Genomic DNA, 114261 nt, shown 5'->3' on the forward strand with positions numbered 1-114261 from the left:
CGGACCCGCGCCAGGCGGGCGAGCAGCGCCGGGTCCGTCAGGTGCGGGGTCGCGCTGCCCGCGAGCCGGGCGGCGTGGTCGCCGTGGCCCGCGTCGGCCGCCGCCGAGGCCGCGAGGGCCAGGCGCCGGGCGCGCTGCGCGCTGTCCGGGGTGAGGTGCGCGGCCCGTTCGAAGGCGGCGGCCTCGGCCGCGTAGCCGCCGCGGGCCCGGGCGTGCTCGGCGGTCCGCTCCAGGACGGACGCGACGTGCTCGTCGGGCTCGGTGGTGGCCGCGGCCAGGTGCCAGGCGCGGCGGTCGACCTGGCCGACGCACGGCAGGGCCTCGGCGAGGGCGGCGTGGGCGGCGAGGCGGGCGCCGAGCGGGGCGCCGCGGTAGGCGGCGGTGCGGATCAGGGGGTGCCGGAAGACGAGCCGCCCGGCTTCGGCCCGAAGGAGCTGTTTGCGCTCGGCGGGCTCCAGGTCGGCGACGGCGGCCCCGAGCCGGGCGGCGGCGGCCGCGGTGGTCTCCAGGTCCCCGGTGCCCTCGGCCGCCGCGACGAGCAGCAGGGTGCGGGTGGCCTCCGGCAGCGCGGCGATGCGGTCGGCGAACGCCTGCTGCACGCGGGAGGGGCCCGGCACCGGCGCGGACGGCGGCCCGTACGCCACGAGCTGCCCCTCGCGCTGGGCGGCGGGCAGCTCGCGCAGGGCCAGGGGGTTGCCGCCCGCCTCGGCGAGCAGCTGACGGCGTACGTACGGCGGCAGGTCCCCGGCGTGTGCTGTGAGGATCCGGTCCGCGGCGGCGTCGTCGAGCCCGGTCAGGCGCAGCTCGGGCAGGCCCGCGGCGGGGAACGGCGGCGCGTGCGGCTCGCGGGCCGCGAAGAGCATGACCACGCCCTCGGCCGTGAGCCGTCGCGCGGCGAACAGCAGCGCGTCCGCCGACGCGTGGTCGAGCCAGTGCGCGTCGTCCACGACGCACAGCAGCGGTCCGGCGTCGGCGAGTTCGGACAGCAGGGTCAGCAGGGCGACGCCCGTCAGGAACCGGTCGCCGGGCCCGCCGTGCGTCCCGCCCGCGAGCCCGAGCGCGGTGCGCAGGGCCGCGGTCTGCGGGGCGGGCAGCGCGTCGAGGCGGTCGGTCACCTGGTGCAGGAGCATGTGCAGGCCCGCGAAGGGCAGTTCGCTCTCGGCCTCCACACCGGTGGTGCGCAGCACCCGGCCCCACGGGGCGGCCGACGCCGTGCCGTCCGCCACCGCCCCGAGCAGAGCGGACTTGCCGATTCCGGCTTCGCCGCGCAGGACGAGGGCCGCGCTGTGTCCCGTGCGGGCCAGGGCGAGCAGGGACGTCAGCTGGTGCAGTTCTTCGGTGCGGCCTTCGAGCATGGTTCACGTCAGCCGCCCTGGGGCGGCGGATATTCCCCGGCCGTGCTCCGGCCGCCCCGCCCCGGCCCGGTCCGTGCTCCGGCCGCGCGGCTCGCGCGGTGTCAGTCGACCGTCAGGACGACCTTGCCCCGGCCGTGGCCCGACTCCACGGCGCGGTGGGCGGCCGCCGCGTCCCGGAGGGGGTACGTCGCCCGGAGGTGGACCCGCAACAGGCCCTTCGCGTACAGGGCGGTGACCTCGGCGAGGCGCTCCGCCGTGCGCGTGCCGCGCAGCGGGGGCACGCCCAGGCGCTCCGCCTCCTCGTCCGCGACCATCGTCGCCACCCGCGCGCGGTCCTCGACCACGGCCACCGACGCCCGCAGGGCCTGGGCGCCCGCGCCGTCGACGGCCGCGTCGACGCCGCCCGGGGCGAGGGCGCGCACCCGGTCCTCGAGCCCTTCGCCGTAGGTGACGGGGACGGCGCCGAGGGCGCGCAGGTGGTCGTGGTTGCGCGGACTCGCGGTGCCGATGACCGTGGCGGCGCCCCACGCCCGCGCCAACTGCACGGCCAAGGTGCCGAATCCGCCCGCGGCGCCGTTCACCAGGACCGTGTCGCCGGGGTGCACGCCGACCGCGCTGAGCGCCATGTGCGCGCCCTGCGCGTTGCCGGGGAAGCCGCCCGCGCTGACGAAGTCCATCGCGTCCGGCTTGGCGACCAGCTGGTCCGCGCCGACGACGACGTACTGCGCGTACGCGCCGAGCAGCGAGAAGCCGAGCACGTCCGCGCCGGGCGCGAACGCCGTGACCTCGGGGCCCACCGCGTCCACGGTGCCCGCGAACTCGTTGCCGGGCACCACCGGGAAGACGGCGCCGGGCGGGCGCATCACCCCCTGCCGGACGCCCGTGTCGAAGGGCATGACCCCCGCGGCCCGGACCCGCACCCGCACCTGCCCGGGCCCCGGCTCCGGGACGTCGAGGTCCATGGGCCGGAGCACGTCGGGACCGCCGTACTCCGTGAAAGCCATCGCGCGCATGGTCATGACGCCACCGTCTCCTTCGTGTTGTCGTGGGCGCTGCCGCCGGAGGTGTCCTCGGCGGCGGCCAGCAGGACGACCTTGCCGACCGTGGCGCGGCCGAGCAGCGCCGTGTGCGCGGCGGCCGCGTCGCGCAGCGGGAACGTCGTGACGGCCGGTACGAGGGTGCCGCTCGCGGCCTCGGCGAGGGCGCGCTCCTGGAGCGCGCGCAGCCCCCCGGGCACCCGCAGGATACGCGGGCCGAGCGCGTACGTCGCCGTGATCAGGCGCGCGTGCAGGTCCTCGGAGGTGAACTCCGTCGGCGCCCCCGCCGACCAGCCGTACATCACGAACTGCCCGCCGTAGCCCAGGAGGTCGAACGCCGCCCGGCCCGCGGCCCCGCCGACGCTGTCGAAGACGACGTCGACCTCGCGGCCGCCGAGCGCGGCGCGCACCTCGTCCGCCCAGTCCGGGCGGTCGTAGTCGACGGCGACGTCCGCGCCGAGGGCCCGGACCCGGGCGGCCTTGTCCGGGCCGCCCGCCGCGCCCACCACGGTCGCGCCGAGGTTCCGCGCCGCCTGCACGAGCAGCGTGCCGATGCCGCCCGCCGCCGCGGTCACCAGGACCACGTCGTCGGCCGCGGGCGCGGCCACCTCCAGGACGCCGAGCGCCATCCGGCCGGTGCCGATCATCGCGATCGCGGCCTCGTACGACACCGAGTCCGGCAGCGGGAAGAGCGCCTCCGTCTCGCGCACGGCCAGCTCGGCGTAACCGGCGTTGACCAGACCGAGATGCGTGACGACGCGGCGCCCGAGCCACTCCTTCGCCACCCCGTCGCCGATCCGGTCGACGACCCCCGCGACCTCGCGGCCGGGCGTCACGGGCAGCTCGGGCAGCGGGAAGGGCAGGGCGTCGTCCGCACCGCGCTGGAGGGCGGTGTCGAGCAGGTGGACGCCCGCCGCCCGTACGGCGATCCGGACCTGGCCGGGGCCGGGCTCGGGGTCGCCGACCTCTTCGTAGCGCAGTTCCTCGGGCCCGCCGAAGGCGTGCAGTCGGATGGCGTGCATGGGGAGTTCCTCCCGGACGGTGAGGGGGCGATGACGCTTCCGACGCTAGGCGGGGGCGGTGCGGGGTCGCCTCTGTCGGGTGACTGGGGTCGGGCGAGCCGTGACCGGGCCGGGTGACGGGGGCGGCGACCGGGACCGCCCCCGCCGGAGCCCGGCCGGGGGGAACCCAGTCACGTGACAGAGGCGGCGCGGTCGGGGCCGTTCCTAGCGTCGGCGGCATGACTCAGCAGATCTCCGCGGCCACCGGTGCCCCGTCCGCCGACGACGGTGGGCGGACGCGCTGGGCGCCCGTCGTCGTGATGGCCCTCGCCATGCTCATGGTCACCCTGGAGCTCAGTCTGTCCGCCGTGACGCTGCCCGCGATCGGGGACGACCTGGGCGTCGGCTCCTCCGCCACCCAATGGGTGCTGCTCGCCTACGCGTTGCCCACCGCCGCCCTCGCCCTGCCCGCCGGGCGCTGGAGCGACCGCGTGGACCTGCGCGCGGTCTTCCTGCTCGCGACGCCCGCGATCGGCCTGACGAGCGTGCTCGCGGCCCTGGCCCCGAACCTGCCGGTCCTGGTCGCCGCCCGCGTGCTGCAAGGCGTGGCGGGCGCGGTCGTCGGCGCGCTGTACCTGCCGGTGGTCGCCCTGAGCGTGCCGCCCGAGCGCCGGGGCCGCGCCATGGGCCTCATCGCCACGATCATGCCGCTCGGCTCCATGGGCGGCTCGTCGCTCGGCGGGGCCGTCGTGGACGCCTACGGGTGGCGGCCGGTGTTCCTGCTGAAGGTCCCCGTGCTGATCGCGGTGGTGTGGCTGGGCGCGCGGCTGATCCCGCGCGGCGACAAGGGCCTCGCGCCGCCGAGCCGTTCGCTGGTCGCGGACGGGGTGGTGCTCGGCGCCGCGGTCACGGCGCTGCTCGTCGCCTTCGACCGGGTGGACGCGGACGCGCCCGTCGCCGCCGGCGTCGCCGCGGCCGCCGCGGTCGCGGGCGGCCTCGGGTGGGCCCGGCTGCGCACCGCCCGCCCCGTCCTCGACCTGCTGCGCCGCCCCGGCGTGGGCCTGCCCGTGCTCGCCCTCTTCCTCAGCGGCACCTTCACCGGCCTGTCCTACTTCCTGCTGCCCTACTACGTCGCCGACGTCCTGGACGCCGGGGCGTCCCTGACCGGCCTCGCGATGACGTTCTTCATCGGCGCGGTGGCGCTCACCGCGTCCCTCGGCGGGTCGCTCGCCGACCGCTTCCCCAAGGAACGCGTGGGCGCGGCGGGCGCCGCCCTGACCGCGCTCGGGGTGCTGAGCATGCTCACGCTCGGACCGGACGCGGGCCTGTGGGACATCGGCTGGCGGCTCGCCGTGACCGGGGTGGGGCAGGCGCTGTTCGGCACGCCGGTGAACCTCGGCATCCTGGAGGCGACCCCGGCGGAGCTCGTCGGCACGGCCGGCGGTGTCACCAACACCTTCCGGACCCTCGCGTTCACGGTGGGTCCCGCGGTGGCCGCCCTCGCCTACGGGACGGGCGGCGCGGGAGTGCCCGGCTTCCGCACCGGGATCGTGCTCCTCGCCGTCCTCCAGGCGCTCGGCATGGTCGCGCTGCTGCTGGGGCGCCGCCGCGCCTAGCCCTCAGAGCAGGGCGAACTGTCCCTCCGGCCCCTCCTCGTGGTGGTCGAGGACCGAGGCCGGGCGCCGGGCCGCCGCCGGGACGGGCAGGACGCCCGCCGCGTGCAGGTCGGCGGCCGTGAGCGCGTCGGCGGGGGAGGGGTCCGGGAGCGCCGGGAGCTCCGCGAGGAGGGCGAGGACCGTGATCAGCTCAAGGAGCTGCGAGGTCCAGGCCTGGGGCCACTCCGCGGGCCGCAAGGCCTCCAGGGTGCCGGGCTCCGCCGGGGCCGTCCGCCGCTCGAACCACAGCTCGATGACCCGCACCCCGCTGACCCGGAAGTCCCACGCGCCCGCGGGCACGGGCGAGATGAGCCCGCCCTCGCCGACCCGCAGGGCCTCGTCCCCGGCGTCGTAGGCGAGCCCGGAGGGCCGTGCGGGCAGCGGCGCCCGCACGTACGGCCGCCGTCCGCCGGGCAGCTTCGGCCGCTCTCCCGAGGCCCCGCGCAGCTGGAGCCGGAGCGCGCGCCGCCCCAGCTCCACGCCCCGCGCCCAGGCGTCGGCGGCGGACGTGAGCGGCACGACGGGGCCTGCGGGCGTGGCCCGCGCGGCGACCAGGGTCCAGGCCAGGAAGTCCTCCGGGGCGACACCCGTCCCGTACAGCCGGGAGAGGTGTTCCAACAGACCTGATAGAACGTTCGTTTCAGTGCCACCAGGACGTCGGTAGAGCGGGCGGATGCGGCCGGGCCGCCCGGCGGGGGAGCGCCCGTCCGGCAGTACCGCGGAGGCGAGCACCGCGGGCCCGGCGTCCGCGTCGGGGACGTACCCCTGCTCGGTGAGGAAGAGCTGCCCGGCCCCCGCCACCCGCCACAGCTCGGGGCGGGCCGCGTCGAGGAGGCGGTGGTCGGGTATCAGCCACTGCTCGTCGAAGGGGCCGTGCAGCACCCGGACGGGTTCGGCGCAGGGCCCGTGCTCGCGGGCGAGGCGTCCCGTGCCGCCGCCGCACCCGGGCAGCTGGGCGACCGAGGTGTGCAGGGTGCGCGCCCGGGTCGGCCCGAACAGCGCCTCGCGCCCGGCCGCGTCGGCGCGGACGAAGGCGTCCCAACGGGCCCTGAGGGACGCGGCGTCGGGCGCCATCGGCCACCCGCGCCCCGGCCGGAGCGGCGCGACGGACCACGGCATGAGATCGGCGAGCGGCGGCGCGTCGTCGTACGTCACGCCCGGCATCGTACGACGCGCCGGGAGGCGGCCATCAGGTCGCGTCGAGCGTGACGGTGAACGAGAAGCGGTCGCCCCGGTACTGGATCCGGGCCACGTCGAGCGCCCGGCCCTCGGTGTCGTAGGTGATGCCCGTGTAGTGCAGGATCGGGCTGAGCAGCGGCACTTGGAGCAGCCGGGCCGTCTCCGGGTCGGCGAGCCGGGCCTCCACGGTGTCGGTGATGCGCGAGATCGCCACGCCCACCACGTCGCGCAGGACCTTCGTCATCGGCCAGCGCTCCAGGTCGGTCGGGTCGATGCGCTCGGCGAGGTCGGGAAGCACATGGTTGCGCGCGTGGTTGGTCGGCTCGCCGGTCCTGGCGTCGCTGCGCAGCCGGTGGTACGTGGCGACCTCGCTGAGCCCGGGGAAGTGCTCGGCGACGTCGGTGGGCACCTGCTCCCGGCCGTGGGACAGGAGCTTGGTGTCCATGCCGGACTGCTGCGCCACGATGGCGTCGACCGAGCCGAGCAGGCGCACCGGCGAGCCGCGCCGCACGTCCGGCTCGATGAACGTGCCGCGCCGCCGGTGCCTGCTGATCAGGCCCTCGTCCTCCAGCTCCTTGAGGGCCTGGCGCATGGTGAGCACGCTGACGCCGTAGTGCCCCGCCAGCTGCTCCTCGGTGGGAAGCCGCAGCGGGGCGTCCGGCGCCCGGCCGAGTATCGAGGCGCGCAGCGACTGCGAGACCTGATACCAGAGCGGCAGCTTTCGGTTCAGGACGATCGAGTCCGGGGCGAAAGCGGTCACAGGGAACTCCGTACTTCCGAGACGACGCGGACAGCGGCCGGAAGTGGTGGTGCTACGGCCGGAAATGACGCTCCAGACCCTGCCACACGTCGTCGTACCCCCGCTGCAGATGGTCCGCCGAAGCGGCCTGCCCGGTGGCGGTCACCGGCCAGCGGGTCTCGAACATGAACGCGAGGCCGTCGTCGATCTTCTGCGGCTTCAGCTCCGCGGCGCTGGCCTTATCGAAGGTCTCCCGGTCGGGGCCGTGCGCCGACATCATGTTGTGCAGCGAGCCGCCGCCCGGCACAAACCCCCCCTTTCCGGCGGCCTTGGCGTCGTACGCGCCCTCGATCAGGCCCATGTACTCGCTCATCACGTTCCGGTGGAAGTACGGCGGCCGGAACGTGTCCTCGCCGACCAGCCAGCGCGGGGCGAAGACCACGAAGTCGACGCCCGCGAGGCCCGGGGTGTCCGAGGGCGAGGTGAGCACCGTGAAGACGGACGGGTCGGGGTGGTCGTAGGAGATGGTGCCGATGACGTTGAAGCGGCGCAGGTCGTACACGTACGGCACGTGGTTGCCGTGCCAGGCGACCACGTCGAGCGGGGAGTGGTCGTACGTCGCCGTCCAGAGGTTGCCGCAGAACTTGTTGACGACCTCGACCGGGCCCTCGACGTCCTCGTACGCGGCGACGGGGGCCAGGAAGTCCCGGGCGTTCGCCAGGCCGTTGGCGCCGATCGGGCCGAGGTCGGGGAGCTGGAAGACCGCGCCGTAGTTCTCGCAGACGTATCCGCGGGCACTCTCGTCGAGCAGCTCGACGCGGAAGCGGACGCCGCGCGGGATCAGGGCGACGTGGCCGGGCTCGGCGCGCAGCAGGCCCAGTTCGGTGCGGAGCAGCAGGCCGCCCCGCTCGGGGACGACGAGCAGCTCGCCGTCGGCGTTGCTGAACACCCGGTCCATGGAGGCGTTGGCGTGGTAGAGGTGCACCGCCATGCCCGTGCGCTGGGTCGCGTCGCCGTTGCCGCCGAGGGTCCACAGGCCGGCGAGCCAGTCGGTGCCGGGGGCGGGCTCCGGCAGCGGGTTCCAGCGCAGGCGGTTGGGGTCGGGCACGGTCTCGGCGAAGGGGGCCGTGCGGATCGCGCCGTTGTCGGTCCGGGTGAACGCGGGGTGGGCGGCCGACGGGCGCATGCGGTACAGCCACGAGCGGCGGTTGTGGGCGCGCGGCTCGGTGAACGCGGTGCCGCTCAGCTGCTCCGCGTACAGGCCGAGGGGGGCGCGCTGGGGTGAGTTGCGGCCGAGCGGCAGGGCGCCGGGGACGGCCTCCGAGCTGTGCTCGTTGCCGAAGCCGGAGAGGTAGGCGAGCCCCTCCGCGAGCTTGCGCGCGTTGCCCCTGTCGTCCTTCGGCTGGTCCCCGCTCATGACAGCTCCCTCGGCTCCCTGGCCCACGACGGGCCGCCGCCGGCGTCCTCGCCAACGATTCCTATGGAACACCGTAGGATTCGTCATTTCCCCGCGCAAGAGGGATCCGTGAAATGTGAACGGTGCTCTACCCTCCCGGGGTGCGTGACTCCCCTGGACCGCGTGACCCGAACCCCGCCGCCGCCCTGCGCCGCAGCCCCGTGCAGCGCCGCAGCGCGGAGCGCCTCGACCGGATCCTCGACGCCTGCGCCGCCCTCCTCGACGAGGTCGGCTACGAGGGGCTGACCACCCGGGCGGTCGCGGTCCGCGCGGGCGTGCCCATCGGCTCGGTCTACCGCTTCTTCGACAACAAGCGCGCCCTGGCCGACGCCCTCGCCCACCGCAACCTCGACGCCTACGCCCGCCGGGTCACGGCACGCATGACGGCCGTGCCCCGCGGCGATCTGCGCGGTGCCGTCGAGGCCGCCTTCGACGAGTACCTGCTGATGAAGCGCACCGTGCCCGGCTTCGGGCGGGTCGACTTCGGCATTCCGTCGGCGCCCGAGGCGATGCCCGACGCCAACGAGACCGTCGCCGACCGCGTCGCCCGGCTCCTCGCCGGGCACCTCGGCCGCCCGCTGGACGCCCGGCTCCGCCGCGCCATGCTCGTCAGCGTCGAAGCCGTCGACGCCCTGCTCCAACTCGCCTTCCGCGCGGACCCGTTGGGCGACCCGGAGCTCGTGGCCGAGACGCGGACCCTGCTGTACGCGTACGTCGAGCGGGCGCTCGGCTGAACCCTGGTGCCGTACGTACCGGTCGGTATGCTGAGGGTGCTCCGCGCCTCCGCGCCCCGCCCCGGGAGGGCCCATGACCCGCACCGCCCCGCGCATCTGCCCGCTCTGCGAAGCCACCTGCGGCCTCACGCTCACCGTCGAGGGCACGCGCGTGACCGGCGCGCGCGGCGACCGCGCCGACGTCTTCAGCCGCGGCTTCATCTGCCCCAAGGGCGCCTCGCTCGGCGCGTCCGACGCCGACCCCGACCGGCTGCGGCGGCCCCTCGTCCGCACCGGCGGACGCCTCGCGGAGACGAGCTGGGACGAGGCGTTCGCCGCCGTCGCCGCGGGCCTGCGCCCCGTCGTCGAGGCGTACGGACCGCACGCGGTGGGCGTCGTGCTCGGCAACCCGAACGTGCACACCATGGCGGGCGCCCTGTACCCGCCCGTGCTGCTCGGCGCCCTCGGCACCCGCAGCCTGTTCACCGCGAGCACCGTCGACCAGATGCCCAAGCACGTCTCCTGCGGCCTCCTCTTCGGCGACCCGCTGGCGATCCCCGTGCCGGACCTGGACCGCACCGACCACCTGCTCGTCATCGGCGCCAACCCCCTGGACTCCAACGGCAGCCTGTGCACCGCGCCCGACTTCCCCGGCAGGCTCAAGGCGCTGCGCGCCCGCGGCGGCCTGCTCACCGTCGTCGACCCGCGCCGCACCCGCACCGCCCGGATCGCCGACCGGCACCTGGCGATCCGGCCCGGCACGGACGCGCTGCTGCTCGCGGCCATGGCGCAGGTCCTGTTCGCCGACGGCCTCACCCGCCTCGGCGCGCTCGAAGACCACGTCACGGGCCTCGGCGAACTCGCCGATGCCGTGCGGACCTTCACCCCCGAGGCCGTCGCCACGGCCTGCGACGTGCCCGCCGCCACCATCCGGACCCTCGCCCACGAACTCGCCGCGGCGCCCACCGCCGCCGTGTACGGCAGGGTCGGCGCGAGCACCGTCGCCCACGGGACGCTGACCTGCTGGCTCGTCGACGTCCTGAACGTCCTGACCGGCAACCTCGACCGGCCCGGCGGCGTCCTGTTCCCGCTCTCCGCCACCGGCCGGGCGCCGCGCCCCGCCGGGCCCGGCCGGGGCTTCGCGCTCGGCCGCTGGCGCAGCCGCGTGAGCGGGCACCCCGAGGCCAAGGGCGAACTGCCCGTCGCCGCGCTCGCCGAGGAGATCGACACCCAGCCCCGCGTCCCGGACAGCGGCCTGGGCGAGAGCCCCGTCCGCGCCGTCATCGCCATCGCCGCCAACCCCGTCCTGTCCGCGCCCGACGGCAACCGCCTCGACAAGGCCCTGGAGTCCCTGGACTTCATGGTGAGCGTCGACCCGTACCTGAACGAGACCGCGCGCCACGCCCACGTCGTGCTCCCGCCGCCACCGCCCGCCCAGAGCGCCCACTTCCCGTTCGCCTTCAACGCCCTGGCCGTGCGCAACCAGGTCCGCTACACCCGCGCCGCCGTGCCCCTGGAGGCGGGCCGGATGCCGGAGACCGAGATCCTCGCGCGGCTGGTGCTCGCCGCGACCGGCGGGCACGGCACCGACCCGGCCGCCGTGGACGCCCTGGTCATCGAGCGCACCCTCGCCGAGGCCGTCGCCGCCCCGCACACGCGGGTGCACGGCCGCGACCCCGCGGACCTCGCCGCCCGGCTCACCGGGGAGAGCGGCCCCGAGCGGCGCCTGGACCTGATGCTGCGCCTCGGCCCGTACGGCGACGGCTTCGGCGCGGACCCGGAGGGGCTGAGCCTGGCCCGCCTCCTCGACCACCCGCACGGCATCGACCTCGGGCCGCTCGCCCCGCGCGTCCCGGAGATCCTCAAGACCCGCAGCGGGCGGATCGAGCTGCTGCCCGGCCCGATCGCCGCCGACCTGCCGCGGCTGGCCCGCGCGCTGCGCGAGACGCCCGCCGAGCTCGTCCTCGTCGGCCGCCGCCATCTGCGCTCCAACAACAGCTGGATGCACAACGTCCCCGCCCTCACCGGCGGCTCCAACCGCTGCACCCTGCACGTCCACCCCGGGGACGCGGCCCGGCTCGGCCTGGCGGACGGCCGCCCCGCGCGCGTGACGGCCGCGGGCGGCGAGATCGAGGCCCTGGTGGAGGTCACGGACGCGATGCGTCCCGGGGTGGTGAGCCTGCCGCACGGCTGGGGCCACGACCGCCCCGGCACCCGGCTGACCGTCGCCGCCGCCGACCCCGGAGCCAACGTGAACCAGCTCCTCGACGGCAGCCTCCTCGACCCGCTGTCCGGCACGGCGGTGCTCAACGGCTTCGCCGTGCGAGTCGCTCCGCTCGCGCCCTGAGCCGGAGGAGCGCCCGGCGGGGAGCGAGGGCCTGACCCGGGCGGGCCGGGGCGGTCACGCTGCGCGCCCCGCCGCCCCCGCGGCCACGCACAGCAGGACGCCCAGCGTGACGAAGGGGGCCGCCGCCCCCGCCACCCCGGCGATGAGGCCCGCCCCGGCCGGCGCGGCGACCTGGCCGAGCCGGTTGCCGGTGAGCCGCAGCGCGAGGGCCGTGGAGCGGGCCCCGGCGGGCGCCGCCTGGACCACGGTCGTCATCGACAGGGGCTGGCCGACGCCGAGGCAGAACCCGAGCAGCGTCAGGACCGCCCCGAGCGCCCAGACGGGCAGCGGCAACGCGACCCCGGCGCACAGGAGTCCGGCGGCGGCGCAGGTGCCCGCGATGAGCGCGCGGCGGCCGAGCAGCCGGATGAGGGGCGTCATCACGAGGCGGCAGGCGATCGTCGCGCCCGCGCGCAGGCCGAGCAGGATCCCGACGGTCGCGGGCGCGATGCCCCGGTCCTCGCCGATGACGGGCAGATACGCGGTGAGGATGTCGGTGGCGGACAGCACGGCGAGACTGATGAACATCCCCGCGGGCACACCACGGGCGCCCAGGATGCGCAGCACGGAGACCCCGGGCCCCGCGGACGCGTCGGCCTCCGGCGCCGCCGAGGCCCCGCCCGCGGACGCCCCGGCCCCGCACCGAGGCTGCTCCAGACGCCACAGCGACGTGCAGGACACCGCCGCGACGCCCGCCGCCACCACCAGGGCGAGGGCGCTCGTGCCGCCCGTGTCGCCGCCGATCAGCGCACCGGCCGCCAGCGGGCCCACGAGCTGGCCGAGGGAGGCGCCGATGGTGAAGTGTCCGAAGTTCCGGTCCCGTTCGGCGGGGGCCGACCGGCGGGCGACGATGGACTGCGCGCCGATGACGAAGCAGAGGTGGCCGAGGCCCATCACCCCGCTCCACGCGGCGAGGGCGCCGAGCGAGCCCGAGGTGCCGCCGAGCGCGCAGCCGCCCGCGATCAGCGCGACGCCGAGGAGCAGCAGCGGCGCGCACCGGCCGTGGTCGGTACGGCGGCCGAGCGGCACCGCCACGAACAGCGGGAGCAGCGCGTACACACCCGCGATCACCCCGACGGCCCGCTCGTCGGCGCCCAGCGCGAGGGCCCGGTAGGAGACGGCGGGCCGCGCCATCGAGACCGCGGCCTGCGCGCAGCTGAAGGAGATGACGAGCCGCAGCAGCCAGCCCCTGTCCCCGCGCGGCCGGGCCTTCTCCTGCCCGGCCGGGTTCTCCCCGGCCGGGGCCTTCCGGGCCGCGCGCGGGCGACGTGTCCGAGGCATCACGGCTCAGATGATGCCGAACAGGATCCCGGACCCGAGCACCACGAGCGAGGTGAGCACCGCCCACTTGACCGTGAACCGGGTGTGGTCGCCGAACTCGACCTTGGCCATGCCGACGAGGACGTACACGGCGGGCACGAGCGGGCTCGACATGTGCAGGGCCTGCCCCGCGATGGAGGCGCGGGCGATCTCGATGGTGGAGACGCCGTGCGCGTTGCCCGCCTCGGCGAGCACCGGCAGGACGCCGAAGTAGAAGCCGTCGTTGGACATGAAGTACGTGAGGGGGATGGAGAGCAGACCGGTGACCAGGCCCATCTGGCCGCCCATGCCGTCCGGGATGGCGTTCACGAGCCAGTCGGCCATGTGGTCGACCATGCCGGTGCCGGTGAGCACGCCGGTGAAGACGGCGGCGGCGAAGACCATGCCGGTGACGTTGAGGACGTTCTCGGCGTGCGCGGCGATGCGGGCCTTCTGGTCGGGCATGTGCGGGAAGTTGACGGTGAGGGCCAGGGCCGCGCCGAGCAGGAACAGGACCGGGATCGGCAGCCACTCCATGATCATGGCGGTGAGCAGCAGGACGGTCAGGCCCGCGTTGAACCAGTAGAGCTTGGGCCGCAGGGTGGGGCGGTTCGGGTCGAGGCCCTGGAAGCCGTCGTCGTCGGGGTCATCCGTGGAGGGGCCGTCCGAGGTGGGGCCGTCCGAGGTGGGGCCGTCCGAGGTGGGGCCGTCCGAGGTGGGGCCGCCTGCGGGGGAGTCGCCCGTGGAGGTGGCGCCCGGAACGAGGTCACCCGCACAGGAGCCGCCCCCCGTGGAGCCCGCGCGGGAGCCCGCCGTGGAGCCGCCCGCCGACCCGCCGCCCTTCACGAAGCCGACCCGCTCCGCCCCGGCCCCGTCGCCGCCTGCGCCGACCAGCACCGGCTCGCCCGCGACCGTCCCGGCCTCCAGGACCTCGTCCAGCGAGAGCACCCCGAGGCGCTTGCGCTCCCGCAGGCCGAGGGCGTACGCGAGGACGAAGACGGCGACGAGGCCGACCGCGAGCGCGGGGATCATCGGCACGAAGATGTCGCTGGCGTCGACCTTGAGGGCGGTGGCCGCGCGGGCCGTGGGGCCGCCCCAGGGCAGCGTGTTCATCACGCCGTTGGCGGTGGCCGCGACACCCGTCATGACGACGAGGCTCATCTTCAGGCGCTTGTACAGCGGGTACATCGCCGACACGGTGATCATGAACGTGGTGGAGCCGTCGCCGTCGAGCGAGACGATCGCGGCGAGCACGGCGGTGCCGACGACGATCCGCATCGGGTCCGCCTTGCAGAACCGCAGGATGCCCCGGACGATCGGGTCGAAGAGGCCGACGTCGATCATGACGCCGAAGTACACGATGGCGAACATGAGCATCGCGGCGGTGGGCGCGAGGTTGCCCACGCCTTCGAGGACGTAGTCCCCGAGGTGGGCGGCCTTGCCTACGAAGACGCAGAACAGCGCGGGGATGAGCACCAGTGCCGCGATGGGCGACATCTTCTTCATCATGATCAGCACCAGGAAGGTGGCGATCATGACGAATCCGAGGATTGTCAGCATGGGAGCTACCTATCGTTCACCATCGAACTGCCACCAGGTCTGGCGGTTCGGATGACCGTAGGACCCGCTTTCCAGCGTTAACAAGATGTTGACGTGCGAGCAATAAGCGCAGAACTCCAGGTCAACGCGGTGCTGTGGGGGGCCGGAGCGTTTCGTGGTGGAGGGCCGGGCCGCTCCGTGGCGGGGAGCCGGGCCGCTCCATGGCGGGGACCGGGTCGTTCCGTGGCGGGGGACCGGGCCGTTCCGCTCCGGTCGCCCGCACCGGGGCGAGGGCGCCGGAAGCGGCCTCTGGCGGCAGAAAACTATCGGCGCTAGTTTGACCCTCATGAAGCCCCACACCGGCATGTACATCGCGGGGCAGTGGCGCCCCGCCGCCACCCAGGACACGACCCCGGTGGTGAACCCGGCCGACGAGCAGGTCATCGCCCGCGTCCCCGCGGGCACCGCCGAGGACGTCGCGGCCGCGGTCCTGGCCGCGCGCGAGGCGCTCCCCGGCTGGCGGGCGACCCCGCCCGCGGAGCGCGCCGCGCGGCTCGCCGCGATCCGCGACGGCCTCGTCGCCCGCAAGGCCGAGATCGCCGGGACGGTCGCCGCCGAACTGGGCGCCCCGCTGCCGTTCGCGGAGGCCGTCCACGCCGGGGTGCCGATCCTCGTGGCGGGCTCGTACGCGGAACTCGCGGCCACCCACCCCTTCGAGGAGAAGGTGGGCAACTCCACCGTCCTCTCCGAGCCCGTGGGCGTCGTCGGCGCGATCACCCCCTGGAACTACCCCCTCCACCAGATCGTCGCCAAGGTCGCCCCGGCCCTCGCGGCGGGCTGCACCGTGGTGCTCAAGCCCGCCGAGGACACCCCGCTCACGGCCCGCCTGTTCGCCGAGATCGTGCACGACGCGGGCCTGCCCGCGGGGGTGTTCAACCTGGTCACGGGGGTCGGCCCGGTCGCGGGCCAGGCGCTCGCCGAGCACGACGGCGTGGACCTCGTCTCGTTCACCGGCTCCACGGCGGTCGGCAGGAGGATCGGCGCGATCGCGGGCGCGGCCGTCAAGCGCGTCGCCCTCGAACTCGGCGGCAAGTCCGCCAACGTCATCCTGCCGAGCGCCGACCTCGCCAGGGCCGTGAACGTGGGCGTCGCCAACGTCATGGCCAATTCCGGCCAGACGTGCAGCGCCTGGACCCGCATGCTCGTGCACGCCTCGCAGTACGACGAGGCGGTCCGGCTCGCCGCCCCGGCGGCCGAGAAGTACGCCGAGCGCATCGGCCCGCTCGTCAGCGAGAAGCAGCGCGACCGCGTGCGCGGCTACATCGACCGGGGCGTGGCGGAGGGCGCGCGCCTGGTGGCGGGCGGCCCCGAGGCGCCGCGCGAGCGCGGCTACTACGTGCGCCCCACCGTCTTCGCCGACGTCACCCCCGACATGACCATCGCCCAGGAGGAGATCTTCGGCCCGGTCGTCTCCCTCATCCGCTACGAGGACGAGGCCGAGGCCGAGGCGATCGCCAACGGCACGGTGTACGGCCTCGCGGGCGCGGTGTGGGCGGCGGACGACGCGGAGGCGGCCGCCTTCGCCCGCCGCCTCGACACCGGCCAGGTCGACATCAACGGCGGCGGCTTCAACCCGCTCGCGCCCTTCGGCGGCTACAAGCAGTCGGGCGTCGGCCGCGAACTCGGGCGGCACGGCCTGGCGGAGTACCTCCAGACCAAGTCGCTCCAGTTCTAGTTCCGCCCGCTTCTCCTGACGGCTTCCGGTCGCCTCTCCTGACGGCTTCCGGCCGCCTCTCCTGACAGCCCTTCCCACTCCTGTGGAGGTTTCGCCCCCGTGGTCCGCGCCGCCGTACTGCCCGCCATCGGTTCGCCGCTGGAGATCACCGACATCGAGCTGCCCGACCCCGGGCCCGGCCAGGTGCGGGTGCGCCTGGCCGCCGCCGGGGTCTGCCACTCCGACCTGTCCCTGACCAACGGCACGATGCGCGTGCCGGTCCCCGCGGTGCTCGGCCACGAGGGCGCGGGCACGGTGGTGGCCGTGGGCGAGGGCGTCACCCGGGTCGCGCCCGGTGACGGCGTGGTCCTCAACTGGGCCCCGTCCTGCGGCGACTGCCACGCCTGCGGCCTCGGCGAGGTCTGGCTGTGCGGCAACGCGCTCACCGGCGCGGGCGCCGTGTACGCCCGCCGCGCCGACGGCACCGACCTGCACCCCGGCCTGAACGTGGCCGCGTTCGCGCAGGAGACGGTGGTGGCGGCCGGGTGCGTCCTGCCCGCGCCCGGGGGCGTGCCCCTCGCCGACGCCGCCCTCCTCGGCTGCGCCGTCCTCACCGGCTACGGCGCGGTGCACCACGCGGCGCGCGTCCGCGCGGGCGAGACGGTCGCCGTGCTCGGCGTGGGCGGGGTGGGCCTGGCCGCGCTCCAGGCGGCGCGGATCGCCGGGGCGGCACGGGTGCTCGCGGTCGACGTGTCCGCGGGGAAGGAGGCCCTGGCCCGCGCGGCCGGGGCCACGGACTACGTGGTCGCCTCCGACAGGACGGCCCGCGACCTGCGCGACCTCACCGGCGGCCACGGCGTCGACGTGGCCGTGGAGTGCGTGGGCCGCGCGGTCACGATCCGCACCGCCTGGGAGTCCACCCGCCGCGGCGGCCGCACCACGGTCGTCGGCATCGGCGGCAAGGACCAGCAGGTCACCTTCAACGCCCTGGAGATCTTCCACTGGGGCCGCACCCTCTCGGGCTGCGTCTACGGCAACGCGGACCCGGCCCGGGACGTCCCCGTCCTCGCCGACCACGTCCGCGCGGGCCGCCTCGACCTGGGCCTGATGGTGACGGACCGGATCGGCCTGGAGGGCATCCCGACGGCCTTCGCGAACATGGAGGCGGGCAGGGGCGGCCGGGCCCTTGTGGTGTTCTGAGGGCCGCGCCGCAGCGCCGCGGCCCCGGTCACCCCGCGCGCAGCGTCACCCTCTCGTACTGCAGGGCCAGCCCGTCGAGGAGCGCCGTGAGGCCCGCGTCGAAGGCCCGCTCGTCCACCAGCTCCTGGTGCTCCGCGAGGAGATGGGCCTGGCCGAGGTGGGGGTAGTCGGCCGGGTCGTACGCGGCCTCGTCGTCGACGAAGCCGCCGGCGAAGGAGCCGAGCGCGGAGCCCATGATGAAGTACCGCATCAGCGCTCCGATCGACGTGGCCTGCGCCGGGGGCCACCCCGCGTCGACCATGGCGCCGAACATCGCGTCCGCGAGGCGCAGGCCCGCGGGGCGGCGGCCGGGGCCGCGGGCGAGGACGGGGACGATGTTCGGGTGCCGGGTGAGCGCGGCCCGGTAGGAGACGGCCCAGTCGTGCAGCGCGGCGCGCCAGTCGCGGCCGTCCTCGAACATCGACAGGTCGACCTGCGCGCTGACCGAGTCCGCCACCGCCTCCAGGATCTGGTCCTTGGTGGCGAAGTGGTTGTAGAGGGACGGCCCGCTGACGCCCAGTTCGGCCGCGAGGCGGCGGGTGGAGACCGCGGCGAGGCCCTCGGCGTCCACGAGGGAACGCGCCGCGTCGACGATGCGGTCGCGGCTGAGCAGGGGCTTGCGCGGTCGGGCCATGCGGCACATAGTAGGGCTGCGAGAAAAAACTAGCAGTGCTAATTAAAACTCCGTCGGGCGGGGAGGCTTCGATGAACCTGGAGCTCAGCGAGGAGCAGGACGCCGTCAGGCGGCTCGCCAAGGACTTCGTCGAGCGCGAGATCGCCCCGCACGCGGCCGCCTGGGACCGGGCCGAGAGCGTGGACGCGGCCATCGTGCGCAAGCTCGGCGACGTGGGCTTCCTCGGCCTGACCATCGACGAGGAGTACGGCGGCAGCGGCGGCGACCACCTCGCGTACTGCCTGGTGACCGAGGAGCTGGGCCGGGGCGACTCCTCCGTGCGCGGCATCGTCTCGGTCTCCCTCGGGCTCGTCGCCAAGTCCATCGCCGCCTGGGGCGACGAGGAGCAGAAGCGGCGCTGGCTGCCCGCTCTCACCTCCGGCACGGCCGTGGGCTGCTTCGGGCTCACCGAGCCGGGGACGGGCTCGGACGCGGGCAACCTCACCACCAGGGCCGTCCGCGACAGCGACGGCTCGTACGTCGTCGACGGCACCAAGATGTTCATCACGAACGGCACCTGGGCCGACGTGGTCCTGCTGTTCGCGCGGACGAACGACGCCCCGGGGCACAGGGGCGTCTCCGCCTTCCTCGTGCCCACCGACACCCCCGGCCTCACCCGGCGCGCCGTGCACGGCAAGCTCGGCCTGCGCGGCCAGGCCACCGCCGAACTGGTCCTCCAGGGCGTCAAGGTGCCCGCGAGCGCGCTGCTCGGGCCCGAGGGCAAGGGGTTCTCGGTGGCCATGGCGGCCCTCGCCAAGGGCCGGATGTCGGTGGCGGCGGGCTGCGTGGGCATCGCCCAGGCCGCCCTCGACGCGGCGGTGGCGTACGCGACCGAGCGCGAGCAGTTCGGCCGGAGCATCGCCCACCACCAGCTCGTCCAGGAGCTGCTCAGCGACATCGCCGTGGACGTGGACGCGGCCCGGCTGCTCACCTGGCGGGTCGCCGACCTCGTCGACCGGGGCCTGCCGTTCGCCACCGAGTCGTCCAAGGCCAAGCTGTTCGCGTCGGAGGCCGCCGTGCGCGCCGCGAACCAGGCGCTCCAGGTCTTCGGTGGCTACGGCTACATCGACGAGTACCCCGTCGGCAAGCTCGTGCGCGACGCCCGCGTGATGACCCTCTACGAGGGCACGAGCCAGATCCAGAAACTGGTGATCGGGCGCGCGCTGACCGGGGTCTCCGCCTTCTGACCGGCCGCTCCGCGCTCCGGATGCGCTCGGCACACTTGCCTAAGCGCTTGCTCACCCTCAGGGTAGGGTGACGGTCCAAAGCGGTGGAAGGAGCGCGCATGGGTGCGGCGAAGGAGACCCTCGGCGAGGAACAGCCGTGGGCCGAGGTCAGTCCCGACGCGGCGAGGCGGCTGCTGATCGCCGCCGTCGAGGCCTTCGCCGAGCGCGGCTACCACGCCACGACCACCCGGGACATCGCGGGCCGCGCCGGGATGAGCCCGGCCGCGCTCTACATCCACTACAAGACCAAGGAAGAGCTCCTCCACCGCATCAGCAGGCTCGGCCACGACAAGGCCCTGGCCATCCTGCGCACCGCGGCCGACGGCGGGGGCAGCGCCGCCGAGCGGCTCTCCGACGCCGTGCGCTCCTTCGTGCGCTGGCACGCCGGGCACCACATGACCGCGCGCGTCGTGCAGTACGAACTCGACGCGCTCGGCCCCGAGCACCGCACCGAGATCGTGGCGCTGCGCCGCAAGTCCGACGCCGCCGTGCGCGAGATCATCAACGACGGCGTGCGCGCGGGCGAGTTCGACGTCCCCGACGTCCCCGGCACCACCCTCGCCGTGCTCTCCCTGTGCATCGACGTGGCCCGCTGGTTCAACGCCGCGGGCCACCGGACGCCGGACGAGGTCGGCGCGCTCTACGCCGACCTCGTGCTGCGGATGGTGGGGGCGGCCCAGAAGTAGCCGCTCAGCAGCTGCTCAGAAGTGCTCAGCGGCGGCCGCTCAGAAGTAGTAGCGCGACACCGACTCCGCCACGCAGGCGGGCTTGTCGCCGTCCTCGCGCTCCACCGTGACCGCCGCCGTCACCTGTACGCCGCCGTCCTTCGTCGGCTCCACCTCCGTCAGCGCGACGGTCGCGCGCAGCCGCGAGCCGACGGGTACGGGGGAGGGGAACCGCACCTTGTTCGTGCCGTAGTTGAGGCCCATTCGCATGCCCTCCACCCGCAGCACCTGCGGGACGAGCGCGGGCAGCAGCGCGAGCGTCAGATACCCGTGCGCGATCGTCGCGCCGAACGGGCCCGACGCCGCCCGCTCCGGATCCACGTGGATCCACTGGTGATCGCCGGTGGCCTCCGCGAACAGGTCGATCCGCTTCTGGTCGACCTCCAGCCAGTCGCTGTGCCCCAGTTGCTCGCCGACCGCGGCGCGCAGTTCCTCGGCTGACGTGAAGATCCTCGGCTCTGCCATGTGCGACCTCCCAGGGATGGATGAGACTAAGCGCTTGCTCAGCATGCGGGGTGTGCCCACCGGTGTCAACGCACCGACCAGTAGGCTCCGAGGGGTGCCCCAGATCCCAGAGAAGATCCACGAACTCACCGTCGGCCAGGTGTCCGCGCGCAGCGGCGCCGCCGTCTCCGCGCTGCACTTCTACGAGACCAAAGGGCTCATCAGCAGCCGCCGCACCTCGGGCAACCAGCGCCGCTACAGCCGGGACACACTGCGCCGCGTCGCCTTCATCCGGGCCGCGCAGCGGGTGGGCATCCCGCTCGCGACGATCCGCGACGCCCTCGCGGAGCTGCCGGAGGGGCGGACGCCGACCCGGGCTGACTGGTCCCGGCTCTCCCAGACCTGGCGGTCCGAACTCGACGAGCGCATCAAGCAGCTGGGCCGCCTGCGGGACCACCTCACGGACTGCATCGGCTGCGGCTGTCTGTCCCTGGAGACCTGCGTCCTGTCCAACCCCGACGACGTCTTCGGCGACCGCCTCGTCGGCTCCCGCCTCCTCAACGAGCGCCGCGCCGCGCACTGACCCCGCCCGCGCCGCTCCCCGGGGTCCCGCGGCCGCCGGTCCCCGGCGCGCCCGGGGCTTTCCGCGCGCGGCCGGGGGGTGTACATGTACGTCACGCGCTCCGGCGGCGACCGCTTGGCCGCCGCGGGGCAGGACGCCATGACCACACACACGGGGAGAGCCGATGAGCGTTGCCATCTGCTCGTTGAAATGGGAGGCCGCCCGCTCGGGACGGCAGCGGATCACGTACGACAGCGACGGGTACCACCTGGTGCGCTTTCCGTACGACGCGGACGAGGAGGCGTACGACGCCTGGCGCATGCACGACCCGCTGCACGGCGCCACCAAGCCGTCGAAGTTCCCCGACGCGCGCTCGGGCCTGATCTGGCCCAGCCACGACGGGTGGGGCACGCTGTCGGCGATGGTCTTCTGGGAGCCCGACAGCAGGCCGACGGAGTACCGCGCGCGCTTCGTGCGCGACCCGCTGGACCTGTCGACGGGCTACGACTCCACGGCCACCGCCGACTTCGTGCCCACCCGCGGCGGTCAGTACCGCACGTACCAGTGGCAGATGTTCGTGCACCGGGGGACACCGGTGGGCCTGAAGATATCCGCGCGCGGTCCGGGCGACGTGAAGATCACCGCGCCGCTCGTCCTGGCCGAGTTCAAGCTGGCCATCCAGACGGACGTCGTCAGGCCCTAGGTTCGGCTGTCCCTCAGACGGACACCAGCGACCGCGACCGCGACCGCCGTACCGCTTCGGGGGTGAGGACCGGCGCGGGCACCACGATGCCGCAGCCGGTGCAGACGGGGCCTGCCGACGGGACGTGCGCCAGGCCGTAGCGCCATTCGAGGGCCGTGTCGCCGCACACGGGGCAGGCGGCGCCCGGCTCTCGTTCCAGTGCGGTGATGAGCTTGCGCAGCACGTCCGCGAGCGGCGCGGAGGGGTGCACGTCCGGGTCGTCGCACCAGGCGACCCCGTGCCCGCCCCACGTGCAGCGGTGCCAGTCGTCGACACTGCCGGGGCGCCGCAGGCCGTCGTGCTTCTCCCTGCGGCGGCGGCGCGCGAAGCTCTCCTCATAGGCGAGCCACACGGTGCGGGCCGCCTGGAGTTCGTCGAGCGCGGCGACGAGCCGCGCGGGGTCCGGCGACCGGTCCTCGGGACCGAAACCCGCGCGGGAGCACAGGTGGTCCCAGGTCGCCCGGTGGCCGTAGGGGGCGAATCTCTCCAAGCACTTGCGCAGTGAGTACCGCCGCAGCGCCAAGTCGCTGTGCGGGTCACGCACCTGTCTCGCGAGACTCCGGAATCCGGCCATCGCCCTGCACCTCCGTCACACTTCTCGGACGTCGCCAGTGACCCGGCGGACATCGAGTAGACGTATCGACACGCGATTTGGTGCCATCCGATTTCCGATGGCTACTCATCAGCGCGTTCCCCGCAGGTCAGCGTCAATGCGTGAGGAATGTGGAGGTGCCGTGCGGGACGGCGCGCACAGGTCACGCACAGCTTTGGCACAGGTCCGGAGCGAGCCCCCGCGCGCATCGCGGACCGCGCGTGCGGCCGTGCGGGACCAGCGGCTTGTGGCGGTTGTGAAAAGGCGACGGTTGTTCATCTTTCAGGTTCGACAACCCAGCAGTAACCTCCGCCGCGACGGCCATCCGGAGGAGCATCCATGCGACCACGCAGCGCACGGCTCAGAACCCTCACCACCACGGCGGCCCTGGCCCTCGGCGCCTCCCTGCTGCTCGCGCCCGGCCCCGGCGCGGCCGCCGCCGAGCCGCCGCCCGCCGCCCCCGACTTCTGCGACGGCCGGTGCGCGGACGTCCTGCCGCCGGGCGCAAGCGGCAACGCCACGCTCGCGGAGATCCTCAGCCACCGCCTCCTCGGCACCCAGCCCGCCCACGCCGAGGACCAGCTCGGCCCGTACGACGCGCTGGCCAGCGGCTATCCGTCGCTGACCGACGACAAGCTCGGCGAGTTCTTCGACGACGCCTCCTTCGGCGTCGAGCCGGACCAGGTCGCCTCCGTCACCAGGCCGCGCGACGACGTGACCATCACGCGCGACAAGAAGTACGGCGTCCCGCACATCCAGGGCAGCACCCGCTACGGCACCGAGTTCGGCGCGGGCTACGCCGCGGGCCAGGACCGCCTCTGGCTCATCGACCTGTTCCGGCACATCGGCCGCGGCCAGCTCACCCCGTTCGCCGGCGGCGCGCCCGCCAACCAGGGCCTCGAGCAGCAGTTCTGGCCGCAGGCCCCGTACACCGAGCAGGACCTGGAGCGGCAGGTCGAGTACATCAGGAACACCCAGGGCGAGCGCGGCCGGCAGGCCATGGCGGACGCGCAGGCCTACATCGACGGCCTCAACGCCTACCGCGAGCAGTCCAAGAACGGCCGCTACTTCCCCGGCGAGTACGTCCTGACCGGCAAGATCGACGCGATCACGAACGTCGGCGAGATCGAGCCCTTCAAGGTCACCGACATGATCGCCCTGGCGTCCGTGGTCGGCGGCCTGTTCGGCAACGGCGGCGGCGGAGAGGTCGAGTCCGCCCTCTCGCTGCTCGCCGCGCAGAACAAGTACGGCGTCGAGAAGGGCAGCCGGATCTGGGAGGACTTCCGCGCCCGCAACGACCCGGAGACCGTACAGACCGTCCACGACGGCACCCGCTTCCCGTACGCGGGCAAGCCCGACGAGCCGCGCGGCACCGCCCTGCCCGACCCGGGCTCGGTCCAGCGCGAACAGCTCGTGTTCGACCGCGAGGGCGGCGCGCGGACACCGGCCAAGGACCCCGTCGCGGCCCCGAAGAAGCTCACACCCCTCCAGGGGATGTACGACGACGGGGTGCTGCCCGCCGATCTGTTCGGCAGGGCCGGGCAGCGCAAGGGCATGTCGAACGCCCTGCTCGTCTCCGGCAAGCACACCGCGAGCGGCCACCCCGTCGCCGTCTTCGGCCCGCAGACCGGCTACTTCGCCCCGCAGCTCCTCATGCAGCAGGAGCTCCAGGGGCCCGGCATCAGCGCGCGCGGCGTGTCCTTCGCGGGCGTCGGCATGTACGTGCAGCTCGGCCGCGGCCAGGACTACGCGTGGTCGGCGACCTCCGCGACGCAGGACATCACCGACACCTACGCCGTCGAGCTGTGCGAACCGGGCGGGGGCAGCCCCACCAAGCAGTCGGCGCACTACCGCTTCCGGGGCACCTGCACGCCCATGGAGAAGCTGGAGCGCAAGAACGCCTGGAAGCCGACCGTCGCCGACTCCACCGCCGCGGGCTCCTACCGCATGCAGGTGTTCCGCACGCAACTCGGCATCGTCACGCACCGCGCCACGATCGGCGGCAAGCCCGTCGCCTACATCTCGCTGCGCTCCACCTACCGCCACGAGGCCGACTCGATCATCGGTTTCCAGATGCTGAACGACCCCGGCCACGTCAAGGACGCCGCGTCCTTCAAGGAGGCGGCCCAGCGCATCTCCTACGCCTTCAACTGGTTCTACGCCGACTCCCGCGACACCGCGTACTACAACAGCGGCGCCAACCCCGAGCGCGCCGCCGGCGTCGACCCGGCCTTCCCCGTCCACGCACAGCAGGCCTACGAGTGGCGGGACTTCGACCCGCGGGACAACACCTCCGCGCAGACGCCGCCCGCCGCGCACCCGCAGTCCGTCAACCAGGACTACTACATCTCCTGGAACAACAAACAGGCCACCGACTACGCCTCCGGCGGCTTCGGCATGGGCGCCGTGCACCGCGGCGACCTGCTCGACGACCGGGTCAAGGCACTCGTCAAGGACGGCGGCGTCACCCGGGCCTCGCTCACCCGGGCCATGGCCGACGCGGCCGTCACCGATCTGCGCGGCGAACAGGTCCTGCCGGAACTGCTCGACGTCATCGGCACCAAGGCCGTCGACGACCCCGACTTGGCCGGGGCCGTGCAGCAGCTGGAGGCCTGGCGCAAGGCGGGCGCCCAGCGCAAGGAGACCGCGCGCGGCTCGCACACCTACGCGCACCCCGACGCCGTGCGCGTCATGGACGCCTGGTGGCCGAGGCTCGTCGAGGCCGCCTTCGCACCGGGGCTCGGCAAGGGCCTCTACGACGCGCTGACCGCGCAGCTCGGCGTCGACGAGGCGCCCTCGGCGGGCCACGGGCCGACCGGCGCGCACGCGGGATCCGCCTTCCAGTACGGCTGGTGGGGCTATGTCGACAAGGACCTGCGGACCGTCCTCGGGCGGCCCGTCGAGGGCTGGAGCCGCACCGCCCACTGCGGCGGCGGCACGCTCGACGCCTGCCGCGAGACGCTCCTCACCACCCTCAAGCAGGCCCTCGCCGTACCGGCGTCAGCGGTCTATCCCGGTGACGCCGCCTGCAAGGCGGGCGACCAGTGGTGCGCGGACGCGGTGATCCACCGCCCCCTCGGCGGCATCACGCACCGCGCGATCCAGTGGCAGAACCGCCCGACGTACCAGCAGGTGGTGGAGTTCCCCCGGCACCGCTAGCCGGGCCCCGAAGGGGCGCGGGGAACTGCGCGACCAGCCACAACGGACGCGCAGCTTCCCACCCACCACACCCCAACGGCGCTCACACGACGCCCATCCGCCCGGCCGCACACACGACCCGAACCAACTCCTGATGGCAGATGTCACTATGAGCCCCGCTGGGAGGGCCACCCCGCCTCACCACCGCGGCGGCGTCCACGCTCACGCACCCCCGCCGGGGCAGGGCGGCGCCCAGCCGCACGCGCCGGGCGCTGTCCGTGGCTTGGATTCCGTCGAACCCGACGGCGCCCCACCGCTCCCACAGGGCGAGGAAGCTCGCGGAGTCCCCGGCGAGCTTGGAGGCGAGCGGGTAGAGCTTGCCGAGGGCGTCGTCGTGCGATGAGTAGCAGGCGACCAGCGGCCCGTCGACGCGCTGCTGCACCCCGTGCAGGGCGCCGCCGCGCGACCGGTCGTGCGGCAGCCGCTCGCTGAACGCGTAGTGCGAGAAGGCGCCTTGCAGCAGCGTCGCCGACTTCACACCGTCCGCCCCGGCAGGCATGCCGCGCAGTCCGTACGACACCAGGCGGGCGCCGAAGCTGTGCCCGATCAGATGCACCCGCAGGCGGGGCACACGGGCGCAGAGCAGTCCGAGCGCGGGCCCGAGGCCGAGCTGGCCGACGGCTCCCGCGCGGCGCTTCATCGCGTAGTAGGAGCCCTGGCGCAGCAGTTCGCGGGCGCCGTGCCAGAGCCGTTTGCGCAGCCCGCCGAGGAGTTCGGGGCAGCCCGCGCTCTCCAGGGCGGCGGTGAGGACCTCGCAGACCTCGACGGCGTCGTCGGTGAGCATCGCGGGCTCGCCCGCGCCCGTGTCGTCGGCGAACTCGTGCGCGGGGCTGCTCTCGTGCACCGCCACCAGGTCGCGCACGTGCCGCGCGAACTCGTCGAGCCGGGAGCGGACCTCGGAGCGCTCCTCCAGCAACCGGGCCGCACGGTCGAGCCGGGCCGTCTGCTCGGGGCCCGGGAAAACCTGGGCGAGCAGCTGCCGCGTCGGCTCGTCGAGCGTGGGCGGCACGGCGGCGGCCCCGGGAACGCCGGGGGCCCTGGCGGCCGCGGACGGCTCGAAGTCCGGGACGCGCTCGTCGGGGAAGCGCATCGAGGGCCACAGCACGCCGACGTAGCCGAGGCGTACGTCCGGGGCCGTGAGTGAGGCGAAGGGGGTGAAGAAGCGCTGGTACAACGCGCGGGCACGCCGCTGGTCGTTGTTCCAGCCGTGCGCGAACACCAGGAGGTCGGTGATGCGCTTGTCCTCCGCGCCGGACAGGAGCCGGTCGCGCTGCGCGGCGTCGACGTCCCCGTCGGCGTCGAAGGTCAACTCCCAGTAGGGCTCCACGTCCACCATCGTCCCGCCGCCCGGGGGCGATGGCCAGATCTGCGGCATGACATACCGGATGTTTCCCGTGATCACGGGACAAGAGGCAGGGGAAACAGGGCGTGGAAACGAGACAGAGAGGCCGGTGCCGTCCCCCGGACGCACCGGCCCCCGCCTATGAGGGCTGCCGATCGGCCGCTGAGGGCTGCCGGTGGGCCGCCGTGACGTCGTGCAGATGTATGAGGACGTCGTGGGACGACGCCAGCGCGATCTTGTAGGGGCCGTCGGGCCAGCCCGAGCCGATGCTGTAGGTCGTCCGGGCCTTCCGGAGCCAGGAGCGGGCGGCCTCGGGGGCCGTGCGCAGATCGACGTAGTAGTCGTCGTGGCGGACCTTGTCGAGCGTGTGCTCGTTCATGTCCGGCGTGGCCGGGCCCACCGAGAAGGACTTCCAGGCCGCCTCGCCGTCGGGCTGCGCCATGAACGCGCCCCGGTCGAAGGTGAAGCCCACGCTCAGGTACTTCTTGCCGAGGCGGTCCCGCAGGAAGGCGCCCTGCATCTTCGGATAGCGCGGGTCGTACGAGGCGTACGCGACGTGGGCGTTGTGCGCCGAGAGCAGGACCTTCGTGCCCGTGTACCGCTGCCACCAGGCGGTGTTCTCCGCCATGATGCGGTCGCGGTACAGCATGGCGGCGCGGTCGCCCGCCGGGGTGTTCAGCGCGAAGGCGTAGATTTTCGCGGTCTGCTGGACGGACCGGGCGTGGTGCAGGGCCAGGGCGAACCGCTTGCCGCCGTGCTCCGGCCGGCGCGCCTGGAGGAGCCGGTAGGCCGTCCGCGCCCTCTCCGCGAGGCGCTCGCGCTCGGCCTGGGGCCTGCCCATGTGCGCGTCGCCGTCCGTCAGGCGCCGCAGCGGCGCGTACAGCTCGGTGATCCGGGGCAGCAGGTCCGGTTCGTGACGCCGTACGTAGTCCGTCACGCCGTCGTACAGCTCCTCGCCCGTCTGCGGGTAGTTGAGGTCGTTGCCCATGAAGCGGAGCTGCCGCCGCGGGTGCTCGGCGTTGTACGCGCGCATCCACGAGAGGAGCTCCACATACTCCTCGGTGTCCCAGGGGGTCTTCGCCAGCTCGCGGTGGACCAGCGCGCGCACGTCGCCCGCACCGCCGCGCACATAGGCGTCAAAGCGCAGCCCGGTCGTCCAGCTGACCTCCTGCGCGAAGGTGGTGAAGCCCTTGTCCTCGACCAGGTGGCGGAAGACCCGGTCCTTCATGGTGAAGAACTCGTGCGAGCCGTGCGTGGCCTCGCCCAGGCCCACCACCGTGGCGCCGCCCACCATCGCGTCCAGCGGCCGCAGGTCCTCGTTCGGGCCGCCCGGGGCGGTCGAGCGCAGCGGGTGCGCGACACGCTCGATGGCCCGCACCGGGTCGCCCTCGCGCGCCGCCGCCCCGGCGCCCTGCGGGGCGACCAGGGCCCCCGCGCCGACCGCGGCCGCCACCACCAGCAGCGGGGCCGTGCGCCGTGCCGTCCGTGTCATGCCGAACCACTCCTCAACTCGCCTGTCGTACGCCCGTCGTGAGCCACTGATCACGATCCCGGGTCCGGCGGCCCGTCACCAGCCGGGAAGCCCCCAGAGCGGGAGGGGGGCCCGCGCACCCTGAGACCTACCGGAAAACCGGTAGGGGTCCCGCCCCGACACCCGCCCCGATACCTGGCCCGACACCTGGTCCGGCGCCCGCCTCCGTCCCTTCCGGCGACCGGCGTCCGCCCGTCCCTGCGCCCGTCCCGGCGCCCGTTCCCCCGCCCGTGCACGGCCGGGACCTCCCCTTCCATCGAACATACCGACCGGTTAGTCTGCAGCCGCAGCGCGTCAGTGAGGCAGTGTGTTCGAGGCCGAAGGGGAGACCGTGGAGAGCTTGCGGGGCAAGGGAGTCGTCGTCACCGGAGCCGGGGGCGGGATCGGGGCCGCGCTGGCCCGCCGCTTCGCCGCGGCCGGGGCCCGCGTCGTCGTCAACGACCTGGACGCCGCCAAGGCCGCCGCCGTCGCCGAGGAGATCGGCGGGTCCGCCGTGCCGGGCGACGCCTCCGGGGTCGTGCCCGGCGCGCTCGCGGCCCTCGACGGCACCGTCGACGTGTACTGCGCCAACGCGGGCCTGGCGTCCGGCGGTTCCGAAGCCGCCGACGAGCAGGTGTGGGCGAGCGCCTGGGACGTGAACGTCATGGCGCACGTACGGGCCGCGCACGCGCTGCTGCCCGCCTGGCTGGAGCGCGGCGCGGGCCGGTTCGTGTCCACGGTGTCCGCGGCCGGGCTCCTCACCATGGTGGGCGCCGCCCCGTACAGCGTCACCAAGCACGGCGCGTACGCCTTCGCGGAGTGGCTCTCCCTCACCTACCGCCACCGGGGCCTCAAGGTGCACGCGATCTGCCCGCAGGGCGTGCGCACCGACATGCTCACCGCCGCCGGGTCCGCGGGCGAACTCGTGCTCGTGCCCACCGCCATCGAGCCGGAGGACGTCGCCGACGCCCTGTTCGCCGGGATGGCCGAGGACCGCTTCCTGATCCTGCCGCACCCCGAGGTCGCGGAGTACTACCGGGTGCGGGCGTCCGCCCCCGACAAGTGGCTCACCAGCATGAACCACATCCAGCGGAAATGGGAGGCGACGCGGCTCCCGTAGCCGTTCAGTGGGAAGATCCTCCGGCGGGAACCGCGTTGTCGCCGGAGACCGTGTGAACGACCGAACACAATCCAGGCGCACGCGTCAGCGGGCAGCACAGGAAACGGAAGGCAGGTGGCGGCAGTGGCCAGGACGACGGACGGTGACGGCACGCCCGTCCCGCAGCGGCTGCTCGCCGCCGCCACCCGGCTCTTCGCCGACCGCGGCTACGACCGCACGTCCGTGCAGGAGATCGTGGAGGCGGCCGGCGTCACCAAGGGTGCGCTGTACCACTACTTCGGCTCCAAGGACGACCTGCTGCACGAGGTGTACGCCCGTATGCTGCGGGTCCAGCAGGAGCGGCTCGACGCCTTCGCGGACGCGGACGCGCCGGTGGAGCGGCGGCTGCGGGACGCGGCGGCCGACGTCGTGGTGACCACCATCGCCAACCTCGACGACGCCGCGATCTTCTTCCGGTCCATGCACCACCTCAGCCCAGAGAAGCACAAGCAGGTGCGGGCCGAGCGCCGCCGCTACCACGAACGCTTCCGCGCGCTGGTCGAGGAGGGCCAGGAGTCGGGCGTCTTCTCCTCGGCGACCCCCGCGGACCTGGTGGTGGACTACCACTTCGGCTCGGTCCACCACCTGTCCACGTGGTACCGCCCCGACGGCCCGCTCTCTCCGCAACAGGTCGCGGACCACCTGGCGGACCTGCTGCTGAGGGCCCTGCGCCCGTAGCTCTCCCGCGGTGCCGTCCCGTCGGGCGGGACGGGAGGGCGCAGCCCCGGGCGCCGCCCCGTCGCCCGGCCGCCCGGCCGCCCAGCAGGGCAGCGCCCCGGGCCCGCCCCGCCGCTAGGCGTACCGCTTGAGCTCCCGCCGGGCCAGCGACCGCTGATGCACCTCGTCGGGGCCGTCGGCGAGCCGCAGCGTCCGCGCCGCGGCCCACAGCTCCGCCAGCGGGAAGTCCTGGCTCACCCCGCCCGCGCCGTGCAGCTGCACCGCGCGGTCCAGGATGTCGACGACCGCCCGGGGCGTCGCGATCTTGATGGCCTGGATCTCCGTGTGCGCGCCCTTGTTGCCCACGGTGTCCATCAGCCAGGCCGTCTTGAGCACGAGCAGCCGCAGCTGCTCCACCGTGACGCGCGCGTCGGCGATCCACTGCTGTACGACGCCCTGCCGGGCCAGCGGCTTGCCGAACGCGGTGCGGTCCAGGGCCCTGCGGCACATGAGCTCGATCGCCCGCTCGGCCATGCCGATGAGCCGCATGCAGTGGTGGATGCGCCCCGGCCCGAGCCGCGCCTGGGCGATGGCGAAACCGCCGCCCTCCTCGCCGACGAGGTTCGTCACGGGCACGCGCGCGTGGTCGAAGACGACCTCGGCGTGCCCTCCGTGGGAGTGGTCCTCGTACCCGTACACCGTCATGGCGCGGCGCACCTCGACGCCGGGGGTGTCGCGCGGGACGAGGACCATCGACTGCTGGCGGCGGATGTCGGGACCTTCCGGGTCCGTCTTGCCCATGACGATGAAGACCTCGCAGCGCGGGTTCATCGCCCCGGAGATGTACCACTTGCGGCCCGTGATCACGTACGCGTCGCCGTCGCGCCGGATGTGCGTGGTGATGTTCGTGGCGTCGGAGGAGGCCACCTCCGGCTCCGTCATCGCGAACGCCGAGCGGATCTCGCCCGCGAGCAGCGGCGCGAGCCAGCGCTCGCGCTGCTCGCCGGTGCCGAACTGGGCGAGCACCTCCATGTTGCCGGTGTCCGGCGCCGCGCAGTTCAGGGCGGTGGGCGCCAAGTGCGGGCTGCGGCCGGTGATTTCCGCGAGGGGCGCGTACTGGAGGTTCGTCAGGCCCGCGCCGTGCTCGGCGTCCGGCAGGAAGAGGTTCCACAGGCCCTGGCGGCGGGCCTCGGCCTTCAGGTCCTCGACGACGGCGGGTGTGTCCCACGGGGAGGCGAGGCGGGCGCGCTGTTCGTCGGCGACCTTCTCGGCCGGGTACACGTACGCGTCCATGAAGGCGAGCAGCTTGCCGCGCAGTTCTTCGGTACGGGCGTCGAATGCGAAGTCCATGGGGGCGGATCAGCCTTCCTGGAGGGTGGTCAGGCCGTGCTCGATGAACAGGGGCACCAGTTCGCCGATGCGGTCGAAGCCCGGGCCGACCGTCTGGCCCTGGGTGTAGCGGTAGTGGATGCCCTCCAGGATCACGGCGAGCTTGAACCAGGCGAACGCGGTGTACCAGGAGACCGCGGAGACGTCACGCCCGGAGCGGGCCGCGTACCGCTCGATCAGCTCGGCCGGATCCGGGTGCCCCGGAGCGCCCGCCGTGGTGCTGACGGGGGAGTCGGGCACCTCCAGGCGCACGCTGTACATCACCAGGAGCCCCAGGTCCGTCAGCGGGTCGCCGAGGGTCGACATCTCCCAGTCGAGGACGGCCGCGATGCGGTCCGTCCCGGACGTGGAATCGATCAGGACGTTGTCCAGGCGGTAGTCGCCGTGGACGACGGCGGGCGCGGGCGACGCGGGCAGCGCCCGGCCGAGCGCCGCGTGCAGCTCCTCGATGCCGGCGAGTTCGCGCCCGCGCGAGGCCGCGAGCTGCTTGCCCCAGCGGCGCAGCTGCCGGTCGAGGAAGCCCTCGGGCCGCCCGAAGTCGGCGAGCCCCACCGCCTCCGGGTCCACGGCGTGCAGGTCCACGAGCGCGTCGACGAGGCCGAGCACCGTGGCCCGGGTGCGCTCGGGCCCGAGCGGAGCGAGCTGCTCCGCCGTGCGGTACGGCGTGCCCTCGACGAACTCCATGACGTAGAAGGGCGCCCCGACGACCGACTCGTCCTCGCACAGCAGCACGGGACGGGGCACCGGCACGGCGGTCGGGTGCAGCGCGCTGATCACCCGGTGCTCGCGCCGCATGTCGTGCGCGGTGGCCAGGACGTGGCCGAGCGGCGGGCGGCGCACCACCCAGCGGGCGGCCCCGTCCGTGACGGCGTACGTGAGGTTGGACCGGCCGCCTTCGATGAGGCGGGCCGTGAGCGGGCCGCCGCCGAGCAGTCCCGGGCGCGCGCGGTCGAGGTGGCCGCGCAGCCGGTCGAGGTCGAGGCCGGGCGGGTGGTCTGCGCTCATGGGCGGTCGCTCCTGATCGTGGACGGGCACGTGCGGACGGACGGGCGTCGAACTGGCGGCAAACGCGCTGGCGTTCATGATGCCGACCAGTCGGTATGTCGTCCAGAGGGGGTGCTCGAACGTGATCAGGATCGCGGCCGCCGCCACGGCGCGGGCCCGGCGAGGGCGCGCCCGGGGCGTGGCGGGGGCGGGCTCAGGCGGTCAGTGGTCGTCCCAGTGGCCGTCGTGGGCCGCGTGCCGGTGCCCGTCGTGCACGTAGTCCACGTGGTCGCCGTGCGGCACGGAGGCGTGCCCGCAGTCCGTGCCGTGCTGGTGCTCGTGGCCGTCGTGCGCGACGTGGCCGCCCGGCTCGCACTCGTCGTAGTGGCCGCCGTGCGCGCGGTGCAGATGGCCGTCGTGCGCGTAGTCGACGTGGTCGCCGTGCGGGACCTCGGGGTGGCCGCAGGCCGGGCCGTGCGCGTGGTCGTGGGCGGGGTTGTTCCTGATGGGCGACGGTCATGGGACGTGCCTCCCGGAGAGGGGCCTGATGACCCTCTCAGGCTAGTCCTCGATGCCCCTTTGGTCCCGTTGTGTCAGCGTGCTGCGTAGTGTCATGACTGCGTAAGGCGACTCGATGAAAGCGATCAGCTACCGCGCGTACGGCGGCGCCGAGGTCCTGGAGTACGGCGACGTGCGCGACCCGAAGGTCGGCCCGGACTCCGTCCTGGTCAAGGTCCGGGCCGCGGCCGTCAACCCGGTCGACCACAAGTGCCGCGAGGGCTACCTCGACGCCGTCCTGGACCCGGTCTTCCCGGTGATCCCCGGCTGGGACGTGGCGGGCGTGGTGGTCCAGCCCGGCGTCGCCGTCCCGGAGTTCGCCGTCGGCGACGAGGTCATCGGCTACGTGCGCGAGGACTTCCTGTCCCGGGGCACGCTCGCCGAGTACGTGGCCGCGCCCGTGCGCACCCTGGCCCGCAAGCCCCGCAACCTCACCTTCGAGGAGGCCGCGGGCCTGCCGCTGGCCGGGCTCACCGCCTACCAGGTGGTCCACCGGGCGCTCACCGTGGGTGAGGGCGACGTCGTCCTGGTGCACGCGGCCGCGGGCGGTGTCGGCTCCTTCGCCGTCCAGCTCGCCCGGCACGCGGGCGCCCGCGTCATCGGCACCGCGAGCGAGCGCAACCACGCCTATCTGCGGGAGCTGGGCGCCGAGCCCGTCACCTACGGCGAGGGCCTCGCCGAGCGGGTGCGCGCCCTCGCCCCCGAGGGCGTCGACGCCGCCTTCGACACCATCGGCGGCGACACGCTGAGGGTCTCCGCCGAGCTGCTCGCGCCCGGCGGCCGCCTCGCCTCCGTCGCCGACGGCTCCGTGATCGGCCTGGGCGGCCGGTACTGCTTCGTCCGCCCCGACGCGGACGACCTGCGGCACCTCACCGACCTCGCGGAGCAGGACGTGCTCACCGTCCACGTCGACGCGACGTTCCCGCTGGAGCGGGCCGCGGACGCGCACCGCCTGAGCGAACAGGGACGCACCCGAGGGAAGATCGTGGTCACGGTGGACTGGGCGGCCGAAGGGGACTAGCCCCTGGGCGCCCCGGGGCACCGCCGCCGTGCCCTCAGAACAGCGCCACCAGCCCGCACAGCGCGAGCGCCGCCGCGCACAGCGACGCCACCGTCGCCGCCCGAGCGTCCAGCGCGCGCGGGCGCGCCACCGCGAGCTCCGTGATCCTGCGGTGCGCCACCGCGAGGAAGCCGAGCCAGAGCAGCAGGGCCAGCGCGCACGCCACGACGCCCGCCGCCGACGGGCCACGGTGCAGGGCCGTCCGCGCCGCGAGCACCGCGACGACCGTGCACGTCAGAGTCGTACGCCGCCACGCGAGCCGGGTGCGCTCGGGCTGGAGGCCCGGGTCCCGGACCGCGAAGGACCCCTCCGGCACCGCCTCCGTCACCCTTCCCAGCCGAACAGCACGACCGCCACCATCGCGACCGCGACCACCGCCACCGCGAGGCCGAGCAGCACGGGGAAGCGCGAGACCGGGAGGTCCTCGCCGCGCCGCATGGCCCGCTCGCACCGCACCCAGTGGTTGACCGCCCGCAGCGCGCACAGCACCCCGGCGCCGAGCAGCGCCAGCGCGAGCCCGACGCGGGCGCCCCAGCGCAGGTCGGGCAGGAACTGGTCCACGGCGAAGCCGCCGCCGACCAGCGCGAGCGCGGTGCGCAGCCAGGCCAGGAAGGTGCGCTCGTTGGCCAGGGAGAAGCGGTAGTCCGGGGTGTCGCCCTCGTCCCGCAGCCCGGCGGGGCTGAACCACAGCCGCAGCCCGCGCCGACCGCCGGACCCCGCCCCGGGTGTCGCCGGGGTGTCTTCCCCGCTGCGCCCGCCCGTCATCGGGCCGCTCTGAAGTCGCACAGGCGCCGGTACGCCTCCAGGCCGTCCGGCACCCACGCCCACTCCTCGGCGCGGCCCGCGAGTTCCGCGTCGGTCAGGAAGTCGTGCCAGGCGACCTCCTCCACCTGCGGATCCACCGGGCCCGCGCAGCGGACCTCGTAGAGGTACGACCACCAGGTGCGGCCCGCGCCGTCGTCGTACAGGAACTTGAACAGCGGGGTGGGGCGGGGGAGTCCGCGGACGCCGAGCTCCTCCTGGGCCTCGCGCAGGGCCGCGTCGTCGTAGGACTCGCCCGCGCCGACGACCCCGCCGACGAACATGTCGTACAGCGAGGGGAAGACGAGCTTCGTGGCGGTGCGGCGGTGCACGAAGACGCGGCCCTCGGCGTCGCGGGCCTCGATGAAGACGCAGCGGTGGCGCAGGCCGCGGGCGTACGCCTCGCCGCGCGGGGCCTCGCCGATCACGCGGTCGTGCTCGTCGACGATGGCCAGGATCTCGTCCGCCGGATGCGTGGCGTCAGCACTCATACGGCCATCCTGACAGGTCAGCGCAGGGCGGAGGCCCGCGCCCCGCTGCTCCCGCCGCCCGTGCCCGCGGGCATCGCCGGATGCAGGCCGAGCAGCACGATGCCGGTCACGATCCCGGCGAGGCCCGCCGCCTCCCACGCCAGGGCCGCGGTGTCCGTCCGCAGCCGGTCGCCGAGGAAGCCGACGCCGCAGGCGATGCCCGCGAGCGGCTGGGCGGCGGTGAGCGCGGGCAGGGACATCCGCAGCGGCGCCATCTCGAACGCGCTCTGCACGAGGACGAGCCCGGTGACGCCGAGCACCAGGACCGCGTACGGCTGCCAGCCGCCGAGGAGCTCGGCCCAGCCGCCCGCGACGAACCGCTCCTCGCTGACCCGCGTCAGCGCGTCCTGCACGCCGTAGAGCAGCCCGGCCGCGACCCCGAGCAGCGCGGGCCCGGAGCCGAGGGGGGACTTCTTCGCCGGCGCGGCCAGGGCCAGGGCCCCGCCGGTCATCACGCCGAGGACCAGCCAGTGCCGCAGCGGATCGGGGTCGGCGGCGCCGCCGCGCGGCTCGCCCGCCACGATGAAGGCCGTCACACCGCCCGCGAGCAGCGCGAGCCCGGCCCAGCCCTGACGGCCGAGCGGCTGCTTGGTCTGGTGCCGCGAGAGCGCGAGGGCGAACAGCAGGTTCGTGGCGAGCAGCGGCTCCACCAGGGTGACCTCGCCCTCCCCGAGCGCGAGGGCGCCGAGCACCATGCCGCACACCATCAGGCCGATGCCGCCCAGCCAGCGCGGCACCCGCACCAGGTCGAGCAGGAGGCGCGGCGAGAGGAAGTCGCCGAGCGGGGCCCGCTGGGCGGCGTTCTGCTGGAGCACGAAGCCGACGCCGAGGCAGCAGGCCGCGGCGACGGACAGGAGCAGGACCAGAACCGACACGTGAGGTACCTCGGACTCGGCGGCGGTCGGGCAAGCGGTACCCGGCCGACGATAGCGGCCCCCGCCCCCTCCGGGGCCGGACCGTGGACGCCCCGCGCCCGGATCCCGGCCGGTCGATGGCCGGTCCATGCCGGTCCGTGCCGGTCCATGGCCGGCCCGCAGGCGGATGGCGGCTGGTCCGCGCCCGGACGACTGGCGGAGCGCGGGGCGGCCCGGGTCCACGCCCCGCCCGGCCCGCGGCCGAGACACGGGCGGTCCGCGGGCGCCCCGCGGCCGGGCCACCGGCGGCGCGCGACTGGAACGAGGCCGGGCCCCTGGAGGTCCGCGGTTGATCACGCGCAGCCCACCGGCGGCACGCGCCCGGATCACGGCCGGGCCGAGGCTGGGCCATCGGCGGCCCGCGGCTGACCACGGGCAGGCCATGGACAGTCCATCGGCGGCCCGGAGGCGGACCACGGCCTGATCGAGGCCGGGCCACCGGCGGTGCGCGGCCGGAACGAGGCCGGGCTCCTGGAGGTCCGCGGTTGATCACGGGCAGTCCACCGGCGCCACGCGGCCGGACCATGGCCGGACGACGGCCGAACCACGGCTGGGCCACCGGCGGCCCGGAGGCGGACCACGGCCGGACTGAGGCCGGGCCACCGGCGGCCCGCGGCCGGGACGAGGCCGAGCCCTTGGCGGTCCGCGGCTGATCATGCGTAGCCCACTGGCGGCACGCGCCCGGACCACGGGCAGGCCACCGGCGACCCGGAGGCGGACCACGGCCGGACCACGGCCGTGCCGAGGCCGGGCCATCGGCGGCCCGGGGGCGGACCACGGCCGGGTCCCGGGCCGACCCCGGGTCCGGGGGCGGGTGCCCTGGGCCCGTGGCCGACCCGGCACGGGTGACCCGTACCGGACTGTTGACGTCCGGCCCCGCGCTATCCAGGATCTGACCCACGGGTAACACGCGTCCGCGCGCACGCGCCACCGCCGGCGGACGCACCGCCCCGCCACTGCTCGGCGCGCGCGATCGAGGGCCGAGCCGGAAGTCGAGAAGGAGCCGTCATGGCCTACGACGCGGACGTCATCGTGATCGGTGCGGGGCTCGCCGGGCTCACGGCCACCGCCGAGCTCGTCGACGCGGGGCGCAGGGTGATCCTGGTCGACCAGGAGCCGGAGCAGTCCCTGGGCGGGCAGGCCCACTGGTCCTTCGGCGGGCTCTTCTTCGTCGGCTCCCCCGAGCAGCGGCGCATGCGGATCAAGGACCACCGCGAACTGGCCCTCCAGGACTGGATGGGCACGGCCGCCTTCGACCGTGCGGAGGACCACTGGCCGCGCGAGTGGGCCAAGGCGTACGTGGACTTCGCGTGCGGCGAGAAGCGGGCCTGGCTGCACGGCCTCGGCGTGCGGTTCTTCCCGGTCGTCGGCTGGGCCGAGCGCGGCGGCTACGACGCCCAGGGGCACGGCAACTCCGTGCCCCGCTTCCACATCACCTGGGGGACGGGGCCCGGACTGCTCGCCCCGTTCGTGCGCCGCGTGCGCGAGGGCGTCGAACGCGGCCTCGTCCAGCTGAGGTTCCGCCACCGCGTCACCGGCCTCGGCCGCAGCGCGGGCGTGGTCGACACCGTGACCGGCGAGGTCCTCGAGCCGTCGACGGCCGAGCGCGGCACGGCCAGCAGCCGCGAGGTCACCGGGTCCTTCGAGTTCCGCGCCCAGGCGGTGATCGTCACCTCCGGCGGCATCGGCGGCAACCACGACCTGGTCCGCGCCAACTGGCCCGAGCGGCTCGGCAGTCCGCCCGCGAAGATGCTCTCCGGGGTGCCCGCGCACGTCGACGGCCTGATGCTGGGCATCGCCGAGCGGGCGGGCGCGCGCCTGATCAACCGCGACCGCATGTGGCACTACACCGAGGGCATCGAGAACTGGAACCCCATCTGGGCCGGGCACGGCATCCGCATCCTGCCGGGCCCGTCCTCGCTGTGGCTGGACGCGCGCGGCGACCGGCTGCCCGTGCCGCTGTTCCCCGGCTTCGACACCCTGGGCACGCTCGGCCACATCATGGGCACCGGGTACGACCACACGTGGTTCGTGCTCAACCAGCGCGTCATCGGCAAGGAGTTCACCCTGTCGGGCTCCGAGCAGAACCCCGACCTGACCGGCAAGTCCGTGCGCGGGGTCATCGAGCGGGCGCGGGCCGACGTACCCGGACCGGTGCGGGCGTTCATGGACCACGGCGTCGACTTCGTCGTGGAGAAGGACCTCGGCGCCCTGGTGCGCGGCATGAACGCGCTCACCAAGGAACCCCTCATCGACGAGGCGGCCCTGCACCGCACGATCGCCGCCCGTGACCGCGAGGTCGTCAACCCCTTCACCAAGGACCTCCAGGTCATGGCCATCCGTGGCGCGCGCAAATTCCTCGGCGACCGGCTGATCCGCTCCGCCGCGCCGCACCGCCTCCTCGACCCCGGCGCGGGACCGCTGATCGCGGTGCGTCTGAACATCCTCACGCGCAAGACGCTCGGCGGCCTGGAGACCGACCTGTCCTCGCGCGTCCTGCGGGAGGGCGGCGAACCGCTGCCGGGCGTGTACGCCGCGGGCGAGGCCGCCGGGTTCGGCGGCGGCGGAGTGCACGGCTACCGCTCCCTGGAGGGCACCTTCCTCGGCGGCTGCCTCTTCTCGGGGCGCGCCGCGGGGCGTGCGGCTGCAAAGGCCGTCGACTAGCGGGGCGTTGGCGGCGGCGCCGCGCCTGGTGTCCGCCGCCCCCGGGGAGCCGCCGCGCGCCGCCCGGACCCGTGAAGGAGTTCGTCAGGGTGCGTGGGAGACGTGTCAAGGTGCTTGGGGCGCCTGGGCCTTGACGCGGAGCGCCGCCTACCGGTTGGCTGTGCGAGATCGCCTGCCCGCCTACCGCGTCTTGGGAGGACGCCCGCGGTGTCCCCACCCCCACCACTCGGTCGCTCTCGCAAACGTGCGAGCCACGTCTTCGACGCCGCACTCGACGACGCCGAACTCGTCGCCGCGCGCGCCGCGCTGGCGCAGGGCCGCTGGACCGAGGTGCGGGAGCTGCTCGCCGCCACCGGCGACGACTGGGACCGCCGCGGCCACCGCTGCGACGTCCTCGCCCGCGAACCGAGCACCACGGCGTGGATCCGCGACTGGCGGCTCGCCGAACCGGAGAGCGCCGACGCCGCCGTGCTGCTCGCCCACGCCGCCGTGCACCGCGCGCTGCGCGGCAAGGAGCGCTCCGAGAAGGCCCGCACCGCCTGCCGGGAGGCGGCGGCACGCGTCCCCGCCGACCCGACGCCCTGGCTGGCGCTGCTGCTCCTGGAGCGCTCGCTCGGCCACGAGGAGGACGTCGTACGGCTCTTCGACGAGGTCAGGCACCGCCACCCCGAGCACCACCACGCGCACTACCTGATGCTCGCGCGGCTCGCCGAGCGCCGGCCCGGCGCCGGGCAGGACCCGCTGCACGAGGTGTACGACTTCGCCACCTGGGCGGCCGAGCAGGTGCCCGCCCACTCGCCGCTCGCGGTGCTCCCGGTCGTCGCGCACGCCGAGCGCTACCGGGTGCTCGCCGCCGCGGGCAGCGAGAGCCACGACCCGGTCGCCTCCGGGCACTGGTCGAGCCGCCGCGCCCGGCAGGTGATGAAGGCCTCCTTCGACTGGTGGCTCGCATGGGAGACCCCGGGCGGCGCCCCGGCGGGCACCGCCCACCCGCGCGCCTTCGTCGACCTCAACTTCCTTGCCCACGCCACGTTCTGCGAGGGCCGGTCGGCCGAGGCCGCCGCGCTGTTCCACCGCATCGGCCGGCACGCGACCGAAGCGCCCTGGTCGTACCCCGACCGGGACCCGTACGAGGCCTACACCGCCGCGCGGGCTGCCGCGCTCGGCACCGCGTGACGCGTAGGCGGCACCACACCAGACCGATCGACCCACGACCAGCGGAAAGGACGACCGCGCCATGGCGACGGGCAGTTCGAACGCGAGTGCAAGCAGAGCGGGGCGCCCCACGGGACCGGGAACCGGGGCCCACGGCAGGCCCGCCGCGGGCCAGGGGGACATCAACACGTACATGGGCCAGGAGCGGGCGCTGCGCGCGGGCCGCCTCGGCACGGCGGGGCTGCTGCTCTCCGTGCTCGCCGCCACCGGGCCGCTGATGGTGGTCGCGGGCGTCATGCCCACCACGTACGGCGTGATGGGCGTGGTCGGTCAGCCCCTGCTCTTCCTCGCGCTCGGCGTCGTCCTCGCCCTGTTCAGCTTCGGCTACGCGGAGATGAGCAGGCACGTCCACAACGCCGGGGCCTTCTACGCCTACATATCGCGCGGGCTCGGCGGCACCGCGGGCGCGGGCGCCTCCGCCGTCGCGCTCGTCGCCTACAGCGCGCTCCAGGCGGGCCTGTACGGCCTGCTGGGCTTCGAGGTGTCCGGGCTGCTCGCCAAGTACGCGGACACCACCGTCGCCTGGTGGATCCCGGCGCTCGTGACCGTGGCCCTCGTCGCCGTGCTCGGCTGGCTGAAGATCGACCTCAACGCGCGCGTGCTCGGCGTGCTGCTGCTCGTGGAGGTCGCCCTCGTCGTCATCTTCGACGTCGCCGCCCTGGCCGACCCCTCCGCCGAGGGCGTGTCCCTGCACGCCTTCAACCCCGACACGCTCACCGGCGCGGGCGTCGCCACCTCCCTGTGCTTCTGCATCGCCGCGTTCACCGGCTTCGAGCAGGCGCCCGTGTACGCGGAGGAGACCAGCCGCCCCCAGGTCGTCGTGGCCCGCGTGATGTTCTTCGCCGTGGGGTTCGTCGCCGTCTTCTTCGCGCTCAGCTCCTGGGCGCTCACGGTGGCCGCGGGGCCCTCGGGCATCGTGCCCGCCGCGCGCGAACAGAGCGCGGGCCTGCTCTTCGGCCTCACCGAGTCCCGGCTCGGCGGCACCTTCACCGACGTCCTGCACGTCCTGTTCGTGACCGGCATGTTCGCGGCGGTCCTCAGCTTCCACAACGTGGTCGCGCGGTACGCGTTCGCGATGGGCCGCGAGGGCCTGCTCCCGGCCGCCTTCGGCCGGACCAGCAGCGCGAGCGGCGCGCCCGGCACCGGCTCGCTGCTGCAGACCGTGGTGGCCGCCGTCGTGGTGGTGGGCTTCGCCGTCGCCGACGACAAGCCCGCGGGCGATCCCACCGCGCCCGTCCTGCACCTGTTCACCTGGGGCGGCAACGTCGGCGCGCTCGGCGTGCTGCTGCTCATGGCCACCGCGTCCGTGGCGGTCATCGTCTTCTTCGTGCGCCGCGGGGCCGCGCGCGTCCAGCTCTGGCGCCTGGTGGCCTCCGGGCTCGCGGCCGTCGCCCTGCTGGTCATCGCGGGCTACACCGTCAAGGACTTCGACATCCTCGTGTCCGCGGGGCCCGACTCGGCCCTGCCCTGGCTGCTGCCCGGCGTCATCGCGGCGGCGGCGGTCATCGGCCTCGCCCACGGCGCCTACCTCCGCGCCCGCAGGCCCGCGGCCCACGCCCGCATCGGCCTGGGCAACGAGGCCTTCCAGCTGGAGAAGGCCGCGACGACGCCGCCGGGGGTCTAGGGCCGGTCCGGAGCGTGCCGAAGAGGCCGCCGCCCACCCGCCCCGGGCAGGGGCGGACGGGCGGCGGCCTCGGTTCGGTACGGCGCGGCCGGGGTTACAGCACGAGCGAAAGGAGCATCACGAAGCCGAGCGCCACCACCGAGATGATCGTCTCCATCACCGACCACGTCTTGATCGTCTGGCCGACGTCCAGGCCGAAGTACTCCTTCACCAGCCAGAACCCGGCGTCGTTCACATGGCTGAAGAAGAGCGAGCCCGCACCGATCGCCAGGACGAGCAGGGCCGCGTGCGAGGTGGACATGTCCGCCGCGAGCGGTGCCACGAGCCCCGCCGCCGAGATCGTCGCCACGGTTGCGGAGCCCGTCGCGAGCCGGATCGCGACGGCGATCAGCCAGGCGAGCAGCAGCGCGGGGACGGACCAGTCCTCGGAGAAGTCGAGGATCATCTGCCCGACCCCGACGTCGATGAGCGTCTGCTTGAAGCCGCCGCCCGCGCCGACGATCATCAGGACGCCCGCGATGGGCGCGAGCGACTTCTCGACGGTCGTGGAGAGCCGCTCCTTGGTGAAGCCCGCGGCCCGCCCCAGCGTGAACATGCCTACGAGCACCGCCGCGAGCAGTGCGATCAGCGGCGAGCCGACGACGTCGAAGACGCGCTGCACGGTCGCCTCGGGATCGTCCACGACGATGTCGACCAGCGCCTTGGAGAGCATGAGGACGACGGGCAGCAGCACGGTGGCGACCGTGACGCCGAACCCGGGCCGCTTCTCCAGTTCCTCGGAGGCCCGCTGCGGAATCATCTTCTCCGGCGGTGCCACGTCCACCCAGCGCGCGGCGACCTTGGAGAACACCGGCCCCGCGATGATCACGGTGGGGACGGCGACGAGCACGCCGAGGGCCAGCGTCACGCCGAGGTTGGCCTGGACCGCGTCGATGGCCACGAGCGGGCCGGGGTGCGGCGGGATCAGGCCGTGCATCACGGACAGACCGGCGAGCGCGGGGATGCCGATCCGCATCAGCGAGTAGTTGCCGCGCTGGGCGACCATGAGCACGACCGGGATCAGCAGGACGATGCCGACCTCGAAGAAGAGCGGGAGCCCGATCACCGAGGCGATCAGGACCATGGCCCACGGCATGGCCCGGCCGCCGGAACCTCCGGCCCTGGCCAGGATCGTGTCCACGATCTGGTCGGCGCCGCCGGAGTCCGCGAGCAGCTTGCCGAGGATCGCGCCGAGCGCGATGAGCACGCCCACGCCCGCCACGGTGTTGCCGAGCCCGCTGGTGAAGCTGGCGATGGCCTTGTCGAGCGGGGCCCCGGCGAAGGCGCCGAGGGCCAGCGAGCCGATGGTCAGCGCCAGGAAGGCGTGGACCTTGAACTTCGTGATGAGCAGGACGATGACGGCGATGCCCGCGAGGACGGCGATGCCGAGCTGGGCATGGCCCGCCGAGGTGATCGGTTCGACGGGGTCCGCTGCCAGCATCTCGACGCTGAGACTGGTCACGGTGGTTCCTTGTGCGTGTGGGCGTACGTCGGCCTGAGGGCGTACGTACGTGAGGGGGCAGGGAAGGGAGGGGTGGGGGAGGGGCGCGGGGGGAGCAGGGCGGGCAGGGGCCTACCGGGCGGCCAGGGCCTTCGCCGCCCGGTCCGCGATGTCCTCCGGCGTGCCCGCGACGTCCACGGCCACGCCCGCCTCGTCCGCGCCGAGCGGTTGCAGGGTCGCGAACTGGGAGTCCAGGAGCGCGGTCGGCATGAAGTGGCCCTCGCGGTGGCTCATCCGGTCCTCGATGAGGGCCCGGTCGCCGGTGAGGTGGACGAAGACGAGGCCGGGCGCGGCGGACCGCAGCCGATCGCGGTAGCCGCGCTTGAGGGCGGAGCAGCTGACGACGCCGCCGCGCCCGGCACGGAGCCGCGCCCAGGCGCCGATGGCGTCGAGCCAGGGCCATCGGTCGTCGTCGGTCAGGGGCGTGCCGGACGACATCTTGGCGATGTTGGCCTGCGGGTGGAAGTCGTCGCCCTCGGCGTAGGGCACGCCGAGCCGGGCGGCGAGCAGGGGGCCGACCGTGGTCTTGCCCGTTCCTGCGACGCCCATCACTACGACGACGTGGGGGGTGCTCATCGCTGCTGCCTCGCTGTCTTCATCGACATCGGCCGGGTTCCTCGCCCGCTCCCCGAACGGGGATTTCGGACACGGACCCGTTCCGTTCACGCCACTGAAACTCATTAGGTCAGACAAATTCAAGAGCCTGTGACAGAAAAGTCTGACTTTTTCACCGTGCTGCTCTCCTCGTACGCTGACCCCATGACCGCACAGGCCCCGGGGCTGCACGCCCGCGTACTGGACAGCCTCGGGCCCAGCATCACCGGGGGCGAGTACCCGCCCGGCAGTGTCCTGCGCACGGACGAGCTGGCGCAGCGCTTCGAGGTGTCCAGGTCCGTGATGCGCGAGGCGGTGCGGGTCCTGGAGTCCATGCACCTGGTCGCGTCGCGGCGCCGCGTCGGCGTGACCGTGCTGCCCACCGCGGAGTGGAACGTCTACGACCCGCAGGTCATCCGCTGGCGCCTGGCCGGCGCCGACCGCCCGCGCCAGCTGCGCTCCCTGACCGTCCTGCGCTCGGCGGTCGAGCCGGTCGCCGCGGGCCTCGCCGCGCGCCACGCCACGGCCGAGCAGTGCGCCGCCCTGACCGAGTACGCCCTCGGCATGGTCGCCACCTCGCGCGGCCAGCAGCTGGACGCGTACCTGGTGCACGACATCGCCTTCCACCGCACCGTCCTGAACGCCTCGGGCAACGAGATGTTCGCCCGCCTCGGCGACGTCGTCGCCGAGGTCCTGACCGGCCGTACGCACCACGACGTGATGTTCGAGGACCCCGACCCGGCGGCCGTGACCCTGCACGTGCGCCTCGCCGAGGCGGTGCGGGAGGGCGACCCAGCCCGCGCCGAGGCCCTGACCCGCGAGATCGCGGAAGGCGCCCTCCAGGAACTGGACGTCCTGGCCCCGTGACGGCCCGCGGCCCTCCGGGGCCCGCCCGCCGCCCCGCCCCCGCCGCGCACCCGCCCCGCCCGGCAGAATGACCCGCATGTCCCCACGTGCACCCCGCGCCCCCCGCCCCCGGGCCTGCCCCTGCGGCCCCGCCCTGCTGTACGACAAGTGCTGCGGGCGGCTGCACCGCGGTGCAGCGGCCGCCGCCACGCCCGAGGAGCTGATGCGGTCGCGCTACAGCGCCTTCGCCGTGCGCGACGAGGCCTATCTGCTGCGGACGTGGCATCCGCGCACCCGCCCGCCGGGCGTCGACTTCGACCCGGCGCTGCGCTGGACGGGCCTGGAGATCGAGGACACCACCGACGGCACCGCCTTCCACAGCTCGGGCACGGTCACCTTCCGCGCCGCCTACCGCGACGGCGGCAGCCCGGGCGCCCTGCACGAGCGCAGCCGGTTCGAACGGGTCGACGGCGCCTGGGTCTACGTGGACGGCGACTTCATCGACTGACCCGCCCGCGCCCGTCACGACCCGGCCACCGCCGCACCCGGCGCCGTGGGGTGCGTGGGAGCCGAGGCCCGCGAGGGACGCCCCGCGCGGCCGCCGCACGCCGCTGACGGGCCAGGACACCGCCGCCCGCCCGCCAGTTCGACCCCGTGCGCGGCCCCCGCACATGGCGGGATCGCGCGCTGCGGCCGCCCCGCGCCGCCAGTAGCGTCGACGCCTCCCGCCGTGTACGCGACCTCGTGCGAAGGGAAGCGCCCGATGGCCCAAGCGACACCGTACGAGCGGAGTTACGAGCGCTATCTGGGCGGCAGCCCCGAAGCGGAGCGCCGTGTCTTCGAACGGCTCGCCCGCGAGCTGATGAGGGTCCAGGACGTCAACAAGCGGGCGGCGGGCGCCGGTTCCCTGGCCCGCACCCAGCACGCCAAGGCCGTGCTCGGCGTGGAGAACGCGCGCCTGCGCTTCCACGACGACCTGCCCGACGCGCTCCGCGGCGGCTTCGCCCGGCCCGGCGCCGAGTACCCGGCGACCGTACGGCTCTCCAACGCCAGCGGCATCCGGCAGGCCGACGGCGCCGCCGACCTGCGCGGCATCGCCGTACGCGTCGACGTGTCGGCCGACGAGAGCCACGACCTGCTCGCCACCAACTGGCCGGTGTCGCACGCCAAGGACGCCCCCGAGTTCGTCGCCTTCGCCCGGGCCATGGCGGGCGCCCACACCCCGCTCCGGGCCGCCCTCGGCCTCTTCGTCAAGCTTCCGCTGGCCGTCGGCCCGGCCACCGCCACCCGCATGCGGCGCACCGTACGAGCCGCCACCCGGCGCACCGTCACCAGCCTGGCGGGCGAGACGTACTGGAGCCGCGGCGCGATCCTGTGGGGCGACGCGGGGCCCGTCCGCTATCTGCTGCGCCCGGCGGGCGGCGCCGCACCCGGGCCGCGCTCCGACCGGCGCGACCCCAACCGCCTGCGCCGCGACCTCGAACACCGGCTCGCCGGCTCCGACGTCTCCTTCGACCTGTGCGTCCAGCGGTACGTCGACGAGACGCGCACCCCCATCGAGGACGGCGCTGCCGACTGGCGCGAGGCCGTCGCGCCCGCCCTGCCCGTCGCCCGGCTCACCATCCCCAGCCAGGACCTCGACACCGCCGAGGCCCGCGCCGCCGCGGGCCGCGTCGAGGAACTGGCCTTCAACCCCTGGTACACCACCGACGACTTCCGGCCGCTCGGCAACCTCAACCGCGCCCGCAAGGCCGCCTACGAAGCGAGCGCCGCCCACCGCGCGGGCCTGCGCTTCCGCTCCCCGGAGCCCCTGCGCAACCGGATCCTGTCGGCGCCTGTCGGCGCCGCCTTCCGGCTCCTCAACCGCTCGGTGCCCTGGCACCGCCTGCCGACGTGGGCGAGCCTGCTCAACCTGGTCTTCCTGCGCAGGGCGCTGCGCCGCTTCAACCTCATCGACACCGACGCGCACGAGGCACCGCCGAAGCCCGGGCCCGTGCCGCGCCCGCCCGACGAGCGGCTGCGTGCCGCGCGCAGCTACGACGGCACGTACAACGACCTGTCCGCGCCCGCCATGGGCTCCGTCGGCGCGGCCTTCGGGCGCAACCTCACCCCCGACTACCGCCCCGACCTCTTCGACACGCCGAACCCCGTCACCGTCAGCAGGCAGCTCCTGCACCGCGAGACCTTCCTGCCCGCGACCTCGCTGAACGTCCTCGCCGCCGCCTGGATCCAGTTCCAGGTGCACGACTGGGTCAACCACCGCCGCCACCCCGCGGGCACCAAGACCGTCGAGGTGCCGCTGCCCGGCGGGATGTCCTGGCGCAACACGCCCGGCGGCCCCGCCGAGACCGTGATGCGCTTCGCCGAGAACGAGGGCCTGCCCGTGCCCGACGGGCGCCCGCCGGTCCTCTTCGGCAACACCGCCTCGCACTGGTGGGACGGCTCCGAGGTGTACGGCGCGGACGAGACGACCGCGCGCTCCCTGCGCACGCCCGACGGCGGCGCCCGGCTGCGCCTGGAGCAGGGGCATCTGCCGATCGGCCGGCACGGCGTTCCGCTCAGCGGCTTCACCGACAGCTGGTGGCTCGGCCTCAGCGTCATGCACACCCTCTTCGCACGCGAGCACAACGCCGTCTGCGACGCCCTGCGCGGGGCCTACCCGGCCATGAGCGAGGAGTCCGTCTACCAGACGGCCCGGCTCGTCGTCTCCGCCCTCATCGCCAAGATCCACACCGTGGAGTGGACCCCCGCGATCCTCGCCACCGAGGCCCTCGACATCGGATTGCACACCAACTGGGACGGCCCGCCGGACAGCTGGCTCACCAAGCTCGGCCTGTGGCTCTTCGACGCCCACGCGCTCACCGGCATCCCGGGCACGCTGCCCGACCACCACCACACGCCGTACTCCCTCACCGAGGACTTCGTCACCGTCTACCGCATGCACCCGCTGATCCCCGACGACTTCGAGCTGCGCGAGCACCAGTTCGGGCAGCGCCTCGAAACCGTCGGCTTCCCCGACATCAACGGCGCCGCCGCCGAGGGCGCACTGCGCAAGACGGGCCTGGCCAACACCCTCTACTCCTTCGGCATCGCCCACCCCGGCGCCATCACGCTCCACAACTTCCCCCGCGCCCTCCAGGCCTTCGAACGCGAGGGCGAGATCATCGACCTGTCCGTCGTCGACCTCGTCCGTACGCGGCGCCGCGGCGTGCCCCGCTACAACGACTTCCTCGCGGGTCTGCACAAGCCGCGCGTGCGCCGCTTCGAGGACCTGACCGAGGAACCGGAGACGCTGGCCCGCCTCAAGGACGTCTACGCCTCGGTCGACGAGATCGACACCGTGATCGGCCTGTTCGCCGAGAACCCGCCCACCGGATTCGGCTTCAGCGACACGGCGTTCCGCGTCTTCATCCTCATGGCCACCAGGCGCCTGCAGAGCGACCGCTTCCTGACCGTCGACTTCCGCCCCGAGATCTACACCCCGCTCGGCATCGACTGGGTCCAGAAGGGCGGCATGAAGTCCGTCATCCTCCGCCACTGCCCCGAACTCGCCGCGCTCCTCCCGCGCACGGCCACCGCCTTCGCGCCGTGGCGCCAGGTGACACCCCACCCGAATCGCTGACGGCTGAGGGATCGGCCGGGACCCTCCCGGCTGAGGGCGTCACGCGATGGGCGGCACCACGCACTCCACCAGGAACGGCCCCGGCTCCGCCAACCCTCGCTCCAGGAGCGAGGCGAACCCCTCCACGGTCGTGGCCCGCCCCGCGGAAACGCCCATCCCGCGCGCCAGCGCGACGAAGTCCAGCTCGGGCCGCCCGAGGTCGAACAGCTCCCGCCCCGCGGCCCCCACGGCGGCGCCCATCATCCCCTGCTCGAGCCCCAGGATCGCGTACGCGCGGTTGCTGAAGACGACGGTCGTGACGTCGAGGCCCTCCCGCGCCTGCGTCCACAGCGCGGGCAGCGTGTACATCGCGGCCCCGTCGGCGACGAGCGCGAGGACGGGCCGCTCGGGCCGCGCCACGGCCGCGCCCACGGCGAGCGGAAGGCCCTGTCCGAGCGCCCCGCCGGTGAGCGTCAGCCAGTCGTGCGGCGGCGCCCCTGCGGTCGCGCCGGGCAGCCAGAGGCCCGACGTGTTGGACTCGTCCACGACGACGGCCCCCTGCGGCAGCAGCGCCCCCACCACGGCGGCCGCGGTCTCCGCGGTGAGCTCGCCGCCGGGCACCCGGGGCCGCCCCGCTTCCTGCGCCGTCGGAGCGGCGGCGGCGCCGCCCACGGCGGCGGCCAGCTCCCGCAGGGCCACCCCCACGTCCTGCCCCGCGCCGCCGAGCTCGCGGACCTCGCACCCGTCGGGTACGACGACTCCGCTCTGCCCGGGGTACGCGAAGAACGGCACCGGCAGCGACGCCCCGGCGAGCACGAGATGGCGTACGCCGGAGAGCTGCCTCGCGGCGTCGGCCGCGCGGTAGCCGAGGCGCTCGACGGGCGGCAGGCCCGCACCCCGCTCCAGCCGCGCGGGAAACGTCTCGCACAGCAGCCGCGCGCCCGTCGCCCCCGCGACCTGCGCGGCGGCCCGCAGCCCGGCCCCGTGCGTGGCCGCGCCGCCGAGCAGCAGCGCGGCGGGCTCCCCGGACCGCAGCACCGCGGCGGCCTCCTCCAGGCCCCGCTCGGACACGAAGCCGTGCGGGACGGCGGCCCGGCGCTGCGGCGCGGCGGGCTTCTCGGCGTCCGCCCAGGCGACGTCGGCGGGCACGACGAGCGTGGCGACGGCCCCGGGCGGCCCGGCCGCGGCCGCCGCGGCGTCCGCCGCGTCCTCCGCGAGGTCCGTGGCGTCGTACGCGCGCCGCGTCCACGCGGACACCGTGCGGGCGAGCGCGGTGATGTCCGACTCCAGGGGCGCGTCGAGGCGTTTGTGCCGCAGCGCGTGGTCGCCCACGACGTTCACGACGGGCGTGCCGGCCCGGCGCGCGTTGTGCAGGTTCGGCAGTCCGCCCGCGAGGCCGGGGCCGAGGTGCAGCAGCGTGCTGGCGGGGCGGCCGGTCATGCGGCCGTACCCGTCGGCGGCACCCGTCGCGACGCCTTCGAAGAGACACAGGACCGGCCGCATCCGTGGCACGTCGTCGAGCGCGGTCACGATGTGCAGCTCGGACGTGCCCGGATTGGCGAAGCACACCTGGACTCCGGCCTCCACAAGGCCGCTGATGAGGGACTGGGCTCCGTTCGGCATGGCCGCAAGTCTCATCTGGGACACCCCTCCAGCGTCAGCCGCATTCCAGCCAGGCCCCCGCACCCGGTGACCCACGGGCCCGGGCTGCGGCGGGCGCACGCCTGGAGCAGGCCGGGGTGCAGCCCGCGGGCCCGTCGGATGTCCTGGAGTCGCCCCTCGAAGGCCCACGCCCGAAGGAGAGTCATGCGCCTGAGCTCTGGATTCGTCATCGCCGCGGCCCTGGCGGCCTCACTGGCCGCGGGCCCGGCCGCCGGAGCGGCCCCCGCACACCCCTCCAGCGACCCGACACCGCCCGGTGAGACCTACACCGCCCGCTTCGACAACATCGACGTCGACCGGATCCTGAAGAGCAAGCGCCTCTTCACGAACTACTTCAACTGCCTGATGGACAAGGGGACGTGCACCCCGGACGCCGAGGAACTGAAGCGGCTGCTCCCCGATGCCCTGCAAACGAACTGCGAGAAATGCACTCCCGTACAACGAGCCGCCACCGGCACGGTCATCGACTACGTCATCTCGAGCCACCCGGCCGAATGGGCCAAACTCTCCGCCAAGTACGACCCGGAGGGACGGTATTGGACCACGGACTGACAGAGACGGCGCCGAACCACCCGCGCACGCCCCACAAACCCAGCCGCGACGCGGCCCACGGGCCCGACCGGCGCGGCCCGCGGCACTACCTGGAAAACACAGAGACCCCTGACAAGCAGGGGTCTCAGTCGGTGTCCGAGGGGGGACTTGAACTCTCCTCTCGGGCACCAGCTCATTTGTTTGTTGACCTGCGAGAACGCACCCTCCGAGCCCCCTTCGGACCTGCGGAGGTTGGTCACCTTCACCTGCTGTTTCTGCCCGTTCTCGGCCGCTGTTGGTCATGCGTTGGTCACGTGACCACGACCATCACCCTGCGCCTCAGGCAGCACCTACTGCGCCACGGGTACAGCCCGCGACCACAGTTCCTCAGCGTGCTCGGCGAACCGGTCGAACATCCCACCATCACCTTGGCGGCGGAGATGCAACAGGGGGGAGTCGTGTCCTACGAGACGAGCGAGATGAGGGGTCACGAGCGCTTCGCGGTCGAAGCGGAACACGGACAGCGACACATGGTTCACGGCGTCCTCGGCAGCACTGAACCGCGCCTCCAGGCCGTCCAGCGGCCCCAGCTTCTCCAGCTCCCCAAGGGTGATCTTGATACGTGTCGACACGCTCAGCGTCACGTCCTCGATGACCTGACGCTGACGCGTGACCTCCCCCTCGGGGTCACCGAGCAGGAAGCGCACCCGGCAGCCGCTGCCCGCCTTTCGGCGCAGCGTGTCAGCGAACGCGGGGACCTGCGTGAAGAAGAAGTAGTTCGTGTAGCCCGCCAGGAAGATGTCACTCGCCGCTGAGTCGATCAGCTCAGTCCAAACGGTCGACGGGCACGCGGATCGATACGGGTAGCTGTTGATGATCTCTCGATCGTTGCCGGTCTTGATCCGGTCCTTCACCACTTGCGGCCACAGCATCTCTTCGTCCACTCCAAGCGCCTGTGCGGCGTCCTCACGGTTGGCTGCGTGCGGGGTCAGTTCTGCGTCTGCGAGCCATCGTTCCACCTGCTTGATCGATACCCCGACCCGGTACGCGAGTTTGCGTGGGGACATGCCCGCGTCGTCCAGAGCCGATCGAAGCGCGACATTCACTGTCAACCCCCTCGGTGTGGACGTTTGGGCCTTCTCGAACCGTAGCGCCGAACGTCTCAACTGTCTCTGACGCAGGGGGAGATACGTCCGTCCGGGGCGCCCAACATCGCCCCATGAGCAGCAGAGAAGACACGACGTACGAGCTGGCATCGCGCGTGCAGATCAGACTGTCCGCCGCTCTGGAGGCGGAAGGAATCGAGCTTCGCTCACTGCGAGTCGACACGGCCGGAGTGGTTCCGCTGATCGATCTCGGCATGGTCAACATCGCCACGGCCGAACGACTCGCCAAGGCACTCGAAGGCCGGAGGGTTCCCGCGTGAGCGACGACAGCAAGAAGCCGAAGGGCGATCCGGGCGATCTGTCGGAGAAGGTCAAGAAGGCCAACGACCAGAGCAGAAAGGGCGGTGGTCGCCGCTAGGAAGAGGACGTCCGAGGCCCCGGCGGGCGCACCGCCAAGTACAGCCCGCTGGGGTGCTCATCCAATCAGATTGGAGGACACATGCAGGCAAGCACGCCCCTGAAGCAGGGTGCAACACCTGTCAGGGAACTGATCAGCGCAGAGCGCTTCGCCGCCATCAGCGCAACCGTGATCGACAACAACCAGAACCTGGACCAGGCCACTGCCGAGCAGATCGTCGAAGAGGCCCTCAAATTTGTGGCTACGTGCGCCACGCGCCCTGAGGAACGGCTCAGGCCATCCCGCGTCGTGGACGAGGGTTGGCACGCCCTCATCCTGCACACAGCCACGTACGCGGAGCTGTGCCGGAGCCTCGGGCGGTTTGTGCACCACACACCTGAGCGGCCGGACCCGTCGCGGCACAGCCCGGAAGAACTGCACCGGACTCAGATCACGATCGTGAAGGCCGGATTCGAAGTGGATCAGAAGCTGTGGGGAGCACCGGCCGATCGGCGGATTTCGGTAGCCGCGCAGTGCGAGCACACACCGAAGAGCTGTGCGTCGTGCTTTGACGGTGGTGGAAACGGAGACGGAAAGCACAACTAGCCACCCCGGACCCCGGTGGCCCCCTACTCTCCAAATGAGAGCTAGGAGGAGCAGCATGGAGTGGATCAACCCCAGGTACGCGGCAGCGACTGAACTCCTGGCCACGATACGAGCGGACGCCCCCGGCCGAGGAATGCGACGCTGCGGGATGTGCTCGGGCTATCGCGCTCAGGCACTCGTCAGCGAGGACGGAACCCTGTACGCAGTCCCCTGCGCCTGGTGCGGCACCGCCGGAGTCCGCCCGGACCGCCGTCACCGTCACGCGTAGCTGGCTGATCCCCAGCAACTGTGAGGCCCCCACGGCTGAGCCAGTGGGGGCCTTGTGCTGTGTGCGTTGATTGATTAGAGAAGTGCCCGAAAGGGGTTGTCCCCGGACGGTTCGGCCCTCGCAGCCACAGACACGGGAACGGATGCGGCCTCTATACGAGCAGGCCGATGGTTGCCTGCCGAAACAACTCTGCCTCCGCTGATGCTGAGGTCTAGATCGGCTTCCTGAACGGACGATGGCACCGGGCTCATCGGATCACTACTCCTGCCATCACTGCCGAGCGAGAAGACGACGGCTGGTCGGCCGACACCGTTCCGCTCCTGTGTGACGAGGATGCCGGGCAGTGCTTTAACCTCAGCGGCGGTTGCTCCGACGTAGGGCAGGAGTTGGGAGGAGCGGGCGGAGCCTCCAAAGAGTTCCAGTCGGGCGCGTACCTTCTCCGCGAGGCTGAGCGGCTGACGCTTGCTGGTCTTGCTGCCGCTGTCTGTGGCGATGGCCTCCACTGTGCTCATGGCGTGGGTGACCAGGCAGGCTGCTGCCCGTAGATCGTCTGGGGTGATTTCGCTCCGCAGGTCGAAGAGCGCGAAGAGGGCAGCGATGCGGCGCACCTGTTCGTTGCAGCGAGCCGCGAACGGCCTCAGATCCTCCGACTCACGGGCCTTCCCCAACAGGTCGTGCCGGATGGTGTCGGCCACCTCGTAGGCGTCCGCAGCGAGCGTGACTGTGCCGACGCGCTGCCCGTAGCGCAGGGCCCGTGCGAAGTGCTCACCCGCTTCCGGGATCAGGTGGACGGGCATGCGCTCCCGCTCGCTCAGCCACCGGACCTGAGAGACGGGCAGGGTCAGCAGCCGGTTGTACGAGCCGCCGTCCCGGTCAGTGCCAGTGAGGTTCGCGCGGAACTCCTCGGGCGTGATGTGTCCCATGATCGCCACGCGTGGATGATCCACCTGGATCGGATCTTTGGCCCTGGACGTGGCGACCGGAGCGCCGTCCCACAGATCACGCAAGACCTGGGACAGGTTGGCCTGTCGTCGTCCGGCCCGCAGGACGCGGGCGTACTCGGTATCGACGATCAAGGCGTGTTCGCCGCAGTCGGCCACGGCCTGGATGACGCCTGCTCCGCCGACCACACCGTGGATGACGTTGCCGGACATGAAGGTGCGGTTCGCGTCCCGGGCGATGGCCTCAGCGATGCCCCAGGACTGGCCCTTGCCCTCACCCGTGCCACCGCACAGCAGCACATGCAGCATCAGCGGCATGGAGCCAGACCCGCGCTGAACACGAGTGTCGGGGAGCATGGCGGAGAAGGCGCACAGCAGCCCGCCCAGCAGCCCGACGGGCGACCACTCGACGTGCGGAGCCAGGGAGGACACGACGGCCCCCATGCGCCCTGTCGCCATGGCGGAGAAGTCAGGGGCGCTCATGCTGCCTGCCCTTCAGGGGAGTTGATTTGATGAGGCTGCGGTCTGCCACGCATGGCGTCTGCGTAGGCCCTGGCCATGTGCGGGAAGTTGGCCCACATGAAGCCCCGGAACTCCACGTGCGAGGCCGTCAGCCGGGCGTCCTTGCCCTCTGCGGCACACCACTTCTCGTAGTCGGCCCGCTCTTTGCCGGGCAGCGCTGCCAATCGCTCACGGTGCCCGGACCACTGAGCCCGCGCGGCCTGAGTACCAGGCTTCAGCGGCCTCCCCTTGAAAGCCTTACGGCTGTCGGTGATCCGTGAGACGTAGTCGGCCAGATCCACATCAGGAGTCAGCCCCTCGGCTTCAGCAGCCATGGACGTATCAGCGTCCTGAGCTTCCGTCTCAGCCTTGTTCTCGTCGTCCGGCAGACCAGCACCCAACGCGTCCACCAGATAGCGGGAGAAGCGCACGGAGTGCTCAAGACACAGATCCCACGAGCGGTCACCCAAGCTCAGAGTCTCGGTTGCCTCTGTCTGTGTTCCGTCCTTCGACAGGCACCCGTCACAGACGACCTTTTCCACGTAGCTGATGACCTGAACTGTCGTGCGCACAGTCCCCCCAGGGCTGATGAGGCAGAGCGAGTCACTGACGGCCGGAGAAGTGCTCTCAACGGCTGCTGCTCCCGCTTCCGTGAGCGGGATTTCGAAACTCCACTCATCCCAGCATCAGGTGATAACGAAATGATTAATGCACGGTCTCGGAATAGTTAATCTATCTCGTCACGCATTCGGGGGTAATGCTTGGATTGATAAGCGATAAGGACCGCAGGGGCGCTGTCCTTCGACCGTGTACGGGTTTCATTATTTCCGAAGCCCTGTACGGCTCGCTGAGCCGCTACAGCGGATCCAGCCTGGAAAGGGTCGAGAAGACCCGCCATAGAGCCTCAGAAGGGCCCTCAGGGGCTTCGAAGCAAGCCTGCGGCCTCAGATTCGACCTGTGAGCCGGATGGAGCATAGTGATGAATCATCATCACCGTGTGCTGCGTCACACCCTGTCCCGGCTTTCGCGATAGGACACGTACATTATTGATGCGGCCGGGGGTTATATCCCCCGGCCGATGACATCGGATCAACCCCGCCCCGGAGGGCGGGGGCGTAGCTCTGACCCAACCCCGCCCTTGAAGGTGGGGATGTTGGTTGATAGATCCTTCAATTATCCGGACACTGGACAGCAGAAGACCCCGGCGCGGCATTCAGGCGCCGTGCTGGCTGCGATGCGCGGCCTTCTCTATCTGCGACCTGCCGTTTGTCTAATCGTGGTCATGCGCCCCGTGCATTGCCTGCGTGGCGCGCCATGCCGGGAGCCACGCTAATTTATTCCTCTAACTTACTCAACTTTCTTCTCTAGAAGCACCTAAGATTCATCAGCCTCTACACTCAACTTAAAATATCCCGTGCTCCCAAAAGGGCTTACGCAAGACCAGCTAGCTCCGTACACTCGGCGAGTATGGACGCTCCGGAAGACCCACCTCCCAACGATGAGAGGTCTGGGCAGACACTTTCCAGAAGTCGGCGGACGCCACTAGGCTGGTGGCGCTCGCTACAGACCGACACTCGAACAGTATTAATCGGCATCGCTTCAAGCGTATTGATAGTTGTTTTGACTACACCCCTGGGGCCGTCACTGACAGGGGTCGGGGAGGGTATCAACCCCTTCAAGGAAGGCGGGCATGAAGAGCTTCAGGTGGTAGTAATGAAAGGGTCGGGAAGTAGTCCCACTAGGGGGTGGATAGCGCCAGGAAAGACTCTGCCGAAGAAGAATCAGACAGCGACCCTGGTGAAGTGGGAGGAAAATGGTGAAGCAACTGCGGCCGACCGTCAAATTATTTTTCTGAGCTTGCAGGGTGCATCAAGGAAATCCATCCTTATTCACAGAATGGAAGTCGAAGTGGTAAAGCGCACTCCCGCCCTGCGTGGGCCACACATGCTTCTATGGGGTGGAGGTGAAGCTCCTAGCAGACACCTCTATATAAACCTGGATAAGCGCACTCCGAAAGTTCAGCCGATGATCGGCTCGAATAGCTCGGTGCCGTACTCCACTCCGGGCCCTGCGGAATTTCCATTCTTTGTGTCCGAAGAGGAGCTGGAGTACTTCCAGATTACCGTGGATGCGGATAAGTACTACTGTGAGTGGAAGGGTGAAATCTTCTGGACGGTGGACGGGAAGGAAGGGTCAACAGAGATTACTGACAATGGAAGACCTTTCCGCCTGACGGGATTGTCTGCGAGGACGAAGAGGTTCGTCTACCCACCGGAAGACGTATGAGTGCGGGCAACAAGGGAAGTAGGGGTTAAAGGAGTCGTCGGGCAGCGCTGGACGGTAGGCCCCGCCATCAGCCGGGGCCCCGACCAAGTCTCACAGGACGTCAGGCGGCCCACTCCACGGCAGTCTTGAGGATTCCCTTGGTCGGCTTGGACTCATCAAAGCTATTGTCCGCCTTCTTGGTGTCCAGCTCCGGATACCTGACGATCTTCCCGCCGTACAGGTGGAGGTTGTCCATGTAGTCGGCCCGGTACTTCTCGCTCTGTCCTTCGCGGAAGCCGGTGAACTGACTTGCGTACGTGGCGAACTCGTTGTGCCCCGCTACGATATCGACGCCCTTCGGCATGGCAGTGGTGGACAGGACCGTGAACCCGGCAAGCTGAGCGAAGGCGCCGTTCATGGTGACACCCCCCGCGCCGTACTCGGACGCGTTGGCCACGGCTGGATACTCAACTAAATACCGCTTCACCCGGGGCGAAACGACGACGTAGCGGCCCTCTGGAACATCGCTGTCATCCAGAGCCAGCATCATGTCCAGGATGGCGCTGAAGAAGGCCCTGGGCGCACTCTCTGTCGTTGCCTTGATGTTCGGCATTGCCGTAGCGCCCTTGGCGATGACGTTGCCCATGAACGTGTCAGCCTCACGGGCCAGGGCGCGGATCATCTGCCGATTGATCGGAGAATCAAGGCCACCAGCAAGCTGAAGACGCTCGGCGTTTTCAACGAGAACCTGTAGGTATTTGGCTTCAGTGATCGGGAGCCTTTGATCCACGGTCTCCGGCCGCTGGGCAGTCATCCCCTCGGCGAATGTGTAGTTACCGACCGTGGGACGCATCAGTGAGTTGATGTGGACGACGTCCCCTTGCTTCCGGATGGGTCCCTCGTACTTGTTGTTGGAGACCCACCGAGAGGCCCACACAAGCAGAGGGTCGAACTGTTCCAGTAGCTTGGAGTCCCATATCGCAGGATTGAACGTTCCAGTTGAAGGGTTCTGATAGGCGTAGGTCATAGGCATTCTCCAATTCAGCGCTTACGAGTGTCGAGAGAAATCCCTGCGGGGTAGGGGCGACGGTATCCATTGAGGCCTGCCGCCGGGGCGGGAGACGGAGCGGGTTGCTCGCCGATCTGAGGGAACTTCGGCCGCTTCTGCCCTGATAGCGAATCAATGAAACTCTTAATGTGGTCACTACTTGGGTAACCATCATCGCCCAGGAATGAATCCATCTTGAGGTACTTCGATTTCGGTATATCCGAAAGACTCAGGCCTTCATTAAGGGCGTGTGCACATACTTCAGCACGGACCATCCTGTGAATCACTTTGCGGTTCACCTCGGCGCGGGCATTCTTCAGAGATTCTTCGATCGCAGTCTCCTTGGCGGCCTGGAAGTTTTCCGCCTCCTGCTGCCACTTGTCACGGTCGGCCAGCAGCTCGTCATAAGTCAGCGACTGCCGGGGCTCCTCTGAAGGGGCGGGTGGAGCCGCAGAAGCATCATTCCCCGAGGCCGCCGCCGGGGGGCCGCCATCAGCCTCTGCGGGAGCAGAATCGTTCACCATGTCGCCCAAGGCGACACCTCCTAAGCTACTCGTCAATCTAGATTTACTCATTAGCAATCAATCAACTAACTCATCAAACTATCCCCCTTAAGGGGGAGGTGATGAAGATTGATCGATTCAATAACTGCAACTACTTGATTGTTGTCCCGCCTGGGGGCGGGTAGTTATATAACCAGAGGCAGGAAACGTAAGAGAAGAAACTGCCCCCCTTACCCCCCATCAGGACAACTCTGATCAAGGGCAAGGAGGAAAGCGTTTCTCTACGTCTCACATAACCGTCAGCTAGGTATCCGCAGAGCCTCATAACGACTTAGGAACTGCCCGGCCCGTAGGCCGCGCCAGAGGCACACCGCCGAGTGTGCATGGCCCCAGAGGATCACTCCTCCACTAGCTGTGGGTTAAAGCTTCACGCTCATGAAACGGCTGGTCATCGCTGGATTCTGGCAGTGTTGAGGCGGCCCCACGCCTCTCGGTAGCCGTCCAGCTCCTGCTCCTCCAGGCCGTCGTACTCGTAGACCAGGTTCCTGTTCTTCCCTACGTGGATGCCTGCCCTTCGGAGGCGCTGCGTGCGGGCCCTGGACGCCTTGCGGTGCGCCTGGCAGTACTTCCGGGGCTTGCCAGTCTTGTACGGCTTCTGAGGGGTGTGCAGAGACTCGTCGCAGCCAAGCCACCGGCATCGCTCAGGAGGGAAGCTTTTTCGCTGGATAGTGAAGCCTGATCCGTGGTCAGTCTCAGTAGAGGGTGCATCCAGTAGATGAGCAAGGGTTGTTGCCTCCCCGGCTCCGGGCCTTTCCTCCATCAGTCGCCGTATCTCCTCACGCCCAGCCTCGGGGTCGAGGGCGGGTTGCATGGCAGCTAGAGCGGCATCGGCCAGAGAGAGGATTCCGGAGTACGCGGCAGCCATGCGTTCGAACTCTGTCTCCTCCTGCTTAGGCCAAGGGGTGGGCCAGTCCTCCCATTCTCCTTCTCCGGCCGCTTTCAAGAGGGCGTCTGCCTGCTTCTGTAATCGCGCTCGCCCCCTGTCGCCGGACGGCGGAATGGTTGTGTAGCCCTTGCTGGCGTTGCTCAATACAGTCCTCTCAACAGGCAAACAAAAAGGGCCCCGTTCGCCTCGGGGGCCCTAAGAACACGTTGAACAAATCAATCAACTCTGGCGGTCCAGCCACTTCTCCAAATCAGCGGGGCGGCATCGCAGCGCCTGGCCCACCTTCCGAAACGGGATGCCCTCCCGCTGCCAGTTCCCATACACCCAAGATCGGGGCTTGGCCAAGTAGTCGGCAACATCCTCAACGGTCATCAGCTTTGGCGGCATCGTCCCCCTCTGGTCGCTCTCGGTTTCCATCCAACGATCCCGAGAGTGACTCACTACGATGCAACCTGTCAATCCATATCGTGCTACCTTGCGGTCGTGGACATGAACCTGCCGCCCGGATGGCGGTCTGACGACCTCGAAGACCCCCAGGCTCTCGTCTGGGAGGAGTGGCGGGGGCCCTGGCTCCTGCGCGCCGTGTGCCCGCTGTGGGCCCCGTATGAGGGCCCTGGAGAGGTAGCGGTGATCCTCGGCGACTCGGAGGCGGAAGGGGTGGCCGGAGGGGTGCCAGTTGATGTCCTGCGCTCCTTCCCGCTAGGGGAGGTCAAGGCGCAGGCCAGGAGTCTGCTGGCCAGAGTGAAGGAGGACCTCAGCCTCGCTGAGGTGTGGGGGAATCCGTTCAGCGACCTGCCACAACAGTGCCGCTCTGATGCGGATTACGCGGAGTGGGCCGTGGCTTGGATGTGCATCTGCGAGATCAGCAAGTCGCCGGTCAAGGGGTTGGTGGAGCGGACTGGGGTGCGTCAGTCGTCGGTGTCCACCCGGGTCACCAAGCTCAGAAAGCTTGGGTTCATCGACTCGAACAACCAGATCACTGCGCAGTGCCAAGCCATCTGGAACGCCCGCAAGACGGGTCCATTCGACTAGAAGGAAGGCAATCAACTCACGTGACGAAGCGCGGAAACAAGCTCGGGGGGACTCCGGTGGAGATCCCGCGCAAGGGCAGACCCAACACCTGGGGTGTGCGCACCCCACTCCACTTCAACCCGGCGACAGGCAAGAAGGAGCGCTACTGGGTAGGTCGCGAGTACAAGACCAAGACTGAGGCGGAGCGGGCGCTTCGCCGCTGGCTCAGCGATCAAGAGGCGGGAACGCTCACCCCTCGTTCGGACCTGACGATGGGCCAGCTCATGGACTCATGGCTTGGCAAGCACCGGGGCGAGGACACCACCCGGGAAGGCTACGAGCCGAAGATCCGCCTGCACATCAAACCCCACATAGGAACGGTGAAGGTAGTGGAGGTGACAGACGAACGCTTGGACGAGCTGTACCGGCTGCTGGAGGCTAAGCCCATCGAGGCCAACGGGAACAAACCCCTGGGCCCCAAGAGCGTCCGTCACGTCCACAACATCATCTCGGCCGCCCTGGACTCCGTGACCGGCCCCAGGAAGCTCCTGTCGGTCAACCCGGCCCATACCGCCGCCCCGCCCACGGAGCGGCAGATCAAGGCAGCTCAGCCGGACTTTCCGACGCTCAATGACCAGGAGACGGCGCACTTCCTGGGCCAGATATGGAGGCCGTGTGGCAACCGAGCCTGTGACGGGCTGTCCCATCACTGCCTGCGGGACGCCCCGCTGTGGACGTCCTACGCGGCCACCTCGTGCCGTCGCAGCGAGACCCTGGGATGGATGTGGGACCTCATCCACTGGGACGACTGCGCCATCGAACTGGCCTGGGTCGTGGTCGAAGAAGGCAACACATACCGGCTGCGCAAGCTCACCAAGGACGGAGACGACCACGCGATCATCTATGTCGACCAAGCCCTGATGAACGTCCTCAAATGGCAGCGGGAGCGCCGGCAGGCAGAGAAGGAGCGGCTGGGGCCGCTGTGGGTGGATCACGGCCTGGTGTTCGCCCGTGACGGCTTCAAGCTCCAGAAGGGGCGCACGGCGGGCGGTCCGCAGGATCCGGAGAAGGTATCGGCCCGCTGGCGCACGGCCCGTGCGCGGATGAAGCTGCCGGACGGCTTCCGGCTGCACGACTGGCGGGCGTCGAAGATCACAAACGATCTCGACAGCCACGAGAACCCGGTGGAGGTCTCCGCCAACGCCCGGCACCACTCGCCGGGCTACACCATGACGCGCTACGGCAGGCGTCGCGCCGAGGGAGCCAAGAAGCTGGCCGCGTCCAGCGCGGCCCGGATCGGCCTGTCATCCCTGGTCTGACCAGGGGACTCTCTGGGCCGTTGGTCACGTGGTTGGTCACGCCACTGCCCAGAAAAGCAGAAAACCCCACGTGAAGTGGGGTCTCAGCTGGTGTCCGAGGGGGGACTTGAACCCCCACGCCCGATAAAGGGCACTAGCACCTCAAGCTAGCGCGTCTGCCATTCCGCCACCCGGACCGGTGGTCTGTCGCGGTTTCCCGCGGCGACGTGGAAAACCATAGCAAACATTCGGGGGTGCCTGATCACGCAGGTCATGAGCGTGAACGGCGTATGACGAGGGCCGCCCGCCCTTGGGCCCGGACGGTCGGCGCGGGAGGATGGAGGGGACCGAGAGTGCGACAGCGGGAGGAACAGCGTGAGCGAGCCGACCACGGGCGGCAGGGTGGCGGGGGTCGTGTCCGGTGAGGACGAGGTCGTCGACCTCTGCCGGGACCTGATCCGCATGGACACCAGCAACTACGGCGACCACTCGGGGCCGGGGGAGCGCAAGGCCGCCGAGTACGTCGCGGAGAAGCTCGCGGAGGTGGGGCTCGAACCGCAGATCTTCGAGTCGCACCCGGGGCGCGCCTCCACGGTGGCCCGCATCGAGGGCGAGGACCCGTCGCGGCCCGCGCTGCTCATCCACGGCCACACCGACGTCGTCCCCGCCAACGCCCAGGACTGGACGCACCACCCCTTCTCCGGGGAGATCGCCGACGGCTGTCTGTGGGGCCGGGGCGCCGTCGACATGAAGGACATGGACGCGATGACCCTCGCGGTCGTGCGCGACCGGCTGCGCAGCGGCCGCAAGCCGCCCCGGGACATCGTGCTCGCCTTCCTCGCCGACGAGGAGGCGGGCGGGACGTACGGGGCGCGGTACCTGGTGGACCACCACCCGGACCTCTTCGAGGGCGTGACCGAGGCGATCAGCGAGGTCGGCGGCTTCTCCTTCACCGTCAACGAGAAGCTGCGGCTGTATCTCGTGGAGACGGCCCAGAAGGGCATGCACTGGATGAAGCTGACCGTGGACGGCACCGCGGGCCACGGCTCGATGATCCACAAGGACAACGCGATCACGGAGCTTTCCGAGGCCGTCGGGCGGCTCGGGCGGCACAAGTTCCCGATCCGCGTCACCAAGACGCTGCGGCACTTCCTCGACGAGCTGGGCGACGCCCTCGGCACCGAGCTCGACCCGGAGAACATGGACGAGACGCTCGCCAAGCTCGGCGGCATCGCCAAGCTGATCGGCGCCTCGCTCCAGAACACCGCGAACCCGACCCAGCTCGGCGCCGGGTACAAGGTCAACGTGATCCCCGGCCAGGCCACCGCGCACGTCGACGGACGCTTCCTGCCGGGGTACGAGGAGGAGTTCCTGGCCGATCTGGACCGGATCCTCGGGCCGAACGTCAAGCGGGAGGACGTGCACGCGGACAAGGCCCTGGAGACCACCTTCGACGGCGCGCTCGTGGACGCCATGCAGCTGGCGCTCCAGGCCGAGGACCCCATCGCCCGCGCCGTCCCGTACATGCTCTCGGCCGGTACGGACGCCAAGTCCTTCGACGACCTCGGCATCCGCGGCTTCGGCTTCGCACCGCTCAAGCTGCCGCCGGAGCTGGACTTCGCGGGCATGTTCCACGGCGTGGACGAGCGGGTACCGGTGGACGGTCTGAAGTTCGGCGTGCGCGTGCTCGACCGGTTCATCGACGCGTCGTAACGGGCGGGGCCGGCGCTCCATTAATCCAGTCAATAAGCCGAAACGAAACTCCAATAATCGGCTGCGCGTGCGTATTGGACTGAAAAGAGTGAAAGCAGTCCGGTGCTCGTAGCCGTCCTATGGCCTCCTCGTTACAGGTGGTGCGGTCCGCGGCTGGGACCGCATTGCCAACTAGGAGGAACAATGATCAAGAAGGTTGTCGCCGCCGCGGTTGCCACCGGCGGCCTGGTGCTCGCCGGTGCGGGCGTCGCCGCTGCCGACGCCGGCGCGCAGGGCGCCGCCGTGCACTCCCCGGGCGTCGCCTCCGGCAACGTCGTGCAGATCCCCGTGCACGTGCCGGTGAACGCCTGCGGCAACACCATCTCGGTGATCGGCGTGCTGAACCCCGCCTTCGGCAACTACTGCGTCAACAAGTGACGTTGCTGTGCCTCGCCCCTTGAGGGGGGCGCCACCCCAATGAGGGTCTGAGTCCATCGGCCCCGGAGTGCGTGCCATGCACTCCGGGGCCGCGGGCATTGAGCGCACGGCGCGACGAGGCCCGTGTGCATTTCCGAAGCTAAGGCAGGGAAAGCAATGCGACAGGTCACGCGCAAAGGGCTGATCACCGCGGCGGCCGCCGGTGGCGTACTCGCGGTCACCAGCGGCTACGCCCACGCCGACTCGAATGCGAATGGCGCCAGTTCGAATTCCCCGGGGGTCCTTTCGGGCAATTCGGTCCAGGTGCCCGTACACGCTCCCGTGAACGCGTGCGGAAACACCGTGAACGTGGTGGGGGCGCTGAATCCCGCGATCGGCAACAGCTGTACGAACTCGTCCGGCTCGCCAGGACACGGCGGCGGCCACGGCCACGGCGGAGGTCACGGAGGTGGCTACGGCGACGGACACGGCGGTGGCTACGGGGAGCACCCCTCGGGAGGCGGCTCGTCGGCCCACGGCGGTACGCACGACTCGCCCGGCATCGGCTCCGGCAACACCGTGCAGGCGCCGGTGTACGCCCCGGTGAACGTCTGCGGCAACAGCGTCACCATCGGCGGCGCGGGCAACGCCGTCACGGGCAACGACTGCGCGAACGAGGGAGGCGGCGGTACGCCGCGGCCGGGCCACCCCGGCAACCCGACCCAGCCCGGCAACCCCGACCAGCCCGGGGGACCGGGCAAGCCCGGCCACCCGGGGAAGCCGGATCAGCCCGGGACGCCCGGCCACCCGGGCAAGCCCGGCAAGCCGGACCAGCCAGGAAAGCCCGGTCAGCCGGGGGGACCGGTGAAGCCCGACCACCCCGGACAGCCCGGCCACCCGGGGAAGCCCGGGCAGCCCGGAAAGCCCGGTCACCCCGGGCAGCCGGGAGGACCCGTCAAGCCCAGTCACCCCGGCGGACCCGGTCAGCCCGGCGGACCCGGTCACCCCGGCGCGGACGTCCCGGCCCACCCCGGCACCCCGCACTCCGTCGACACCCCGAACCTGCCGGACGCCCAGGTCCTCACCCCGCCCGAGGGCAAGGACCGGCTGGCCGAGACCGGCAGCCCCCTGTCGGCGGGCATCGCCCTGCCGATGGGCGCGGGCATGCTGCTCGCGGGCTCGGTCCTGTACCGCAAAGCACGTGCCTGACCCGGTGTGAGCAGGGAGGGGGCCCCGCGACCGCGGGGCCCCCTCCCTGCTCACACCGTCCGTCGGCCACGGCTCACCAAGTGGCCCTCGCCTGGCGGATGATGCGCCGTCGCAGCCGCACCCGCCGACTGCCGTCGGCGTGCAGGCTGAGGCGGTCCAACTCCCAGTGTCCGTACTCTGCGTGGTCCGTCAGGAGACGTGTGGCTTCCTTGCGGGAGACCCCGCGGGGAACGTACACGTCGACAAATTCGTATTCCGGCATCGCATCTATTGTGCGGGCACAGGCCCGGTACGGATAGCGTCTGCACTATGTCTGATGCTGCGCAGCCCACCGCTGCCGAGGTACGCGCCGCCGCCGAGGCGGTCAAGACCGCGCTCGACCGCCATCTCGCCGCGGTCGAACGCAGGTCGGGCGAGGACGATCCGGACGTCTACGACGCGTTCAACGAGCTGGCCGCCGCCGCCGAGGCCTACGACGAGCTGCTCTACGACCGCTACGACGAGGTCACCCCCTTCGAGATCCCCGGCGCGGAGGACAGCCTGCCGCCGTACCAGGGCCCCGCGGAGCCGACCGCCCTGAGCGTGCTGATCCGGCGCGACTACGCGGTGGCGGAGCCGCAGCGACTCCTCGCCCAGGCCGCGCGCGTCGAGGCCGCGGACGAGGACGCGACGGACGACGACCGCCAGGCGGGCACGCTGCCGGGCGCCATCGGCCTGCTCTTCGGTGAGTTCGAAGCAGACGAAATCGCCTCCCGGCACAAGGAATTCGGCCTGGAGGAGGGCGACTCCACGCTGTGGGTGACGGCCCTGGACGAGCCCGCCGAGGCGGGCGAGTGGCTGGAGGCCCCCTTCGACCAGAGCGACCCCCAGCGGGTCGTGTGCCGCTTCGACGTCAGCGCGGTCTTCGACGACGAGCCGGACGGCCTGGAGGACCTGGAGGACGCCGAGGACGGTGCGGATCCGGCCGATCCCGACCTGGACGGCGAGCTCGACTACGACCCGGACGAGGTCGTGGCGCTCGACGACGACATCGACGACGTGGAAGTCGTCGACCGCAAGCGCGGCGAGCCCGCCTGAGAGCGCTGCCGGTGCGCCGCACCGGTGGCCCCGGCCGGCCGCGGCCTCGACGCCCGACGGATCGTCGTGGCTGGTCACGCCCGCGCGGCGGGGCCGTACGCGAACATGCGAACGCCCCCCGGCCGACCCGGCCGGGGGGCGTTCGCCTGCTTCCTAGTCCGCCTCGGGCAGCTGTGGCCGCAGCAGCGTGCGCAGCCGGGTCGTGCGCTCCTTGGCCGGGCGCTCCGCGACCGCCTGGGGCAGGGCCTGTGCGACCCCCTGGACCACCGACAGATGGCGCTCGGCGCGGCTGAACGCCGCGTACACCCAGGGCCGGGTCAGGGCCGCGGCGGCGTCGCCCGGCAGCACCACGACCGCGGCGGGCCAGCGGCGGCCCGCCGCCTGGTGCGCGGTGACGGCCCAGGCGTGCCGCACGCTCTGCTCCACCCGCTCCTTCGCCACGACCACGGGGGCGCCGTCGCACTCCAGGTGCAGGCCCTCCGCGTCGGCCCGCACGACACGGCCGAGCACCGTGCGGCCCGGCACCGGGGCGTGGGCGACGCGGTCGCCCGGGTCGAAGCCGCCGAAGCGGCCGGGGCCGGGATTCAGCCGCTCCTTCAACGCCGCGTTCAGCGCGCGGGTGCCCGCGGCTCCGCCGTGGCCCGGCGTGATGACCTGCGTGTGCTCGGCGGGCACGCCGATGGCGCGGGGCACGGAGTCCGCGACGAGCTGCACCGTGCGCCGGATCGCGTCGGCGGCGTCGCGCACCGGGACGATCACGACTTCCTTGTCCGGCGCGGCGACCTCGATGAGCTCGCCGACGCCGATGCCCGACACCAGCTCCCCGACGGGGCCGGGGTCCGGGGTGCGCGAGGCGATCTGCGGGCAGGCGCGGGCCGCGAGCAGGTCGGCGAAGACCCGGCCGGGGCCCGCCGACCACAGCACGCCCGGATCGCCGCTGAGCACCAGGCGGGCGCCGTCCGGCAGCGACTCGACGAGCATGGCCGCCGCCTCCACGTCCAGCTGCGGCGCGTCCAGGACCACGAGGAGGTCCACGGCCAGGGCGCCGTCGGCGTCCCGCCCGGGTCCCTGCTGCCCGGACAGCAGCCCGGCCACGGTGACGGCGATGCCCTCGCCGTCGTCCGTGCCGGTGCCCGCGTGCTCGGCGAGGCGGCGCTGTCCGTCCGCCGTGTGCGCGGCCGCGCACACCCGCAGGCCGAGCGAGCGGGCCGCCGCCACCAGGGCGGCGGGCTCGGCCCGTGCCGCCTCGCCGCCGGTGTGCAGCACCAGGCCGTGCGCGGCGACGGCGCGGATCAGCTCGGCGGCGGAGCCGGACGCCGCACCGGCGGCGGACTCCCAGGCCTCGGCGTCCGGGCCCGAACCGTCGTCCTTCGGCAGGGAGTTGATGACGCGGGCCAGGCCGTCGGCGAGGCTCTCCTCCGCCATCGCGTACCGCTCGAGGCCGAACAGGACGCGGACCGGAGCGGTGGCTTCCACCTCGGGCCCGGCGTCCTCGCCGTCCGGGGCGGCGGCCGGGGCTTCCTGCGGGGCGTCCTCCAGCGCGTCCTGGAAGACGAGCACGTCCCCCTCGGCGAGGGCGCCCTGCGCGGCCTCCTCCGGGTCCGGCACGGCGCGCTGCCCGAGAGCCGCGGTGAGGGCGGCCGCGTCGAGGGCCGTGTGCCCCGCGAGGGCGGCCTGCTCCAGGAGCCACACCGTCAGGGCACGGCCCCGGCGCTCGTCCCCGGGGCCGCACGCGTCGCCGAGCAGGGCCCGTGCGAAGCCGTCGGCCTGCTCGGGCCGCACCCCGGGGAGGCGCAGCAACTGCCAGGGGTCCTCGCGCAGGCGCTCGTCGGCACCCTCGCCGAGCGCGGCCGCCGCCCTGGGGGCGAGCGCGGCGGGCGCGCCGCCCTCGGTGAGCACCGCCGCCACCGCGGCGACGGCTTCCGCCGCGGGCTCGGCCGGTGCCGCGGGGGCCTCGGGAGCCGGGCGCCGCACCGGCTCCGGCGCGGGCCTGCGCGGCGCGACGGGCTGGGGCTCACGGAAGGCGGAGGCCACGGGCTTCTCCCCGCTCTCCACCGCCCGCACCGCTGCGAGCAGGTCCGCCGCCGTGCCCTGGAGCTTGGCGCCCGCCTCCAGCGGGCCATCCTTGGCGGCCTTGCGCTCCTCGATCCGCTGCCGCAGCTCCCGCTGGGCGGCCAGCTCGGCTTCGGCCTCGGACAGCTCGCTCCCCGCCCCGGCCTTGCTCTCGGCGTCCGCCGTGCCCTCGGACCCGTCGTCCGTCCCGGTCGCGCCGGCCCCGGCGTCCTCGTCCGGCGCGGCGGCCTCCGCCGGCGTGGCGTCGGCTTCCGGTGCGGCCTCGGGCTTCGCCGCGGCCTTCGGGGCCTCGGGCTCGGCAACCTCCGCGGCGGCGGACTCCGTACTCACAGCGTGCTCCAGTCCTGGTCTGGGTAGCGGTGCACGGGCGCCGACACGTCGTCGAGCGCCTGGCAGATCTCGTCAGGAAGACTAAGGGTCTCCACTGACAACGCCGCCGTGAGCTGCTGCGCGTTGCGTGCGCCGACGATCGGGGCGGTCACTCCCGGGCGGTCGCGCACCCAGGCGAGCGCCACCTGGAGCGGGCTCACGGCGAGCCCGTCCGCCGCTATGGCGACGGCGTCCACGACGCGGCTCGCCGCCTCGTCCAGATACGGCGCGACGAAGGGCGCGAACTGCTCGGAGGCGCCCCGCGAGTCCGAGGGCGTCGCGTGCCGGTACTTGCCGGTCAGGACGCCGCGGCCGAGCGGCGACGACGGCAGCAGGCCCACGCCCAGGTCGAGGGCGGCGGGCAGCACTTCGCGCTCGATGCCGCGCTGGAGCAGGGAGTACTCCATCTGCGTACTGGCGAGGCGGGTGCGGGCGCTGGGGGCGGCCAGCTGCCACGTCGCGGCCTTCGCCAGCTGCCAGCCGCTGAAGTTGGACACGCCCGCGTACCGCGCGCGGCCGCTGGTGACCGCGATGTCCAGGGCCTGGAGCGTCTCCTCCAGCGGGGTCTCCGGGTCGAAGGCGTGCACCTGCCAGATGTCCACATAGTCCGTGCCGAGGCGGGCGAGGGAGGCGTCGAGCGCCGACAGGAGGTGGCCGCGCGAGCAGTCGAAGCGGCGGTCGGGGTCCGGCACGCTGCCCGCCTTGGTCGCGATGACCAGGTCGCGGCGCGGCACGAGCCGCTCCACGAGGCGGCCGAGGAGGTACTCGGCCTCGCCGTCGCCGTACACGTCGGCCGTGTCGACGAGGGTGCCGCCCGCCTCCCAGAAGGCCTTCAGCAGGTCCGCCGCGTCGTTCTCACCGGTCTCTTCGGGGCGGCCCCAGGTGAGGGTGCCGAGCCCGATCCGGGACACGCGCAGACCCGTGCGGCCGAGATGCCTCTGCTCCATGGCGCGAGATTACTGGCCATGCCTCCACGCAGGGCATGCCTGTGGACAAACGCGCGGGTGTGGACAACCTGATGCCCCCCAAGGGCCCCACCGGGGCGAACCCGCGGCACCGGCCTGGAGCGAACCCGCGGCACCGGCCAGGGCGAACCCGCGGCACCGGCCAGGGCGAACCCGCGGCGCCGACCGGGGCCCACCCGCGCGGTCGGCCCCTGACGGATCGCGCGGCCGCGCGCTACAGTCCCCGGCACAGGGACGTTACTCATCAGTAAGGGGATTCGGCCATGCAGCTCGGGATCAACCTCGGCTACTGGGGCGCGGGGATGGACGCGGACAACCTCACCGTCGCGAAGGAGGCCGACAAGCTGGGCTACGCGGTCTGCTGGGCGGCCGAGGCCTACGGCTCGGACGCGGCCACCGTGCTGTCCTGGGTCGCGGCCCAGACCGAGCGCATCGACATCGGCTCGGCGATCTTCCAGATCCCGGCCCGGCAGCCCGCGATGACGGCGATGACGGCGGCCACCCTCGACTCGCTGTCCGGCGGCCGCTTCCGCCTGGGCCTCGGTGTCTCGGGCCCGCAGGTCTCCGAGGGCTGGTACGGCGTGAAGTTCGACAAGCCGCTGGCCCGTACGCGCGAGTACGTCGAGATCGTCCGCAGGGCGATGACCCGCGAGCGCCTGTCGTACGAGGGCGAGCACTGGACGCTGCCCCTGCCGGGCGGCCCCGGCAAGCCCCTCAAGCTCACCGTGCACCCGCAGCGCGAGCACATCCCGCTGTACATCGCGGCGATCGGCCCGAAGAACCTGGAGCAGACGGGCGAGATCGCCGACGGCGCCCTGTTGATCTTCCCGGCCGCCGAGCACCTGGAGGAGACAGCGCTGAAGCACCTGCGGGCCGGTCGCGAGAAGGCCGGGAAGACGATGGAGGGCTTCGACGTCGTGCCGACGCTGCCGCTGGCCGTCGGCAAGGACGGCGACGGGGACATCGACGCGCTGGCCGACATGTTCCGGCCGTACGCGGCGCTGTACGTGGGCGGCATGGGCAGCCGCAAGCAGAACTTCTACAACCAGCTCGCGTGCCGCATGGGCTACGAGAAGGAAGCGGCCGAGATCCAGGAGAAGTACCTGTCGGGCGACAAGGACGGCGCGGCCGCCGCCGTGCCGCGCTCGCTCATCGACTCGACGTCGCTGCTCGGCTCCGTGGACCGGATCGCCGACCGCATGCGGGCCTATGCGGCGGCCGGGGTCACCACCCTCACCCTGTCGCCCGCGGGCTTCACGCTCGAGGAGCGGCTCACCGCGCTGCGGGCGGGCACCGAGGCCCTGGAGCGGGCCGGGGTGGCCTGACGATTTCTGCGGCCGTGGTGGGGGCTCGGGGGGTCTTCCCCGCCACGGCCGTCACGGAGCACAACGCCGCGACGCGCCCTCCGGTTACGGCTCCGTTCGGCCCGCGGAACTCCTTCGTTCGGCGGAGCTGACCCATACACCTGTTGCCTCCTTCCGCACTCCGCATTTGACTCGTTCTTTGCGGAAGTCCGTGTGGTGCGTGACGGCATGGAGGTGCCTGGGATGCTTTCGGCCAAGAGTCTCTTCGGGGAGATCGTCGACAACGACGAGTCGTTCCGGCTGTTCTGCTCCATCGCGGCGAGCGGGGAGTCCCAGGGCGGCTGGGAGAACGGGCGCATCGCCGCCCTCGTGCCCGAGAGCCAGCGCGCCCTCGCCCCCAAGATCGCCCGGCACGGCGCCGACGAGGACAAGCACGGGCGGATCTTCAACGCGCTCCTGCGCAAACGCGGCCTGGAGCCCTGCGACGTCCCGCACGACACCGACTACACGATGCTCCTGGAGAAGCACGGCATCGGACTCGCGCACGACAAGCTCCGCGGCGACAAGCCGCTGACCGAGCAGGACATCATCACGTACCTGGCGCACAGCCGGGTCACCGAGCAGCGGGCCGCCGACCAGATGGTGATGCTCCGCAAGCACTTCGCCGACCATCCGGAGATCGGCAAGGCCGTGAGGATGATCTCGAACGACGAGGACAACCACCTGGCCTACTGCCACGAGGAGCTGCTCCGCTTCGCGTACGCGGGCCACGGCCGCGCCATCCAGCGCACGCTCCAGGAGACCGCGCACGTCGAGATCCGGATCTACCGCGACGTCAGCCTCGCCGTCATGGAGCGCATGGGCCGCATCCTCGGCTGGACGCCAACCAAGGCCAGGGCCCTCGCGGCGGGCATCCACGCCCTGTACGCGTACGAACGCGTCGGCGGCTGGCGCAAGATGGTGAGCCTGCGGATGCCCGAGCGGCGCGACGCCCTGGGGGGACCGGCCACCACGGCACCCGAATTCGCCTGACAGCCCCCATAGGCCCCTACAGGCCCTCACAGGCCCCGCGCAGGCACGCGCCCCGCCACGCGCGCGTGGGCTCGCGGGCTTGGGCTACAGCCAGCCCCGGCGCTTGAACATCCGGTACAGGACCACTTCCAGAACGGCCATCAGCAGGATCACCGCCGGGTACGCCCACCACCAGGCCAGCTCGGGCATGTGCTCGAAGTTCATGCCGTAGATGCCCGCGATCATCGTGGGCACGGCCGCCATGGCCGCCCAGGCGGAGATCTTCCGCATGTCGTCGTTCTGCCGCACGCTCATCTGCGCCAGATGCGCCGACAGGATGTCCGTCACCAGGCGGTCCAGGCCCTCCACGGACTCGTTCACCCGCGTCAGATGGTCGCTGACGTCCCGCAGATAGGGCTGCGCCGACTCGTTCACGTACGGCACGGCGCGGCCGGGCGGGCCCACCCCGGCGAGCCGGGAGAGCGGCATCGCGAGCGGCCCCGTGGCCCGGCGGAACTCCAGGATCTGGCGCTTGAACCGGTAGATCCGCGACGCCGAGTTCCGCGAGCCGCCGCTGTCCGGCGAGAACACCTCCGCCTCCAGGACCTCCAGGTCCGTCTGGAGCTCCTCGGCGACCTCCAGATAGTGGTCCACGACGGCGTCGGCGATGGAGTAGAGCACCGCCGTCGGACCGTGCTTCAGCACGTCCGGTTCCGCTTCAAGGCGGTGCCGTACGCTGCCGAGCGGCGCGCCCTCGCCGTGCCGGACCGTCACCACGAACGAGTCCCCCATGAAGATCATGAGCTCGCCCGACGACACCGTGTCGCTCTCCGGTTCGTACACCACCGGCTTCAGGACCATGAACAGCGAGTCCTCGTACACCTCGAGCTTCGGCCGCTGGTGCGCCTTGAGGGCGTCCTCGACCGCCAGGGGATGCAGCGCGAACTCCTGGGTGACCCGTTCGAACTCGTCCTCCGTCGGCTCGTGGACGCCGATCCACACGAAGGCGTCCCCCGCCGCACGCGCCTCGTCCAGGGCGTCGGAGAAGTCCGCGGGACCCTCGGTCCGGCGCCCGTGCTGGTAGATGGCACAGTCGACGATCACGCTGGGCATTCTTCCCAAGCAGCACTGCTGCCGCACCCGCTCGGCGGCTTAGGCTGACCCGCATGCCCACGCTGATCCTCGTCAGGCACGGCCGCTCCACGGCCAACACCGCAGGCCTGCTCGCCGGATGGACCCCGGGTGTCGCCCTCGACGAGCGCGGCGCACGACAGGCCGCCGCGCTGCCCGGACGCCTCGCCGAGCTGCCGCTCGCCGAAGCCGTCACCAGCCCCCTCCAGCGCTGCCGGGAGACCCTCGCGCCGCTCGCGGCCGCCCGCCCGGACCTCACCGTCCACAGCGACGACCGCATCGGCGAGTGCCACTACGGCGACTGGTCCGGACGCAAGCTCGCCGAGCTGTCCGACGAGCCGCTGATGGAGGTCGTCCAGCAGCACCCGTCCGCCGCCGCCTTCCCCGGCGGCGAGTCCCTGCGCGCCATGCAGACCCGCGCCGCCGAGGCCGTACGCGAGTGGAACGCGCGCGTGGAGCGCGACCACGGCCCCGACGCCGTGTACCTCATGTGCTCCCACGGCGACATCATCAAGTCCCTCGTCGCCGACGCCATCGGACTGCATCTCGACCTCTTTCAGCGGATCTCCGTAGAACCGTGTTCCATCACGGCGATCCGTTACACACGGCTGCGCCCCTTCCTCGTCCGCCTCGGGGACACCGGGGACTTCGGGTCCCTGGCCCCGCGTGCCGAGCCGGCGAGCGAGGAGGCTCAGGTGGGGGGAGACACGGGCGCACCGTGAGACGCGCGATGACCGTGATCGTCGCCCGCAGTAGGGTTCAGTGCAGTTGTCGCGCCAAGAACATGCAGTCGATTCCAATGGAGACAGGACGTGCCCCGTCAGGTGTTCCTCTACGACCCGCCGGAACGCTTCGTTGCCGGAACGGTCGGGCTTCCCGGGCGGCGTACCTTCTTCCTCCAGGCGTCCGCCGGAGTGCGAGTGACCAGCGTCGCTTTGGAGAAGACCCAGGTGGCCGCCCTCGCCGAGCGCATGGAAGAGCTCCTCGACGAGGTGGTGCGGCGCAGCGGGGGAAGCGCGGCGGTGCCCGCCGTCGCGCCCACCGAGGTCGCCGACAGCGCCCCGCTGGACTCGCCCGTCGAGGAGGAGTTCCGGGTCGGCACGATGGCCCTGGCCTGGGACGGCGAGGCCGAACGGATGATCGTGGAGGCGCAGGCCCTCGTCGAGCTGGACGCGGACTCCGACGAGGACCTCGCGGAGGCCGAGGAGAGGCTCCTGCAGGACGAGGAGAACGGCCCGCCGATGCTGCGCGTCCGGCTCACCGGAGCGCAGGCCAGAGCCTTCACCAAGCGCGCCCTCGACGTCGTGAACGCCGGGCGCCCGCCGTGCCCGCTGTGCAGCCTGCCGCTCGACCCGGAAGGACACGTATGCCCGCGCCAGAACGGATACCGGCGGGGAGCCTGACCGCCACGGAGCTGCTCACCCGCGGTGAGCTGACCGTGCGCGGACAGATCCGGCAGGCGTCCAACGCGGTGCTGTACTGCTCGGTCGCGCACGACGGCGCCTCGGCGTCCTGCGTGTACAAGCCCGTCGCCGGGGAGCGGCCCCTGTGGGACTTCCCCGACGGCACACTCGCCGAGCGCGAGGTCGCCGCGTACGAGGTGTCCGAAGCGCTGGGCTGGGGGCTCGTGCCGCCCACCGTGCTGCGGGACGGGCCCTACGGCGAGGGCATGGTCCAGCTGTGGATCGACTCGCCCGACGAGGCAGGCGAGGGCGCGGAGCTGCTCGCCCTCGTCGACGGGGACGAGCCCGGGGACGGCTGGAAGGCCGTCGGCCTCGCCGAGGTCGGGGAGGGGCACACGGCGCTGCTCGTGCACGCGGACGACGCCCGGCTGCGGCGGCTCGCCGTCCTCGACGCGGTGATCAACAACGCCGACCGCAAGGGCGGGCATCTGCTCGTGGGGGCCGCGGAGCGGCTGTACGGAATCGACCACGGGGTCACGTTCCACGTGGAGGACAAGCTGCGGACCCTGCTGTGGGGGTGGGCCGGGGAGAAGCTCACCGACGAGGCCGTCGCCGCTCTGGGGGGCTTGCGGGAGGCTCTCGCCGCGACGGGGGCGCTGGCCTCGCGGCTGGGGGAGCTGCTCACCGCGGCCGAGGTGGAGGCCACCCGGGCGCGGGTGGACGCGCTGCTCGCCGCGGGGCGGCATCCGTCGCCTTCGGGGGAGTGGCCTGCCATTCCCTGGCCGCCGGTGTAGGCGCGTCCGCGGGGGCGGGGGACCGGGGATGGTCCCCGGGGTCGTATGTGGACGGTGCATCCGGTTAGGCTCATGGCATGTATGCCTGGCCCGCTTCTGAGGTCCCCGTCCTGCCTGGCAAGGGCCGCGACCTCCGGATCCACGACACCGCGACCGGTGGCCTCGTCACCCTCGAGCCCGGTCCCGTCGCCCGTCTCTACGTCTGCGGCATCACTCCGTACGACGCGACCCACATGGGTCACGCGGCGACCTACAACGCGTTCGACCTCGTACAGCGCGTGTGGCTCGACACCAAGCGGCAGGTGCACTACGTACAGAACGTGACCGACGTGGACGACCCGCTCCTGGAGCGGGCGAACCGCGACGGCAAGGACTGGGTGGAGCTCGCGCAGGCCGAGACGGCGCTGTTCCGCGAGGACATGACCGCCCTGCGGCTGCTCCCGCCCAAGGAGTACATCGGCGCCGTCGAGTCGATACCCGGGATCGTGCCCCTCGTGGAGCGGCTGCGGGACCAGGGCGCCGCGTACGAACTCGAAGGGGACGTCTACTTCTCCGTAGAGGCCGATCCGCACTTCGGCGAGGTGTCGGGTCTCGACGCCGCCGCCATGCGGCTGCTCTCCGCCGAGCGAGGCGGCGACCCGGACCGGCCCGGCAAGAAGAACCCGCTCGACCCGATGCTGTGGATGGCGGCCCGCGAGGGCGAGCCCAGCTGGGACGGCGCCTCGCTCGGCCGCGGCAGGCCCGGCTGGCACATCGAGTGCGTGGCCATCGCCCTCGACCACCTGGGCATGGGCTTCGACGTCCAGGGCGGCGGCTCCGACCTCGTCTTCCCGCACCACGAGATGGGCGCGTCGCACGCCCAGGCCCTGACCGGGGAGCACCCCTTCGCCAAGGCGTACGTCCACGCGGGGATGGTCGCGCTCAACGGCGCCAAGATGTCCAAGTCCAAGGGCAACCTGGTGTTCGTGTCGAAGCTGCGGCGCGACGGCGTCGACCCCGTCGCCATCCGGCTCGCGCTCCTCGCCCACCACTACCGCGCCGACTGGGAGTGGACCGACCAGGTCCTCCAGGACGCCGTCGAGCGCCTCGGGCGCTGGCGCGCCGCCGTGTCCCGGCCGGACGGGCCGTCCGCCGAGCACCTCGTCGAGGAGCTGCGCGAGGCCCTCGCCAACGACCTGGACGCGCCCGCGGCGCTCGCCGCCGTGGACCGCTGGGTCGCCCGTCAGGACGCCGAGGGCGGCACGGACGAGGGGGCGCCCGGCGTGGTGTCGCGCGCTGTCGACGCCCTGCTCGGCGTGGCCCTGTAGGTACGCGGACGTGGCCCCGTCAGCACGTCTGTGGGCCACGCGGACAGACGCGAGCGGCGCCGGGCGGGAAGGACTCCGCCCGGCGCCGCCGTCTCACCCGGTGCCTCGGACGTCCGCCGTACGGATCACCTGGTGATCACGATGGCGAGCAGGATGCCCGGGTTGTTGGTGTCGTAGTAGCCGATGACCGGCTGCCCGTACGCGAACGCCTCCTGCACCTGGTCACGGGTGCGGTCGAGCGGGTTGATGAAGACGCGCCAGTCGCCGTCCACGTGCAGATAGAGCAGCGTGGCCTGGCCGGGCAGCGGCTGGATGACGTCCCAGAAGCTCTCCGCCACGTTGCCCGACAGGGCCTGGGTGGAGATCGTGGGCGCCTGGGCCTGCGGGACCTGCTGCTGGCCGAGCTGCTGGAGCAGCTGCTGGAACGGCTGCTGCTGGCCGAGCTGCTGCATCTGCTGGCGCAGGTGCGGCGGGATCTGCTGGCCCTGGATCTGCTGGCCGATGCCCTGTTGGCCGAACGGCTGCTGCTGGCCCTGCTGGCCCTGCTGGCCCTGCTGGCCCATGCCCTGCTGCCCGAACGGCTGCTGCTGGCCCTGCTGCCCGAACGGCTGCTGCTGGCCCTGCTGCCCGAACGGCCGCTGCTGGCCGATCTGGCCCTGCTGGCCGATCTGCGGCGGCGCGGTGCTCGGGCCCTGCTGCCCGAAGGGCTGCTGGCCGTACTGCTGCTGTGAGAAGGGCTGCTGCGAGAACGGCTGTTGCTGGGATTGCTGCTGCTGGAACGGCTGCTGCTGACCGAACGGTTGCTGTTGGCCGTACTGCTGCGAGCCGGGGGGCTGCTGACCGTACTGCTGGCCCAGCTGACTCAATTGCGGGGTGGTGCTCATGCGGGTGCCACCTTCCCTCAATGGTCGGTCCGTTTGCCGTGCTTCCTGTGCTTGCCGTGTGCTTGCCGTGGGGTTCAGCCCGTGACGACCAGGCCGACGACCTCGTCGTCGGAGAACCAGACACGGACGTCGGGGGACCCGCCGGCGAAGGCGGAGTGCACCGCCTGGCGGATCTCGGGCGTCGGGTGGTTCAGGTTGCGCCACTCCCCGGCCACGAAGAGCCGCAGGCGCGGCGGGAGTTCCGGCGGGTACGGGAGCAGCTCGTCCCAGTAGCGCTCGGCGCGGCCCGAGCCCACCGCCTCCGGCAGCAGCTTGGTCACCGCCGCCTTGATGTCGGGGCGGTTGCCGATCCGCTGCGACGCCGGGCGGCCCGGCGCGTCCTGCTGCGGCGAGCCCGTCGCCCGCAGCACCGCACGCGCGCGTGCGGACGTCATCGGCTGCTGGCCCGCCGCCTTGAGCATGCCCTGGAGCGAGACGAGCGCGCCGACCACGATCGGGGACGCCGACGACGTGCCGGAGAACGTGTCGGTGTACCAGGCGATCTCCTCCACACCGCCCTGGAGGTCGCCCGGCTGGTTCCAGAAGCCGCCGGTCGTCGTGGTCTCGCGGCCCCAGCCCTGCGCGTCGACGCGCGCCCCGTAGTTGGAGAACGCGAGGCGCGAGCGGTCCGGGCCGTGGTCGCGGCCGTGCGTGCCGGGCGGCGGCGCGCCCGCGCCGACCAGGACGGCGTCGGACGACGGGTTCGACGGGTTGAACGGGTTGCGCCACCAGGACGGGAACTCGTCCGGACGGCGCTCGTACAGGGCGTCGTCGAGCGAATCGGCGCCGTTGCCCGCCGCCGCGACGACGACGATGCCCTTCGCGGTGGCGTAGCGGACCGCCGCGTAGTCGTCGGGCCACCATTCGACGGCCACGTAGCCGCGCTGGTCGTCGCGGTCCTCGAAGTCGAACCTCGGCCCCGGCCGGTGCAGTTCGATGAGGATGACGTCACCGGGCGCGAGCCGGTCCGCGGCCGCGTGGATGGTCGCCGCCGTGCCGCTGGGCAGGAAGGACGCGGCCGCCGTCACGGCGTCCGGCACGATGCCGGTGATGCCGAAGGGGCTGCGATCGCCGCCCAGCACGCCGATCACGGCGGTGCCGTGGTTGCGCCAGGACAGGTCCTGGATCGGGGTGCCGATGACCACGCCCGCGAGCCGCGCGGACAGGTCCTCGTGGCTGAGCTGCCAGGCGCCCTCGATGTCGATGACGGTCACGCCGTCACCGCCGCCGCCGAGCCGCTGCCAGGCCCACTGCGCGTCCACGCCCTCGGGGGCCGGGCGCAGATAGCCCTGGCGGCCGGTGAAGTCGGGCGTGATCGGAGCGCCCTCCTTACGGCGCCGGCCCTCGTCGGGCTCGCTGCCGCCGCTCCGCTGTCCGATCGCGCCGAGGGTGGCGGGGACGGCGCCGGGCTTGACGTACGCCGTGTCGATGCCGGGCAGCGCCGCGATCCGCGCGCGCAGCTCCGGGGCCCGGTCCTCGCTGCCGCGCACCCGGTAGAAGAGGGTCAGGTCGGGCACGTCGTCCACGGTGCCCGCCGCCTGCGCCTGGAGCCGGTCCTCGCTGCCGAACAGCGGCTCCAGGGTGAGTTGTTCGTCGCTGAGGAACATGTTCAGGGCCGAGAGGTCGGCGCCTGTCGCCGAGCGGACACCGTGCTCCTGGGCGCGCAGCCGGGCCTCCGGCCGTGCGACGACGATGAGTTCCTGCTCGGTCGCCCGATAGGTGAATCCCGCGCCGTCCGGTCCGGGGCCACTGCCTCCCGGATCGTCGCCCTGCTGCACCTGGTCGGTCATCGCTTCACCGCTCCCTTCGGTTGCCGCACCCCGGGCGTTCGGTCGCTGCACACCCTGCTACCGCTCGGCCGGAACGTCCAGACCCCTTTCCCTCAACTGTGTTTGAAAGGAAGTTGATGGGGGAACCGTGTGCAATTCATCGACAATCCCATGTCACGCCGCAAACCGGCCAAAGGTAGCGAGACGGATGGGATGGGAGCGTGGGAAGGGGCGGCACCCGCGGGGTGCCGCCCCTTCCCACTGCCGGACGGGCCGGTGCGTCCGGGGACGCGGCCGCTCAGTCCTCGGAGGAATCTCCGGGTCCGGCGTCCGGCTCCGCCGGGTTCGGCGCGGTCGTGTCTGATGCGGTCTTGTCGGGTGCGGTCGTGTCCGGGGCGGTCGTGTCCGGGGCGGCCGGGCCGTCCTCCGGCTCGGCGTCCGTGGCACCGACGGGCTTTTCGGTCGGCTCGTCGGTCGACTTGTCGCCGGGCTTGCCGGTCGGCCCGTCGGCCGCCGCATCGCCGACCCTGCCGTCGGGCTCGCCCTCGCCCTTGTCCTGGGCCTCGGCCTTGTCGTCCGCCGACGGCTTCGCCGCGGAGCCGGTGGCGGACTCCGGGCCCGTGTCCGGGCGCGGCTGCGGCTTCGGCGGGCGGGTGCGCTCGCTCGGGGCGTCCCGCAGATAGGCCGCGCCCTCGCCCTCGGACGCCACGCCGCCGACCTGGCCGGGGCCGCCCCCGTCGCGCCGCCGCAGATAGCGCTCGAACTCGCGGGCGATGGCTTCGCCCGAGGCCTCCGGCAGCTCCGCGGTGTCCCGCGCCTCCTCCAGGGACTGCACGTACTCGGCGACCTCGCTGTCCTCGGCCGCCAGCTGGTCGACGCCCAGCTGCCAGGCGCGCGCGTCCTCCGTCAGCTCGCCGAGGGGGATCCTGAGGTCGATCAGGTCCTCCAGGCGGTTGAGCAGCGCGAGCGTCGCCTTCGGGTTCGGCGGCTGCGAGACGTAGTGCGGCACGGCCGCCCACAGGCTGACCGCGGGCACGCCCGCGTGCGTGCACGCCTCCTGGAGGATGCCGACGATGCCCGTCGGGCCCTCGTACTTCGTCTCCTCCAGGTCCATGCTGCGCGCCAGGTCCGGATCGGAGGTGACGCCGCTGACCGGCACCGGCCGGGTGTGCGGGGTGTCACCGAGCAGCGCGCCCATGATCACGACCAGTTCGACGCCCAGTTCGTGGGCGAAGCCGAGGAGTTCGTTGCAGAACGAACGCCAGCGCATGGACGGCTCGATGCCCCGCACCAGGACCAGGTCGCGCGGCTTCTCGCCGCCGACGCGGACGACCGAGAGCCGGGTCGTCGGCCACGTGATCTTGCGCACGCCGCCGTCCAGCCAGACCGTGGGGCGGTTGACCTGGAAGTCGTAGTAGTCCTCGGCGTCCAGTGCCGCGAAGACCTCGCCCTTCCACTCCTTGTCGAGATGCGCGACCGCGGTGGAGGCGGCGTCGCCGGCGTCGTTCCAGCCCTCGAACGCGGCCACCATGACCGGGTCGATCAGCTCGGGTACCCCCTCGAGCTCGATCACCCAGGCCTCCTTCCGACGTTCTCCGCTAAGTACGCCCCAACCTTACGGCGTCCCGCGGGGGCCTCCGCAGCCCCCCGGCGGCGCCGAGTGCCGGATCACTGCCCAGGTCAGTCGCGCCTCACTCCTGCCGTGCCCGGTTCGGCCGCGGACCCCGGAGTTCAGAGGGTGGAGCGCAGCCACTGCTCCACGCTCGCGATGTGCACGGTCGCCCAGGACCTGGCCGCTTCCGCGTCCCGGTCGCGCAGGGCGCCGAGGATCGCCCGGTGCTCGTGCAGCGTGCGGCTGACCGCGTCCTCCTGGGTGAGGCCGCGCCAGACGCGGGCCCGCGTCGTCGGCCCGGACAGGCCGTCGAGCAGCGAGCACAGGACGGAGTTCCCCGACCACTGGACGATGCCGCGGTGGAACTCCAGGTCACAGGCCACCAGCTCCTCCACGGACGGCGCGGCGCCGAGGGCGTCCAACTGCTCCGTCAGGGCGTCCAGTTCCGCCTCGCTGATCCGCGCGGCGGCCATCGCCGTCGCGGCGGGCTCCAGGATGCGGCGTACGGCCAGGAACTCCAGGACCGTGTCGTCGCGGTGGAAGTCGACCACGAAGCTCAGGGCCTCGAGCAGCAGCTGCGGATCGAGGCTGGTGACGTACGTGCCGTCGCCCTGCCGCACGTCGAGGATGCGGATCAGGGAGAGCGCGCGCACCGCCTCGCGCAGCGAGTTGCGGGACAGGCCGAGTTCGGCGGCCAGCTCGCTCTCCTTGGGGAGGCGGTCGCCGGGCCGCAGCGCACCCGAGACGATCATGCCCTTGATCTTTTCGATGGCCTCGTCCGTGACAGCCATGGGGACCTCGCCTCGGTGAAGAGCAGCAGGAACGGACATCGGATGTCCGGTAGGTAAATAGACATCGGATGTATCGGCTCATTATGTCCCTTGGAGCCCTACGGGGAACGGGGTTCAGCCGAAGCGTTCGATCCTGATCCGGTCCACGGGCTGGCCGCCCTCCACCAGAAGCCGCGAGGCGTGCTCGGCGAAGCCGTTGGAGCCGCAGACGTACGCCTCCCAGCCGCCCTCGGGCCGTCCGGCGCCGAGGTGGGGCGCCAAGTGCCCGGCGGTGAGGCGTCCTTCGGTGCGGGTGAGGATCACCTCCGTCTCGGCCCCGTACTCGTCGGCGTAGAGGAGGTCCGCGCGGGTGCGGGCCGAGACGAGCAGGCGCAGCGGCACCGTCAGGCCCGCCCGCCGGTGGTGGCGGATCATCGACATCAGCGGGACCACGCCGGAGCCCGCGCCGAGCAGCAGCGCGGGCCGGTCGCCGGGCCAGGCGAAGAAGCCGGACAGCGGGCCGCGCACCTCCACGGTGTCGCCCTCCCGCGCGACGGTGTGCAGATGCCCCGAGACCTCGCCGCCCGGCACGTGGTCCAGGGTCAGCTCGATCTCGCCGCTGTCGTCCGGCGCGGAGGCCAGCGAGTAGTGGCGCTGGGCGACGTAGCCGTCCGCGGCGGTCAGGCGCAGCATCAGGTGCTGGCCCGGCAGGTGCCCCTGCCAGTCGGGCACCTTGAGCCGGAAGGTCGCGGCGGCGTGCGTCTCGCGGCGGATCCGCGTGATGAGGGCCTGCTGCCAGTGGGCCGCGGCCTGCTCGCTCACGGCGATGCGCCCGGGCACCGCGAAGGCGGTCGGGGGGACGAAAGGGGGGACGAGCGGGGAGACGCGCGCCCCCGTGGAGGTGTCAGTCACCGGCGTACCGCTCCTCACGCCACGGGTCGCCCCGGTGGTGATAGCCGTTCTTCTCCCAGAAGCCCGGCTCGTCGTGGTCGAGGAGCTCCAGGCCCGCGATCCACTTGGCGCTCTTCCAGAAGTACAGGTGCGGCACGACGAGCCGGGCGGGCCCGCCGTGCTCGGGCGGCAGCGGCGCCCCGTCGTACTCCCAGGCGATCCAGGCCCGGCCGCCGGTCACGTCGGCGAGCGGCAGGTTCGCGGTGTACCCGGTGTGGGAGTACGCGACGACGTGCGTGGCGGCGGGCAGCGGGCCGCCCGCCCCGGCGAGGAACGCGTCCAGGCTCACGCCGCCGAAGCGCACGCCGAACTTGGACCAGCTCGTCACGCAGTGGATGTCGCCCCGGTACTCGGACGCGGGCAGCGCGTGCGCCTCGTCCCAGGTCCAGGTGCGCGGGCCCGCCACCAGGCCGCCGACGCGGAACGTCCAGTCGGCGGCCGCCAGCCGGGGCGTGACCTCGGCGGAGAGCACGGGCCAGGTGTCGCGGGCGTCGTACTGGCCCGGTGGCAGGCGCGGGTCGCGGTCGGCGGCGCGGGCGCGGCCGGTGAAGCCGCGGGTCGGGGCGGGGGGCGGGGAGCTCATGACAGCCGCGCGGGTTCGGCCGGGGCCACGGCGTCGTTGAGGGCGCGCAGCACGTGCGGTTCGTCGAGGGCGAGCAGGGCGCGGTCGCGCATCAGGACGCGGCCGTCGACGACGGTGTCGCGCACGTCGGAGCCCGCGGCGGCGTAGGCGAGCGTCCCGTAGGGGTCGTGCCGCGGCGCCAGGTGCGGCCGGTCCAGGTCGACGACGATGAGGTCGGCGCGCTTGCCCGGCTCCAGGGAGCCGAGCCGGTCGCCGAGGCCCAGGGCCCGCGCCGACTCGATGGTGGCCATCCGCACGGCCTGCTCGGCGCCCACCGCCGTCGGGTCGCCACCCGCCTTGTGGACGAGCGCCGCGAGCCGGACCGCGCCGAGCACGTCGAGCGTGTTGGAGCTCACGGCGCCGTCGGTGCCGATGCCGACCGTGACGCCCGCGTCGAGGAGGTCGGGTACGCGGGCGATGCCGCAGCCCAGCTTCAGGTTCGACGCCGGGCAGTGCGCGACGGACGTACCCGTGCGGGCGAGCGCCGCGATCTCCGCGTCGGTCAGCTCGACGGCGTGCGCGAGGAGCGTGTCCGGGCCGAGCACGCCGAGCGAGTCGAGCAGCTCCACCGGGCGCATGCCGTACCGCTCGCCGACCAGGGCCACCTCGGCGGCGTTCTCGGCCGCGTGCAGGTGCAGCAGGGCGCCGTGGGCGCGGGCGAGCGCGGTGATCGCGGCGAGCTGGTCCGGCGCCAGGGTGTACGCGGAGTGGGCGAAGAGCACCGGCCTGGTGCCCGGCGCGGCGGTGCGGGCGGCCAGCCAGGCGCCCGCCCAGGCGAGCCGCTCCGCGTACGGGCGGCCGTCCGGCGGCTCGGGCACGTCCATGAACGTCGGCCCGGTGAGCAGCCGCCACCCGGCCTCGCGCGCCACCTCGTCGGCGGCCTCGTGGAACCAGTACATGTCGAGCGCGGTGGTCACCCCGCCGCGCACCGACTCGGCGATCGCCGCGCGCAGGCCCACCGCGACGGTCTCCGGCGTGAGCAGCTCGGCCTCGCGCGGCACGACCCGCTCCAGGAAGCCCTGGAGGGTGACGTCGTCGGCGGTGCCGCGCAGCAGCGTCATCGCCAGGTGGGTGTGCGTGTTGACGAGCCCCGGCAGGACGAGACAGCCGCGCGCGTCGATCTCCTCGGCCGGGGCGTACTGCTCGCGCAGGTGCTCGGCGGGGCCGACGGCCACGATCTCACCGGCGCGCACGGCGACGGCGCCGTCGCTCACCACGGTGCCGGACGCGTCGACGGTCAGGACGTCGCCGCCGTGGACGAGGAGGTCTATGGGGAGCATGTGGTGCGTGTCTCCAAGGTGCTTCCGCGGGCGGTTCTACCGGTTTTGTCCGGTCTGCGCGGGGACGTCGGCGGCCAACAGGCGCAGCGCCTCCAAGGTTATCCGGGCGCCGCGGGCGACTCCGTCGGCGACCTCCGACCGGTGCGGGTCGTAGCCGCCGGTGGCCTCCTCGTCGACCAGCTCGTCGGCGTTCGCCCCGTCCACGACGAGCGCGCCGCCCGCGACGAGGCCGCGCGTCGAGGCGAACACGTACAGGGCGCTCAGCTCCATCTCGATGGCGGCGACGCCCGCCCGCTCGTACGCGTCGGCGGGCAGCGGCAGGAAGCCGGGCTGGAAGGCGGCCCGCGTCCACACCACGCCCCGGTGGTGCGGGGCCCCGGCGGCACGGGCCGCCCGCTGCAGCGCGAGCACCGCCTCGGGCGCCCCGAACGCCGGGTACTCGGCCGGGATCAGCTGCCCCGTCACGCCGTCGTCGCGCACCGCCGCGTCCGCGATCACCAGGTCGCCGGCCGCGATGCCGGGCCGGATCGCGCCCGCCGTGCCGAGCCGGATGACATGCGTCACACCCGCCTGTGCCAGCTCCTGGAAGAGCAGCAGCGCCCCGGGTGCGCCCACGCCGTGCGAGGACACGACCACGGGCAGTTCCCGCCAGGTCCCGGTGAAGCTGCGGTACTCCCGGTGGTACGCCACCTCCTCGGCGCCGTCGAGGAGGTCGGCGACGGCCGCCGCGCGGGCGGGGTCGCCGACGACGACGGCGTACGGCGGCAGGCCGGTGCGGGGGAGACCGGTGATGGGCTGCGGGGCGGGGGACGCCGAGGACATGGTCATGTGCGCGCTCCTGGCTGGGGTCCGGGGGATCAGAGGGCTTCGGGGGAAGTGTGCCGGGAGCCGGGCGCGGCGGCGGCGCCGGGGTGGGCCGACGGCATCGAACCCACGTTCAGGGCGCTCGGGTACGGTGACCGCGCGAGCCGGACCCGCACCCGCCACCGGGAGTTGACCCCATGAGCAAGGCGAGCACCGAGGACCTCAGGGCCGTCGTCTGGACGGACACCCGCAGCGGCCCCGCGCTCTGTCTTGTCGACCAGACGGCCCTGCCGCACGCCCTCGAGCGCCTCGACGTGCGCACGGTCGACCAACTCGTCGACGCCATCGTGCGGTTGGTGGTCCGCGGCGCACCCGCGATCGGCGCGGCCGGGGCCTACGGCGTCGCCCTCGCCCTGGTCCAGGGGGAGCGCGAAGGCTGGGACCGCGCGCGGGTCGACGCCGAGGTCGCCCGCGTCCGCGCCGCGCGCCCCACCGCCGTCAACCTCATGGCCTGCGTGGACCGCGTCGCCGCGCGCCTCGACGAGGGCCTTGGCGCGGTGCTCGCCGAGGCGGACGCCGTCGTACGGGAAGACCTCGCGGCCAACCACGCCCTGGGCCGGCACGGCGCCGACTGGCTCCTCGCACGCCTCGGCCAGGACCGGCCGCTGCGCGTCCTCACCCACTGCAACACCGGCGCGCTCGCCACGGCGGGCTGGGGCACCGCGCTCGGCGTGATCCGGGAGCTGCACCGGCGCGGCCGCCTCGACTCCGTGTACGCCGACGAGACCCGGCCGCTGCTCCAGGGCGCGCGGCTCACCGCCTGGGAACTCGCCCACGCGGGCATACCGCACTACGTCCAGGCGGACGCGGCCGCCGCGGGAGTCATCCTGCGCGGCGAGGTCGACGCGGCAATCGTCGGCGCGGACCGGATCGCCGCGAACGGCGACACCGCCAACAAGGTGGGCACCGTGGGCATAGCCCTCGCCTGCGCGCACGCGGGCATCCCCTTCGTCGTGGCCGCGCCCACCACGACCGTGGACCTCGCCACGGCGTCCGGGGCCGACATCCCCATCGAACTGCGCGCCGGGGACGAGGTCCTGGAGTGGGCGGGCGTCCGCACCGCCCCCGCCGGATCGCGCGGCCACAACCCCGCGTTCGACGTCACCCCCGGCTCGCTGGTGACCGCCCTGGTGACGGAGCACGGCGTCCGCGAGGTGGCGAAGGGGGAGCTGCCCGGGTAGCCCCGCGGGGGGTCACCCGGTCAGGGCCAGCTCCAGGAGCCACTCCACGACCTCCGTGCGGTGCCGCGCCTGCCGCGGGTCGTCGCCCCAGACGTACAGGCCGTGCCCGGCCACGACCACCGCGGGCATCCCCGGCCGCAGCGCCGCCTCCAGGCGGTCCCCGAGCTCCGCCATGTCCTGGCTGTTCTCGATCACCGGCAGGACCACCGCGACGTCGTGCGTCCGGTGCCCGAGCCCCTTGAGCATCTCCAGGCCCTCGAACTCGATCCCGCCCGGCCGCCGTCCGCCCATCGCCACGGACGCCACGGTGTGCACGTGCACGACGGCGCCCGCCCCGGTGAGCCGCACCACGCGCGCGTGCAGCGCGGCCTCGGCCGACGGCCGCCCGGCGCCGACCGCGGCGCCCTCCGCGTCCGTCAGGACCACGTCGGCGGCGGTCAGCTCGCCCTTGTCGAGCCCGCTGGCCGTCACGGCGAGCCGTACGGGATCGCGGGAGACGACGACGGAGAGGTTCCCCGAGGTCCCGCGCATCCAGCCGAAGGAGGCGAACCGCGCGGCCTCCGCCGCGAGCACCGCCCCGGCCTCCGCCACACCGATGTCCGGGCCGACGTCCGGGCCTGCCTCCGGGGCCGGGCCGGGAATCGGCTGCTCGCCCACCCGCGGCTCCACGCTCACGACGTCACCAGCCCCACCTCGTCGAACGACCCCACTTCCGGATGCCCGCCGACGCCCTCGGCGAAGTACGGCTCCCCGGCCCGGCGCACCCCGACCGTCCGCCACCCGGCCTCCCGGGCCGCGTCCAGCTCGCCGAGCCGGTCGGACAGGAACACCGTGCGGCCGGGCGGCACGCCGACCGCGGCGGTGATGGCCCGGTAGGAGCCGGGGTCCTGCTTCGGCCCCGCGTTCTCCGTGTCGTACCAGCCGCTCACCAGGCCGGTGAGCGGCCCGTGCGCCGAGTGCGTGAACCACGCGCGCTGCGCCGCCACCGACCCCGACGAGTACACGTAGAGCCGGATCCCGGCCGCGTACCAGCTCCGCAGCCGCGGCACCACGTCGGCGAAGAAGGGCGCGACGAGGTCGCCGCGCGCGAAGCCCTCCGCCCAGAGCACGCCCTGGAGCGCCTTCAGCGGCGTGGCCTTGCGGTCCTCGTCGACCCAGGCGCCGAGGACCTTCTCGATCCGCGCGGCGTCCGCGCCGGGCTCGCCGATCTCCTCGCGGACCTGGGCGACGGCGCGCGCGACGACGGCCTCGTGGGACCGCTCGGCGAGCAGCGCCCCGAACCGCTCCCGGGCGTAGGGGTACATGACGTCCACGACGAACCCGGTGGCGCTCGTGGTGCCCTCGATGTCGAGCACCACCGCGTCCACGGCCCCGGGCCCGAAGCCCACGCTCACCGCGCGGCCCCCGTGTGACCGGCGTGGATCGTGTCGAAGTCGGGGAAGCGCCCGGCGATGTCGCTGCCGGTGAACGTGCCGATCCAGCCGTCCTCCTCGTGGAAGAAGCGGATCGCCGTGAACGAGGGCGACGTGCCCATGTCGAACCAGTGCGTCGTGCCGCGCGGCACCCCGAGCAGATCGCCCTTCTCGCAGTACACGGCGTGCACTTCACCGCGTACGTGCAGATAGAAGACGCCCGCGCCCGCCACGAAGAAGCGCACCTCGTCATCGTCGTCGTGCGTGTGCTCGGCGAGGAACTTCTCCCGGGCCGCCCGCGCCCTGTCCGGCCAGTCCGGGTCGTCGCTCGGGCGCAGCGCGACGACGTCGACCGTGCGGAAGCCCTCCGCCGCGTTCAGCTTGTCGATCTCCGGTCCGTACGCGGCGAACACGGTGTCGCCGTCCGCGTCGGCCGGTACGTCCGCGCGCACCGGCCACCGTTCGTAGCGCACGCCCAGCTGCGCGAGCACCCCGGCGATCTCAGCGGGGTCCGACGTGCGGCGGACGACGGTCTCGGGGCCCGCGTCGGGCCAGGTCGTGAGGAGGGTCATCGGTCGCTCCCAAGGGGCGGACTGCGGTGCGGGCGGTGGCCGGACTCCTGTGCGGATCGTAGCCCGGCCCCGGCCGCCGTCACGAGGGGTCCCACAGCCGGGACGGAGCCTCCCTGCGCACCACCGGCGCGATCTCCTCCGCGAACCGCTGGAGGGTCTCGACCTGTTCGGCGCGCGGCAGGCCGAACCCGTCGACCGTGATGGACTGCAGGTCGTGCCGGTACACCTCGTGGTACCCGAGGATCTTGTCGATGATCTGCTGCGGCGAACCGATGAGCTGCGGTCCGTCGGCGATCGCCTCCTCGATGGTGCGGAAGGGCGTGTTGTAGCCCGCCTTGCCCTCCAGGTGCGGCTTGAAGGTCTGGCGCACCTTCGCCTCGTACAGGTCCCGGTAGCGGCGCACGGCCTGCTCCGCGCTGTCGGCGATGAGCAGCCCGCCCGAGCCCGCCGCCACGTGGGCGTCGGCCGGGTCGTGGCCGTACGCCTCGAACCGCTCCCGGTAGTGCGCGATCAGCTTCGCGTACGCCGCGCGCGGCTGGATCGCGTTGGCGGTGAACAGCGGATCGCCGTGCTTGGCGGCGAGTTCGGGGGAGTTGAGGGAGGTCGCCGAGCCGTGCCAGACGCGCGGCGGCCCCGCGTACGGGCGCGGCACCGTCGTGACGTTCTTCAGGGCGGGGCGGAACTCGCCCTGCCAGTCGACGTTCTCCTCCCGCCACAGGCGCCGCAGCAGCTCGTACTTCTCCTGTTGCAGGTCCCACTGGCGCGCCTCGTCGAGCCCGAACAGGTCGAAGTGGCCCGCCTCGGCGCCCTTGCCGATGACCAGCTCCACGCGTCCGCGCGAGAGCTGGTCGAGCGTCGCGTAGTCCTCGGCGATCCGCACCGGGTCGAGGATCGCGACGACGGTGACCCCGGTCAGGAGCCGGATGCGGGACGTGCGGGCCGCGAGCGCGCCGAGGACGACCGTCGGGCTCGACGACAGGAAGTCGCCCGCGTGCCGCTCGCCCACGGCGTAGGCGTCGTAGCCGAGCCGTTCCGCCTCGACGCCGACCTCGACGACGTCGGCGATCCGCTCGGCCGCGGGGGCCCGTTCCCCGGTCAGCGGGTGCGGGGAGTGGGAGATGAGGGAAAGTACCTGAAACTTCATGCTTCACATGTACGCGCCGAACATTGCGGCGCTGTGGCGGTGGCGTGGCAGCTGTTCCCGGGTACGCGTAAGGGGCGGTCGCCATGGCGACCGCCCCTTACAGATCACTCCTGGGTCAGCTCTTCTTGCCCAGCAGGTCCTCGACCTTGCCGCGGATCTCGTCCGTCGCGAGGCCGCGGATCGTCAGCGTCGTACGGCGGCGCAGCACGTCGTCGGCCGTCTCGGCCCACTCGTGGTCACGCGCGTAGACGACCTGCGCCCAGATCTCCGGGGCGTCGGGGTGGACGCGCTCGGCGAGCTCCGGGTTCTCGTTCGCCAGGCGGGCGATGTCGAAGGACAGCGAGCCGTAGTGCGTCGCCAGGTGACGGGCGGTGTCCGGCGCCATGCGCGGGCCGGGGGCCGGGCCGTCGACGAGCAGCCGGTGGGCGACCGCGCGCGGGTTGGCGATGCCGGGCAGCGGCAGCTTCTTCGGCAGCGTGGAGATCGGCTCGTAGTCGTCGCCCAGCGGGTGGCCCGGCAGTGACTCCAGCTTCTTCATGATGGTGCGGCCGATGTGGCGGAACGTCGTCCACTTGCCGCCCGCGACCGACAGCATGCCGCCGCGGCCCTCGGTGACGACCGTCTCGCGCTTGGCCTTGGAGGTGTCGCCCGGACCGCCGGGCAGCACCCGCAGACCCGCGAACGAGTACGTGATCAGATCACGGGACAGCTGCTGGTCCCGGATCGAGAACGCGGCCTCGTCGAGGATCTGCGCGGTGTCCTTCTCGGTGACCGAGACGTCGCGCGGGTCGCCCTCGTACTCCTCGTCGGTCGTGCCGAGCAGCAGCATGTCCTCCCACGGCAGGGCGAACGTGATGCGGTACTTGTCGATCGGCGTGGCCAGCGCGGCCTTCCAGGGGGCGGTGCGCTTGAGGACGAGGTGCGCGCCCTTGGACAGGCGGATGGAGGGGGCCGCGTCCGGGTCCTCCATCGCACGCAGGTGGTCGACCCAGGGGCCGGTGGCGTTCAGGACGAGCCGGGCGCTGACGCCGAACTCGTCGCCGGACTGCCGGTCCTTGAGGTCGGCGCCCGTGACCCGGCCCTTGGTGAAGCGCAGGCCGGTGACCTCGGCGTGGTTGAGGACGACGGCGCCGGCCTCGACGGCCGCGCGGACCGTCATCAGGGCCATGCGGGCGTCGTTCATCTGGTCGTCGCCGTAGACCGCGACGGCCTTCAGGTTGTCGGTGCGCAGCTCCGGCACGTCCTGCGCCGCCTTGGCGGGGGAGAGCAGGTGGCCGACGCCGTCGCCGAACGCGGAGAGCGCCGAGTAGGCGAAGACGCCCGCGCCGAGCTTGGCGGCGCCGTGCGGGCCGCCCTTGTACACCGGCAGGTAGAAGGTGAGCGGGTTGGCGAGGTGCGGTGCCACCTGACGCGACACCGCACGCCGCTCGAAGTGGTTCTCCGCCACCAGCTTCACCGCGCCGGTCTGCAGGTAGCGCAGACCGCCGTGGAGAAGCTTGGAGGAGGCGGAGGAGGTGGCGCCGGCGAAGTCGCCGGCGTCCACCAGGGCCACCCTGAGACCCGACTGCGCGGCGTGCCAGGCCGTGGAGATGCCCAGGATGCCGCCGCCGATCACCAGGAGGTCGTACGCCGCCTTGGAAAGGCGTTCCCGGGTCTCGGCACGGCTCGGGTTGCCGCCGGCCGCCGGCGGCGTCCCGAGTGCCGAGATGACGGGGCCGCTCTCTAGGGTGGTCATGGTTATTGCTCCTCGTCAGCTGAGCTGTGGTCAGCTCTCGTCTTCGAGCCAGCCCATGGTCCGCTCCACGGCCTTGAGCCAGTTCTTGTACTCACGGGCGCGGGTGTCCGCGTCCATGCGGGGGGTCCATTCGGCGGCCCGGCGCCAGTTGGCGCGCAGGTCGTCGGTGGAAGACCAGAAGCCGACGGCGAGGCCGGCGGCGTATGCGGCGCCGAGGCAGGTCGTCTCGGCCACCATCGGCCGCACCACGGGCGCGTCCAGGAAGTCCGAGAGGGTCTGCATCAGCAGGTTGTTGGAGGTCATGCCGCCGTCGACCTTGAGGGCCGCGAGCTCGACGCCGGAGTCCTTCGTCATGGCGTCGGTGATCTCACGGGTCTGCCAGGCGGTGGCCTCCAGGACGGCGCGCGCGATGTGCGCCTTGGTGACGTACCGGGTGAGACCGGCGATCACACCGCGGGCGTCGGAGCGCCAGTACGGGGCGAACAGGCCGGAGAAGGCCGGGACGAAGTAGGCGCCGCCGTTGTCCTCGACGCTGGAGGCCAGCGTCTCGATCTCGGCGGCGGACTTGATGAGGCCCATCTGGTCGCGCATCCACTGCACCAGGGAGCCGGTGACGGCGATGGAGCCCTCGAGGGCGTAGACCGGCTTGGCGTCGCCGATCTGGTAGCCGACGGTGGTCAGCAGGCCCGAGTACGAGTTGATGGCCTTCTCACCGGTGTTCATCAGCATGAACGTGCCGGTGCCGTACGTGGACTTCGCCTCGCCCTCGGCGAAACAGGTCTGGCCGAACAGGGCCGCCTGCTGGTCGCCGAGCGCGGAGGCGACCGGGATGCCGCCCAGGAGGTCGCCGAGCTTGCCGCCGGTGACCTCGCCGTAGACCTCGGCGGAGGAGCGGATCTCGGGGAGGATCCGCATCGGCACGCCGATGGACTCGGCGATGCGCTCGTCCCACTCCATGGTGTGCAGGTTCATCAGCATGGTGCGGGAGGCGTTGGTGACGTCGGTGACGTGCTTGCCGCCGTTCACCCCGCCCGTCAGGTTCCAGATGACCCAGGAGTCCATGGTGCCGAAGAGGATGTCGCCCGCCTCGGCGCGCTCGCGCAGGCCCTCGACGTTGTCGAGCAGCCAGCGGGCCTTGGGGCCCGCGAAGTAGGAGGCCAGCGGCAGCCCGGTCTCGCGCCGGAAGCGGTCCTGGCCGACGTTGCGCCCGAGCTCCTTGCAGAGCGCGTCGGTGCGGGTGTCCTGCCAGACGATGGCGTTGTACACCGGCTCACCGGTGTTCTTGTCCCACAGCAGCGTCGTCTCGCGCTGGTTGGTGATGCCGATGGCCTTGATGTCGTCGCGGGTGATGCCGGCCTTCTGGATGGCGCCGGCGACGACTTCCTGGACGTTGGTCCAGATCTCCGTGGCGTTGTGCTCGACCCACCCCGGCTTGGGGAAGATCTGCTCGTGCTCCTTCTGGTCGACGGAGACGATGCGGCCGTCCCGGTCGAAGACGATGCAGCGGCTGGACGTGGTGCCCTGGTCGATCGCCGCGATGAAGGGGCCTGCGGTGTGCGCGTCGGTCACGGTGTGCTCCTGAAGTGCGTCGTGGTCGGGTGGTCGGCGGGTTCGCTCAGAACAGCTTGAAGATGTATGCGGCGAGAGCGCCGCCGATCAGCGGACCGACCACGGGAATCCACGCGTACGACCAGTCGGAGCCACCCTTGTTGGGGAGCGGGAGCAGCGCGTGGACGATACGGGGGCCGAGGTCACGGACCGGGTTGATGGCGTAGCCGGTGGGGCCGCCGAGCGAGAGGCCGATGCCCACCACGACGAGCGCGGTGATCAGGGCGCCCAGGGTGCCGAGGCCGTTGCCGCCGTCGTTGAGGCCCTGGGTGAGGATCGCCAGGACGAGCACGGTCGTGGCGATGATCTCGGTGATGAGGTTCTGTACGGCGTTCCGGATCTCCGGGCCGGTCGAGAAGATGCCGAGCACGGGACCGGCCGCGGGGGCCGCCTTCTGGTCGACGAGGCCTTCCTCGGCGGGCTGGGCCTTGATGATCTCCGGGTCCGTGAGGTGGGCCTGGAACTGCCCGTAGTACGTCGCCCACACGAGCACGGCGCCGATCATCGCGCCCAGGAGCTGCGAGGCCAGGTAGAGCGGCACGTCGCCCCACTTGGTGCCGCCCTCGACGGCGAGGCCGATGGTGACCGCCGGGTTCAGATGGGCGCCCGAGACGCCACCGGCCAGGTAGGCGCCCGTGAGGACCGCGAAGCCCCACCCGAAGGTGATGGCGAGCCAGCCGGCGTCCTTGGCCTTCGAGCGCTTGAGCGTGACGGCGGCGCACACGCCACCGCCCAGCAGAATGAGAACGGCGGTACCGATGGTCTCGCCGAGGAAGATGTCGTGGCTGGACACCCGCGACTCCTTTGTCCTTCGTCCAGGGGAAAGCCGAACCCCGGGTCCCTCCGGTGGTCCGCGCCCTCAGGTGAGAGCGTTGCCGGCCCTTGGCTCGCCCCACTCTAACGCGTAATGCCGTTAGCTGTTCGACAATGCCGACCGGTGGACGCGAGTCTGACTCTGGGGTTACCAGCGCGTCAAGACTTCTGTAATTGAAAACACGATCGTTATTGATCGTTTCGCCCTATCGGTGGGCGGCGCGGCCGACGACGGCGGGCGATCGGGGGGATCCAGCCCGTCCGGCGCTTGAGGACGAGGCGCGAAGCGCCGAAAAACGGGGGCACGGGGGCGGAACCCCCGGATCGGGAAGGGGCGGGCCTGGGGCGCACCCGCGAGGGCCCCACCGGAGGTCAGAAGCGGCTCGCGCCCAGGTCCCGCGAAACCGCCCGCGCACAGTCCCGCACCGCGGCGATCAGCTCCGGCCGCAGCTCCCCGTCCGGGCACACCCGCTCGACCGCGCCGGTGACCCCGACCGCCCCCACCGGCATCCGCCGCCGGTCGTAGATGGGCGCGGCCACGGAGGCGATCCCTTCCCAGGTCTCCTCCTCGTCGGTCGCGTACCCGCGCGCCCGCGTGAGGTCGAGGACGCCCTCGAACTCCGCGGGGCCGCAGACCGTCCGGTCCGTGAACGCCCGCCGCTCGGCCTCCAGGGCCTCGCTGTGCGCCACCGGGTCGTACGCCGCGAGCACCTTGCCGAGCGCCGTGGAGTGCAGCGGCTGCATGGCCCCCACCTCCAGGACCTGGCGGCTGTCGTCGGGCCGGAAGACGTGGTGCACGATCAGCACGCCCTGCTGGTGGAGCACGCCCAGATAGACGCTCTCGCCGCTGGAGCGGGCCAGGTCGTCGGTCCACACCAGGGCGCGGGCGCGCAGCTCGTGCACGTCCAGGTAGCTGTTGCCGAGGCGCAGCAGTTCGGCGCCCAGCTGGTAGCGCCCCGACGCCGGGTCCTGCTCGACGAACCCCTCCTGCTGGAGGGTGCGCAGGATGCCGTGGGCCGTGCCCTTGGCCAGGCCGAGGGCGGAGGCGATGTCCGAGAGGCCGAGCCGGCGTTCGCCGCCCGCGAGCAGGCGCAGCATCGCCGCGGCCCGTTCGAGCGACTGGATGTTGCGTGCCATCGCAGCCCTTTCCTCCATCCCGTTCCCGCACCCCTGTGTGCCGGGCACTCGTTCCGCGGCTCCCTCGCGAACGGGGTCGCCGTTCGGCAATGCTGAACACTATCGGTCGTTGCCGACCTCTGGCTAAGGGTGCGCACCGCCTTGTCGCGCGGCGAGCCCCTCGACGGCGATTTCCGGCCACGCGTCCGTCCCGTGGAATGCCCTCACACCAGAACGCCCGTCCCAGCTACGCTGACCGGGTGCGCCTTCCACGGGAAGCCGCAAAGCCGACAGCCGTCGCACTCCAGGGAGCTCATTCATGGCCTCGTCGCCGACCCCCTCATCCGTTTCCGCAGCGGGGACCTCCGCCGGGAACCGAGCCGACGCCCTTCGCGAGGCGCTCGCCACCCGCGTGGTGGTCGCCGACGGCGCGATGGGCACGATGCTGCAGGCACAGGACCCCAGCCTCGAGGACTTCCAGAACCTCGAAGGCTGCAACGAGGTCCTGAACATCACCCGTCCCGACATCGTCCGCTCCGTGCACGAGGAGTACTTCGCCGCGGGCGTCGACTGCGTGGAGACCAACACCTTCGGCGCGAACCACGCCGCGCTCGGCGAGTACGACATCCCCGAGCGCGTCTTCGAGCTCTCCGAGGCCGGTGCCCGCATCGCCCGCGAGGTCGCCGACGAGTTCACCGCGAGCACCGGACAGCAGCGCTGGGTGCTCGGCTCCATGGGCCCCGGCACCAAGCTGCCCACCCTCGGCCACGCCCCGTACCGGCTGCTGCGCGACGCCTACCAGCAGAACGCCGAAGGCATGATCGCGGGCGGCGCCGACGCGCTCCTGGTGGAGACCACCCAGGACCTGCTCCAGACCAAGTCGGCCCTGCTCGGCGCCCGCCGCGCCCTGGAGGCCACCGGCGCGAACCTGCCGCTGATCTGCTCCGTCACCGTGGAGACGACCGGCACGATGCTCCTCGGCTCGGAGATCGGCGCCGCGCTCACCGCCCTGGAGCCCCTCGGCATCGACATGATCGGCCTCAACTGCGCGACCGGCCCGGCCGAGATGAGCGAGCACCTGCGCTATCTCGCCCGCCACTCACGCGTGCCGCTCGCCTGCATGCCCAACGCGGGCCTGCCCGTCCTCGGCAAGGACGGCGCCCACTACCCGCTGTCGGCCGCCGAGCTGGCCGACGCCCAGGAGACGTTCGTCAACGAGTACGGCCTGTCCCTCATCGGCGGCTGCTGCGGCACGACGCCCGAGCACCTGCGCCAGGTCGTCGAGCGCGTGCGCGGACTCACCCCGACCACGCGCGACCCGCACCCCGAGCCGGGCGCCGCCTCGCTCTACCAGACTGTCCCGTTCCGCCAGGACACGTCGTACCTCGCGATCGGCGAGCGCACCAACGCCAACGGCTCCAAGAAGTTCCGCGAGGCCATGCTGGACGCCCGCTGGGACGACTGCGTGGAGATGGCCCGCGACCAGATCCGCGAGGGCGCCCACATGCTCGACCTGTGCGTCGACTACGTGGGCCGCGACGGCGTGGCGGACATGGAGGAGCTCGCCGGACGCTTCGCCACCGCCTCCACGCTGCCCATCGTCCTGGACTCCACCGAGGTCGACGTCATCCAGGCGGGCCTGGAGAAGCTGGGCGGCCGCGCCGTCATCAACTCCGTGAACTACGAGGACGGCGACGGCCCCGAGTCCCGCTTCGCCAAGGTCACCGAGCTGGCCCAGGAGCACGGCGCCGCCCTCATCGCCCTCACCATCGACGAGGAGGGCCAGGCCCGCACCCCCGAGAAGAAGGTCGAGATCGCCGAGCGGCTCATCGACGACCTCACCGGGAACTGGGGCATCCTGGAGTCGGACATCCTCATCGACACCCTGACCTTCACCATCTGCACCGGTCAGGAGGAGTCCCGCAAGGACGGCATCGCCACCATCGAGGCGATCCGCGAGCTCAAGCGGCGCCACCCGGACGTCCAGACCACGCTCGGCCTGTCCAACATCTCCTTCGGCCTCAACCCGGCCGCCCGCATCCTGCTGAACTCCGTCTTCCTGGACGAGTGCGTCAAGGCCGGCCTCGACTCCGCGATCGTGCACGCCTCGAAGATCCTGCCGATCGCGCGCTTCAGCGAGGAGGAAGTCACCACCGCCCTCGACCTGATCTACGACCGCCGCGCCGAGGGCTACGACCCGCTGCAGAAACTGATGGCGCTCTTCGAGGGCGCCACCGCCAAGTCCCTCAAGGCGGGCAAGGCCGAGGAGCTGGCCGCCCTGCCGCTGGACGAGCGCCTCCAGCGCCGCATCATCGACGGCGAGAAGAACGGCCTGGAAGCCGACCTCGACGAGGCCCTGGAGACCCGCAAGGCCCTCGACATCGTCAACGACACCCTCCTGGAGGGCATGAAGGTCGTCGGCGAGCTGTTCGGATCCGGCCAGATGCAGCTGCCGTTCGTGCTCCAGTCCGCCGAGGTCATGAAGACGGCCGTCGCCCACCTCGAACCGCACATGGAGAAGTCCGACGCCGAGGGCAAGGGCACCATCGTCCTCGCCACCGTGCGCGGCGACGTCCACGACATCGGCAAGAACCTCGTCGACATCATCCTGTCCAACAACGGCTACAACGTGGTCAACCTGGGCATCAAGCAGCCCGTGGCCGCGATCCTCGACGCCGCGCAGGAGCACAAGGCCGACGTCATCGGCATGTCCGGCCTCCTGGTCAAGTCCACCGTGATCATGAAGGAGAACCTGGAGGAGCTGAACCAGCGCCAGATGGCCGCGGACTACCCGGTCATCCTCGGCGGCGCCGCCCTCACCCGCGCCTACGTCGAGCAGGACCTGCACGAGATCTACGAGGGCGAGGTCCGCTACGCCCGCGACGCCTTCGAGGGCCTGCGCCTGATGGACGCCCTCATCGCGGTCAAGCGCGGCGTGCCCGGCGCGACCCTGCCCGAGCTCAAGCAGCGCCGCGTGCCCAAGCGGGACACGGCCGCCGCCGAGGTCAAGGAGCCCGAGGGCCCGGCCCGCTCCGACGTCGCCGTCGACAACCCCGTGCCCACGCCGCCGTTCTGGGGCACCCGTGTCATCAAGGGCATCCAGCTCAAGGAGTACGCCTCCTGGCTGGACGAGGGCGCCCTGTTCAAGGGCCAGTGGGGCCTGAAGCAGGCCCGCACCGGCGACGGGCCGACGTACGAGGAGCTCGCCGAGACCGAGGGCAGGCCCCGGCTGCGCGGTCTGCTCGACGACCTGCAGACCAAGGGCCTGCTCGAAGCCGCCGTCGTCTACGGCTACTTCCCCTGCGTCTCCAAGGGCGACGACCTGATCATCCTGGACGAGCAGGGCAACGAGCGCACCCGCTTCTCCTTCCCGCGCCAGCGCCGCGGCCGCCACCTGTGCCTCGCGGACTTCTTCCGCCCCGAGGAGTCCGGCGAGACCGACGTGGTGGGCCTCCAGGTCGTCACTGTCGGCTCGAAGATCGGCGAGGCCACCGCCGAGCTGTTCGCCGCCGACTCCTACCGCGACTACCTGGAACTGCACGGCCTGTCCGTGCAGTTGGCCGAGGCCCTCGCCGAGTACTGGCACGCGCGCGTGCGCGCCGAGCTGGGCTTCGGCGGCGAGGACCCCGCCGACGTCGAGGACATGTTCGCGCTCAAGTACCGCGGCGCGCGCTTCTCGCTCGGCTACGGCGCCTGCCCGGACCTGGAGGACCGCGCGAAGATCGCCGAGCTCCTGCGGCCCGAGCGCATCGGCGTCGAGCTCTCCGAGGAGTTCCAGCTCCACCCGGAGCAGTCCACGGACGCCATCGTGCTGCACCACCCGGAAGCGAAGTACTTCAACGCCCGCTGAAGTCGCTCCGCCCCGGTCGTAACCCAAGAGCACTCACACCGGACGAGTCGTACACTGGTCGGTCCAGTACAGGCCGGTCCCCTTCTGGGGACCGGCCTTCTCGTCCCTCATGGAGGTGTACGGATGACCAGTACGGTCCCCGCATTCGGAACACGAACGGCCGAAGGCTCCGCGCTGCAGGCCGTTCTCCTCGACATGGACGGAACGCTCGTCGACACCGAGGGCTTCTGGTGGGACGCCGAGGTCGAAGTGTTCGCCGCGCTCGGCCACCGGCTCGACGAGGCCTGGCGCGACGTCGTCGTGGGCGGTCCCATGTCCCGCAGCGCGGGCTTCCTCATCGAGGCCACCGGCGCCGACATCACCCTCGACGAGCTGACGGTCCTGCTCAACGACGGCTTCGAGGACCGCATCAGCCGCGCCCTGCCGCTGATGCCGGGCGCCGCCAGGCTCCTCGCCGAGCTCTCCGCCCACGAGGTGCCGACGGCCCTGGTCTCCGCCTCGCACCGGCGCATCATCGACCGCGTCCTCGGCTCCGTCGGCGCCCACCACTTCGCCCTGACCGTCGCGGGCGACGAGGTGGCCCGCACCAAGCCGCACCCCGACCCGTATCTGCTCGCCGCGTCCGGTCTCGGCGCCGACCCGGCCCGCTGCGCGGTCATCGAGGACACCGCGACCGGCGTGGCCGCCGCCGAGGCCGCGGGCTGCCGCGTGGTGGCCGTGCCGTCCGTCGCGCCCATCGGCCCCGCCGCGGGCCGGACCGTCGTACCCTCGCTCGAACACGTCGACCTGTCGTTCCTGCGCGGCCTGATGAGCACCTCCGCCCCGCGCCGCTGACCGCCCCGGGCCGCCCCGGAGCCGAGCGCCTCCGGGGCTGCGGAGAACCGGCCAACCACCGGCCCGTGGCCGAAAAGCCCAGACCGCGCGCCCAGTTGAAAGTGTGACCTTTCCCACTGGTAAGAGGGTCGACAGCTGCGCCGTCTTGTGCAGATGGGGTGGTGTACCCCTGGGGGGACATGCCCTTGTGTCCCGATTGGCCCGGCGGTGCACGAAACCTTCCACTGTCGCGTTACCGGTGCGTCCACGCCCCGTATCCCTGCGTGATGGCAGCTCAACTCCGGTCTCCGTCAACGCCCCTAAGGGCGCGGACTAATCTCGTCGCGAGAACATCGCCGCCACCCCCCGTGCCCCTATCAACCCCACCCCGCCGTTGCCGGAAACACGGGATCAAGAGCTCTGGAGAACGTCCAGCATGAACCGCAAGACTTTGGTGCTGCCGGCCCTGATAGGTCTGCTCGCCCCCGCGCTTGCCGCGTGTGGCGGTTCGGGCAGCGGGGACGGCGACGACCCCATCGCAGCGGGCACCACCGACCGGTTCACGGCCTCCAAGGAGGTGCCGGCTCCGTTCGACCCGGCGTACGCCTACGACGCCGGGTCCTGGAACGTGCTGCGCCAGACCCTCCAGACGCTGATGGCCCTGCCGCGCGGGGGCGGCGGCGAGCCGGAGCCCGAGGCGGCACAGAAGTGCGGCTTCACCGACACCGGCAACGAGCGCTACGCCTGCACCCTGCGCAAGGACCTCAAGTTCGCCGACGGCAAGCCGCTGACCGCAGCCGATGTGAAGTTCTCCATCGAGCGCGTGCGCGACATGAAGGTCACCAACCCCAGCGGTTCCGCCCAGCTCGTGTCCAACGTCGAGACCATCGAGGTCCAGGGCGAGCGCGGCGTCGTCTTCCATCTGAAGACCCCCGACGCGACCTTCCCGTACAAGCTCGCCACGCCGACCGCGGGCATCGTCAGCCCCGACCACTACCGCAAGGGCAAGCTGCGCGACGGCTTCGCCCTCGACGGCTCCGGGCCGTACACCGTCAAGCAGGAAGTGAAGAACAACCAGCTGGTCAAGGCCGTCTTCACCAAGAACCCGAACTACAAGGGCTCCTTCTCCCCGCAGAACAAGAAGGTCGAGCTGCGCACCTTCGCCACCTCCACCGCCATGGGCAAGGCGCTGGAGGACGGCGACATCGACCTGATGACCCGCACCATGTCGCCGGAGCAGATCAAGCAGCTCGACGTGAGCCCGGGCAAGAACCTCGACCTCGTCGACATGCCCGGCCTGGAGATCCGCTACCTCGCCTTCAACACCAACGCGGCGAGCGTGAAGGACAAGGCCGTCCGCCAGGCCATGGCGCAGGTCATCGACCGCGGCGCCCTCGTGGGCAAGGTCTACGGCTCCACCGCCGACCCGCTGTACTCCCTGGTGCCGACCACCATCACCGGCCACTCCAACTCCTTCTTCAACCGCTACAACGACCCCAGCGTCAAGAAGGCCAAGGACCTGCTCGCCGGGGCGGGCATCGACACGCCGGTGAAGCTGACCCTGCACTACACCACCGACCACTACGGCCCGGCCACGAAGAAGGAGTTCGAGGTCCTGAGCCAGCAGCTCAACGACAGCGGCCTCTTCGACGTCAAGATCAAGGGCGACGTCTGGAACACCTTCCGCGCCGCCGCCCAGCAGGGCAAGTACGACGTCTACGGCATGGGCTGGTTCCCCGACTTCCCGGACGCCGACAACTTCCTGGCGCCGTTCCTCGCCGAGGACAACTTCCTCAGCTCGCCCTACCGCAACCGGACCATCAACAACGAACTGATCCCCACCTCACGCCGCGAGGCCGACCGCCTCAGCGCCGCCAAGAGCATCGAGCGGATCCAGGACATCGTGGCGGAGGACGTCCCGGTGCTCCCGCTGTGGCAGGGCAAGCAGTACATCGCCGCCCGTGACGACATCACAGGCGTCGAATGGGCTCTCAACTCCTCCTCCAACCTGCAGTTGTGGGAGCTCGCCCGTGGTGTGGGCGACTGATCGACGCCCCCACACGCCGACAGAGACAACGACAAGGCACGCAAGTGAAAATCCGTAACCCGTGGCTGGCCCTCCCCCTCTCCTCGGGCCTGGCCGCCGCCCTGCTGACCGGCTGTGGCTCCGAGTCCTCCGGATCGGCCGACGACAGCGACTCCGTGGTCGTCGGCATGTCCGACGACGTCGTCGCCACCGACCCGGCCTCCGGTTACGACCCGGGCTCCTGGCTCCTGTTCAACAACGTCTTCCAGTCGCTCCTGAGCTTCCCCAAGGGCGCCACCGAGCCGGAGCCCGAGGCCGCCAGGAAGTGCGGCTTCACCGACCAGCAGACCAAGGTCTACACCTGCACGCTGCGTCAGGGCCTGAAGTTCAGCAACGGCAACGCCCTCACCTCGAAGGACGTCAAGTTCTCCTTCGACCGCATGATGAACATCAACGACGGCAAGGGCCCGGCGCTGATGTTCCCGATGCTCGACCGCGTCGAGACGCCCAACGCCAAGACGGTCGTCTTCAAGCTGAAGGTCCCCGACGCGACCTTCCCCAGCAAGATCGCCTCCGGCGCGGGCTCCATCGTCGACCACCGCGAGTACCCGGCGAACAAGCTCCGCGCCGACGGCGAGGCTGTCGGCTCCGGCCCCTACAAGCTGGACTCCTTCAGCAAGGACCAGGCCGTCTTCGCCGTCAACGACAGCTACCACGGCTCCGCCAAGCCGAAGAACGAGGGCGTCACGCTCCGCTTCTTCCACGGCGACCGCAAGGCCCTCAAGCAGGCGATCACCGACGAGAAGATCGACGTCGCCTACCGAGGCCTCGCCGCCGCGGACATCTCCGACATCCAGCAGGACAACGACCGCAAGCTCCAGGTCGTCGAGGGCACCAGCGCCGAGGTCCAGCACCTGGTCTTCAACGTCAAGGACCCGGTCGCGGGCAAGGCCGGCGTGCGCAAGGCCATCGCCTATCTGCTCGACCGCGAGGCGCTCGTCGACCAGGTGTACCAGGGCACGGCGACGCCGCTGTACTCGATCGTCCCGGCCGGCATCGGCGGCCACAACACCGCGTTCTTCGACACCTACGGCGCCCGTCCGCAGCGCGACAAGGCCTCCCAGGCCCTCCACCAGGCGGGCTACGACAGCAAGGTCCGCCTCACCCTGTGGTCCACGCCGTCCCGCTACGGCCCGGCCACCGACCAGGAGCTGCGCGCCATAGCCAAGCAGCTCAACGCCAGCGGCCTGTTCGAGGCGGACGTGAAGTCCGTCGAGTTCGAGCAGTACGAGAAGGACATCAAGGCCGGCAAGTACGGCGTGTACGTCAAGGGCTGGGTGCCGGACTACCCGGATCCGGACAACTTCACGCAGCCGTTCTTCGGCAAGGGCAACGTCCTGTCGAACCGCTACGAGAACGACACGATCACCGAGAAGATCATCCCGGCGACGGCCGCGCAGAGCGACCGCACCTCGACCGACAAGGACTACGGCCGGCTCCAGGACCTCGTCGCCACCGAGGTCCCCCTCCTCCCGGTCTGGCAGGCCAAGCAGTACGCCGTCGTCCGCGAGAACGTCTACGGCGTGGAGTCCTGCCTCGACGCGTCGACCGTCTTCCGCTTCTGGGAGCTCAGCAAGGACTAGCAGAAACGATGCGGGCCCTGCTTCCTCCCGGAAGCAGGGCCCGCATCACTGTGTCCCGGCCGGCCCGTGGTGACCGCTGAGGCCACCGGCCGCGGCGGCTACTGAGCCCCGGGCCGCACCAGACCGCTCTCGTACGCGTACACCGCGGCCTGCACCCGGTCGCGCAGCCCCAGCTTCGTCAGCACGTGCCCCACATGGGTCTTCACGGTCGTCTCGCTCACGAACAGATCCGCGGCGATCTCCGCGTTGGACAGCCCCCGGGCCACCAGCTTGAGGACCTCCACCTCGCGCTCGGTCAGCGTGTGCAGCGTGTCCGGCACAGGCTCGTCGCCCGAGGGCAGATGCCCCGCGTACTTGTCGAGCAGCCGCCGCGTGATGCTCGGCGCCAGCATGGCTTCACCGGCCGCGACCACCCTGATGGCCTGCACCAGCTCGTTTGCCGGAGCGTCCTTCAGGAGGAAGCCGCTGGCGCCCGCGCGCAGCGCCTCCACCACGTACTCGTCGAGGTCGAACGTGGTGAGGACGAGCACCTTCGCCGGGCCGTCCCGGCCGGGCCCGGTGATCTGCCGGGTGGCCTCCACCCCGTCCATCCGCGGCATGCGGATGTCCATCAGGACCACATCGGGCTGCAGCGCCCGCACCTGGTCCAGAGCCTGCAGGCCGTCTCCGGCCTCGCCGACGACCGCGATGTCCTGCTCGGCCTCCAGGATCATCCGGAAACCGGTGCGCAACAGCGGCTGGTCGTCGACCAGTAGGACGCGGATGGCCACGTAACTCTCCTTCGCCTAGCCCGGGCCCATTCTGCCCTGCTCGTCGCCGCCCGACTCGGGCGGCCTCACCGCGAGCGGATACGGCGGGGGAGTGCCGCCGAATTCCGGACAGACGGCCCTGTGGTCGCACCAGCCGCACAGCTTCGTCGGCCGAGGCCGCCAGTCGCCCGTCTCCGTCGCCGCGACGATGGCCTCCCACAGCGCGAGCAGCTTGCGCTCGACCCGCTCCAGGTCCGCGGGCACCGGGTCGTACGTGATCACGTCGCCGCTGCCCAGATACACCAGCTGGAGGCGGCGCGGCAGCACGCCCTTCAGGCGCCACACCACCAGGGCGTAGAACTTCATCTGGAACAGCGCGCCCTCCGCGTACTCCGGGCGAGGGGCCTTGCCCGTCTTGTAGTCCACGATCCGGACCTCGCCGGTGGGCGCGACGTCCACCCGGTCGATGATCCCGCGCAGCTTCAGGCCGGACTCCAGCTCGGCCTGCACGAACAGCTCCCGCTCCGCGGGCTCGAGACGCGTGGGGTCCTCCAGCGTGAACCACCGCTCGACCAGGCGCTCCGCGTCCGCGAGCCAGCGCGCGAGCCGCTCGCCCTCCGCGTCGTCCGCGAACAGCTCGGCCAGCTCCGGCTTCGCCTCCCGCAGCCGGTCCCACTGCCCTGGCACCAGGGCCTTGGCGCGCGGCGCGGTCCGCTCCGCCGCGGGCGCGTCGAAGAGCCTCTCCAGGACCGCGTGCACCAGCGTGCCGCGCGTGGCCGCCTCGCTCGGCTTCTCCGGCAGCTTGTCGATCACCCGGAAGCGATAGAGCAGCGGACACTGCATGAAGTCGCTGGCGCGCGAGGGCGACAGCGAGGCCGGGCGCGCGGCCGTCGCGGACGCCGCGGCGGCGTCGGTCCTGGTCTCCATGACCCCAGACCCTACGACCCACCACTGACAACGGCCGCATACCATCGACGACAGACCCTCTCGCCCTGCATGATCGTGCGTGCACCCGCGCCCACGGCAGGAGCGGGGGACGCTTCGAACGAGGGGACACCGTGGACGAAAGCGGCGGGAGCGGCAGGCCGCAGTCCGACAGCACGCCCGAGCGCGACCCGGCGGGCGCGCATCCGGCACGCCCGGAGACGGACGGTCCCGGCCCCGAGCCGACACCGGACCCCACGGCCGGGGCCCCGGAGCGTACGACGGACGGCCCGGCTCCGGAGCGGACGAGCGGCGCCGAACCCTCGGACCCCCCGACGGACGACACCCCCGCGGAGCCTTCGGACCCGGCGTCGCCACAGCCCTCGAAGCCCGCGACCCCGGAACCGCCCAGAACCGCCCCCGCGCCCTCAGCCCCCGAGGCCACCGTGGCCCCCGAGCCCGAGGCTTCCCATCCCGCGGCGCCCGAGCCTGCGGCGTCGAAGCCCGGGCCTTCCGAGCCCGCGGCCCCGAAGCGCGCGACCTCAGCCCCGGAGGCCTCCGAGCCCGAGGCCCCCGAGGCTTCCGGACCTGCGGCCTCCGCGCTTGCGGGCACCGACTCCGCCGCGTCGAAGTCCGCGGTCTCCGAGCCCGAGGCCCCCGTGGCGCCGAAGCCCGGGGCTGCCGAGCCCGCGGTGCCGAACGAGGGCGCCGAGCCTGTGGGCCCTGAGCCCGAGGCCTCCGAATCCGTAGCGCCCAAGCCTGCGGCCCCCGAATCCGCGGAGCCCAAGCCTGCGGCCCCCGGTCCCGAGGCCCCCGCCTCCCCGGCAGCGAAGCCCGAGCCCTCGGGGCCCCAGACCCCCGCGCCCTCGGAGCCCGCGGCCTCCGAGCCCGGCACCGCCGCGCCGACCAGCCCCCCGGCGGCGGCCTCACAGCCCGACCCCGCGCAGGCCCCCGAACCCCCGGCGGCCCCGGCGCCCACGCCGCCCCGCGTGGACATCGCCAAGCCGCGCCCCGCGGCGAGCAGCGGACGCGCCGGTGGTGACCCCGCCAAGGAGCAGCCCAAGAGCCCCGGCGGCGGTCTCCTCATGGGCCGCCCCTTCGGGGTGCCCGTGTACGTGGCGCCCAGCTGGTTCCTCGTCGCCGCCCTCATCACCTGGGTCTTCGGCGACCAGCTGGACCGGGTCCTACCCGAGCTCGGCGGCGCCCGCTATCTCGTCTCGCTGTTCTTCGCCGTCGCCTTCTACGCCTCCGTGCTCGTGCACGAACTCGCCCACACCGTCGCCGCCCTCCGCTTCAAGCTGCCGGTGCGCCGCATCCAGCTCCAGTTCTTCGGCGGCGTCAGCGAGATCGAGAAGGAGTCCGAGACCCCCGGCCGCGAGTTCGTGCTCGCCTTCGTCGGCCCCCTGCTCTCCCTCGTGCTCGCCGGTGTCTTCTACGTCGCCATGCGCGCCGTGGAACCCGACACCGTGCCCGGCGTGCTGCTCGCGGGCCTGATGATCTCCAACCTCATCGTGGCGGTCTTCAACCTGCTGCCCGGCCTGCCCCTGGACGGCGGCCGCATGCTCCGTGCCGTCGTCTGGAAGATCACCGGCAGGCCGATGAGCGGCACCGTCGCCGCCGCCTGGGTCGGCCGCGCCCTCGCCATCTCCGTCCTCGTCGGACTGCCCGTCCTCAACCAGTCCGGCGCGCTCGGCGGCGACGCCCAGGACCTCGGCGGCATGGACACCGTCACCGACGCCCTGCTCGCCGCGATCCTCGCCGCCATCATCTGGACCGGCGCGGGCAACAGCCTGCGCATGGCCCGCCTCCGCGAGCACCTGCCCGAGCTGCGCGCCCGCGCCCTCACCCGGCGCGCCGTCCCGGTGGAGACCGACACCCCGCTGTCCGAGGCCCTGCGCCGGGCCAACGCGGCCGGAGCCCGCGCCCTCGTCGTCGTCGACACCGACGGCGACCCCATGGCCGTCGTCCGCGAGGCCGCCATCGTCGGCGTCCCCGAGCACCGCCGCCCCTGGGTCACGGTCAGCGGCCTCGCCCAGGACATCACCGAGGGCATGCGCGTCCCCGCCGACCTCGCGGGCGAGGAGCTCCTCGACCGGCTGCGCGCCACCCCCGCCACCGAGTACCTGGTCGTCGAGACCTCGGGCGAGATCTACGGAGTCCTGTCCGCGGCCGACGTCGAGCGCGCCTTCGTCAAGGCCATGGCCCGGCCCACCTGAGCCGCCCCGCCCCGCCGGTGGTCGGCGGCACCCGCCACGGCCGGTAGGCTGGTCACATGTCCGAACCGACCGGTGCCGCCCGCCGTCGCGGGCCCTTCAAGGTCGGGGACCAGGTCCAGCTCACCGACCCCAAGGGACGCCACTACACGTTCACGCTCGAAGCCGGGAAGAACTTCCACACCCACAAGGGTTCCTTCCCGCACGACGAGCTGATCGGCGCGCCCGAGGGCAGTGTTGTCCGCACCACGGGGAACGTCGCGTACCTCGCGCTGCGCCCCCTGCTCCCCGACTACGTCCTGTCCATGCCCCGCGGCGCCGCCGTGGTCTACCCCAAGGACGCGGGGCAGATCCTGGCCTTCGCCGACATCTTCCCCGGCGCCCGCGTCGTCGAGGCCGGGGTGGGCTCCGGTTCGCTCAGCGCCTTCCTGCTGCGCGCCATCGGCGACCAGGGCATGCTGCACTCCTACGAGCGCCGCGAGGACTTCGCCGAGATCGCCCAGCAGAACGTGGAGCGCTACTTCGGCGGCCCCCACCCCGCCTGGCAGCTCACCGTCGGCGACCTCCAGGACAATCTGTCCGACACCGAGGTCGACCGCGTCATCCTCGACATGCTCGCCCCCTGGGAGTGCCTGGAGGCCGTCTCCAAGGCGCTCGTCCCCGGCGGCATCCTGTGCGCCTACGTCGCCACGACCACGCAGCTGGCCCGCACCGTCGAGTCCATCCGCGAGCTCGGCGGCTTCAACGAGCCGACCGCCTGGGAATCGATGATCCGCAACTGGCACATCGAGGGCCTGGCCGTCCGCCCCGACCACCGCATGATCGGGCACACCGGCTTCCTGCTCACCGCCCGCCGCCTCGCGGACGGCGTCGAGCCGCCCATGCGCCGCCGCCGCCCCGCCAAGGGCGCCTACGGCGAGGACTACAGCGGTCCGAACGCCGACGGCGGCAACCCCCGCTGACGCACCGGCCCCGACGGGCCGCCCGGCAGCACCACGGCGGCCACGCCCGCCGTTTCCAACGCACCGGCGCCGTCGCCGAGTTCCCGAAGTAGCACGGGAACCCGGCGGCGGCGCCGTCCTGTTGAGCGCCCGCGACCAGGCCGTACCCCGGTGTTCCGCGCCCCTGTGAGGTGTGACACGATGCTGGCCATCCCACCACCACCGGCACAGCCCTCACAGGAGACACTCCTCGTGCAGCACCCCGCCGTCCCGGAACTGGCTCACGCGGTGAACCAGCCGTGGGCCACGCGCCCCATCCACTGGGTCGCCACCGCGGCCGCCCTCGCCGCCGTCGTCGCGGCCTCCGCCTTCCTCGGCCCCGACCCGGCCACCGCCGCCCCGACGCGCACCGAAACGGAATCCAAGGCCGCCGCCCCCGCGCCCGACCCGGCGGCCGTCGCGTACCCCCTGAACTGCGGCACCGCCAAGCCCGTCGTGGCCCAGAAGGCCACCGGCGACCTCGACGGCGACGGCCGCCCCGAGACGGTGGCCGCCGTCCACTGCCGGGCGGGCTCCGGCACCCCGCCCGACGGCGTCTACGTCCTCACCGGCTCCCGCCGGGGCGCCCCGCGCATCGTGGCCACCCTCGTCGACCCCAAGGACCGCATCACCGCCCAGGACCTGCGCGTGCGCGGCGCCACCGTCTCCGCGACGCTCCTCGGCTACTCCTCGCCCGACGTGCCCCGCTGCTGCCCCGACCGGCGCGACGCGACCAAGTGGCGCTGGAAGAACGGCGCGTTCACCCGCTCGACAAGCGGCGAGGCCCGCAGCGTGTGAAGGGCCGGGCCCGGCACCACTCGCCCCGCCCGACGACACCCGGAGACAGCGAAGAGGGCCCGCACCCGCCTCACACGGCGGATACGGGCCCAGGTGACACGCGCGCGCTAACGCAGCGAAACTATTCGGTCACTCTGCGTCGGGCCCATAGACCTCGACCTTGTCCGAAACCCGACGTACGTGAATACAGTCCCCGGGGCACTCCTTCGCCGAGTCCACCACGTCCCGCAACAGCGGAAGCGGAACCGGCGTCGACGCCCCAGGAGCCTGCAACAGCTCGTCGTCCGCATCCTTCACATACGCCAGACCGTCAATGTCCAGCTCGAAGACCTCAGGCGCGTACTGAGCGCAGATCCCGTCCCCGGTACACAGATCCTGATCGATCCAGACCTCGAGGGAGTCCTGCCCCTCACCGACGGTCCGAGCGTCGTGCCCCACGGTCATCTCTCCTGCCGAAACTGCGCCAGGCCCGGCCGACTTTGCAGCAAGTCCGGCCACCCCTGACGGGTGTTGAACAGTTCGACCCTACAACCGGCAGCTTTCCGATGTTGTTCGGTGGGTATTCCCCTGGCGTGAGGGAGAGCGCAAGGGTGAAGATCGGACACACCCCCACCGTCTTTGTGATCTAGGGGTTTCAATCAGCACCCACCCAGGTAGGGTCAGGAAGCGTCCAGCTCCCCTTGGAGGAGGTGAGGACCGTGGCAGCCCACGACGACGACATCAACCGCGGCATCCGGCCGGGGCGAGGGTCTGAAGACCCAGCCGGTCAGGTTGCCTATCTCGAGCAGGAAATCGCCGTCCTGCGACGCAAGCTCGCCGACTCTCCGCGGCACACGAGGATTCTCGAAGAGCGGATCGTCGAGCTGCAGACCAACCTGGCCGGCGTATCCGCACAGAACGAACGGCTCGCCAACACGCTCCGCGAGGCCCGCGACCAGATCGTGGCCCTCAAGGAAGAAGTCGACCGGCTCGCACAGCCGCCGGCAGGCTTCGGAGTCTTCCTCATGGCGAATGAGGACGGCACCGCCGACATCTTCACCGGCGGCCGCAAACTCCGGGTGAACGTCAGCCCGAGCGTCGAGCTCGACGAGCTCAGGCGCGGCCAGGAAGTCATGCTCAACGAAGCGCTCAACGTGGTCGAGGCCATGGAATTCGAGCGCGTCGGAGACATCGTCACCCTCAAGGAGATCCTCGAGGACGGCGAACGGGCCCTCGTGCTCGGGCACACCGACGAAGAGCGGGTGGTCAGGCTCGCCGAGCCGCTCCTGGACGTGACCATCCGCGCCGGCGACGCCCTCCTGCTCGAACCCCGCTCCGGCTACGTCTACGAGGTCGTACCGAAGAGCGAAGTGGAGGAACTGGTCCTCGAAGAGGTCCCGGACATCAGCTACGACAAGATCGGCGGCCTCGGCGGCCAGATCGAGATGATCCGCGACGCGGTCGAGCTCCCCTACCTCTACCCCGACCTCTTCAAGGAGCACGAACTCAGGCCGCCCAAGGGCGTCCTGCTCTACGGCCCGCCCGGCTGCGGCAAGACGCTCATCGCCAAGGCCGTCGCCAACTCCCTTGCCAAGAAGGTCGCCGAGGTCACCGGCCAGCCCGCCGGGAAGAGCTACTTCCTCAACATCAAGGGACCCGAGCTCCTCAACAAGTACGTCGGCGAGACCGAGCGCCACATCCGCCTGGTCTTCCAGCGGGCCCGGGAGAAGGCGAGCGAGGGCACCCCCGTCATCGTCTTCTTCGACGAGATGGAATCCCTCTTCCGCACCCGCGGCAGCGGCGTCAGCTCCGACGTGGAGAACACCATCGTCCCGCAGCTGCTCGCCGAGATCGACGGCGTGGAAGGCCTGGAGAACGTCATCGTCATCGGCGCCTCCAACCGCGAAGACATGATCGACCCCGCCATCCTGCGCCCCGGACGCCTCGATGTGAAGATCAAGATCGAGCGCCCGGACGCCGAGGCGGCCAAGGACATCTTCGCCAAGTACCTCACCCAGCGCCTCCCGCTGCACGGCGACGACCTCGCCGAGCACGGCAGCGACAAGGCCGCCACGGTGCACGCGATGATCCAGTCCGTCGTCGAGCAGATGTACGCCGAATCCGAGGAGAACCGCTTCCTCGAAGTCACGTATGCCAACGGCGACAAGGAAGTCCTCTACTTCAAGGACTTCAACTCCGGCGCCATGATCGAAAACATCGTCGGCCGCGCCAAGAAGATGGCCATCAAGGCCTTCCTCGAACAGAACCAAAAGGGCCTCAGGGTCGCTCACCTCCTCCAGGCTTGCATCGACGAGTTCAAGGAGAACGAGGACCTGCCCAACACCACCAACCCGGACGACTGGGCCCGCATCTCCGGAAAGAAGGGCGAGCGGATCGTATACATCCGCACGCTCGTCACCGGAAAGCAGGGCGCCGACACCGGACGCTCCATCGACACGGTGGCGAACACCGGTCAGTACCTGTAGGAAATAGGGCGGCTGCGGGTGCCCTCCACGGGTACCCGCAGCCGACTGTTTTCCGCCGCTCGCGGACACCTCGCGGCCGCGTCCCGAACCCAGCGAGAGCAAAGCAGAAAATGATCTCCCCACCAGCGCAGAGGCGTTCTAGGCTCTTTCCTACCGCCGAGTCGCGCAGTGCGGGGACGGGCACCGCACACGCACCGGAGCACCAGCGGTACTTGAGCTGCGCCCCCGACCGAGGGCGCCGCCGGGCAAGGAGGGCCGCATGACCGTACGGCGAGTAATGGGCATCGAGACGGAGTACGGAATCTCCGTCCCCGGCCACCCCAACGCCAATGCCATGCTCACCTCGTCCCAGATCGTCAACGCCTACGCCGCGGCGATGCACCGGGCGCGACGCGCCCGCTGGGACTTCGAGGAGGAGAACCCGCTGCGGGACGCACGGGGCTTCGACCTCGCCCGCGAAGCCGCCGACGCCAGCCAGCTCACCGACGAGGACATCGGCCTCGCCAACGTCATCCTCACCAACGGGGCACGCCTCTACGTCGACCACGCGCACCCCGAGTACAGCGCGCCCGAGGTCACCAACCCCCGCGACGCCGTCCTCTGGGACAAGGCCGGCGAGCGCATCATGGCCGAGGCCGCCGAGCGCGCGGCCCAGCTCCCCGGTGCCCAGCCGATCCACCTCTACAAGAACAACACCGACAACAAGGGCGCCTCCTACGGCACGCACGAGAACTACCTGATGAAGCGGGAGACCCCCTTCTCGGACATCGTGCGCCACCTCACGCCCTTCTTCGTCTCCCGCCAGGTCGTCACCGGCGCGGGCCGCGTCGGCATCGGCCAGGACGGCCACGAGCACGGCTTCCAGCTCAGCCAGCGCGCCGACTACTTCGAGGTCGAGGTCGGCCTGGAGACCACCCTCAAGCGGCCCATCATCAACACCCGCGACGAGCCCCACGCCGACGCCGAGAAGTACCGCCGCCTCCACGTGATCATCGGCGACGCGAACCTCTCGGAGATCTCCACCTATCTGAAGCTGGGCACCACCTCCCTCGTCCTCGCCATGATCGAGGACGCCTTCATCGCCGTGGACCTCGCCGTGGACCAGCCCGTCCGCACCCTCCACCAGGTCTCCCACGACCCGTCCCTCCAGCGCCTGATCACGCTCCGTAGCGGCCGCACCCTGACGGCCGTACAACTCCAGATGGAGTACTTCGAGCTGGCCCGCAAGTACGTCGAAGAGCGCTACGGAGCCGACGCCGACGACCAGACCAAGGACGTCCTGGCCCGCTGGGAGGACGTGCTCAACCGTCTGGAGCACGACCCGATGAGCCTCTCCGGAGAGCTCGACTGGGTCGCCAAGCGGGAACTCATGGAGGGCTACCGCCGCCGTGACGGCCTCGACTGGGACGCCGCCCGGCTGCACCTGGTCGACCTCCAGTACGCCGACGTGCGGGCCGAGAAGGGCCTCTACAACCGCCTCGTGGCCCGCGGCAAGATGAAGCGGCTCCTGGACGAGTCCGACGTCGAGCGGGCCCGCACCAAGCCCCCCGAGGACACCCGCGCCTACTTCCGCGGCCGCTGCCTGGAGCAGTACGCCGACGACGTCGCGGCGGCCTCCTGGGACTCGGTGATCTTCGACCTTCCCGGCCGGGACTCCCTCCAGCGGGTCCCGACCCTGGAGCCCCTTCGCGGAACGCGCAATCACGTGAAGGAGCTGCTCGACCGGTGTCGCACGGCGGAAGATCTGGTCCGCGTGCTCTCCGGGGGCTGAACCGCGGCTGAAAGCGCGACGGCCGGGGAATCACAGAGGTGGGCCCCGCACGTTCCACGAAGTGCGGGGCCGATGTCGGACCCGGATTGTAGGGTCTGATCAAGAACGTCTAACCGAGCGGGGTGAGGTAGATGGCGACCAAGGACACCGGCGGCGGACAGCAGAAGGCGACGCGCTCCACCGAGGAGGTCGAGGAGCAGACCCAGGACGCGCAGGCATCCGAGGACCTCAAGGAGCGCCAGGAGAAGCTGAGCGACGATGTCGACTCGGTTCTTGACGAAATTGACGATGTACTCGAGGAGAATGCAGAGGACTTCGTGCGGTCCTTCGTTCAAAAGGGTGGCCAGTAGAGCCATCCTCCTTCGATTCGAAGGTCTGTCGCGGAGTGCGGGCCGGGGCGGAGGCGGGCAGCCGCGCATCACGCGGCCTCGTGGAGCCGCGCACGGCCCGCACCCTCCGTGGCGCGGAAGCCGCCGACAGCAGACGGTGGCGCCCGCCGTGACAGGTGCTTTCGCGCCCTGCCGAAGCCGCCTCCGGGCGGCCGTACGACGCACGTGGACAGCCGCCCCGGGGCGGGTAGGGTCCGTGGCGTACTGTGCTTCAACTGCAATTCGGCCATCGGCAAGTTGGGAGACGATCCCGACGCCCTCCGTCGGGCCATCAGCTACTTGGAAGGAAACCCGTGGAAGCCAACACTCGTAGCACCGGGCGTCTACCGGCTGCCTTCCTGACGCCGGGGTCCTCGTCCTTCGTGGACTTCCTCGCTTCGCACCAGCCGGAAATGCTCCCGGGCAAGCGGACGTTGCCGCCGACGCAGGGCGTGATCGAGGCGCCGCACGGCACGACCATCGTCGCGACGACGTTCCCCGGCGGCGTGGTGCTCGCCGGCGACCGGCGGGCGACGATGGGGAACGTCATCGCGCAGCGTGACATCGAGAAGGTCTTCCCGGCGGACGAGTACTCGGCGGTGGGCATCGCCGGTACGGCCGGTCTGGCCGTGGAGATGGTCAAGCTGTTCCAGTTGGAGCTCGAGCACTTCGAGAAGGTCGAGGGCGCCCAGCTCTCCCTGGAGGGCAAGGCGAACCGCCTGTCGACCATGATCCGGAGCAATCTGGGCATGGCGATGCAGGGCCTGGCCGTGGTCCCGTTGTTCGCGGGGTATGACGTGGACCGCGAGCGGGGCCGGATCTTCTCGTACGACGTGACGGGCGGCCGCAGCGAGGAACACGGCTTCGCGGCGACGGGTTCCGGTTCGGTGTTCGCGCGCGGCTCCATGAAGAAGCTGTACCGCGACGACCTGACGGAGGAGCAGGCGACGACGCTGGTCGTACAGGCGCTGTACGACGCGGCGGACGACGAT

99 protein-coding genes, 1 tRNA gene and 2 pseudogenes (2 of these 102 running past the window's edge) are annotated in these 114261 nt (G+C 72.1%); 48 read left to right on the forward strand and 54 right to left on the reverse strand.

Going from position 1 to position 114261, the window contains the following annotated elements; genetic code table 11:
• From AC5WAM_RS32685 to AC5WAM_RS32695, 3 genes are all read right to left on the reverse strand, one after another.
• Positions 1 to 1355 carry the beginning of a helix-turn-helix transcriptional regulator gene (locus AC5WAM_RS32685; protein ID WP_495519737.1) on the reverse strand. 1504 nt of this gene lie to the left of the window's left edge, so only the first 1355 of its 2859 coding nucleotides appear in the window; its start codon is at positions 1353 to 1355; the stop codon falls past the left edge of the window.
• A 101-nt stretch (positions 1356 to 1456) separates the two neighbouring features.
• Complete coding sequence (locus tag AC5WAM_RS32690; protein ID WP_366789609.1) at positions 1457 to 2374, reverse strand: NADP-dependent oxidoreductase; 918 nt, start codon at positions 2372 to 2374, stop codon at positions 1457 to 1459.
• Entirely contained in the window at positions 2371 to 3414 is a 1044-nt protein-coding gene (locus AC5WAM_RS32695; RefSeq protein ID WP_366789610.1) for a zinc-binding dehydrogenase, read from the reverse strand. Before AC5WAM_RS32695 ends, AC5WAM_RS32690 begins: the two co-directional genes overlap by 4 nt.
• A gap of 218 nt (positions 3415 to 3632) precedes the next feature.
• Here AC5WAM_RS32695 and AC5WAM_RS32700 point away from each other — a divergent pair, with 218 nt between their 5' ends.
• Positions 3633 to 5009, forward strand: a complete 1377-nt coding sequence (locus AC5WAM_RS32700; protein ID WP_495519738.1) for an MFS transporter — start codon at positions 3633 to 3635, stop codon at positions 5007 to 5009.
• A gap of 3 nt (positions 5010 to 5012) precedes the next feature.
• On the opposite strand, the gene AC5WAM_RS32705 is transcribed toward AC5WAM_RS32700, so the two are convergent.
• From AC5WAM_RS32705 to hmgA, 3 genes are read right to left on the reverse strand one after another with little or no spacing between them, the layout of a single operon-like run.
• Complete coding sequence (locus AC5WAM_RS32705; RefSeq protein ID WP_366789612.1) at positions 5013 to 6212, reverse strand: type ISP restriction/modification enzyme; 1200 nt, start codon at positions 6210 to 6212, stop codon at positions 5013 to 5015.
• 25 nt (positions 6213 to 6237) lie between these two features.
• Complete coding sequence (locus AC5WAM_RS32710; RefSeq protein WP_366789613.1) at positions 6238 to 6987, reverse strand: GntR family transcriptional regulator; 750 nt, start codon at positions 6985 to 6987, stop codon at positions 6238 to 6240.
• Between the two features lie 52 nt (positions 6988 to 7039).
• Entirely contained in the window at positions 7040 to 8383 is a 1344-nt protein-coding gene (gene hmgA / locus AC5WAM_RS32715) for a homogentisate 1,2-dioxygenase (RefSeq protein WP_495519739.1), read from the reverse strand.
• Positions 8384 to 8523: 140 nt separating this feature from the next.
• On the opposite strand from hmgA, the gene AC5WAM_RS32720 reads away from it, so the two are divergent.
• Both AC5WAM_RS32720 and AC5WAM_RS32725 read left to right on the forward strand, forming a co-directional pair.
• Positions 8524 to 9156 (forward strand): TetR/AcrR family transcriptional regulator, encoded by a 633-nt coding sequence (locus AC5WAM_RS32720; protein WP_309248711.1) that lies wholly within the window; start codon positions 8524 to 8526, stop codon positions 9154 to 9156.
• A gap of 73 nt (positions 9157 to 9229) precedes the next feature.
• Positions 9230 to 11482, forward strand: coding sequence for a molybdopterin oxidoreductase family protein (locus tag AC5WAM_RS32725; protein ID WP_495519740.1), 2253 nt, complete (start codon positions 9230 to 9232; stop codon positions 11480 to 11482).
• A 54-nt stretch (positions 11483 to 11536) separates the two neighbouring features.
• On the opposite strand, the gene AC5WAM_RS32730 is transcribed toward AC5WAM_RS32725, so the two are convergent.
• Both AC5WAM_RS32730 and AC5WAM_RS32735 read right to left on the reverse strand, forming a co-directional pair.
• Positions 11537 to 12802, reverse strand: coding sequence for an MFS transporter (locus tag AC5WAM_RS32730; RefSeq protein WP_495519741.1), 1266 nt, complete (start codon positions 12800 to 12802; stop codon positions 11537 to 11539).
• A 6-nt stretch (positions 12803 to 12808) separates the two neighbouring features.
• Positions 12809 to 14380 (reverse strand): CitMHS family transporter, encoded by a 1572-nt coding sequence (locus AC5WAM_RS32735; RefSeq protein WP_495519742.1) that lies wholly within the window; start codon positions 14378 to 14380, stop codon positions 12809 to 12811.
• A 325-nt stretch (positions 14381 to 14705) separates the two neighbouring features.
• On the opposite strand from AC5WAM_RS32735, the gene AC5WAM_RS32740 reads away from it, so the two are divergent.
• Positions 14706 to 16094: an aldehyde dehydrogenase family protein gene (locus tag AC5WAM_RS32740; protein WP_495519743.1), complete on the forward strand. Its 1389-nt coding sequence runs from the start codon at positions 14706 to 14708 to the stop codon at positions 16092 to 16094.
• Between the two features lie 99 nt (positions 16095 to 16193).
• Positions 16194 to 17273: a zinc-binding dehydrogenase gene (locus tag AC5WAM_RS32745; protein ID WP_495519744.1), complete on the forward strand. Its 1080-nt coding sequence runs from the start codon at positions 16194 to 16196 to the stop codon at positions 17271 to 17273.
• A 28-nt stretch (positions 17274 to 17301) separates the two neighbouring features.
• Here the strand turns inward: AC5WAM_RS32745 and AC5WAM_RS32750 are convergent, their stop codons facing one another.
• Complete coding sequence (locus AC5WAM_RS32750) at positions 17302 to 17946, reverse strand: TetR/AcrR family transcriptional regulator (RefSeq protein ID WP_495519745.1); 645 nt, start codon at positions 17944 to 17946, stop codon at positions 17302 to 17304.
• 71 nt (positions 17947 to 18017) lie between these two features.
• Between AC5WAM_RS32750 and AC5WAM_RS32755 the strand changes: the two genes are divergently transcribed.
• The gene (locus AC5WAM_RS32755; RefSeq protein ID WP_366789622.1) at positions 18018 to 19172 is read left to right on the forward strand and encodes an acyl-CoA dehydrogenase family protein; all 1155 of its coding nucleotides are present in this window, start codon (positions 18018 to 18020) and stop codon (positions 19170 to 19172) included.
• Positions 19173 to 19270: 98 nt separating this feature from the next.
• Complete coding sequence (locus AC5WAM_RS32760) at positions 19271 to 19897, forward strand: TetR/AcrR family transcriptional regulator (RefSeq protein WP_495519746.1); 627 nt, start codon at positions 19271 to 19273, stop codon at positions 19895 to 19897.
• A 39-nt stretch (positions 19898 to 19936) separates the two neighbouring features.
• Here the strand turns inward: AC5WAM_RS32760 and AC5WAM_RS32765 are convergent, their stop codons facing one another.
• Positions 19937 to 20401, reverse strand: a complete 465-nt coding sequence (locus tag AC5WAM_RS32765; RefSeq protein WP_242715931.1) for a MaoC family dehydratase — start codon at positions 20399 to 20401, stop codon at positions 19937 to 19939.
• Positions 20402 to 20495: 94 nt separating this feature from the next.
• Here AC5WAM_RS32765 and soxR point away from each other — a divergent pair, with 94 nt between their 5' ends.
• Entirely contained in the window at positions 20496 to 20963 is a 468-nt protein-coding gene (soxR, locus tag AC5WAM_RS32770) for a redox-sensitive transcriptional activator SoxR (protein ID WP_366789624.1), read from the forward strand.
• 163 nt (positions 20964 to 21126) lie between these two features.
• The gene (locus AC5WAM_RS32775; protein ID WP_366789625.1) at positions 21127 to 21645 is read left to right on the forward strand and encodes a hypothetical protein; all 519 of its coding nucleotides are present in this window, start codon (positions 21127 to 21129) and stop codon (positions 21643 to 21645) included.
• 13 nt (positions 21646 to 21658) lie between these two features.
• Here the strand turns inward: AC5WAM_RS32775 and AC5WAM_RS32780 are convergent, their stop codons facing one another.
• Complete coding sequence (locus AC5WAM_RS32780; RefSeq protein WP_366789626.1) at positions 21659 to 22258, reverse strand: hypothetical protein; 600 nt, start codon at positions 22256 to 22258, stop codon at positions 21659 to 21661.
• Between the two features lie 357 nt (positions 22259 to 22615).
• Between AC5WAM_RS32780 and AC5WAM_RS32785 the strand changes: the two genes are divergently transcribed.
• Complete coding sequence (locus AC5WAM_RS32785) at positions 22616 to 25435, forward strand: penicillin acylase family protein (RefSeq protein WP_495519747.1); 2820 nt, start codon at positions 22616 to 22618, stop codon at positions 25433 to 25435.
• A gap of 82 nt (positions 25436 to 25517) precedes the next feature.
• On the opposite strand, the gene AC5WAM_RS32790 is transcribed toward AC5WAM_RS32785, so the two are convergent.
• Together AC5WAM_RS32790 and AC5WAM_RS32795 are read right to left on the reverse strand one after the other, a co-directional pair.
• Positions 25518 to 26849, reverse strand: coding sequence for a serine-threonine protein kinase (locus tag AC5WAM_RS32790; RefSeq protein ID WP_495519748.1), 1332 nt, complete (start codon positions 26847 to 26849; stop codon positions 25518 to 25520).
• Positions 26850 to 26955: 106 nt separating this feature from the next.
• Positions 26956 to 28308 carry an erythromycin esterase family protein gene (locus tag AC5WAM_RS32795; RefSeq protein ID WP_495519749.1) on the reverse strand — a complete coding sequence of 451 codons (1353 nt, stop codon included), beginning with the start codon at positions 28306 to 28308 and terminating at the stop codon, positions 26956 to 26958.
• Between the two features lie 379 nt (positions 28309 to 28687).
• Between AC5WAM_RS32795 and AC5WAM_RS32800 the strand changes: the two genes are divergently transcribed.
• Together AC5WAM_RS32800 and AC5WAM_RS32805 are read left to right on the forward strand one after the other, a co-directional pair.
• A complete protein-coding gene (locus AC5WAM_RS32800) occupies positions 28688 to 29446 on the forward strand; it encodes an SDR family oxidoreductase (protein ID WP_495523689.1) in 759 nt (252 codons plus the stop codon).
• Between the two features lie 123 nt (positions 29447 to 29569).
• On the forward strand, positions 29570 to 30163 hold the full coding sequence (locus tag AC5WAM_RS32805; protein WP_030684047.1) for a TetR/AcrR family transcriptional regulator: 594 nt from the start codon (positions 29570 to 29572) through the stop codon (positions 30161 to 30163).
• 114 nt (positions 30164 to 30277) lie between these two features.
• Here AC5WAM_RS32805 and AC5WAM_RS32810 read toward each other — a convergent pair whose 3' ends face one another.
• The 3 genes and pseudogenes from AC5WAM_RS32810 to AC5WAM_RS32820 form a co-directional block, all read right to left on the reverse strand.
• Complete coding sequence (locus AC5WAM_RS32810; protein ID WP_495519750.1) at positions 30278 to 31492, reverse strand: acyl-CoA dehydrogenase family protein; 1215 nt, start codon at positions 31490 to 31492, stop codon at positions 30278 to 30280.
• A gap of 9 nt (positions 31493 to 31501) precedes the next feature.
• Positions 31502 to 32536, reverse strand: coding sequence for a phosphotransferase family protein (locus AC5WAM_RS32815; protein WP_495519751.1), 1035 nt, complete (start codon positions 32534 to 32536; stop codon positions 31502 to 31504).
• A gap of 201 nt (positions 32537 to 32737) precedes the next feature.
• Positions 32738 to 33035: pseudogene (locus tag AC5WAM_RS32820) on the reverse strand (hypothetical protein).
• 114 nt (positions 33036 to 33149) lie between these two features.
• On the opposite strand from AC5WAM_RS32820, the gene AC5WAM_RS32825 reads away from it, so the two are divergent.
• Positions 33150 to 34094 carry an NADP-dependent oxidoreductase gene (locus AC5WAM_RS32825; protein WP_366789634.1) on the forward strand — a complete coding sequence of 315 codons (945 nt, stop codon included), beginning with the start codon at positions 33150 to 33152 and terminating at the stop codon, positions 34092 to 34094.
• 34 nt (positions 34095 to 34128) lie between these two features.
• Here AC5WAM_RS32825 and AC5WAM_RS32830 read toward each other — a convergent pair whose 3' ends face one another.
• From AC5WAM_RS32830 to AC5WAM_RS32845, 4 genes are read right to left on the reverse strand one after another with little or no spacing between them, the layout of a single operon-like run.
• Positions 34129 to 34461, reverse strand: coding sequence for a DUF202 domain-containing protein (locus AC5WAM_RS32830; RefSeq protein WP_495519752.1), 333 nt, complete (start codon positions 34459 to 34461; stop codon positions 34129 to 34131).
• Positions 34458 to 34898 carry a YidH family protein gene (locus tag AC5WAM_RS32835; protein WP_495523690.1) on the reverse strand — a complete coding sequence of 147 codons (441 nt, stop codon included), beginning with the start codon at positions 34896 to 34898 and terminating at the stop codon, positions 34458 to 34460. The genes AC5WAM_RS32830 and AC5WAM_RS32835 overlap by 4 nt, the downstream gene beginning before the upstream one ends.
• Positions 34895 to 35425, reverse strand: coding sequence for an NUDIX hydrolase (locus AC5WAM_RS32840; protein WP_495519753.1), 531 nt, complete (start codon positions 35423 to 35425; stop codon positions 34895 to 34897). The genes AC5WAM_RS32835 and AC5WAM_RS32840 overlap by 4 nt, the downstream gene beginning before the upstream one ends.
• A gap of 17 nt (positions 35426 to 35442) precedes the next feature.
• Positions 35443 to 36339 (reverse strand): DMT family transporter, encoded by an 897-nt coding sequence (locus AC5WAM_RS32845; protein WP_495519754.1) that lies wholly within the window; start codon positions 36337 to 36339, stop codon positions 35443 to 35445.
• A 1047-nt stretch (positions 36340 to 37386) separates the two neighbouring features.
• Here AC5WAM_RS32845 and AC5WAM_RS32850 point away from each other — a divergent pair.
• The 3 genes from AC5WAM_RS32850 to AC5WAM_RS32860 all read left to right on the forward strand — a co-directional run bounded on the left by AC5WAM_RS32850 (position 37387) and on the right by AC5WAM_RS32860 (position 41881).
• Positions 37387 to 39042 (forward strand): FAD-binding dehydrogenase, encoded by a 1656-nt coding sequence (locus AC5WAM_RS32850; RefSeq protein WP_366789639.1) that lies wholly within the window; start codon positions 37387 to 37389, stop codon positions 39040 to 39042.
• Positions 39043 to 39249: 207 nt separating this feature from the next.
• Positions 39250 to 40218 (forward strand): hypothetical protein, encoded by a 969-nt coding sequence (locus AC5WAM_RS32855; protein ID WP_366789640.1) that lies wholly within the window; start codon positions 39250 to 39252, stop codon positions 40216 to 40218.
• A 61-nt stretch (positions 40219 to 40279) separates the two neighbouring features.
• Positions 40280 to 41881 (forward strand): APC family permease, encoded by a 1602-nt coding sequence (locus tag AC5WAM_RS32860; protein WP_366789641.1) that lies wholly within the window; start codon positions 40280 to 40282, stop codon positions 41879 to 41881.
• A 94-nt stretch (positions 41882 to 41975) separates the two neighbouring features.
• Here the strand turns inward: AC5WAM_RS32860 and AC5WAM_RS32865 are convergent, their stop codons facing one another.
• Entirely contained in the window at positions 41976 to 43382 is a 1407-nt protein-coding gene (locus AC5WAM_RS32865; RefSeq protein ID WP_366789642.1) for a GntT/GntP/DsdX family permease, read from the reverse strand.
• A gap of 111 nt (positions 43383 to 43493) precedes the next feature.
• Positions 43494 to 43997 carry a gluconokinase gene (locus AC5WAM_RS32870; RefSeq protein WP_366789643.1) on the reverse strand — a complete coding sequence of 168 codons (504 nt, stop codon included), beginning with the start codon at positions 43995 to 43997 and terminating at the stop codon, positions 43494 to 43496.
• 183 nt (positions 43998 to 44180) lie between these two features.
• Between AC5WAM_RS32870 and AC5WAM_RS32875 the strand changes: the two genes are divergently transcribed.
• The 3 genes from AC5WAM_RS32875 to AC5WAM_RS32885 all read left to right on the forward strand — a co-directional run bounded on the left by AC5WAM_RS32875 (position 44181) and on the right by AC5WAM_RS32885 (position 48483).
• Complete coding sequence (locus AC5WAM_RS32875) at positions 44181 to 44882, forward strand: FadR/GntR family transcriptional regulator (protein WP_138958776.1); 702 nt, start codon at positions 44181 to 44183, stop codon at positions 44880 to 44882.
• 76 nt (positions 44883 to 44958) lie between these two features.
• Positions 44959 to 45369, forward strand: coding sequence for a YchJ family protein (locus tag AC5WAM_RS32880; protein WP_495519755.1), 411 nt, complete (start codon positions 44959 to 44961; stop codon positions 45367 to 45369).
• 255 nt (positions 45370 to 45624) lie between these two features.
• Entirely contained in the window at positions 45625 to 48483 is a 2859-nt protein-coding gene (locus AC5WAM_RS32885) for a peroxidase family protein (protein WP_495519756.1), read from the forward strand.
• A gap of 39 nt (positions 48484 to 48522) precedes the next feature.
• Here AC5WAM_RS32885 and AC5WAM_RS32890 read toward each other — a convergent pair whose 3' ends face one another.
• The gene (locus tag AC5WAM_RS32890; protein WP_495519757.1) at positions 48523 to 50085 is read right to left on the reverse strand and encodes an acetolactate synthase large subunit; all 1563 of its coding nucleotides are present in this window, start codon (positions 50083 to 50085) and stop codon (positions 48523 to 48525) included.
• 183 nt (positions 50086 to 50268) lie between these two features.
• Here AC5WAM_RS32890 and AC5WAM_RS32895 point away from each other — a divergent pair, with 183 nt between their 5' ends.
• On the forward strand, positions 50269 to 50676 hold the full coding sequence (locus tag AC5WAM_RS32895; RefSeq protein ID WP_495519758.1) for a 4CSP family protein: 408 nt from the start codon (positions 50269 to 50271) through the stop codon (positions 50674 to 50676).
• 329 nt (positions 50677 to 51005) lie between these two features.
• On the opposite strand, the gene AC5WAM_RS32900 is transcribed toward AC5WAM_RS32895, so the two are convergent.
• Positions 51006 to 51761 carry an XRE family transcriptional regulator gene (locus tag AC5WAM_RS32900; RefSeq protein WP_495519759.1) on the reverse strand — a complete coding sequence of 252 codons (756 nt, stop codon included), beginning with the start codon at positions 51759 to 51761 and terminating at the stop codon, positions 51006 to 51008.
• A gap of 113 nt (positions 51762 to 51874) precedes the next feature.
• Between AC5WAM_RS32900 and AC5WAM_RS32905 the strand changes: the two genes are divergently transcribed.
• Complete coding sequence (locus AC5WAM_RS32905; RefSeq protein ID WP_495519760.1) at positions 51875 to 52081, forward strand: hypothetical protein; 207 nt, start codon at positions 51875 to 51877, stop codon at positions 52079 to 52081.
• Between the two features lie 179 nt (positions 52082 to 52260).
• Positions 52261 to 52764, forward strand: a complete 504-nt coding sequence (locus tag AC5WAM_RS32910; RefSeq protein ID WP_495519761.1) for a glycine-rich domain-containing protein — start codon at positions 52261 to 52263, stop codon at positions 52762 to 52764.
• Between the two features lie 342 nt (positions 52765 to 53106).
• On the opposite strand, the gene AC5WAM_RS32915 is transcribed toward AC5WAM_RS32910, so the two are convergent.
• Both AC5WAM_RS32915 and AC5WAM_RS32920 read right to left on the reverse strand, forming a co-directional pair.
• Positions 53107 to 54456: a DUF3987 domain-containing protein gene (locus AC5WAM_RS32915; protein ID WP_495519762.1), complete on the reverse strand. Its 1350-nt coding sequence runs from the start codon at positions 54454 to 54456 to the stop codon at positions 53107 to 53109.
• Entirely contained in the window at positions 54453 to 55046 is a 594-nt protein-coding gene (locus tag AC5WAM_RS32920; protein ID WP_495519763.1) for a hypothetical protein, read from the reverse strand. The genes AC5WAM_RS32915 and AC5WAM_RS32920 overlap by 4 nt, the downstream gene beginning before the upstream one ends.
• Before the next feature lie 895 nt (positions 55047 to 55941).
• Here AC5WAM_RS32920 and AC5WAM_RS32925 point away from each other — a divergent pair.
• Positions 55942 to 56760, forward strand: a complete 819-nt coding sequence (locus tag AC5WAM_RS32925; RefSeq protein ID WP_495519764.1) for a hypothetical protein — start codon at positions 55942 to 55944, stop codon at positions 56758 to 56760.
• A gap of 100 nt (positions 56761 to 56860) precedes the next feature.
• On the opposite strand, the gene AC5WAM_RS32930 is transcribed toward AC5WAM_RS32925, so the two are convergent.
• The 4 genes from AC5WAM_RS32930 to AC5WAM_RS32945 all read right to left on the reverse strand — a co-directional run bounded on the left by AC5WAM_RS32930 (position 56861) and on the right by AC5WAM_RS32945 (position 59653).
• A complete protein-coding gene (locus tag AC5WAM_RS32930; protein ID WP_495519765.1) occupies positions 56861 to 57766 on the reverse strand; it encodes a phage major capsid protein in 906 nt (301 codons plus the stop codon).
• Between the two features lie 14 nt (positions 57767 to 57780).
• Complete coding sequence (locus AC5WAM_RS32935) at positions 57781 to 58320, reverse strand: hypothetical protein (protein ID WP_495519766.1); 540 nt, start codon at positions 58318 to 58320, stop codon at positions 57781 to 57783.
• A 418-nt stretch (positions 58321 to 58738) separates the two neighbouring features.
• Positions 58739 to 59380: a hypothetical protein gene (locus tag AC5WAM_RS32940; protein ID WP_495519767.1), complete on the reverse strand. Its 642-nt coding sequence runs from the start codon at positions 59378 to 59380 to the stop codon at positions 58739 to 58741.
• Positions 59381 to 59455: 75 nt separating this feature from the next.
• Positions 59456 to 59653, reverse strand: coding sequence for a helix-turn-helix domain-containing protein (locus tag AC5WAM_RS32945; RefSeq protein ID WP_495519768.1), 198 nt, complete (start codon positions 59651 to 59653; stop codon positions 59456 to 59458).
• A gap of 66 nt (positions 59654 to 59719) precedes the next feature.
• Here AC5WAM_RS32945 and AC5WAM_RS32950 point away from each other — a divergent pair, with 66 nt between their 5' ends.
• A complete protein-coding gene (locus tag AC5WAM_RS32950; RefSeq protein ID WP_495519769.1) occupies positions 59720 to 60268 on the forward strand; it encodes a hypothetical protein in 549 nt (182 codons plus the stop codon).
• 20 nt (positions 60269 to 60288) lie between these two features.
• Positions 60289 to 61566 carry a site-specific integrase gene (locus AC5WAM_RS32955; RefSeq protein WP_495519770.1) on the forward strand — a complete coding sequence of 426 codons (1278 nt, stop codon included), beginning with the start codon at positions 60289 to 60291 and terminating at the stop codon, positions 61564 to 61566.
• An 88-nt stretch (positions 61567 to 61654) separates the two neighbouring features.
• On the opposite strand, the gene AC5WAM_RS32960 is transcribed toward AC5WAM_RS32955, so the two are convergent.
• Positions 61655 to 61742: transfer RNA gene (locus tag AC5WAM_RS32960), tRNA-Leu, on the reverse strand.
• A 178-nt stretch (positions 61743 to 61920) separates the two neighbouring features.
• On the opposite strand from AC5WAM_RS32960, the gene AC5WAM_RS32965 reads away from it, so the two are divergent.
• The 3 genes from AC5WAM_RS32965 (at position 61921) to AC5WAM_RS32975 (ending at position 64863) form a co-directional block, all read left to right on the forward strand.
• Entirely contained in the window at positions 61921 to 63258 is a 1338-nt protein-coding gene (locus AC5WAM_RS32965) for a M20/M25/M40 family metallo-hydrolase (protein ID WP_495519771.1), read from the forward strand.
• Between the two features lie 183 nt (positions 63259 to 63441).
• Positions 63442 to 63675: a chaplin ChpH gene (gene chpH / locus AC5WAM_RS32970; protein WP_030686223.1), complete on the forward strand. Its 234-nt coding sequence runs from the start codon at positions 63442 to 63444 to the stop codon at positions 63673 to 63675.
• Between the two features lie 156 nt (positions 63676 to 63831).
• Entirely contained in the window at positions 63832 to 64863 is a 1032-nt protein-coding gene (locus AC5WAM_RS32975) for a chaplin (RefSeq protein ID WP_495519772.1), read from the forward strand.
• 73 nt (positions 64864 to 64936) lie between these two features.
• Here the strand turns inward: AC5WAM_RS32975 and AC5WAM_RS32980 are convergent, their stop codons facing one another.
• Positions 64937 to 65125, reverse strand: coding sequence for a DUF5703 family protein (locus AC5WAM_RS32980; RefSeq protein ID WP_138958767.1), 189 nt, complete (start codon positions 65123 to 65125; stop codon positions 64937 to 64939).
• Between the two features lie 47 nt (positions 65126 to 65172).
• Here AC5WAM_RS32980 and AC5WAM_RS32985 point away from each other — a divergent pair, with 47 nt between their 5' ends.
• Positions 65173 to 65940: a hypothetical protein gene (locus tag AC5WAM_RS32985; RefSeq protein ID WP_366789650.1), complete on the forward strand. Its 768-nt coding sequence runs from the start codon at positions 65173 to 65175 to the stop codon at positions 65938 to 65940.
• A 153-nt stretch (positions 65941 to 66093) separates the two neighbouring features.
• Here AC5WAM_RS32985 and AC5WAM_RS32990 read toward each other — a convergent pair whose 3' ends face one another.
• Positions 66094 to 68343, reverse strand: coding sequence for a helix-hairpin-helix domain-containing protein (locus tag AC5WAM_RS32990; RefSeq protein WP_495519773.1), 2250 nt, complete (start codon positions 68341 to 68343; stop codon positions 66094 to 66096).
• Positions 68340 to 69329, reverse strand: a complete 990-nt coding sequence (locus AC5WAM_RS32995; protein ID WP_366789652.1) for an aldo/keto reductase — start codon at positions 69327 to 69329, stop codon at positions 68340 to 68342. The genes AC5WAM_RS32990 and AC5WAM_RS32995 overlap by 4 nt, the downstream gene beginning before the upstream one ends.
• Positions 69330 to 69610: 281 nt before the next feature.
• Here AC5WAM_RS32995 and AC5WAM_RS33000 point away from each other — a divergent pair, with 281 nt between their 5' ends.
• Both AC5WAM_RS33000 and AC5WAM_RS33005 read left to right on the forward strand, forming a co-directional pair.
• Positions 69611 to 70672 carry an LLM class F420-dependent oxidoreductase gene (locus AC5WAM_RS33000; protein ID WP_172387599.1) on the forward strand — a complete coding sequence of 354 codons (1062 nt, stop codon included), beginning with the start codon at positions 69611 to 69613 and terminating at the stop codon, positions 70670 to 70672.
• Between the two features lie 222 nt (positions 70673 to 70894).
• Positions 70895 to 71683, forward strand: coding sequence for a ferritin-like domain-containing protein (locus AC5WAM_RS33005; RefSeq protein ID WP_495519774.1), 789 nt, complete (start codon positions 70895 to 70897; stop codon positions 71681 to 71683).
• Between the two features lie 84 nt (positions 71684 to 71767).
• Here the strand turns inward: AC5WAM_RS33005 and corA are convergent, their stop codons facing one another.
• Positions 71768 to 72766 (reverse strand): magnesium/cobalt transporter CorA, encoded by a 999-nt coding sequence (gene corA, locus AC5WAM_RS33010; RefSeq protein WP_366789654.1) that lies wholly within the window; start codon positions 72764 to 72766, stop codon positions 71768 to 71770.
• A 62-nt stretch (positions 72767 to 72828) separates the two neighbouring features.
• Between corA and AC5WAM_RS33015 the strand changes: the two genes are divergently transcribed.
• The 4 genes from AC5WAM_RS33015 (at position 72829) to mshC (ending at position 76297) form a co-directional block, all read left to right on the forward strand.
• Positions 72829 to 73515 (forward strand): histidine phosphatase family protein, encoded by a 687-nt coding sequence (locus tag AC5WAM_RS33015; protein ID WP_366789656.1) that lies wholly within the window; start codon positions 72829 to 72831, stop codon positions 73513 to 73515.
• A gap of 90 nt (positions 73516 to 73605) precedes the next feature.
• Positions 73606 to 74196, forward strand: a complete 591-nt coding sequence (locus AC5WAM_RS33020) for a DUF3090 domain-containing protein (RefSeq protein WP_138958722.1) — start codon at positions 73606 to 73608, stop codon at positions 74194 to 74196.
• Entirely contained in the window at positions 74160 to 74990 is an 831-nt protein-coding gene (locus AC5WAM_RS33025; protein ID WP_495519775.1) for an SCO1664 family protein, read from the forward strand. The genes AC5WAM_RS33020 and AC5WAM_RS33025 overlap by 37 nt, the downstream gene beginning before the upstream one ends.
• 77 nt (positions 74991 to 75067) lie before the next feature.
• Positions 75068 to 76297, forward strand: coding sequence for a cysteine--1-D-myo-inosityl 2-amino-2-deoxy-alpha-D-glucopyranoside ligase (gene mshC, locus AC5WAM_RS33030; RefSeq protein WP_495519776.1), 1230 nt, complete (start codon positions 75068 to 75070; stop codon positions 76295 to 76297).
• Positions 76298 to 76422: 125 nt separating this feature from the next.
• Here the strand turns inward: mshC and AC5WAM_RS33035 are convergent, their stop codons facing one another.
• The 8 genes from AC5WAM_RS33035 to AC5WAM_RS33070 form a co-directional block, all read right to left on the reverse strand.
• Positions 76423 to 77181: a hypothetical protein gene (locus AC5WAM_RS33035; RefSeq protein WP_495519777.1), complete on the reverse strand. Its 759-nt coding sequence runs from the start codon at positions 77179 to 77181 to the stop codon at positions 76423 to 76425.
• Positions 77182 to 77255: 74 nt separating this feature from the next.
• Positions 77256 to 79010: a S8 family peptidase gene (locus tag AC5WAM_RS33040; protein WP_495519778.1), complete on the reverse strand. Its 1755-nt coding sequence runs from the start codon at positions 79008 to 79010 to the stop codon at positions 77256 to 77258.
• A gap of 277 nt (positions 79011 to 79287) precedes the next feature.
• Positions 79288 to 80562 carry a PAC2 family protein gene (locus AC5WAM_RS33045; RefSeq protein ID WP_495519779.1) on the reverse strand — a complete coding sequence of 425 codons (1275 nt, stop codon included), beginning with the start codon at positions 80560 to 80562 and terminating at the stop codon, positions 79288 to 79290.
• 158 nt (positions 80563 to 80720) lie between these two features.
• On the reverse strand, positions 80721 to 81392 hold the full coding sequence (locus AC5WAM_RS33050; RefSeq protein WP_138958717.1) for a FadR/GntR family transcriptional regulator: 672 nt from the start codon (positions 81390 to 81392) through the stop codon (positions 80721 to 80723).
• A gap of 114 nt (positions 81393 to 81506) precedes the next feature.
• Positions 81507 to 82283, reverse strand: coding sequence for a ferredoxin reductase (locus tag AC5WAM_RS33055; protein WP_495519780.1), 777 nt, complete (start codon positions 82281 to 82283; stop codon positions 81507 to 81509).
• On the reverse strand, positions 82276 to 82905 hold the full coding sequence (locus AC5WAM_RS33060) for a sulfite oxidase-like oxidoreductase (RefSeq protein WP_172387589.1): 630 nt from the start codon (positions 82903 to 82905) through the stop codon (positions 82276 to 82278). The genes AC5WAM_RS33055 and AC5WAM_RS33060 overlap by 8 nt, the downstream gene beginning before the upstream one ends.
• Complete coding sequence (locus AC5WAM_RS33065; protein ID WP_495519781.1) at positions 82902 to 84224, reverse strand: amidohydrolase; 1323 nt, start codon at positions 84222 to 84224, stop codon at positions 82902 to 82904. Before AC5WAM_RS33065 ends, AC5WAM_RS33060 begins: the two co-directional genes overlap by 4 nt.
• Before the next feature lie 36 nt (positions 84225 to 84260).
• Positions 84261 to 85052 (reverse strand): phosphorylase family protein, encoded by a 792-nt coding sequence (locus AC5WAM_RS33070; RefSeq protein ID WP_495519782.1) that lies wholly within the window; start codon positions 85050 to 85052, stop codon positions 84261 to 84263.
• Between the two features lie 173 nt (positions 85053 to 85225).
• Here AC5WAM_RS33070 and mtnA point away from each other — a divergent pair, with 173 nt between their 5' ends.
• On the forward strand, positions 85226 to 86269 hold the full coding sequence (gene mtnA, locus AC5WAM_RS33075; RefSeq protein ID WP_366789666.1) for an S-methyl-5-thioribose-1-phosphate isomerase: 1044 nt from the start codon (positions 85226 to 85228) through the stop codon (positions 86267 to 86269).
• Positions 86270 to 86281: 12 nt separating this feature from the next.
• On the opposite strand, the gene mtnB is transcribed toward mtnA, so the two are convergent.
• From mtnB to AC5WAM_RS33115, 8 genes are all read right to left on the reverse strand, one after another.
• Positions 86282 to 86866 carry a methylthioribulose 1-phosphate dehydratase gene (mtnB, locus tag AC5WAM_RS33080; protein ID WP_495523691.1) on the reverse strand — a complete coding sequence of 195 codons (585 nt, stop codon included), beginning with the start codon at positions 86864 to 86866 and terminating at the stop codon, positions 86282 to 86284.
• 74 nt (positions 86867 to 86940) lie between these two features.
• The gene (mtnC, locus tag AC5WAM_RS33085; protein WP_366789667.1) at positions 86941 to 87663 is read right to left on the reverse strand and encodes an acireductone synthase; all 723 of its coding nucleotides are present in this window, start codon (positions 87661 to 87663) and stop codon (positions 86941 to 86943) included.
• Positions 87660 to 88253 carry a 1,2-dihydroxy-3-keto-5-methylthiopentene dioxygenase gene (locus AC5WAM_RS33090; protein WP_495519783.1) on the reverse strand — a complete coding sequence of 198 codons (594 nt, stop codon included), beginning with the start codon at positions 88251 to 88253 and terminating at the stop codon, positions 87660 to 87662. The genes mtnC and AC5WAM_RS33090 overlap by 4 nt, the downstream gene beginning before the upstream one ends.
• Positions 88254 to 88332: 79 nt before the next feature.
• On the reverse strand, positions 88333 to 89397 hold the full coding sequence (locus tag AC5WAM_RS33095; RefSeq protein ID WP_495519784.1) for an LLM class flavin-dependent oxidoreductase: 1065 nt from the start codon (positions 89395 to 89397) through the stop codon (positions 88333 to 88335).
• A gap of 115 nt (positions 89398 to 89512) precedes the next feature.
• Positions 89513 to 91132, reverse strand: a complete 1620-nt coding sequence (locus AC5WAM_RS33100) for a glycerol-3-phosphate dehydrogenase/oxidase (RefSeq protein ID WP_366789670.1) — start codon at positions 91130 to 91132, stop codon at positions 89513 to 89515.
• Positions 91133 to 91162: 30 nt separating this feature from the next.
• Complete coding sequence (gene glpK / locus AC5WAM_RS33105; protein ID WP_495519785.1) at positions 91163 to 92701, reverse strand: glycerol kinase GlpK; 1539 nt, start codon at positions 92699 to 92701, stop codon at positions 91163 to 91165.
• Between the two features lie 46 nt (positions 92702 to 92747).
• Positions 92748 to 93533 carry an MIP/aquaporin family protein gene (locus AC5WAM_RS33110; protein WP_366789672.1) on the reverse strand — a complete coding sequence of 262 codons (786 nt, stop codon included), beginning with the start codon at positions 93531 to 93533 and terminating at the stop codon, positions 92748 to 92750.
• A gap of 392 nt (positions 93534 to 93925) precedes the next feature.
• Positions 93926 to 94690: an IclR family transcriptional regulator gene (locus tag AC5WAM_RS33115; RefSeq protein ID WP_495519786.1), complete on the reverse strand. Its 765-nt coding sequence runs from the start codon at positions 94688 to 94690 to the stop codon at positions 93926 to 93928.
• A 298-nt stretch (positions 94691 to 94988) separates the two neighbouring features.
• Here AC5WAM_RS33115 and metH point away from each other — a divergent pair, with 298 nt between their 5' ends.
• The 4 genes from metH (at position 94989) to AC5WAM_RS33135 (ending at position 103001) form a co-directional block, all read left to right on the forward strand.
• Positions 94989 to 98519 (forward strand): methionine synthase, encoded by a 3531-nt coding sequence (gene metH / locus AC5WAM_RS33120; protein WP_495519787.1) that lies wholly within the window; start codon positions 94989 to 94991, stop codon positions 98517 to 98519.
• Between the two features lie 123 nt (positions 98520 to 98642).
• Complete coding sequence (locus AC5WAM_RS33125; protein ID WP_495519788.1) at positions 98643 to 99353, forward strand: HAD family hydrolase; 711 nt, start codon at positions 98643 to 98645, stop codon at positions 99351 to 99353.
• 415 nt (positions 99354 to 99768) lie between these two features.
• Positions 99769 to 101379 (forward strand): ABC transporter substrate-binding protein, encoded by a 1611-nt coding sequence (locus tag AC5WAM_RS33130; protein ID WP_366789676.1) that lies wholly within the window; start codon positions 99769 to 99771, stop codon positions 101377 to 101379.
• 44 nt (positions 101380 to 101423) lie between these two features.
• Positions 101424 to 103001: an ABC transporter substrate-binding protein gene (locus AC5WAM_RS33135; RefSeq protein ID WP_495519789.1), complete on the forward strand. Its 1578-nt coding sequence runs from the start codon at positions 101424 to 101426 to the stop codon at positions 102999 to 103001.
• Between the two features lie 98 nt (positions 103002 to 103099).
• Here AC5WAM_RS33135 and AC5WAM_RS33140 read toward each other — a convergent pair whose 3' ends face one another.
• Together AC5WAM_RS33140 and AC5WAM_RS33145 are read right to left on the reverse strand one after the other, a co-directional pair.
• Positions 103100 to 103771, reverse strand: a complete 672-nt coding sequence (locus AC5WAM_RS33140; protein WP_016639462.1) for a response regulator — start codon at positions 103769 to 103771, stop codon at positions 103100 to 103102.
• A 15-nt stretch (positions 103772 to 103786) separates the two neighbouring features.
• Positions 103787 to 104677, reverse strand: a complete 891-nt coding sequence (locus tag AC5WAM_RS33145) for a RecB family exonuclease (protein ID WP_138958701.1) — start codon at positions 104675 to 104677, stop codon at positions 103787 to 103789.
• Positions 104678 to 104808: 131 nt separating this feature from the next.
• On the opposite strand from AC5WAM_RS33145, the gene AC5WAM_RS33150 reads away from it, so the two are divergent.
• From AC5WAM_RS33150 to AC5WAM_RS33160, 3 genes are all read left to right on the forward strand, one after another.
• Complete coding sequence (locus tag AC5WAM_RS33150; protein ID WP_495519790.1) at positions 104809 to 106890, forward strand: site-2 protease family protein; 2082 nt, start codon at positions 104809 to 104811, stop codon at positions 106888 to 106890.
• 56 nt (positions 106891 to 106946) lie between these two features.
• A complete protein-coding gene (locus AC5WAM_RS33155) occupies positions 106947 to 107849 on the forward strand; it encodes a tRNA (adenine-N1)-methyltransferase (RefSeq protein ID WP_138958700.1) in 903 nt (300 codons plus the stop codon).
• 231 nt (positions 107850 to 108080) lie between these two features.
• Positions 108081 to 108665 (forward strand): hypothetical protein, encoded by a 585-nt coding sequence (locus AC5WAM_RS33160; RefSeq protein WP_366789678.1) that lies wholly within the window; start codon positions 108081 to 108083, stop codon positions 108663 to 108665.
• 129 nt (positions 108666 to 108794) lie between these two features.
• Here the strand turns inward: AC5WAM_RS33160 and AC5WAM_RS33165 are convergent, their stop codons facing one another.
• A complete protein-coding gene (locus AC5WAM_RS33165) occupies positions 108795 to 109109 on the reverse strand; it encodes a ferredoxin (protein WP_138958699.1) in 315 nt (104 codons plus the stop codon).
• Between the two features lie 254 nt (positions 109110 to 109363).
• Between AC5WAM_RS33165 and arc the strand changes: the two genes are divergently transcribed.
• The 5 genes and pseudogenes from arc to prcB form a co-directional block, all read left to right on the forward strand.
• On the forward strand, positions 109364 to 111130 hold the full coding sequence (arc, locus tag AC5WAM_RS33170; protein ID WP_366789679.1) for a proteasome ATPase: 1767 nt from the start codon (positions 109364 to 109366) through the stop codon (positions 111128 to 111130).
• 259 nt (positions 111131 to 111389) lie between these two features.
• Positions 111390 to 112901 carry a depupylase/deamidase Dop gene (gene dop, locus AC5WAM_RS33175; RefSeq protein ID WP_366789680.1) on the forward strand — a complete coding sequence of 504 codons (1512 nt, stop codon included), beginning with the start codon at positions 111390 to 111392 and terminating at the stop codon, positions 112899 to 112901.
• Positions 112902 to 113032: 131 nt separating this feature from the next.
• On the forward strand, positions 113033 to 113251 hold the full coding sequence (locus AC5WAM_RS33180; protein ID WP_030356241.1) for a ubiquitin-like protein Pup: 219 nt from the start codon (positions 113033 to 113035) through the stop codon (positions 113249 to 113251).
• Positions 113252 to 113407: 156 nt separating this feature from the next.
• Positions 113408 to 113632 (forward strand): annotated as a pseudogene (locus tag AC5WAM_RS33185) (endonuclease domain-containing protein); the annotation flags it as partial.
• Positions 113584 to 114261 carry the 5' portion of a proteasome subunit beta gene (gene prcB, locus AC5WAM_RS33190; protein ID WP_030684327.1) on the forward strand. The gene runs 168 nt beyond the window's last position, so the window shows 678 of its 846 coding nt (coding positions 1–678); it begins with the start codon at positions 113584 to 113586; the stop codon falls past the right edge of the window. The pseudogene AC5WAM_RS33185 and the gene prcB, both read left to right, overlap by 49 nt.

This window comes from Streptomyces sp. JLYT201 (assembly GCF_059448825.1).

Bases quoted from the DNA above. Each gene is read 5' to 3' on its own strand.
- AC5WAM_RS32690 (WP_366789609.1), bottom strand. From the start codon at position 2,374: ATGACCATGCGCGCGATGGCTTTCACGGAGTACGGCGGTCCCGACGTG.
- AC5WAM_RS32695 (WP_366789610.1), bottom strand. From the start codon at position 3,414: ATGCACGCCATCCGACTGCACGCCTTCGGCGGGCCCGAGGAACTGCGC.
- AC5WAM_RS32700 (WP_495519738.1), top strand. From the start codon at position 3,633: ATGACTCAGCAGATCTCCGCGGCCACCGGTGCCCCGTCCGCCGACGAC.
- AC5WAM_RS32705 (WP_366789612.1), bottom strand. From the start codon at position 6,212: ATGCCGGGCGTGACGTACGACGACGCGCCGCCGCTCGCCGATCTCATG.
- hmgA (WP_495519739.1), bottom strand. From the start codon at position 8,383: ATGAGCGGGGACCAGCCGAAGGACGACAGGGGCAACGCGCGCAAGCTC.
- AC5WAM_RS32725 (WP_495519740.1), top strand. From the start codon at position 9,230: ATGACCCGCACCGCCCCGCGCATCTGCCCGCTCTGCGAAGCCACCTGC.
- AC5WAM_RS32730 (WP_495519741.1), bottom strand. From the start codon at position 12,802: ATGCCTCGGACACGTCGCCCGCGCGCGGCCCGGAAGGCCCCGGCCGGG.
- AC5WAM_RS32735 (WP_495519742.1), bottom strand. From the start codon at position 14,380: ATGCTGACAATCCTCGGATTCGTCATGATCGCCACCTTCCTGGTGCTG.
- AC5WAM_RS32740 (WP_495519743.1), top strand. From the start codon at position 14,706: ATGAAGCCCCACACCGGCATGTACATCGCGGGGCAGTGGCGCCCCGCC.
- AC5WAM_RS32750 (WP_495519745.1), bottom strand. From the start codon at position 17,946: ATGGCCCGACCGCGCAAGCCCCTGCTCAGCCGCGACCGCATCGTCGAC.
- AC5WAM_RS32755 (WP_366789622.1), top strand. From the start codon at position 18,018: ATGAACCTGGAGCTCAGCGAGGAGCAGGACGCCGTCAGGCGGCTCGCC.
- AC5WAM_RS32760 (WP_495519746.1), top strand. From the start codon at position 19,271: ATGGGTGCGGCGAAGGAGACCCTCGGCGAGGAACAGCCGTGGGCCGAG.
- AC5WAM_RS32765 (WP_242715931.1), bottom strand. From the start codon at position 20,401: ATGGCAGAGCCGAGGATCTTCACGTCAGCCGAGGAACTGCGCGCCGCG.
- AC5WAM_RS32775 (WP_366789625.1), top strand. From the start codon at position 21,127: ATGAGCGTTGCCATCTGCTCGTTGAAATGGGAGGCCGCCCGCTCGGGA.
- AC5WAM_RS32780 (WP_366789626.1), bottom strand. From the start codon at position 22,258: ATGGCCGGATTCCGGAGTCTCGCGAGACAGGTGCGTGACCCGCACAGC.
- AC5WAM_RS32785 (WP_495519747.1), top strand. From the start codon at position 22,616: ATGCGACCACGCAGCGCACGGCTCAGAACCCTCACCACCACGGCGGCC.
- AC5WAM_RS32790 (WP_495519748.1), bottom strand. From the start codon at position 26,849: ATGCCGCAGATCTGGCCATCGCCCCCGGGCGGCGGGACGATGGTGGAC.
- AC5WAM_RS32795 (WP_495519749.1), bottom strand. From the start codon at position 28,308: ATGACACGGACGGCACGGCGCACGGCCCCGCTGCTGGTGGTGGCGGCC.
- AC5WAM_RS32810 (WP_495519750.1), bottom strand. From the start codon at position 31,492: ATGGACTTCGCATTCGACGCCCGTACCGAAGAACTGCGCGGCAAGCTG.
- AC5WAM_RS32815 (WP_495519751.1), bottom strand. From the start codon at position 32,536: ATGAGCGCAGACCACCCGCCCGGCCTCGACCTCGACCGGCTGCGCGGC.
- AC5WAM_RS32825 (WP_366789634.1), top strand. From the start codon at position 33,150: ATGAAAGCGATCAGCTACCGCGCGTACGGCGGCGCCGAGGTCCTGGAG.
- AC5WAM_RS32835 (WP_495523690.1), bottom strand. From the start codon at position 34,898: ATGACGGGCGGGCGCAGCGGGGAAGACACCCCGGCGACACCCGGGGCG.
- AC5WAM_RS32840 (WP_495519753.1), bottom strand. From the start codon at position 35,425: ATGAGTGCTGACGCCACGCATCCGGCGGACGAGATCCTGGCCATCGTC.
- AC5WAM_RS32850 (WP_366789639.1), top strand. From the start codon at position 37,387: ATGGCCTACGACGCGGACGTCATCGTGATCGGTGCGGGGCTCGCCGGG.
- AC5WAM_RS32860 (WP_366789641.1), top strand. From the start codon at position 40,280: ATGGCGACGGGCAGTTCGAACGCGAGTGCAAGCAGAGCGGGGCGCCCC.
- AC5WAM_RS32870 (WP_366789643.1), bottom strand. From the start codon at position 43,997: ATGAGCACCCCCCACGTCGTCGTAGTGATGGGCGTCGCAGGAACGGGC.
- AC5WAM_RS32875 (WP_138958776.1), top strand. From the start codon at position 44,181: ATGACCGCACAGGCCCCGGGGCTGCACGCCCGCGTACTGGACAGCCTC.
- AC5WAM_RS32880 (WP_495519755.1), top strand. From the start codon at position 44,959: ATGTCCCCACGTGCACCCCGCGCCCCCCGCCCCCGGGCCTGCCCCTGC.
- AC5WAM_RS32885 (WP_495519756.1), top strand. From the start codon at position 45,625: ATGGCCCAAGCGACACCGTACGAGCGGAGTTACGAGCGCTATCTGGGC.
- AC5WAM_RS32890 (WP_495519757.1), bottom strand. From the start codon at position 50,085: ATGCCGAACGGAGCCCAGTCCCTCATCAGCGGCCTTGTGGAGGCCGGA.
- AC5WAM_RS32895 (WP_495519758.1), top strand. From the start codon at position 50,269: ATGCGCCTGAGCTCTGGATTCGTCATCGCCGCGGCCCTGGCGGCCTCA.
- AC5WAM_RS32905 (WP_495519760.1), top strand. From the start codon at position 51,875: ATGAGCAGCAGAGAAGACACGACGTACGAGCTGGCATCGCGCGTGCAG.
- AC5WAM_RS32910 (WP_495519761.1), top strand. From the start codon at position 52,261: ATGCAGGCAAGCACGCCCCTGAAGCAGGGTGCAACACCTGTCAGGGAA.
- AC5WAM_RS32915 (WP_495519762.1), bottom strand. From the start codon at position 54,456: ATGAGCGCCCCTGACTTCTCCGCCATGGCGACAGGGCGCATGGGGGCC.
- AC5WAM_RS32925 (WP_495519764.1), top strand. From the start codon at position 55,942: ATGGACGCTCCGGAAGACCCACCTCCCAACGATGAGAGGTCTGGGCAG.
- AC5WAM_RS32930 (WP_495519765.1), bottom strand. From the start codon at position 57,766: ATGACCTACGCCTATCAGAACCCTTCAACTGGAACGTTCAATCCTGCG.
- AC5WAM_RS32945 (WP_495519768.1), bottom strand. From the start codon at position 59,653: ATGGAAACCGAGAGCGACCAGAGGGGGACGATGCCGCCAAAGCTGATG.
- chpH (WP_030686223.1), top strand. From the start codon at position 63,442: ATGATCAAGAAGGTTGTCGCCGCCGCGGTTGCCACCGGCGGCCTGGTG.
- AC5WAM_RS32975 (WP_495519772.1), top strand. From the start codon at position 63,832: ATGCGACAGGTCACGCGCAAAGGGCTGATCACCGCGGCGGCCGCCGGT.
- AC5WAM_RS32980 (WP_138958767.1), bottom strand. From the start codon at position 65,125: ATGCCGGAATACGAATTTGTCGACGTGTACGTTCCCCGCGGGGTCTCC.
- AC5WAM_RS32985 (WP_366789650.1), top strand. From the start codon at position 65,173: ATGTCTGATGCTGCGCAGCCCACCGCTGCCGAGGTACGCGCCGCCGCC.
- AC5WAM_RS32995 (WP_366789652.1), bottom strand. From the start codon at position 69,329: ATGGAGCAGAGGCATCTCGGCCGCACGGGTCTGCGCGTGTCCCGGATC.
- AC5WAM_RS33000 (WP_172387599.1), top strand. From the start codon at position 69,611: ATGCAGCTCGGGATCAACCTCGGCTACTGGGGCGCGGGGATGGACGCG.
- AC5WAM_RS33005 (WP_495519774.1), top strand. From the start codon at position 70,895: ATGCTTTCGGCCAAGAGTCTCTTCGGGGAGATCGTCGACAACGACGAG.
- AC5WAM_RS33015 (WP_366789656.1), top strand. From the start codon at position 72,829: ATGCCCACGCTGATCCTCGTCAGGCACGGCCGCTCCACGGCCAACACC.
- AC5WAM_RS33025 (WP_495519775.1), top strand. From the start codon at position 74,160: ATGCCCGCGCCAGAACGGATACCGGCGGGGAGCCTGACCGCCACGGAG.
- mshC (WP_495519776.1), top strand. From the start codon at position 75,068: ATGTATGCCTGGCCCGCTTCTGAGGTCCCCGTCCTGCCTGGCAAGGGC.
- AC5WAM_RS33035 (WP_495519777.1), bottom strand. From the start codon at position 77,181: ATGAGCACCACCCCGCAATTGAGTCAGCTGGGCCAGCAGTACGGTCAG.
- AC5WAM_RS33040 (WP_495519778.1), bottom strand. From the start codon at position 79,010: ATGACCGACCAGGTGCAGCAGGGCGACGATCCGGGAGGCAGTGGCCCC.
- AC5WAM_RS33050 (WP_138958717.1), bottom strand. From the start codon at position 81,392: ATGGCTGTCACGGACGAGGCCATCGAAAAGATCAAGGGCATGATCGTC.
- AC5WAM_RS33060 (WP_172387589.1), bottom strand. From the start codon at position 82,905: ATGAGCTCCCCGCCCCCCGCCCCGACCCGCGGCTTCACCGGCCGCGCC.
- AC5WAM_RS33065 (WP_495519781.1), bottom strand. From the start codon at position 84,224: ATGCTCCCCATAGACCTCCTCGTCCACGGCGGCGACGTCCTGACCGTC.
- AC5WAM_RS33070 (WP_495519782.1), bottom strand. From the start codon at position 85,052: ATGACCATGTCCTCGGCGTCCCCCGCCCCGCAGCCCATCACCGGTCTC.
- mtnA (WP_366789666.1), top strand. From the start codon at position 85,226: ATGAGCAAGGCGAGCACCGAGGACCTCAGGGCCGTCGTCTGGACGGAC.
- AC5WAM_RS33090 (WP_495519783.1), bottom strand. From the start codon at position 88,253: ATGACCCTCCTCACGACCTGGCCCGACGCGGGCCCCGAGACCGTCGTC.
- AC5WAM_RS33095 (WP_495519784.1), bottom strand. From the start codon at position 89,397: ATGAAGTTTCAGGTACTTTCCCTCATCTCCCACTCCCCGCACCCGCTG.
- AC5WAM_RS33100 (WP_366789670.1), bottom strand. From the start codon at position 91,132: ATGACCACCCTAGAGAGCGGCCCCGTCATCTCGGCACTCGGGACGCCG.
- AC5WAM_RS33115 (WP_495519786.1), bottom strand. From the start codon at position 94,690: ATGGCACGCAACATCCAGTCGCTCGAACGGGCCGCGGCGATGCTGCGC.
- metH (WP_495519787.1), top strand. From the start codon at position 94,989: ATGGCCTCGTCGCCGACCCCCTCATCCGTTTCCGCAGCGGGGACCTCC.
- AC5WAM_RS33125 (WP_495519788.1), top strand. From the start codon at position 98,643: ATGACCAGTACGGTCCCCGCATTCGGAACACGAACGGCCGAAGGCTCC.
- AC5WAM_RS33130 (WP_366789676.1), top strand. From the start codon at position 99,769: ATGAACCGCAAGACTTTGGTGCTGCCGGCCCTGATAGGTCTGCTCGCC.
- AC5WAM_RS33145 (WP_138958701.1), bottom strand. From the start codon at position 104,677: ATGGAGACCAGGACCGACGCCGCCGCGGCGTCCGCGACGGCCGCGCGC.
- AC5WAM_RS33155 (WP_138958700.1), top strand. From the start codon at position 106,947: ATGTCCGAACCGACCGGTGCCGCCCGCCGTCGCGGGCCCTTCAAGGTC.
- AC5WAM_RS33165 (WP_138958699.1), bottom strand. From the start codon at position 109,109: ATGACCGTGGGGCACGACGCTCGGACCGTCGGTGAGGGGCAGGACTCC.
- dop (WP_366789680.1), top strand. From the start codon at position 111,390: ATGACCGTACGGCGAGTAATGGGCATCGAGACGGAGTACGGAATCTCC.
- AC5WAM_RS33180 (WP_030356241.1), top strand. From the start codon at position 113,033: ATGGCGACCAAGGACACCGGCGGCGGACAGCAGAAGGCGACGCGCTCC.